110 protein-coding genes and 1 tRNA gene (2 of these 111 cut by a window edge) are annotated in these 115,343 nt (G+C 51.2%); 77 read left to right on the forward strand and 34 right to left on the reverse strand.

Annotation, left to right across the window (positions count from 1 at the left end):
- Positions 1–174: the end of an acyl carrier protein gene (locus R3B84_16820; GenBank protein ID MEZ6142223.1), read on the forward strand. It extends 207 nt beyond the left edge of the window; the window shows 174 of its 381 coding nt (coding positions 208–381); its start codon lies off the left edge, out of view; its stop codon occupies positions 172–174.
- 181 nt (positions 175–355) lie between these two features.
- Here R3B84_16820 and R3B84_16825 read toward each other — a convergent pair whose 3' ends face one another.
- Positions 356–1,708, reverse strand: coding sequence for an IS110 family transposase (locus R3B84_16825; protein MEZ6142224.1), 1,353 nt, complete (start codon positions 1,706–1,708; stop codon positions 356–358).
- 382 nt (positions 1,709–2,090) lie between these two features.
- Between R3B84_16825 and R3B84_16830 the strand changes: the two genes are divergently transcribed.
- From R3B84_16830 to R3B84_16840, 3 genes are all read left to right on the forward strand, one after another.
- Positions 2,091–2,336: a hypothetical protein gene (locus R3B84_16830; GenBank protein MEZ6142225.1), complete on the forward strand. Its 246-nt coding sequence runs from the start codon at positions 2,091–2,093 to the stop codon at positions 2,334–2,336.
- Positions 2,337–2,466: 130 nt separating this feature from the next.
- Positions 2,467–2,907 carry a hypothetical protein gene (locus R3B84_16835; GenBank protein MEZ6142226.1) on the forward strand — a complete coding sequence of 147 codons (441 nt, stop codon included), beginning with the start codon at positions 2,467–2,469 and terminating at the stop codon, positions 2,905–2,907.
- Between the two features lie 116 nt (positions 2,908–3,023).
- Positions 3,024–3,563: a hypothetical protein gene (locus tag R3B84_16840; GenBank protein ID MEZ6142227.1), complete on the forward strand. Its 540-nt coding sequence runs from the start codon at positions 3,024–3,026 to the stop codon at positions 3,561–3,563.
- Positions 3,564–3,667: 104 nt separating this feature from the next.
- On the opposite strand, the gene R3B84_16845 is transcribed toward R3B84_16840, so the two are convergent.
- Positions 3,668–4,150 (reverse strand): hypothetical protein, encoded by a 483-nt coding sequence (locus R3B84_16845; protein ID MEZ6142228.1) that lies wholly within the window; start codon positions 4,148–4,150, stop codon positions 3,668–3,670.
- A 317-nt stretch (positions 4,151–4,467) separates the two neighbouring features.
- Between R3B84_16845 and R3B84_16850 the strand changes: the two genes are divergently transcribed.
- The 4 genes from R3B84_16850 (at position 4,468) to ruvA (ending at position 7,562) form a co-directional block, all read left to right on the forward strand.
- A complete protein-coding gene (locus R3B84_16850) occupies positions 4,468–4,728 on the forward strand; it encodes a hypothetical protein (GenBank protein ID MEZ6142229.1) in 261 nt (86 codons plus the stop codon).
- A gap of 125 nt (positions 4,729–4,853) precedes the next feature.
- On the forward strand, positions 4,854–6,341 hold the full coding sequence (locus R3B84_16855) for a hypothetical protein (GenBank protein ID MEZ6142230.1): 1,488 nt from the start codon (positions 4,854–4,856) through the stop codon (positions 6,339–6,341).
- A 16-nt stretch (positions 6,342–6,357) separates the two neighbouring features.
- Positions 6,358–6,942: a crossover junction endodeoxyribonuclease RuvC gene (gene ruvC, locus R3B84_16860; protein ID MEZ6142231.1), complete on the forward strand. Its 585-nt coding sequence runs from the start codon at positions 6,358–6,360 to the stop codon at positions 6,940–6,942.
- A complete protein-coding gene (gene ruvA, locus R3B84_16865) occupies positions 6,939–7,562 on the forward strand; it encodes a Holliday junction branch migration protein RuvA (GenBank protein MEZ6142232.1) in 624 nt (207 codons plus the stop codon). The genes ruvC and ruvA overlap by 4 nt, the downstream gene beginning before the upstream one ends.
- Positions 7,563–7,632: 70 nt before the next feature.
- On the opposite strand, the gene R3B84_16870 is transcribed toward ruvA, so the two are convergent.
- Positions 7,633–8,082 carry a TIGR03067 domain-containing protein gene (locus tag R3B84_16870; protein MEZ6142233.1) on the reverse strand — a complete coding sequence of 150 codons (450 nt, stop codon included), beginning with the start codon at positions 8,080–8,082 and terminating at the stop codon, positions 7,633–7,635.
- A 298-nt stretch (positions 8,083–8,380) separates the two neighbouring features.
- On the opposite strand from R3B84_16870, the gene rpsJ reads away from it, so the two are divergent.
- The 27 genes from rpsJ (at position 8,381) to R3B84_17005 (ending at position 36,710) form a co-directional block, all read left to right on the forward strand.
- The gene (gene rpsJ / locus R3B84_16875; protein MEZ6142234.1) at positions 8,381–8,698 is read left to right on the forward strand and encodes a 30S ribosomal protein S10; all 318 of its coding nucleotides are present in this window, start codon (positions 8,381–8,383) and stop codon (positions 8,696–8,698) included.
- A gap of 308 nt (positions 8,699–9,006) precedes the next feature.
- Entirely contained in the window at positions 9,007–9,729 is a 723-nt protein-coding gene (gene rplD / locus R3B84_16880; GenBank protein ID MEZ6142235.1) for a 50S ribosomal protein L4, read from the forward strand.
- 40 nt (positions 9,730–9,769) lie between these two features.
- The gene (gene rplW, locus R3B84_16885) at positions 9,770–10,132 is read left to right on the forward strand and encodes a 50S ribosomal protein L23 (GenBank protein MEZ6142236.1); all 363 of its coding nucleotides are present in this window, start codon (positions 9,770–9,772) and stop codon (positions 10,130–10,132) included.
- A 53-nt stretch (positions 10,133–10,185) separates the two neighbouring features.
- Positions 10,186–11,049 (forward strand): 50S ribosomal protein L2, encoded by an 864-nt coding sequence (gene rplB / locus R3B84_16890; protein ID MEZ6142237.1) that lies wholly within the window; start codon positions 10,186–10,188, stop codon positions 11,047–11,049.
- Between the two features lie 253 nt (positions 11,050–11,302).
- Positions 11,303–11,572, forward strand: a complete 270-nt coding sequence (gene rpsS / locus R3B84_16895) for a 30S ribosomal protein S19 (GenBank protein MEZ6142238.1) — start codon at positions 11,303–11,305, stop codon at positions 11,570–11,572.
- Between the two features lie 149 nt (positions 11,573–11,721).
- Positions 11,722–12,186 (forward strand): 50S ribosomal protein L22, encoded by a 465-nt coding sequence (gene rplV, locus R3B84_16900; GenBank protein ID MEZ6142239.1) that lies wholly within the window; start codon positions 11,722–11,724, stop codon positions 12,184–12,186.
- Between the two features lie 18 nt (positions 12,187–12,204).
- Complete coding sequence (gene rpsC, locus R3B84_16905; protein ID MEZ6142240.1) at positions 12,205–12,933, forward strand: 30S ribosomal protein S3; 729 nt, start codon at positions 12,205–12,207, stop codon at positions 12,931–12,933.
- 28 nt (positions 12,934–12,961) lie between these two features.
- The gene (rplP, locus tag R3B84_16910) at positions 12,962–13,378 is read left to right on the forward strand and encodes a 50S ribosomal protein L16 (protein MEZ6142241.1); all 417 of its coding nucleotides are present in this window, start codon (positions 12,962–12,964) and stop codon (positions 13,376–13,378) included.
- 29 nt (positions 13,379–13,407) lie between these two features.
- Positions 13,408–13,632 (forward strand): 50S ribosomal protein L29, encoded by a 225-nt coding sequence (gene rpmC / locus R3B84_16915; GenBank protein MEZ6142242.1) that lies wholly within the window; start codon positions 13,408–13,410, stop codon positions 13,630–13,632.
- Positions 13,625–13,945, forward strand: coding sequence for a 30S ribosomal protein S17 (gene rpsQ / locus R3B84_16920; protein ID MEZ6142243.1), 321 nt, complete (start codon positions 13,625–13,627; stop codon positions 13,943–13,945). The genes rpmC and rpsQ overlap by 8 nt, the downstream gene beginning before the upstream one ends.
- Before the next feature lie 31 nt (positions 13,946–13,976).
- Positions 13,977–14,342: a 50S ribosomal protein L14 gene (gene rplN / locus R3B84_16925; GenBank protein ID MEZ6142244.1), complete on the forward strand. Its 366-nt coding sequence runs from the start codon at positions 13,977–13,979 to the stop codon at positions 14,340–14,342.
- A gap of 72 nt (positions 14,343–14,414) precedes the next feature.
- The gene (rplE, locus tag R3B84_16930) at positions 14,415–14,957 is read left to right on the forward strand and encodes a 50S ribosomal protein L5 (protein ID MEZ6142245.1); all 543 of its coding nucleotides are present in this window, start codon (positions 14,415–14,417) and stop codon (positions 14,955–14,957) included.
- 142 nt (positions 14,958–15,099) lie between these two features.
- On the forward strand, positions 15,100–15,252 hold the full coding sequence (locus R3B84_16935; GenBank protein MEZ6142246.1) for a type Z 30S ribosomal protein S14: 153 nt from the start codon (positions 15,100–15,102) through the stop codon (positions 15,250–15,252).
- Positions 15,253–15,264: 12 nt separating this feature from the next.
- Complete coding sequence (rpsH, locus tag R3B84_16940) at positions 15,265–15,696, forward strand: 30S ribosomal protein S8 (GenBank protein ID MEZ6142247.1); 432 nt, start codon at positions 15,265–15,267, stop codon at positions 15,694–15,696.
- 36 nt (positions 15,697–15,732) lie between these two features.
- Positions 15,733–16,290: a 50S ribosomal protein L6 gene (gene rplF, locus R3B84_16945; protein MEZ6142248.1), complete on the forward strand. Its 558-nt coding sequence runs from the start codon at positions 15,733–15,735 to the stop codon at positions 16,288–16,290.
- A gap of 60 nt (positions 16,291–16,350) precedes the next feature.
- Complete coding sequence (gene rplR, locus R3B84_16950) at positions 16,351–16,719, forward strand: 50S ribosomal protein L18 (protein ID MEZ6142249.1); 369 nt, start codon at positions 16,351–16,353, stop codon at positions 16,717–16,719.
- 37 nt (positions 16,720–16,756) lie between these two features.
- Positions 16,757–17,260, forward strand: coding sequence for a 30S ribosomal protein S5 (gene rpsE / locus R3B84_16955; protein MEZ6142250.1), 504 nt, complete (start codon positions 16,757–16,759; stop codon positions 17,258–17,260).
- Positions 17,260–17,772: a 50S ribosomal protein L15 gene (rplO, locus tag R3B84_16960; protein ID MEZ6142251.1), complete on the forward strand. Its 513-nt coding sequence runs from the start codon at positions 17,260–17,262 to the stop codon at positions 17,770–17,772. Before rpsE ends, rplO begins: the two co-directional genes overlap by 1 nt.
- A gap of 82 nt (positions 17,773–17,854) precedes the next feature.
- Positions 17,855–19,243 (forward strand): preprotein translocase subunit SecY, encoded by a 1,389-nt coding sequence (secY, locus tag R3B84_16965; GenBank protein MEZ6142252.1) that lies wholly within the window; start codon positions 17,855–17,857, stop codon positions 19,241–19,243.
- Positions 19,244–19,395: 152 nt separating this feature from the next.
- Positions 19,396–20,067, forward strand: coding sequence for an adenylate kinase (locus R3B84_16970; protein ID MEZ6142253.1), 672 nt, complete (start codon positions 19,396–19,398; stop codon positions 20,065–20,067).
- A complete protein-coding gene (gene map, locus R3B84_16975) occupies positions 20,051–20,887 on the forward strand; it encodes a type I methionyl aminopeptidase (protein MEZ6142254.1) in 837 nt (278 codons plus the stop codon). The genes R3B84_16970 and map overlap by 17 nt, the downstream gene beginning before the upstream one ends.
- A 944-nt stretch (positions 20,888–21,831) precedes the next feature.
- The gene (locus R3B84_16980) at positions 21,832–22,635 is read left to right on the forward strand and encodes a hypothetical protein (GenBank protein MEZ6142255.1); all 804 of its coding nucleotides are present in this window, start codon (positions 21,832–21,834) and stop codon (positions 22,633–22,635) included.
- Positions 22,636–22,652: 17 nt separating this feature from the next.
- On the forward strand, positions 22,653–29,129 hold the full coding sequence (locus tag R3B84_16985) for a proprotein convertase P-domain-containing protein (GenBank protein ID MEZ6142256.1): 6,477 nt from the start codon (positions 22,653–22,655) through the stop codon (positions 29,127–29,129).
- A complete protein-coding gene (locus R3B84_16990; protein MEZ6142257.1) occupies positions 29,105–33,133 on the forward strand; it encodes a hypothetical protein in 4,029 nt (1,342 codons plus the stop codon). Before R3B84_16985 ends, R3B84_16990 begins: the two co-directional genes overlap by 25 nt.
- A gap of 169 nt (positions 33,134–33,302) precedes the next feature.
- The gene (locus R3B84_16995; protein ID MEZ6142258.1) at positions 33,303–34,493 is read left to right on the forward strand and encodes a hypothetical protein; all 1,191 of its coding nucleotides are present in this window, start codon (positions 33,303–33,305) and stop codon (positions 34,491–34,493) included.
- Positions 34,494–34,560: 67 nt separating this feature from the next.
- Positions 34,561–35,943 carry a glycosyltransferase gene (locus R3B84_17000; GenBank protein ID MEZ6142259.1) on the forward strand — a complete coding sequence of 461 codons (1,383 nt, stop codon included), beginning with the start codon at positions 34,561–34,563 and terminating at the stop codon, positions 35,941–35,943.
- A gap of 71 nt (positions 35,944–36,014) precedes the next feature.
- Positions 36,015–36,710: a dual specificity protein phosphatase family protein gene (locus R3B84_17005; GenBank protein MEZ6142260.1), complete on the forward strand. Its 696-nt coding sequence runs from the start codon at positions 36,015–36,017 to the stop codon at positions 36,708–36,710.
- Positions 36,711–36,924: 214 nt separating this feature from the next.
- On the opposite strand, the gene R3B84_17010 is transcribed toward R3B84_17005, so the two are convergent.
- Positions 36,925–37,446 carry a hypothetical protein gene (locus R3B84_17010; protein MEZ6142261.1) on the reverse strand — a complete coding sequence of 174 codons (522 nt, stop codon included), beginning with the start codon at positions 37,444–37,446 and terminating at the stop codon, positions 36,925–36,927.
- 172 nt (positions 37,447–37,618) lie between these two features.
- Here R3B84_17010 and R3B84_17015 point away from each other — a divergent pair, with 172 nt between their 5' ends.
- The 3 genes from R3B84_17015 to R3B84_17025 all read left to right on the forward strand — a co-directional run bounded on the left by R3B84_17015 (position 37,619) and on the right by R3B84_17025 (position 39,932).
- Complete coding sequence (locus R3B84_17015; GenBank protein MEZ6142262.1) at positions 37,619–38,392, forward strand: glycosyltransferase family 2 protein; 774 nt, start codon at positions 37,619–37,621, stop codon at positions 38,390–38,392.
- A gap of 74 nt (positions 38,393–38,466) precedes the next feature.
- Positions 38,467–39,231: an energy-coupling factor transporter transmembrane component T gene (locus R3B84_17020; GenBank protein ID MEZ6142263.1), complete on the forward strand. Its 765-nt coding sequence runs from the start codon at positions 38,467–38,469 to the stop codon at positions 39,229–39,231.
- A complete protein-coding gene (locus tag R3B84_17025; GenBank protein ID MEZ6142264.1) occupies positions 39,231–39,932 on the forward strand; it encodes an energy-coupling factor ABC transporter ATP-binding protein in 702 nt (233 codons plus the stop codon). The genes R3B84_17020 and R3B84_17025 overlap by 1 nt, the downstream gene beginning before the upstream one ends.
- Before the next feature lie 200 nt (positions 39,933–40,132).
- Here R3B84_17025 and R3B84_17030 read toward each other — a convergent pair whose 3' ends face one another.
- Entirely contained in the window at positions 40,133–40,540 is a 408-nt protein-coding gene (locus R3B84_17030) for a hypothetical protein (protein ID MEZ6142265.1), read from the reverse strand.
- Positions 40,541–40,860: 320 nt separating this feature from the next.
- Between R3B84_17030 and R3B84_17035 the strand changes: the two genes are divergently transcribed.
- From R3B84_17035 to R3B84_17075, 9 genes are all read left to right on the forward strand, one after another.
- Positions 40,861–41,643: a biotin--[acetyl-CoA-carboxylase] ligase gene (locus R3B84_17035; protein ID MEZ6142266.1), complete on the forward strand. Its 783-nt coding sequence runs from the start codon at positions 40,861–40,863 to the stop codon at positions 41,641–41,643.
- 585 nt (positions 41,644–42,228) lie between these two features.
- Positions 42,229–42,684, forward strand: a complete 456-nt coding sequence (locus R3B84_17040) for an RNA-binding protein (GenBank protein MEZ6142267.1) — start codon at positions 42,229–42,231, stop codon at positions 42,682–42,684.
- A 138-nt stretch (positions 42,685–42,822) separates the two neighbouring features.
- Positions 42,823–43,041, forward strand: coding sequence for a translation initiation factor IF-1 (gene infA / locus R3B84_17045; GenBank protein MEZ6142268.1), 219 nt, complete (start codon positions 42,823–42,825; stop codon positions 43,039–43,041).
- Positions 43,042–43,829: 788 nt separating this feature from the next.
- Positions 43,830–46,088, forward strand: coding sequence for an ABC transporter ATP-binding protein (locus R3B84_17050; GenBank protein ID MEZ6142269.1), 2,259 nt, complete (start codon positions 43,830–43,832; stop codon positions 46,086–46,088).
- Complete coding sequence (locus tag R3B84_17055; GenBank protein MEZ6142270.1) at positions 46,085–46,903, forward strand: 3'(2'),5'-bisphosphate nucleotidase CysQ; 819 nt, start codon at positions 46,085–46,087, stop codon at positions 46,901–46,903. Before R3B84_17050 ends, R3B84_17055 begins: the two co-directional genes overlap by 4 nt.
- A 3-nt stretch (positions 46,904–46,906) precedes the next feature.
- Positions 46,907–48,376, forward strand: coding sequence for a hypothetical protein (locus R3B84_17060; protein ID MEZ6142271.1), 1,470 nt, complete (start codon positions 46,907–46,909; stop codon positions 48,374–48,376).
- A 524-nt stretch (positions 48,377–48,900) separates the two neighbouring features.
- Positions 48,901–50,064 (forward strand): DUF4912 domain-containing protein, encoded by a 1,164-nt coding sequence (locus R3B84_17065; GenBank protein MEZ6142272.1) that lies wholly within the window; start codon positions 48,901–48,903, stop codon positions 50,062–50,064.
- A 244-nt stretch (positions 50,065–50,308) separates the two neighbouring features.
- The gene (locus tag R3B84_17070; GenBank protein MEZ6142273.1) at positions 50,309–51,847 is read left to right on the forward strand and encodes an Hsp70 family protein; all 1,539 of its coding nucleotides are present in this window, start codon (positions 50,309–50,311) and stop codon (positions 51,845–51,847) included.
- A 5-nt stretch (positions 51,848–51,852) separates the two neighbouring features.
- The gene (locus R3B84_17075; protein MEZ6142274.1) at positions 51,853–52,011 is read left to right on the forward strand and encodes a hypothetical protein; all 159 of its coding nucleotides are present in this window, start codon (positions 51,853–51,855) and stop codon (positions 52,009–52,011) included.
- 117 nt (positions 52,012–52,128) lie between these two features.
- Here the strand turns inward: R3B84_17075 and R3B84_17080 are convergent, their stop codons facing one another.
- The 12 genes from R3B84_17080 to R3B84_17135 all read right to left on the reverse strand — a co-directional run bounded on the left by R3B84_17080 (position 52,129) and on the right by R3B84_17135 (position 70,749).
- Positions 52,129–56,709, reverse strand: coding sequence for a hypothetical protein (locus R3B84_17080; GenBank protein MEZ6142275.1), 4,581 nt, complete (start codon positions 56,707–56,709; stop codon positions 52,129–52,131).
- A 149-nt stretch (positions 56,710–56,858) separates the two neighbouring features.
- The gene (locus R3B84_17085; GenBank protein MEZ6142276.1) at positions 56,859–58,301 is read right to left on the reverse strand and encodes a hypothetical protein; all 1,443 of its coding nucleotides are present in this window, start codon (positions 58,299–58,301) and stop codon (positions 56,859–56,861) included.
- Between the two features lie 73 nt (positions 58,302–58,374).
- Entirely contained in the window at positions 58,375–59,487 is a 1,113-nt protein-coding gene (locus R3B84_17090; protein MEZ6142277.1) for a hypothetical protein, read from the reverse strand.
- Between the two features lie 151 nt (positions 59,488–59,638).
- Positions 59,639–60,499, reverse strand: a complete 861-nt coding sequence (locus R3B84_17095; protein ID MEZ6142278.1) for a prepilin-type N-terminal cleavage/methylation domain-containing protein — start codon at positions 60,497–60,499, stop codon at positions 59,639–59,641.
- A 1-nt stretch (position 60,500) separates the two neighbouring features.
- Complete coding sequence (locus R3B84_17100) at positions 60,501–61,343, reverse strand: prepilin-type N-terminal cleavage/methylation domain-containing protein (GenBank protein ID MEZ6142279.1); 843 nt, start codon at positions 61,341–61,343, stop codon at positions 60,501–60,503.
- A 20-nt stretch (positions 61,344–61,363) separates the two neighbouring features.
- Positions 61,364–62,203: a type II secretion system protein gene (locus tag R3B84_17105; protein ID MEZ6142280.1), complete on the reverse strand. Its 840-nt coding sequence runs from the start codon at positions 62,201–62,203 to the stop codon at positions 61,364–61,366.
- 335 nt (positions 62,204–62,538) lie between these two features.
- Positions 62,539–63,798, reverse strand: coding sequence for a type II secretion system F family protein (locus R3B84_17110; protein MEZ6142281.1), 1,260 nt, complete (start codon positions 63,796–63,798; stop codon positions 62,539–62,541).
- 99 nt (positions 63,799–63,897) lie between these two features.
- The gene (locus R3B84_17115) at positions 63,898–65,760 is read right to left on the reverse strand and encodes an ATPase, T2SS/T4P/T4SS family (protein ID MEZ6142282.1); all 1,863 of its coding nucleotides are present in this window, start codon (positions 65,758–65,760) and stop codon (positions 63,898–63,900) included.
- A 47-nt stretch (positions 65,761–65,807) separates the two neighbouring features.
- Positions 65,808–66,983 carry a PilT/PilU family type 4a pilus ATPase gene (locus R3B84_17120; GenBank protein MEZ6142283.1) on the reverse strand — a complete coding sequence of 392 codons (1,176 nt, stop codon included), beginning with the start codon at positions 66,981–66,983 and terminating at the stop codon, positions 65,808–65,810.
- A gap of 179 nt (positions 66,984–67,162) precedes the next feature.
- On the reverse strand, positions 67,163–68,884 hold the full coding sequence (locus R3B84_17125; protein MEZ6142284.1) for a GspE/PulE family protein: 1,722 nt from the start codon (positions 68,882–68,884) through the stop codon (positions 67,163–67,165).
- A gap of 337 nt (positions 68,885–69,221) precedes the next feature.
- A complete protein-coding gene (locus R3B84_17130) occupies positions 69,222–69,581 on the reverse strand; it encodes a glycoside hydrolase family 43 C-terminal domain-containing protein (protein MEZ6142285.1) in 360 nt (119 codons plus the stop codon).
- A 355-nt stretch (positions 69,582–69,936) separates the two neighbouring features.
- Entirely contained in the window at positions 69,937–70,749 is an 813-nt protein-coding gene (locus R3B84_17135; protein MEZ6142286.1) for a phosphatidylinositol-specific phospholipase C/glycerophosphodiester phosphodiesterase family protein, read from the reverse strand.
- A 274-nt stretch (positions 70,750–71,023) separates the two neighbouring features.
- Here R3B84_17135 and R3B84_17140 point away from each other — a divergent pair, with 274 nt between their 5' ends.
- From R3B84_17140 to R3B84_17160, 5 genes are all read left to right on the forward strand, one after another.
- The gene (locus R3B84_17140; GenBank protein MEZ6142287.1) at positions 71,024–71,719 is read left to right on the forward strand and encodes a hypothetical protein; all 696 of its coding nucleotides are present in this window, start codon (positions 71,024–71,026) and stop codon (positions 71,717–71,719) included.
- Positions 71,720–71,854: 135 nt separating this feature from the next.
- A complete protein-coding gene (locus R3B84_17145) occupies positions 71,855–72,400 on the forward strand; it encodes a hypothetical protein (GenBank protein MEZ6142288.1) in 546 nt (181 codons plus the stop codon).
- The gene (locus R3B84_17150; GenBank protein ID MEZ6142289.1) at positions 72,397–72,534 is read left to right on the forward strand and encodes a hypothetical protein; all 138 of its coding nucleotides are present in this window, start codon (positions 72,397–72,399) and stop codon (positions 72,532–72,534) included. The genes R3B84_17145 and R3B84_17150 overlap by 4 nt, the downstream gene beginning before the upstream one ends.
- Positions 72,535–72,571: 37 nt before the next feature.
- The gene (locus R3B84_17155) at positions 72,572–72,724 is read left to right on the forward strand and encodes a hypothetical protein (protein MEZ6142290.1); all 153 of its coding nucleotides are present in this window, start codon (positions 72,572–72,574) and stop codon (positions 72,722–72,724) included.
- Positions 72,725–73,102: 378 nt separating this feature from the next.
- A complete protein-coding gene (locus R3B84_17160; GenBank protein ID MEZ6142291.1) occupies positions 73,103–73,558 on the forward strand; it encodes a tetratricopeptide repeat protein in 456 nt (151 codons plus the stop codon).
- 7 nt (positions 73,559–73,565) lie between these two features.
- Here R3B84_17160 and R3B84_17165 read toward each other — a convergent pair whose 3' ends face one another.
- The gene (locus R3B84_17165; GenBank protein MEZ6142292.1) at positions 73,566–75,032 is read right to left on the reverse strand and encodes an RtcB family protein; all 1,467 of its coding nucleotides are present in this window, start codon (positions 75,030–75,032) and stop codon (positions 73,566–73,568) included.
- A gap of 35 nt (positions 75,033–75,067) precedes the next feature.
- The gene (locus tag R3B84_17170) at positions 75,068–75,484 is read right to left on the reverse strand and encodes an archease (GenBank protein ID MEZ6142293.1); all 417 of its coding nucleotides are present in this window, start codon (positions 75,482–75,484) and stop codon (positions 75,068–75,070) included.
- Positions 75,485–76,199: 715 nt separating this feature from the next.
- Between R3B84_17170 and R3B84_17175 the strand changes: the two genes are divergently transcribed.
- From R3B84_17175 to R3B84_17205, 7 genes are all read left to right on the forward strand, one after another.
- The gene (locus R3B84_17175; protein MEZ6142294.1) at positions 76,200–76,574 is read left to right on the forward strand and encodes a hypothetical protein; all 375 of its coding nucleotides are present in this window, start codon (positions 76,200–76,202) and stop codon (positions 76,572–76,574) included.
- 106 nt (positions 76,575–76,680) lie between these two features.
- Positions 76,681–76,989: a hypothetical protein gene (locus tag R3B84_17180; GenBank protein MEZ6142295.1), complete on the forward strand. Its 309-nt coding sequence runs from the start codon at positions 76,681–76,683 to the stop codon at positions 76,987–76,989.
- Between the two features lie 190 nt (positions 76,990–77,179).
- Positions 77,180–77,461, forward strand: coding sequence for a hypothetical protein (locus R3B84_17185; GenBank protein ID MEZ6142296.1), 282 nt, complete (start codon positions 77,180–77,182; stop codon positions 77,459–77,461).
- A gap of 988 nt (positions 77,462–78,449) precedes the next feature.
- The gene (locus R3B84_17190) at positions 78,450–78,740 is read left to right on the forward strand and encodes a hypothetical protein (protein ID MEZ6142297.1); all 291 of its coding nucleotides are present in this window, start codon (positions 78,450–78,452) and stop codon (positions 78,738–78,740) included.
- Positions 78,741–79,453: 713 nt separating this feature from the next.
- A complete protein-coding gene (locus tag R3B84_17195) occupies positions 79,454–79,966 on the forward strand; it encodes a VTT domain-containing protein (GenBank protein MEZ6142298.1) in 513 nt (170 codons plus the stop codon).
- 240 nt (positions 79,967–80,206) lie between these two features.
- The gene (locus tag R3B84_17200) at positions 80,207–80,650 is read left to right on the forward strand and encodes a hypothetical protein (GenBank protein ID MEZ6142299.1); all 444 of its coding nucleotides are present in this window, start codon (positions 80,207–80,209) and stop codon (positions 80,648–80,650) included.
- A gap of 228 nt (positions 80,651–80,878) precedes the next feature.
- Positions 80,879–82,105: an MFS transporter gene (locus R3B84_17205; GenBank protein ID MEZ6142300.1), complete on the forward strand. Its 1,227-nt coding sequence runs from the start codon at positions 80,879–80,881 to the stop codon at positions 82,103–82,105.
- Positions 82,106–82,566: 461 nt separating this feature from the next.
- On the opposite strand, the gene R3B84_17210 is transcribed toward R3B84_17205, so the two are convergent.
- From R3B84_17210 to R3B84_17220, 3 genes are read right to left on the reverse strand one after another with little or no spacing between them, the layout of a single operon-like run.
- The gene (locus R3B84_17210; GenBank protein ID MEZ6142301.1) at positions 82,567–83,550 is read right to left on the reverse strand and encodes an ABC transporter permease; all 984 of its coding nucleotides are present in this window, start codon (positions 83,548–83,550) and stop codon (positions 82,567–82,569) included.
- Positions 83,550–84,725 (reverse strand): sugar ABC transporter ATP-binding protein, encoded by a 1,176-nt coding sequence (locus R3B84_17215; protein MEZ6142302.1) that lies wholly within the window; start codon positions 84,723–84,725, stop codon positions 83,550–83,552. Before R3B84_17215 ends, R3B84_17210 begins: the two co-directional genes overlap by 1 nt.
- Positions 84,722–85,078 carry an ATP-binding cassette domain-containing protein gene (locus R3B84_17220; protein ID MEZ6142303.1) on the reverse strand — a complete coding sequence of 119 codons (357 nt, stop codon included), beginning with the start codon at positions 85,076–85,078 and terminating at the stop codon, positions 84,722–84,724. The genes R3B84_17215 and R3B84_17220 overlap by 4 nt, the downstream gene beginning before the upstream one ends.
- Positions 85,079–85,165: 87 nt before the next feature.
- Here R3B84_17220 and R3B84_17225 point away from each other — a divergent pair, with 87 nt between their 5' ends.
- Entirely contained in the window at positions 85,166–85,879 is a 714-nt protein-coding gene (locus tag R3B84_17225) for a 7-cyano-7-deazaguanine synthase (GenBank protein MEZ6142304.1), read from the forward strand.
- A gap of 17 nt (positions 85,880–85,896) precedes the next feature.
- Positions 85,897–86,349: a 6-carboxytetrahydropterin synthase gene (locus R3B84_17230; GenBank protein MEZ6142305.1), complete on the forward strand. Its 453-nt coding sequence runs from the start codon at positions 85,897–85,899 to the stop codon at positions 86,347–86,349.
- Between the two features lie 6 nt (positions 86,350–86,355).
- Here R3B84_17230 and R3B84_17235 read toward each other — a convergent pair whose 3' ends face one another.
- The 6 genes from R3B84_17235 to R3B84_17260 form a co-directional block, all read right to left on the reverse strand.
- Positions 86,356–87,252, reverse strand: coding sequence for a zinc-ribbon domain-containing protein (locus R3B84_17235; protein MEZ6142306.1), 897 nt, complete (start codon positions 87,250–87,252; stop codon positions 86,356–86,358).
- A gap of 282 nt (positions 87,253–87,534) precedes the next feature.
- Positions 87,535–89,046, reverse strand: coding sequence for a DUF1501 domain-containing protein (locus R3B84_17240; GenBank protein ID MEZ6142307.1), 1,512 nt, complete (start codon positions 89,044–89,046; stop codon positions 87,535–87,537).
- A gap of 56 nt (positions 89,047–89,102) precedes the next feature.
- The gene (locus R3B84_17245; GenBank protein ID MEZ6142308.1) at positions 89,103–90,470 is read right to left on the reverse strand and encodes a DUF1552 domain-containing protein; all 1,368 of its coding nucleotides are present in this window, start codon (positions 90,468–90,470) and stop codon (positions 89,103–89,105) included.
- Positions 90,467–92,602, reverse strand: coding sequence for a DUF1588 domain-containing protein (locus R3B84_17250; GenBank protein ID MEZ6142309.1), 2,136 nt, complete (start codon positions 92,600–92,602; stop codon positions 90,467–90,469). Before R3B84_17250 ends, R3B84_17245 begins: the two co-directional genes overlap by 4 nt.
- A gap of 255 nt (positions 92,603–92,857) precedes the next feature.
- Positions 92,858–93,451 carry a hypothetical protein gene (locus tag R3B84_17255; protein MEZ6142310.1) on the reverse strand — a complete coding sequence of 198 codons (594 nt, stop codon included), beginning with the start codon at positions 93,449–93,451 and terminating at the stop codon, positions 92,858–92,860.
- 207 nt (positions 93,452–93,658) lie between these two features.
- Complete coding sequence (locus R3B84_17260; GenBank protein ID MEZ6142311.1) at positions 93,659–93,931, reverse strand: hypothetical protein; 273 nt, start codon at positions 93,929–93,931, stop codon at positions 93,659–93,661.
- A gap of 52 nt (positions 93,932–93,983) precedes the next feature.
- On the opposite strand from R3B84_17260, the gene R3B84_17265 reads away from it, so the two are divergent.
- Positions 93,984–94,313, forward strand: a complete 330-nt coding sequence (locus tag R3B84_17265) for a hypothetical protein (GenBank protein MEZ6142312.1) — start codon at positions 93,984–93,986, stop codon at positions 94,311–94,313.
- Between the two features lie 355 nt (positions 94,314–94,668).
- On the opposite strand, the gene R3B84_17270 is transcribed toward R3B84_17265, so the two are convergent.
- A complete protein-coding gene (locus R3B84_17270; GenBank protein MEZ6142313.1) occupies positions 94,669–95,031 on the reverse strand; it encodes a DUF6331 family protein in 363 nt (120 codons plus the stop codon).
- A gap of 369 nt (positions 95,032–95,400) precedes the next feature.
- On the opposite strand from R3B84_17270, the gene R3B84_17275 reads away from it, so the two are divergent.
- Positions 95,401–95,883, forward strand: a complete 483-nt coding sequence (locus R3B84_17275) for a hypothetical protein (GenBank protein MEZ6142314.1) — start codon at positions 95,401–95,403, stop codon at positions 95,881–95,883.
- A gap of 150 nt (positions 95,884–96,033) precedes the next feature.
- On the opposite strand, the gene R3B84_17280 is transcribed toward R3B84_17275, so the two are convergent.
- The 4 genes from R3B84_17280 to R3B84_17295 all read right to left on the reverse strand — a co-directional run bounded on the left by R3B84_17280 (position 96,034) and on the right by R3B84_17295 (position 99,189).
- Positions 96,034–96,486, reverse strand: a complete 453-nt coding sequence (locus tag R3B84_17280) for a hypothetical protein (GenBank protein MEZ6142315.1) — start codon at positions 96,484–96,486, stop codon at positions 96,034–96,036.
- An 87-nt stretch (positions 96,487–96,573) separates the two neighbouring features.
- A complete protein-coding gene (locus R3B84_17285) occupies positions 96,574–97,587 on the reverse strand; it encodes a hypothetical protein (GenBank protein ID MEZ6142316.1) in 1,014 nt (337 codons plus the stop codon).
- Positions 97,588–97,633: 46 nt separating this feature from the next.
- Positions 97,634–98,458 carry a site-specific DNA-methyltransferase gene (locus R3B84_17290; GenBank protein ID MEZ6142317.1) on the reverse strand — a complete coding sequence of 275 codons (825 nt, stop codon included), beginning with the start codon at positions 98,456–98,458 and terminating at the stop codon, positions 97,634–97,636.
- Positions 98,459–98,502: 44 nt separating this feature from the next.
- Positions 98,503–99,189 carry a DUF4058 family protein gene (locus R3B84_17295; GenBank protein MEZ6142318.1) on the reverse strand — a complete coding sequence of 229 codons (687 nt, stop codon included), beginning with the start codon at positions 99,187–99,189 and terminating at the stop codon, positions 98,503–98,505.
- A gap of 367 nt (positions 99,190–99,556) precedes the next feature.
- Here R3B84_17295 and R3B84_17300 point away from each other — a divergent pair, with 367 nt between their 5' ends.
- The 9 genes from R3B84_17300 to R3B84_17340 all read left to right on the forward strand — a co-directional run bounded on the left by R3B84_17300 (position 99,557) and on the right by R3B84_17340 (position 112,299).
- Positions 99,557–102,130, forward strand: a complete 2,574-nt coding sequence (locus R3B84_17300) for a patatin-like phospholipase family protein (protein MEZ6142319.1) — start codon at positions 99,557–99,559, stop codon at positions 102,128–102,130.
- A 185-nt stretch (positions 102,131–102,315) separates the two neighbouring features.
- A complete protein-coding gene (locus R3B84_17305) occupies positions 102,316–102,705 on the forward strand; it encodes an arsenate reductase ArsC (protein MEZ6142320.1) in 390 nt (129 codons plus the stop codon).
- A 114-nt stretch (positions 102,706–102,819) separates the two neighbouring features.
- On the forward strand, positions 102,820–104,202 hold the full coding sequence (locus R3B84_17310; protein MEZ6142321.1) for a sulfatase: 1,383 nt from the start codon (positions 102,820–102,822) through the stop codon (positions 104,200–104,202).
- Positions 104,203–104,273: 71 nt separating this feature from the next.
- A complete protein-coding gene (locus R3B84_17315; protein ID MEZ6142322.1) occupies positions 104,274–105,890 on the forward strand; it encodes a hypothetical protein in 1,617 nt (538 codons plus the stop codon).
- A gap of 398 nt (positions 105,891–106,288) precedes the next feature.
- On the forward strand, positions 106,289–107,518 hold the full coding sequence (locus R3B84_17320) for a hypothetical protein (protein ID MEZ6142323.1): 1,230 nt from the start codon (positions 106,289–106,291) through the stop codon (positions 107,516–107,518).
- Positions 107,515–107,637 carry a hypothetical protein gene (locus tag R3B84_17325; GenBank protein MEZ6142324.1) on the forward strand — a complete coding sequence of 41 codons (123 nt, stop codon included), beginning with the start codon at positions 107,515–107,517 and terminating at the stop codon, positions 107,635–107,637. The genes R3B84_17320 and R3B84_17325 overlap by 4 nt, the downstream gene beginning before the upstream one ends.
- 157 nt (positions 107,638–107,794) lie before the next feature.
- Positions 107,795–108,667 (forward strand): hypothetical protein, encoded by an 873-nt coding sequence (locus R3B84_17330; GenBank protein MEZ6142325.1) that lies wholly within the window; start codon positions 107,795–107,797, stop codon positions 108,665–108,667.
- 97 nt (positions 108,668–108,764) lie between these two features.
- Positions 108,765–109,739, forward strand: a complete 975-nt coding sequence (locus R3B84_17335) for a hypothetical protein (protein MEZ6142326.1) — start codon at positions 108,765–108,767, stop codon at positions 109,737–109,739.
- A gap of 49 nt (positions 109,740–109,788) precedes the next feature.
- A complete protein-coding gene (locus R3B84_17340) occupies positions 109,789–112,299 on the forward strand; it encodes a patatin-like phospholipase family protein (protein MEZ6142327.1) in 2,511 nt (836 codons plus the stop codon).
- Between the two features lie 15 nt (positions 112,300–112,314).
- Here R3B84_17340 and R3B84_17345 read toward each other — a convergent pair.
- Positions 112,315–112,398 (reverse strand) — tRNA-Leu (locus R3B84_17345).
- Positions 112,399–112,646: 248 nt separating this feature from the next.
- On the opposite strand from R3B84_17345, the gene R3B84_17350 reads away from it, so the two are divergent.
- The 5 genes from R3B84_17350 to R3B84_17370 form a co-directional block, all read left to right on the forward strand.
- Entirely contained in the window at positions 112,647–113,315 is a 669-nt protein-coding gene (locus R3B84_17350) for a hypothetical protein (protein MEZ6142328.1), read from the forward strand.
- A complete protein-coding gene (locus R3B84_17355) occupies positions 113,315–114,058 on the forward strand; it encodes a hypothetical protein (protein ID MEZ6142329.1) in 744 nt (247 codons plus the stop codon). The genes R3B84_17350 and R3B84_17355 overlap by 1 nt, the downstream gene beginning before the upstream one ends.
- On the forward strand, positions 114,033–114,587 hold the full coding sequence (locus R3B84_17360) for a hypothetical protein (protein MEZ6142330.1): 555 nt from the start codon (positions 114,033–114,035) through the stop codon (positions 114,585–114,587). The genes R3B84_17355 and R3B84_17360 overlap by 26 nt, the downstream gene beginning before the upstream one ends.
- Positions 114,588–114,719: 132 nt before the next feature.
- Positions 114,720–115,118: a hypothetical protein gene (locus tag R3B84_17365; protein MEZ6142331.1), complete on the forward strand. Its 399-nt coding sequence runs from the start codon at positions 114,720–114,722 to the stop codon at positions 115,116–115,118.
- Between the two features lie 153 nt (positions 115,119–115,271).
- Positions 115,272–115,343, forward strand: the 5' end (the start) of a protein-coding gene (locus tag R3B84_17370; GenBank protein ID MEZ6142332.1) for a hypothetical protein. 147 nt of this gene lie beyond the right edge of the window; 72 of the gene's 219 nt are visible here — the first part of the coding sequence; the start codon lies at positions 115,272–115,274; the stop codon falls past the right edge of the window.

Consider the following 115,343-nt stretch of genomic DNA (forward strand, 5'->3'; position numbering starts at 1 on the left):
ACGGCTGAGCTAACGCCGGACGAGCCGGTGTTAGCCGACTACGACCGCATGACTGGGTGGTTCATGGCCGCCCCATATCCGCACCACCTCGGTGACCGCTGGTTCGTGCGGCAGAGGGCGGGCACCCCCGGCGGCCCAGACGCCGCCCCAGGAACTTCCCCAGCTGAAGACTAACTTTTCAATTCAACTCGCTTGAATTATTTCATCAATGAAAGCTAAAAGTGCATATTCCGCGCGTAACGATAGCGTCTGCCGTGGGTATCTTTTTAATAAATTTCACACAAGCCCTTCTTCATCAAATTGTCAAAAACCTGCTCTTTCCGTTCACGCAACGGTGGGTTCCACTTTCTTTAACTCATACCCCAGCTCTTTGGCCCGGCGATGCAACTGTCTCTCCTGCCGGGCAATTACTTCTGCCACATACGCTTCTTCCTGCTGCTTCGTGTAATCCCCGCCATACCGCATCAAATGGTAGATAATCCTGGCCAGCTTGTGGGCGGTTGCCGTGATCGCTTTCGGTGCTCCCAGGCGAGAACGCTGTCTTCTTAAATAGCCACCCAGGTAACTGGTGCTCCGCATCAACCCCCACGCAGCCAACCGCAAGGCGTGGGCCGCGCGCCCTTCCCACGTCGCGTCTTGCTGACTGCACTTTTCCGCCGGTTTTCTTGAAGTTGGGGCACAATCCCAGCCAACTGGTGAAATGTTTTACTGTCGGCCATTTCGTAAAATCGGTGCCCAGTTCACTGATCAGGGTCAACGCATGAATTTCATCAATCCCTTCAATGGCAGTTAAATCCACTCCCGATACCAGATACAACGCCGTACGAACATCAAAGCCCGGATCGTGCGGCTTTCGGCCACGCACGCGTGGTTTCTTCGGCAGTGGGGGCAATTCGCTTTGGCGTATCATTGATTTCAAATGAATTGCAATCCGACTATCCACCAGAGCAATTGTCTCCTGATACTTTTCCCACAAAGCCAGGCAGCATTGCAATTCCAGCAGATACTCATCCCGATACCGCCCAGCCAGGGCAGTGGCAATTTCGGCTTTCGTATGTTTGCAACGGCGATCCCGCAATTCACCTAATTGTTCAGGATCACGTTCTCCAGCCACGATCGCCCGGATAATTTTCAATCCGGTAACACCGGTGATGTCACCAACCACATTTGTCAATTTCAGATTCATCAATTCCAATGCTTTCTGCATGCGTTGGATGTGCTGTCCGGACAGCCGCACCAGATTAGCACGTTGACGTACGAGATCCCGCAGGGTCTGGGTGAGATCGTCTGGCTGAAACACGGCAGGCAACAGACCATGCCGATGCAGACGCTGTAACCACTGGCAATCAAGCTTGTCTGTTTTGGGTCGGCCCTGAATCTGCCGGGCAAACTTGGCGGAAGTCATCACCACATGAAAACCAGCTTCGAGCAACGTGAGGAATAATACGTGGCCATAAACACCTGTGGCTTCGATGGCAATCGTGGTGACTCCACAGAACTGCAACCATTCGACCATTTGATGTAGGCCCGGGGTATGTGCAGGAAACTCGCGGATGAGAATGGTACGATCTGGCGTGGCTTCGACACATACCCAATGGGTACGGTCTCCCACATCAATGCCGGCGGCGTGGCGATTGGCAATCGGCAACGCCGCCAGTTTTGCAGCGGCTTCGGACTGATTTTTCACTTTTTCCTGTGTTCGGTTCATGCTGACCTCATGAAAATGGGATGGGCGTCAGGAGTCGGCAGTGGCACCAGCCGTCCCAACGGGATCAACCAAATCAGTAACGGAAAAGGTTGTCACCAAACGAAAGGGCCGAAATCGCTCCTGAACCCACACGAACCATCGAGCCGAGCACACGCTCTGAACATCATCGACTTGCCGGGCTTGTACGCCACATCCCGATGGGGTATGATAACACTGAATTGAAGTTCCCGGCTCAAAGGTGTCTGAAATATTCAGACCGGACCAAGAACCAGGCGCTCAACCTGACCCGGTGCTGCTGGGTGGGTTTTGTGGTAGAATCCGTGTCGAGTGGCCCGGCAGCACCGGGCAGGTTAGCTTCAACGTTAGGGCAATCGAGACATACGTGTCTTCCGATGTACGATTAGAATTTGCAGATTTCCTAGAACGCCTTGCGGATGGTCGAGGTGTATGTAGTAGTATCGAGTGGGGTAAATTCATTGTCGGCCATTATCGTGATCAAGAAGTCGAAGAGATTCGTCGTAGCGTAGCCCGACTAGGTATTAGCTGGGCGTTTCGAGAATGGCCTGACCTGAATCTTGAGTTGCTGCGTAAGTGGTCCATTCAGTTGCGTCGGTCGTCCGTGCCCTAACCAACCGCTGCAGTGGACGAGCACGCGTGCGTTGAAAGTGTAATTCGTGCCTTGTGCGTCCTGCCCCGCACGCGGCTCGCAACTGAGCGGCAGCGTTCGGCTACAGAGGTGGAGGTACAGTTAGCCAGCCATGGGCGTTCAATCCGACCTCATCCTCGCGAGGGCCGATGCAGCGGAGGACATCCGCGCGTCAGATAGTCCCTCTGCCGAATGGGACGGCTTCAGCTTCAAGGGTATGGATAACGTGAAGATCGCGATGCTGTTGTCGCTTCTGAGCAGCCAATCGCCGAGTGCGGACTTTGGGAAGTGGCTTGACGCGATTCCCACTGTCGGCGATGAGGTGAACGGTCCGTGGGTCTTCACGCTCGCAGACAATGCTGTCGACGCCCTTGCCGCAATCGCCTCCAAAGAGGATGAAGAGTTTGGAACGCTGGCCAAATCGTGGGGCGCGAATAAGGAGTTCGAGGGCTGGGAACCGGACGAAGTGAACGAACTCCTTCGCAGCATCGGCGACCTTGCCGAGACAGCGACGCTAGAGAAGAAGTCGATGTTTTTGTGGGTGTCCCTGTGAAGGCTGGCTAACCACGCACTGGAACGGACTGACCGGGCGGAACGGTCCTTTTGTGATTCGAAAGATGGTCGAGCGCCAGGCTGGCCGTTCAATGCTGATCCGTTATCATCAATGACATGACCCTCGACGATCTCAAGCGATTGATTGAAACAGCCAACTGGTTCGCCAATCTCGGAAAAGCGATTACCGCGCCGGGGCTCGTTCCCGTCACGGACTCCGATTGGCAGCGTTTCATGCATGCTACCACGTGTGCGGAATTTGGCCTTCCGCACGGTGACAGCGTTTTCGAGAAGCCTCTGTTCTGGGAAATGACTTGGCTGCCGACCGCGAACGAGGAAACTGATCCAATCCACGGATGTGCGCTTGAAGATGCAGCGTGCCACCTGAATCGAGAAGATAAATTCAAAGCCGCGCGTATCGAGGCTTTTCGTTTGGCCCTGGTGTCGCAGCGCAAAGTTCCGGAATTGCCCGCGCTCAAGGTTGGGGCGACAGACTCAAACAACCCAGCGCGAATGGCAGGAAGATTTGCCTGCCGATTGGCTGCTTCGGAGATTGTCGTGGATCAGGTTGGCTTTTGGTGTGAGATGGTGCGGCTATTCCACAAGGGCCATTGGCCGTTCGGTCGTTTGCCAAGCGGCGAGATTGCTGTCTTGTGACGGCGCGGAGCAGCTGCTAACAAAGTGTTGCACTTGACGGGCCGGTATTTCGGTTTTTCGAGACACCACGTTCCTTGCATCCGGCTGGCAAGTGAACGCAGGCGTTATGCGTCGGAAGCACGATGGGGACTACGCACCGATTTCTCGCACTTGGTAGCGACCTTCAACAGGTCTACAGCTGGGTCGCTGCACTCCCCAATCCGCCAAAGCTGATCCCGGCTTCCGGCTGCCAGCACCTCCACTTTGATTCCCTCGGAGGCCTTCAACCGCCGACCGGAGCGGTGGATCCGAAGCAGTCGCCGGTCGCGTCGCTTTTTGTTCCTGAGCAGATTCGGTCGGTGCTGTGGACGGCGGGCGAACTTCATTTTCTCGCGACTCCACTTCGCGAGAAGTTTCCTGAGCTTCACGCGATCAGCAAGAGATTTGCCAAATGGCTCCACGAGTTTGATTGCGTTTTCGAGTCGCCAGGCAAGCAAGGCGCGTTTGACTACTACTTGGAAGGTAGCTTGCGGAATTTCGATCCGCCGATCTTCGCGTTGCCAGAGGCGTTCGCTGCATTGAGAGGCGGCCAGTACTTCGTATCGCACGGTTCCACGCCGGAAAGCGTTGAGTTTCTGTGTGGGTCGCTACGTCTGCGCGGTGTAAACTGCGAAACGGCCGACGCATAGCCACAAGTTGCAATTGACCGCAGTGGATCGACACTGAGATCATCGCCGTGCACTTGCAAGGGCAACTCGAGTGCCCGTAAATAAAGCATAGTGAGCCGCAGAAGTGCATTGCCTACGCTTTCCCCGCCCGTGTCGGTCCCGGTTTCTGCCCAGTGGGCAAATCGTTCCGCCGGGTGGGCGTTTCAATAAGACAACTTGTAGATTCCGTACGTGTGGGCAAGAGTTGAGATAATTTCATGGCGAACCTGGTTTCTCCCGAATGGCTAACTGCTCGAGATGGTGGCTTGGCACCTGGTTTGAACGAACGAACCGTGCTGGTGACATTTCATGGTCACCCGCAGTACCGTCTGGTGGCCGCACCCGCTAAAGGTACTTTTACGTGCGTCATCACCCAGATGAATAACGGCAAACGGCTCGATCTGGGCAAGCAGTACGATTCGCTGCAACTGGCACTGACCAAGGGGCTGGACGAATTACGAGAGCGGCTGGGGTGGTAAACCGGCAGGATTATGAAGATATTTTCATGAATGATTGGTTTTTGCTGTCTCATCGTGCAAATCATTAAAATGGAAGTTGAGAACCACCTGGTTTGATCTGTTGGTGGCAACCGGAGAAGACAACGATGTCGCAATTTTTCCCATGTCCGAATCCTCAATGCGATTATCCTTTTGACAGCAACGTGCTGCCACCTGCGGCAATGGTGACCTGTCCGAAATGTGCCACCCGATTTCCGTATCGGGCCGGTTTCCCCATCCCCACCATGGAGCAATTACAGGCGCCCGTGGGCAGTCCGGGTGGGCAGGTTCCGGTTGCGGGCTTTGCCGCACCTGCACCGGGTGCCACCGCACCTGCATCAACGGGCGAACGGCCTGTGGTGAACTATGCGACTGGCCGGCGGATGAATAACGCCCTCCTGACGGGCTTACTGGTCGGTGGGTTTACCCTGTTCCTGGTGCTGGCGATTGTTGGCTTCCTGATATTCAACAAAAAAGGCACCGATTTCTTCGGTCCCACCCCATTTCGGGATGAGCGACTGAACTTTACCTTTAAAGGCTTTGATTCTGGTTGGGAAGAAGATGCCCAACTGCGGGAATCACTGCAGTTAAACATTTTTCTCCGCAAAAAGGCGGGTGCGAATGCCTGGATTGGCATGTACGCCCACGATTTTGATACACGGGAACCGCGTCCGAATGAATTGCGGGCTCAGATCGACCGCCGTCTTCGGACCCGTTTCAAAAATACCCTGGAGACCCGCGAGGTTCCCGGCCTGACATGGGGTGGCCAACCTGCGATTGCGATTGAATTTTCGGCGAATTACGACACCACACCGGAAATTGCCGATGAGGAAAGCAAAACCTTCCTTTCCTGCCGTGGGGAAGTGTATGCGATGACGTACAAAGGGGTGGCATACCTGCTGATCTTCTGGGGGGATGCCAAGGACTGGGATTCATTAAAGCCAGAACTGGTGCAGGTTCGGTCACGCTTCGAATTGGGCAAGTTTCGGGAAAAATGGAAGCCTCAGCAGCTCAGTACGATCACCTACACCGATCCCAAAGATCGATTTACGATCACCGACCAGAACGAAATCTGGCGGATGGGCAGATCGCCCGATGATCCGGAACAGAAAGGCCCGCGTAAAGGCAATGCGATTCGCAACGATTACTACATTTTACCCAAAGAAATTGATCCGGCGGGCATTATGTGTTTCCGTGCCATCAAGAAATTCCTGGACAAAGGTGGGAATGAATCGGGCCGCACCGATGTGAAAGCTTTGGTGGTGGAACTGCCAAACACGGGTGATCCGCTGGCATCGGCAAAAAATCATGTTCTTGAACGGATTCGCCGTGACTATCCGGAAGGAACCGAGAATCTGACATTGGAAGATGCTAATTCGCCAAACGAAATTGAGCTTCCCAGTGATGGGGAATTGAAAATTGGCCGTTTTCTCTTTCGTGATCCCCTGAGTCGGGACGATAAGACCTATTGGATTATTGCCGCACGTGTGGTGGGTGACAAAACCATTGCGGTGGAAATCGATGTGCCGGAAAAATATGCCCTGCCGGTAGAAGAGTGGATGGTGAACTTTGCATCATCCCTGCAGCCAAAATAATTGCAAAAAAGCGTTCATGACAACAATTCTGGGTATCGATCCGGGTTTAGGCAAAACAGGTTACGCCGTTTTAGAGGCCGATTCCCAGCAACTGAAACTGGTGGAAGGCGGGATCATTCGGCCCGGCAGTGGGGTGCAGGACCATGAATTGGCCCCCAGGTTACTGCAACTGCACCAATCCCTGATGGAAATTCTGCAGCAATATTCCCCCAGTGTGCTGGTGGTCGAGCAGCTGTATTCTCATTACGATCACCCACGCACGGCGATTATTATGGGCCACGCCCGTGGGGCGATTTTACTGGCAGGTGCCCAGCATGGCCTGAATGTGGTGAGTTACGCCGCGACACAGATTAAAAAAGTATTAACAGGCAATGGGCGTGCCAGCAAAGATCAGGTGCAGTATGCGATTATGAGAGAATTTTCATTGCCTGCGCCTCCAGAACCACCTGATGTGGCAGATGCGATTGCCATTGCCTTGTGCCACGCCCACCTGGGAGGGTGGGGGAATGGTATCCGCAACGCCCAGATTTCCGGGGTCAATCTGCGGGAATTAGGTTTGTTGCCACCAGAACCCCACAGCAGCACGGAAGGTGCGGCATGATTTCCAAAATTACCGGCGTTTTACAGCGTGTTCTGGACGAGGAGGCCCGCCTGCAGGTGGGGGCGTTTGAATACCAGATTCTGATACCGGAATTCATCCGCCGCCAGATTCAGACGCGGTGCAGCGAAGATTTTACCTTTTACACCATCCACTATCTGGAAGGTGGCAGCAATTCGAACCGATTTATCCCGCGGTTAGTGGGATTTTTGACCGAGATGGAGCTGGAATTCTTCGAATTGTTCTGCACAGTCGACAAAGTGGGTACCAAAAAAGCCCTGAAAGCGATGAGCCGACCGATTCATGAAATTGCCGAGGCGATTCAACGTCAGGATGCAAAATGGCTGACCACGATGCCTGGCGTGGGCAAAACCTCTGCCGAACAGATTATTGCGACGTTACGGAACAAAGTAACCCGCTACGCGATGAGCAACCGCCCACGTACGGAAGCAGGTGGCAGCGGAGTGGATCCGAATCTGATGGATGATGTCTACCAGGGACTTCTGGCACTAGGATTATCCCCACTGGATGCCCGCGATCGGCTGGACGCATTGGTGCAGCGAAATGACCCATTTACCACGGTAGATGAGGCAATTATGAAGATTTTTAAGAAAATTGACTAAGCCGCACGCGATACGTGCAGGAAAAACTGCATATAGAAGTAACACGGGTGGTTATCTGCCGACAGTCGAACTACTTTTTCATGAATTTCAAATAAATTTGCTTCCCTTTCGAGCCATCAAACGCCTCGGGCCGCACTTTGGCATCATCCGTTTCGTCTGTAAAACACAATTCCAGCGTTTTTCCGTCGATTTTGACAATTCCTAACATCGGTTTGCCTTTTTCAGCCCCTTCGTTGGGGGTCAGGTCGATTGCAATTGGCTTCTGGCTGGCATCGATCACCATAGTGGCTGGCTTTTTGATGGTCATCCCGTCACGTGTGGTGATCAGTGTCGCAGTGTCCTTCGAAATCTCCAATTGCAGGCTTTTCACGATTTCGTCTGGTGCACGCATCCCACCACGGGTAAGTTCGACAGGCACCCAGGTGCCTTGTAGTGCGTCAACGATCTTCTTGTTGGCTGCGTCGTCTGCCACCGTGGGCAGCGTACAGGCAAGAACGATGAATAATGATAGTTTTCTCATGATATTCCTTGTAAATATTTGGAACTTGTACAGATCCAGCACACTATTCTGCCAGTTTATTGCAAAAAATCCAATGCCAGAGACGCTGGATGTGGTTAAACGGGCAGATTCCAAATGAGAAATCTTAGAGTTAGAGGCTCGATCGATGAAGAAAAACATGAATTGCCAGAATTTGGCACGAAAACATCTTCTGCTTATTGCCATTTTTAAGTGGACTAACTAACGTAGTCTATTCCTGATTACCCCAAAAAGTGGCAATCAGGTATTAAGTTGTCGCTGAATACCCGGTGTTTTACAGATGATGAACGAGAAAATCCGTATCCGAATGGAAGGATATGACCACGAAACGCTAGATCGTACGGCCGCGGAGATTGTGGATACGGCTCGTCGCACAGGTGCAGAAGTACACGGTCCGATCCCGTTGCCAACACGCATCGAGCGGTACACCGTGTTGCGATCGCCCCACATTGACCGGAAATCTCGCGAACAATTTGAAATTCGTACACATAAGCGATTGATCGAAATTCTGTCTCCAACGACGAAAACGATTGAGGCACTGAACAAAGGTGGGCTCAGCCTGCCAGCGGGTGTCGATATCAAAATCAAGGTGACTTGATCAAATTGCTTGACGATTGTGGGAAAGTTGCTAACAATTTCTTTTCCCACGATTTCAAAAACGAAGTCGGTGATCGAACAGTTGGCTGAAATGTGCAACTGAATGCTTCTGTCGCCAGATTTCGAAAAAAATTGTTGAAAACGGTAAATAAAGGCCGCAAGCCTGATTGTAAAACAGGCGGCGGCTTTTCTGTTGATGGCCCTTGGTTGTCGGCAGGTAACCCGGTTTCTCGACTCTGGGTGGTTTTTGTTGTTTGTAAATCAGGCAGTTGGCTTCCGCAAGTTGCTGCTGCTTAAGGACTTAGGGACATGGCATCCCCTCGAATCGAAACAGTAACGGGCAGCTTTGCAATTCCAGTGCTGGATGCAAGCGGCAAGCAAATCGAAACCATTACGGTGGATGCAGCGGAGTTTGGTGGCAAAATCAGCCCCACCCTGCTGCACGAAGCTGTTTTGATGTACGAAGCAAACCAGCGTGCAGGCACCCACAGCACCCTTCGCCGAAGTGAAGTTGCTGGTAGTACCAAGAAGCTCTTCAAGCAGAAGGGTACGGGTAATGCCCGCGTGGGTAACAAGCGAACCAATAAACGGCGTGGTGGTGGTACTGCAAAAGGACCAAAACCTCGCGATTACAGCTACGCATTGCCACGCAAAGCGATGCGAAGTGCCACCCGGATGGCGATTCTGGCCAAGATTCGCGATGGCGAAGCTGTGGTGATTGACCAGTTTGGACTTGCTGAAATCAAAACCAAGGCAATGGCCACAGTGCTGAATCAGGTGGTGGCAACTACTTCGGCTGCTGCTGCTGATGCACCCAAAAAGAAAGCCAAGCCAACCACGATGCTGATTGGTACCGGTGGTATCGATAGCGTGGTGTACAAATCGGCCCGTAATCTGCCTGGCGTGCAAGTGCTGCCCGCCAGCGATTTTAATACTTACGCCGTGCTACGGCCTGCCCGACTGGTGCTGACACGGGACGCACTGGAAGCATTGCGAAACCCACAACCCAAAGCAAAGCCCGAGGCTGCCTAACCAGTTTTTCCAAGGAATAACAATCGGGTGGAATTGAGTCATGAAAACGAGACCACGACCAGTAAAATATCGTCGTAAAAATAAACTGCGGTTTGAGCATATTCCCGGACCTTCCGGAGTAGTGCTGGAGCCGTATCAGGTGATTATGCGTCCCCTGGTGACCGAAAAAGGCACGCACCAGAGTTCCAAGCACAACGGGTACAGCTTCAAAGTGAACAAGCTGGCCACGAAATCGGATATCAAATCGGCAATCGAAGTGATGTTCAATGTGCGTGTGACCAAAGTGTGCACCCAGATTCGCCACGGTAAAGCCCGTCGCGTGCGTTTCAAGGTGGGGCATATGCCAGATTGGAAGAAAGCAATTGTGTTTCTTCATGAAGAAGACAAGATTGACTTCTTTTAATCGGAACTGCTTGCTGAATAAATATTTACGTAAACCGTTGACAAAGATAAGCCATGGGTATTCGACAATATAAACCGACATCCGCCGGACGACGTGGTGCCTCGGTGAGTGATTTTGCAGAGTGTACCACACCACGCAAAAACAGTCCTGAAAAGTCGTTGCTGGCGCCTTACAAGAAAAAGGGCGGCCGCAATAACCAGGGGATCGTTACCTCGCGTTTCCGTGGGGGCGGTCATAAAAAGCGTTATCGTGTGATCGACTTCAAGCGAAATCTGCACGATGGGGTGCCCGCGAAGGTTCTGTCAATCGAATATGATCCATGCCGAACTTCGCGGATTGCGTTGATTCAGTACGGTGACGAGCAGCAGACCAAGGCCTACATTCTGGCACCTGATGGGTTAAAAGCTGGCGACAATGTGCAGGCTGGCCCCACCGCAGAAGCTCGATTGGGGAACTGTCTGCCACTGGCACGCATTCCGCTCGGGATGACAGTGCACAATATTGAACTGCAGCCAGGCCGTGGCGGCCAGATCTGCCGTAGTGCTGGCTGTTCTGCTACCCTCACGAACCGTGAAGCAGACTGGGCCCAGATTACGATGCCTTCGGGCGAAATTCGACGGGTAAATTCGAAGTGCCGTGCCAGCATCGGCTCAATTTCGAATTCAGAACACATGAACGTGGTTTTAGGTAAGGCGGGACGTCGTCGCTGGATGGGTCGTAAGCCTCACAACCGTGGAACTGCGATGAACCCGGTTGATCACCCCATGGGTGGTGGTGAAGGTCGTACCGCTGGTGGTCGTCACCCATGTTCGCCCACCGGTGTGCCTGCAAAAGGTGGCAAAACGCGGAACAAAAAACGAAGTTCCAGCAAGGCCATTATCCGCCGCCGCAAACCAGGCAAGCACCAGCAGTCGTAAGTTCTGGTGTCTGTTCTGCGTTGTTTGAAAGTTTTTTTGGGAAATATCTGGCCGTTCATTTGATTGGCTTGTAGTTATAATTGTCTGCGATTTTTGGCACCAGCCTGTCGCGACCGGTTGATTTCACAGAATGCTACCACATTCGAATCAATCCCCAGCCAGTGATAACCACCCAGCCACGAAACTGATTTGTTTTCAGGTCGGTTGAGTGGTCGTTATTGTTATAAGTGCTTTGCAGGTATGAGGTTAGTGAATGAGTCGTTCAGCGAAGAAAGGGCCCTACGTTGATGCCAAAGTAGCGGCAAAAGTCGAGAAAGGGGCTGCTTCCGGGCACCGCGAACCGATCAAGACATGGGCTCGCGACTGTACGATTACCCCGGACTTTGTTGGAGTGACCTTCCTGGTTCACAACGGCAAAGCGTTCATTAAGGTGTACGTGACCGAAGATATGGTGGGGCATAAGCTGGGTGAATTTTCGCCTACCCGAACCTTCCGCGGTCACGCAGGTGGCAAGAAACGATAGTTTGTTGGTGAGATGGATGTCAACGGATTTGTTTCCGTTGAACAGAAATGGTTTTCCTTTACCCGGAAATGATTGGTTGTGTGGTGCTGCTGCTGGTTCAGCCACCAGGCAACAATAGTCAGCCGGCGGTCTCAGACCAGTGAAACGAGATGGATACGAAAGAATATACCGCAAAGCATCGCTACGCCGATGTGACCGCTCGCAAGATTCGTCCGTTCGCGGACCTGATTCGGGGTCGTCATGTTGATGAGGCGATTGAACTGTTGAAGTACGAGCCAAATCGCGGTGCGATGCTGGTGCGTAAGGTGCTGCTCAGTGCGATTGGTAATGCCAAGGACAAAGGGATCGACGATACCGATGATCTGGTGGTGACAACCGCCTGCATCGACGATGGTCCCATGTTCAAGCGGATGCGGCCAAAATCGCGGGGTTCGGCCAACATGATTCTGCGTCGCATGGCCCACATTCGGATCGGCGTGGCACTGCCCGCAGAAGAAGATGCTGGTGTCGAGCAGGCGAAAGTGGTGGTCAGCACCCCAGCCGAACCAGTGGCAGGGCCCGCTCAGCTGCCGGTAAGCCAAGAAGTGTCAAACGAACAAGCCAAAGACGCATAGGATCGGGGGAACGTTGATATGGGTCAGAAGGTACGACCAACCGGCTTTCGAACCGGTGTGATGATTGGATGGCAAAGTTCGTGGTACGCAAACAAGCGTGACTTCTCGGATCTGTTGATTGAAGATCGCAAGATTCGGGGTTTTATTAAGAAATTATTAAAGAAGAAGCGCCCACAGATTTCCCGGATCAAGATTGAACGCACCCGTGAAAAGGTGATTGTGACGATCTTTTCGGGCAAAATCGGTGTAATTATCGGCAAGAAGGGTGCTGACGTTGAAAAACTGACTGAACTGCTGCAGCGTTTGATTCGCCGCGTGGTTGAGGTCAAAACGGTCGACGTCACTCGTCCCGAAACTGACGCTCAGATCATTTCAGAAGATCTGGCAGAGCAGTTGGAAAAACGGGCCAGCTTCCGCCGGATCATGAAGCAGGCAATGCAGAAAGCGATGGATGCAGGGGCGAAAGGGATCAAGCTGCAATTGTCCGGTCGATTGGGTGGGGCAGAAATGGCCCGCTGCGAAAAGTCACTGACTGGCAGCGTCCCGTTGTCAACATTGCGTGCCAAGGTCGAGTATGGCTTCAGCGAAGCAAATACTCCCCAGGGTAATATTGGAATTAAAGTGTGGGTGAACAACGGCGATTATCTGACAGAAGAGATTCTGGATCCGAACGCTGGTGCCCCACCAAGATCGCGTCGACGCCGTCGGGTGCGTGGCGATGGTAGTGATCAGGCTGCTCCTCAGTAATTTAGTGAGCGATTGGAGGTAATGACACATGGCTAAGATGCCAAAAAGAGTCAAGTATCGCAAGAGCCAACGTGGAGTGGTCCGAGGCAATGCGAATCGTGGTAACACGGTGGCGTTTGGTGAGTTTGGCTTGCAATCGTTTGATGGCGGCTGGTTAAGCGCTGAAACGATTGAGGCAGCACGTGTGACGGTCGCTCAGTTTGTTCGGGGCGAAGGTCGCTTGTACATTCGCGTGTTTCCCCACAAGCCCGTTTCATCGATCCCAGCGGAAACCCGGATGGGTAAAGGGAAGGGGGAAACCGAGTTCTGGGCAGCGGTCATCCGACCCGGAACAGTGTTATTTGAAATCGGCGGTTTGCCGGAAGCAGCAGCTCGCGAGTGTCTCGCTCGAGTTGCGTACAAGCTTCCGTTCAAATGCCGTTTCATTAAACGCCAGGCAGTGTAACTTCCCAACGTGAGATTTTGGAGATTGAGATGGCAGGTTTAACTGCAGAAGCAATTCGGGGGATGACAGACGATGCCCTTGAGATTGCATTAAAGGATATTCAACGAACTTTGTTCCAACTGCGTTTTCAGTCAGCAACTGACCGTCTGGAAACGCCTAGTGAGATTCGTCGCGCTCGTCGCGAAATCGCGCGGATTAAAACGATACTCAGGGAACGTGAACTCAAGCAAGCACAGGGCAGTACGAATGGCTGATACGACCGTTATTTCTCCCGAACGAGGCCGTCGTCGAGTGTTGATTGGCATCGTAACTCGGGACAAGATGAACAAGACCCGTCGGGTCGATGTTGAGCGGCTGGAAAAGCACGCCCGTTACGGCAAGTATGTCAAGCGTCGTACCGTTTGCTATGTGCACGATGAAAAGAACGAATCAATGAACGGCGACATGGTTGAGATCATGGAAACCAGACCATTGTCGAAAAACAAAACATGGCGGTTGGTTCGGATTGTCCGTCTGGCAGCAAGCCGACGTGAAGCAACTCCTGCCGCTGTCACACCAGAAAGCTAGGAACGACCGCTGTGCGGTTGGAGCATGAAAGATGATTCAGATGCAGACCTATGTTGATGTTGCGGATAACACCGGTGCCAAAGAATGCATGTGCATTAAGGTACTGGGTGGGAGCCGTCGTCGCTATGCAGGAATCGGTGATGTGATTATCTGCAGTGTGAAATCATCGAACCCGCGTGGTGATGTCAAGGCAGGTGATGTGGTCAAGGGCGTTGTGGTTCGCACAAAGAAGGCAACACGTCGCGAAGACGGTACGTATGTTCGGTTTGATCGCAATGCAATTGTCTTGCTGGATAACGACCTGAACCCACGAGGCACCCGTATCTTCGGTGCAATTGCTCGTGAATTGCGTGCTCGCTTCAACAAGATTGTCAGCCTTGCGGAAGAAGTAGTTTAGTTTCGTACCAACAATATTATCCCCAGGTGTTCTGGTTGGTATCAGACCACCCATGACGGGAACAGGTGAGTGATGACACGGCTTTACGAAATTTACGTCAAAGAGATTGTTCCAGCGTTAGCAGAATCGCTGGGTCGTAAAAACATTCTCAGTCTGCCACGACTTCAGAAGATTGTTCTGAACATGGGTGTTGGCAAGGCTCTGGAAGATAAGAACCGAATGACACAGGCAGCTGAGCAATTAACTTTGATCGCTGGTCAGAAGTGTCAAATCACCAAAGCACGCATGGCAGTCAGTGGCTTCCGCTTACGCCAGGGCTATCAGATCGGTGCCCGTGTTACTTTGCGTGGCAAACGGATGTACGAATTTCTGGACCGGTTGATTAACTTTTCATTGCCTCGTATTCGTGACTTTCGAGGCATTAATCCGAAGAGTTTTGATGGGAATGGCAACTATTCCATTGGTATCACGGAACAGATGATCTTTCCTGAAATCGATCCTGATAAAGTGAACTTCACTCAGGGGATGGATATTACATTTGTAACATCCACTCGATCGGACGATGAATCCCGGCAGATGCTGAAATTGTTTGGCATGCCATTCCGTGATAATTAATTGTAACCTCCAAGCGCATCGAGTTTGAATACGAATGTCGACTAACAGTAAAGAAGCACGATTTCGACGCGATATGAAGCGTTTTGAAGCGCATAAGCAGGAACTGCGGAAACCTGTGGAAGAGCGCACTGAAGCAGCACTAATGGAGCCACGGGCGCTGATTCGCATTCGGATGCGATGCCGGTTGTGCGGTCGTCCTCGTGCTGTCTATCGCAAGTTTGGTATCTGTCGAATTTGTTTTCGCGATATGGCCTCGGATGGTTTGATCCCTGGCGTTCGTAAAGCGAGCTGGTGAGGAATAACTGCTATGATGACCGATCCAATTGCCGACATGCTGACACGAATTCGCAACGCCAGCAGAATTGAGCGGCCTGTTGCGGACATGCCTGCGACAAAATTAAAAGTGAACATTGCCCGCGTGTTGAAGGATGAGGGTTTCATCCATGATTTCCAGCTTGGAACCGTACAGAACGGTGAGTTCCAGGAAGGTGGTCAGCCGGGTGACCCGAAACTGCAACTGCGAGTCTGGTTGAAATACGGCCCCGAAGGCGAGAAAGTCATTCGGGCGATCCATCGCTCCAGCAAGCCGGGTCGTCGTTATTACAAGGGCACGAAGCAGCTCAACAAAGTGTTGGATGGGCTAGGGATAGCCATTCTAACGACGTCTTCTGGTGTGATGAGTGATCGTCAGGCGAAGAAGGCTGGCGTCGGTGGTGAAGTATTGTGTGTGGTATGGTAAGCAGCGTACGCAAGTAACGCATTTGGGAGTAGTTTCATGTCTCGTATTGGCAGATTACCGATCAGTATCCCAGCCGGGGTGACGGTAACCATCAATGAGCGAACCATCACCATCAAAGGTGCCAAAGGTACCTTAACGATGGAGCACCACCCGGGCATTCAGGTCAAGCATGATTCTGCAAAGAATGAGATCGTGGTTATCCGCCCGGATGAAGATCGGCTGAGTCGATCTCTCCACGGCTTAACTCGCACTCTTGTGCAGAACATGGTGGTCGGAGTGACCAGCGGCTACGAAAAGCGCTTGAAAATCGAGGGCTTGGGTTATCAGGCACGAATGGATGCACAGTCGATCGTGCTTTCTGTTGGCTATGCCAATCAGATTAAACTGACACCAGAACCGGGCGTTACCGTTTCTGTGCTTGACAAAGAAGGTACCCAGATTCTGGTTACTGGCATTGATAAGCAGAAGGTGGGTCAGTTTGCTGCCGACATTCGGGCAGTGCGAAAACCTGAACCTTACAAGGGGAAAGGGATTCGTTATCAGAATGAGGAAGTCCGTCGTAAAGATGGCAAATCGTTCGCCAGTGGTGGGTAAGGTTAGTTGGAACTATTTCGGAAAGTCGCTGGTGATGCCACGACTTGGGAATGAAGCAAGATGGACGCTCAAAAACAGAAACGAATACAACAGCAACGTCGCCGATATCGGGTCCGCCGAGCGATTGTTGGCACCGCTGAACGTCCGCGGTTGAGTGTGTTTCGGTCTTCGAAGCACATTTATGCCCAACTGATCGACGACATGACTGGCATTACTTTGGCTTCAGCCAGCACAGCAACGAAAGATTTTCGTGCCAAGATGCCTTACGGTGGTAACACGAAAGCTGCAGAGGAAGTTGGCAAGTTGCTGGCAGACGCTGCGAAAGCCAAGGGGATCCAGAAGGCAGCTTTTGACCGTGGGCATTATCGCTACCATGGACGATTGAAAGCCCTGGCGGATGCTGCCCGTGCTGCTGGGTTAGAATTCTAATCACATAACCGGTGCTACCGGCTACTAGGTAAGTTATATGGCGAAAGATCGAGATCGAGACGTGCGACAGGAAGGCTACAAGGACTTCGTTGTGAAGATCCGACGTAGCGCGTGCGTAGTGAAAGGTGGTCGACGGTTCAGCTTCAATGCCCTGGTGGTGATTGGTGATGAACGTGGTCGCGTTTCCTACGGTTACGGCAAAGCGAACGAAGTACCACCCGCTGTCGAAAAGGCATTGAAGGATGGTGAATCGAACGTTAAGCGTCAGCGTCGTGTGGCAATGCGTGGCGAAACGATTCCCCACCGCGTTGTCGGTCGATACGGTGCGACCCGCGTGATCATGGTTCCTGCTGGTCCTGGTACTGGTGTTAAAGCCGGTCCTGGTGTTCGTGAAGTCCTGCAGGCGTGTGGTATCCGAAATATTCTGACAAAGGTGCACGGATCAACCAATCCGCTGAACCTGGTGAAAGCAACCATTGATGGCTTGCTGCAATTGCGGACTCGCGAAGATGTCGCTCGTCTGCGTGGAGTGGAACTGTAATGAATCTGACCGATGTGCATGCCGGTGCCCAGAAACGCAAGAAGAAAAAACGCGTTGGGCGTGGGATTGGCTCTGGCCACGGCAAAACTGCCTCCCGCGGTCACAAAGGGCACTATAGCAGTGCTGGTTCCGAGTGGCCCAGCGCCGCCTTCGTTGGTGGTCAAACACCTCTGTTTCGTCGTGTGCCCAAACGTGGTTTCACGAACGGAATGTTTGCACTTACTTACAATGTCGTGAACGTTGGTGATCTCAACGATCTGTTCCAGGACGGCGACACCGTTACTCCTGAAACTTTAAAAGAAAAAGGTCTGGCGAAAAAGCCTGCCGATGGTGTCCGTATTCTGGGTACTGGCGAATTGACCCGAAAACTCACGGTGAAGGCTCACCACGTTTCGGGGTCTGCCAAACAGAAGATTGAAGCGAAAGGCGGCACGATTGAACTCTATCCGAAGCCGAAGAAACCTGTTAAGAATAAAAGTAAGGCTCGGCCGCCTAAGCAAGCAAATAGTTAAACAGTAAGCAGAGGGGATCTTTTCCCCTCATTTTGTTTACGTGCTAGCACCATCGAACAATGGATTGCGTCAGGGGATGTTGATGAGTACGTTTCTTTCACTCTTCGCGATTCCGGAACTGCGGCGAAAAATCTTCATTACCGCACTTTTCCTGATCGTTTATCGAATCGGCTTTTTCGTTCCCCTACCTGTGGTGAACCAACTTGAGCTTGGCCGCCGGATGGCCGCTGCCGAATCTGGCAGTTTTGGCCAGGTGCTGGGCTTGGTATCCGCCTTCTCTGGTGGAAGTCTGACAAATGCCTGTATTTTCGCACTGGGCATTATGCCCTACATTTCTGCCTCGATCATTCTGCAACTGCTGGCTGCCAGCGAACTGAGCCCGTATCTGGCCAGATTGCGAAAAGAACCCAACGGTCAGAAAAAAATTAATGAATACACGCGTTATTTGACAGTCCCGATTACTTTGGTGCAAGCCACCTTCTGGTACCGTGGGCTGATTGCGTCTGGAGGTGGGGGAGGATCGGAAGCCCTCCTTGCGCCTGGATACTCCGGAGGGTTTACCGGCTTTTACTTTGCCTTTGCTGCGGTTCTTACTGTCACCGTGGGCACCATCTTCCTGATGTGGGTGGGTGAACAGATCGATGAATATGGCATCGGCAATGGTATTTCGCTGATCATCATGGCCGGCATTGTCAGTCGGATTCCCGATGCCTTACGCACGCTTTTCCTTGACCCTGTTACAGGTGGGTTCAAAAAGGAAGTCTTCACCCTGGGTGCGGGCACTGGTGATATCAGTTTCGAGAAGCTACTTTTGATGATTGTGCTTTTCATTGTCATCATCGTAGGTGTCATTCTGATGACCAAAGCACAACGCCGTATCCCGATGCAATCTGCGAAACATGTGCGTGGGCGCAGGGTTACTGGCGGTACGCGTTCCTTCCTGCCGATGAAAATCAATCAGGCTGGCGTGATGCCCGTGATTTTTGCCAGCAGTCTGCTGCTTGTTCCCATGTTTCTCTTCCAGATTCTGGCACAATACACCGGTAACACTTCGATTTCTGCATTGTCCGCTGCCTTCCAGCGTAATGCCGGCTGGATTTACAACATGTCCTACGTGCTGTTGATCTACTTCTTCTGTTATTTCTGGACTTCCATCACTTTCAATCCGAAAGAAATGGCGAATAACCTGAAAGAGAATGGCAGCTTCATTCCTGGGTATCGACCTGGTAAAAGTACCGCTGAATACCTCGAAAAGGTGCTGCTCCGAATTACCTATGTGGGTGCGGCCTTCCTTGCAGTCATCGCCATTATTCCGAGTATTGCGAATAGCGAACTGGGGATCGATTACTCGATCGCCACGTACTTCGGTGGTACCAGCTTGCTGATTGTGGTCAGCGTTTGCCTTGATTTTGTCTCCAAAATCAACAGCCACCTCGTGATGCGGGGTTATCCTGGTCTTTCCGAAGATTAGTCACCGTTCAATTGTCTTCTGCCCTTGTGATTCCGCCTGCAAAATAGGTTTTTCTGCTTGTTATCTACCGCGTTCTTGGGTAGTATATCCGTTTCGGTTGCCTGGCACCCTTCGTGCTGGCAATCTACTGTCATACTAGAGTCATAACACTGATGCGATTGGTTCTCGTAGGTCCGCCAGGAAGTGGGAAAGGAACTCAGGCCAAACTGTTGAAAAAACGGTTTGATCTGACCTACATCGGTACAGGTGATGTCCTGCGGGAAGCGATCAAACGCAAAACCCCACACGGCCTTCAGGCAGAACCGTTCATTAAGCGGGGGCACCTGGTACCGGATGATCTCGTTAACGAACTGGTGGGGGATCTCTTTGCCGATGAATCTCGGCCCACACGCTTTGTTTCCGATGGTTATCCACGCACGCTGGCTCAGGCTCGCTGGTTCGATCAACTTCTGGCGGGGATCAACTGGCACGTCGATGCAGTGCTGCAATTTCTCGTTACCGACGAAGAAGTTGTCCGCCGAAATTGTGGCCGTCTCATCTGCCCACGGTGCGGTACCGTTTACCATGTGACTGATCGCGCACCAGCTATTGCCGGTAAGTGCGATCACGATGGTGAAACGCTGGTTCAACGCCCCGACGATTCCGAAGCGGTGATTCGCGATCGATTAACTGTTTTTCACGACAATACCTCCAAATTACTAGAATACTACCAGCAGCAAGGGCTGCTTCGCCCCATCGAATCGGTGGGCACCATTGATGAAATTTTTGAACGAGTTTTAAGTTCGCTCCCAACCACCTCTGAAAGCCGTGCTGCAGACATCTAGCCCCCATAGTATTCGCCTGAAAACCATTGAAGAGCTTCGCATGATGCGGGAGGCTGGCAAACTTGTTGCCACCGCACTGCAAATGTGCCGCGACATGGCAAAACCAGGCGTCAGCACCCGCGACATCGATGCCGTGGTGGAAGAGTTTTACCTCAAACACAACGCCACTTCGCTGTTCAAAGGCTACAAACCAGCGATGTCTTCGGTGGCTTACCCCGCAGTCACCTGCATTTCCGTCAACGAACAGGTGGTCCACGGCATCCCTGGCAATCGCATTCTCCGAAATGGCGATTTACTCAAGGTCGATACTGCCTGCAAACTCAATGGCTGGTGTGCGGATTCTGCAATCACGATCCCCATCGGCAACGTGCGTGCGGAACGCACCCGCTTGATGACCGTGGCCTACGAGGTGCTGCAAATGGCCATCGACGAAATCCCACGCCGTCGCTGGTGGGTGGACGTTGCTCAACGGATGCAACAACACGTCGAAGGTGCCGGCTTTCGCATGGTGCAGAAATACGTTGGCCATGGCATCGGCCAGACCATGCATGAAGCCCCCGAAGTCCCTCATTTTGTGAATGCGGAAGTGATCAAAGTCAACAATTTCCGGCTTGAACCAGGGATTACCCTGGCGGTGGAACCCATGGTAAACATGGGCGAAGCCGATGTCTATGTGTTGCCGGATAACTGGACGGTCGTCACCAAAGATGGCATGCCGAGTGCCCACGTGGAGCACACGCTGGCACTGACCAGCCACGGTATCGTGGTGATTACCGCACCCCCGGATGACCCGCGTGGGATCGTTCCAGATACGTTATAAATCCATCCTGCTGCCTCCCAATTTCAAAATTGACGCACTATTTTTGCGTTCACTATTTAATAATATACACTTGTTTAGTTTCACACAACTGTTTTTTCAGATTTTTTCCAAATTTTTTTGCAGATGGAGAAAAATGAGTTTTTCCACGGGCGGGACGCCCGTGCTACGTCTAACCAATCAAGTCTCTACTGCATTGCGTAGCGTGGCCGTCTCGGCCCTGAGTTTTTCCACGGGCGGGACGCCCGTGCTACGTCTAACCAAGCAATGATGTACAGTAGAACCCGTGCTACAGGCACAGATTATTGTGTGGCCACATGAAATTTCAGAAAATGGTAGGAATTTGGTGAAGATTTCTCTATTTTGCCCGTTGTTACCAAAAAATGGGAACTTTTTTCATTTTTAGCGTCCCTAAAGACTTGCGTATCGCAGTAAGACGTGCGTAGCCAGGATTTCCGCTCCCCTCGTGCGAATCCTGCCCACCTTTACCTGGATGTTCCAGCGTACCTGGTTCGGTTTTCAGTGACTTTACAACATGGAAATTGCTGTCGAAAGCTTGGGGATTCGGCCGCGCATTGCACCGGAATTACCTAAATTGTCAATCCACTTACCCAGATTAACGGACCTGTGCCGCACCCTGAAAACGGGTGGTGCTGGTCTGTTCTGTCTAGTGGAGTGCAACAAAAATGCGTTTTTGTGCCTAATTGTCTGTGCGAGAATCCTATTTCTGGGTGCAATCCGCATTTTCTACACGGAAAGCATAATATGCAAATCGAAAAAGGTTTGCGTAAATCGTCGGTATTTATTGAAAAAGTCGGATACATTCCTGAAATCGGATTGCGGGATGGTCGGAAACCCTGCAAAATCGAATCAGATTAGTCATACTGCCTATTTTATTTATCTTTGGCAGTTTTCGAAATCATTAAAGTTATTATCGAGTAAGAACCATGAACAAGCTTTACTTCTCCCAGGTGATTGAACAACTGCTGAAGAAGTCTACCCAACGCCGAGTGGCCTCTCCGAGACCGGAAGTAAGCCTGAAACTCGAATCATTAGACGAACGCGTGATGCCGTCGGTCACGCCACTGCTGCCCGAACCTCTGGTAAGCAATACCTCAACTATCGGTGCAGGATACAGCCCTCAGATTATTGCCAATCCGTTAGATCCTTTACACCTTGTATCGGTGTATTCTACGGGTGGTACCGTCGGGGCAAATTACTCCTACGATGGCGGCCTGAACTGGTCGGCCTTTACGGTCAATATTGATGCACGCCCGAATAATCCAAACTACAATGCGGTGCTGCTGGAAGACCCCACCATCCCCACGCCGAACGCACCCAACCAGCCATATACCGTGGTATCCAAGCCCAGTGTTGCGTTTGATACATTGGGTAACATTTACATCGTTTCGACGCACCAGAATGCAGCAAACGACAGTGGCGTGATTGCTCTGTCGAAATATTCCTTTACAGGTGGTGGGGCACCTGTCAACGTGCCGTTGAATGCCAATGGTGATCCCTACCTGGTGCTGCACCACTGGGGGGCTCAGGATCAGGCATTTAATCCCACAATTGCGATTAATACGAATCTGACCACCCACACCGATCCAGTCACGGGTGCCACGCTGACAGATTCGATGGCCAATACACTGTCACAGTATGCAACGACCTTGGTTGAGCCAACAGATGCTAACCAGACACAGATTCGAGTCGCTTCATCGGCTGATTTCCTCCCACACCCTTCATTGTGAAAATCGATGATGAGTTTGTGCAGGTTTCAGCAGTAGATGTCGATACAACACAGGTGCTGGAAGATATTGCTTCGGGTGATACTTCTATCGTTGTGGGTACCAGCACCAATTTTCCCACAGCACCTTTCGTGGCGGTACTGAATAACGAACACATACTCGTCAACAGTATTGCACAATCAACCACACTACTTGCAGACAATGTCGGTGGTGGCAATGGTGCAATTGATGTTACTACTAGTACGGGATTTCCAGGCACTCCGTTTGTTGTACAGTTGGATAACGAACAATTGGAAGTAACCGCAGTTCAGCTCAACCAGACGACCCTCGTTGGCGGTATTACTGCTGCACAGACATTCATCGATGTTGCAAATGCCTCAGTATTACCGGCAGCTAATTTTGCGATTGAAATCAACGGCGAAAGGATGCGGGTAATTGGTGTTGTTGGAAATACACTTGAAGTAGTGCGTGGGATTGGCGGTACAGCTCCTGCAGCCCATGCGAACGGGTCCAACGTAGTGAATAATCGATGGTTGGTAAACCGCGGTTTTAACGGAACCAATCCTAATGGACATGGTGCCAACAGCGAAATCAACAGGTCAGTTTGGAATGTTACACGAGCACAAAACGGTACCTTAGCAGCCAATCATAATGCGGCAGATCTATTGCGTGTCAATACCTGGACAGTCCAACGGGGTATCAACAACAGCAATCCAGCAGCACACGCAGCAAATGCCGCTGTCGATTATGGGGTGCCAAAAGGTATTTATGTGGCGTGGAACAAGAATAATACACGTGGTGATGGGGTTGTGGTCAGCTCGGTGATGATTGCTGGCTCGGGGGACGGTGGCTACAACTTTACCACACAGCAGTATGTATCGACGCCTAATGTTCAGGCATTTGCACCACAAATTGAGTTCACCCAGGGTACAAACGATGGAGATGTTGATGGCGGCCAGATGATGGTCTTCTGGAGCAGTGGCGGCGGTATTGCCTTCGATCTTTCCGCACCAGATGCTGGTATGGCCAGTGCCCCTGTTGCAGCCAGCCAGACATTTTCCCGATCATACAATCCTGGGAATACGGATGTTACGCACTATTCAGGGTTCAATGAAGGGCGAATTACTGATGCGGAAGTTATTCCAAACGTCACGCCCCACGATCCTGGAGTGACTGAATTCACGATGGATGTTGATATCGATGGATTTAACCTCGATATCATCAACGATCTCAACGTTTCGATTGCGATGGTTCATGGTCAGATGGATCAAGTTGAGATCCGTCTGATACCGCCAGCAACGGCAGGAGTCGGAGCAATCACTTTACTGAGGAATCGAACCAATGCAGTTGGTAATTCCACTGGTAATGGTATTGCAGCGAACGTAAACATGGGGACGATTCGGCATGGAGCGACGACAACCCTCGAATACGAAGCTGTGGGTACTGTTTTCGATGATGAAGGGGTGCGCGGGATTACTGCAGGTAATATTACCCATAATCTACTGTCACCTCGTATTGGTTACTTCCGACCAGAAACAGGGTCATTAAGCCAGTTTGATGGTTTAAGTGCTGCTCAACTCAGCGGTACCTGGACACTGGAAATTACCGATACCCGCGACAACGGTGCCAACGGTGGGACTTCACCAGCTCACCCTGTGCAGTTTCTGCAGGAATGGAAGCTACACTTTACTGGATTAATCAGCAATAATGGTTTTGGTGCTGATGCAGCAGCGAATGCTGCAACCGTAGGAGGTGCAGCGAATAACGTCTACCCCACCACTGGTGGGCCTTATGGTACCCCTGGTGTCGGACCGGGTATTGATATTGCCATCGACAAAACTCTGGGCAGCTTCAGCCCTTATCAGGGCCGCATCTACGCAGCCTACACGAGTGGTAGCGGCACTGATACCAATGTGTTCGTCACATCTTCGGACGACAACGGCTTAACCTGGAACGAACCAGTTCAAGTCAATGATGATTCAATCGGTGATAACTTCACCGAAGGCAATCGGGCACAATTTACTCCGGCAATTGCTGTCGACCCGATTACGGGTACGGTTGCTGTGATGTATTATGATTCCCGCATCGATGCTGCCAATGCACGGGCAGCAAGTGTGATTCGGGTCAGTGTTGATGGTGGTCGGAACTGGAGTGATCCATCATTCCTGAATAACATTAAAACGGTGACCGATTTTCTGACCGGTGAACGAGTTGACCTGGAACCGATCCCGGGCAACCAGGGACAGGCGGGTGCCAACGGCTTTGGCGATCGCCAGGACCTTTATTTCTACAACGGCAAGATTGTTCCCGTCTTTGCTTCCAATGAAAACGCCGCTGGTTCATCGATTACCACAGCCGATGTCCGTACTGCCGTAGGCCCCCGGATTATCTCCGCTGATATGGGACATGTAACAGCAGACTTTTACGATGTCAGCAATAACGGCGCATTTACTGTCAGATATAACGACGGATTCGATAACAACGGAGTGCGAGAACTGGAGGGATTTGTAGTCCAGTTTGATCGCCCTGTTCAGATTTCTTCGTTCGATATTTCTGATATCAACGTTCAATATCAAAGTCCGAATGGTGGAGCACCACAGGCTATCGCTCTGAATGGTGTATTTGCTTATGATCGCCCAACTAATCAGGCTACTACATTTGGCCCGCGTGAAATTGGTTTTGACGTACTGGATGATCGTGCATTTGCTACCAGCTTTTTCATTGGATTTGTAACCCCTCAGACTGCTCCAGGCACCTATAGCTTTTCCGTTGGGCCAAATGTCCAGGATCTGGTGAGCTATGGTCGATCCGTAACGTTGTTGCCACCGTCGCCACCATTTGATGCACCATTCACCAACACGAACGATGTCTTTATACCAGACCTGGCTTTGGTAACTTCGACGGTGAATGTCCCAGCTCTACCTCCGGGACAAACCGTTGGCAAAGTTACCGTGAGCTTGAATCTGGTACACGAGTATAACAATGATTTGGAAATCACACTGATTTCACCAAACGGAACTCGTGTCCTGCTTTATGATCAAAATGGCCAGCCGTTCGATATTGATATCCTGGGAACGACGTTTGATGATGATGCAGCAACGAATATTGCTGCTGGTACATCTCCTTTCACAGGCACCTTCCGTCCGGTAGAAGGACTGGCGAAGTTTATTGGAGAAAATCCATTAGGCACGTGGACGTTGGAAATTGATGACGTACTCCCTGCTGATGTAGGTACACTCCTTGATTGGTCGCTGACGATTACTCCAGGTCAAGCTGGACCTGTGGTTGGCAATCTGATGGATCAGAATGCCAACTCAATCAGTGCGGAAACTGTGGAAGTGAACACCTCGATTTCTACATTACTTGCACCTGCAAATGCCACTACACAACAAATAGCTCTTAATGATGGCACAGGTTTTAATGGCGAACCTTACACCATCCAAGTAGGCCGGGAGCAAATGCGGGTTGTGAGCTCGCAGTTTTTTGGCCCAACCCTGGTTCTCGATGTGATTCGGGGCTGGAATGGAACCCGCGTTGAAGCACATGGTATCGGAGCAACAGTTACCCGTGTATCGACACCAGATATCTTCTCGAATCCGCGACCAATTGCTTCTGTAAACAATGGCATCACCACAGCCAACCCATTCGTTGGGCCTTACGATCCGCAGACGTTGCCATTAATTATCCCTGGCCTTCATGTGTTGCATACCAGCCTTCCTGACGCAGGTGGCAACTTAGTACTGCCAATCACGACAACGTTGACAAACAATATCACGACCAACGAAACCACATTCGATGTTGCAGATGGTTCTGTATTTCCACAGGATCGGCCATTTATTATCACGATTGGCCGTGAACAAATGCTGGTGACTGAAGTCAATGGCAACGAGTTGACTGTTGTTCGAGATTATCTTGGCACATCCGTTCGAGAACAGCATCCGTTCAACCAAACAGTTACTTACATCCCCGAAAATCTGTCGCTGAATAACACCGTCAGTGCCATCGACGTGGTGTTCAGCCGACCGGTCAATGCAGCAACCTTCACTGCAGCGGATATTATCTCTGTGGTGGGGCCGTTGGGTGAAATCACTGGTCCTTTCACGGTCACTGCGAATCCTCCAGGAACTATCGGCAATTTGGCGGACCGGGTATTCCGTATCGGTTTCCCCACCCAGAACCTCAGTGGTACCTACAGTATCGTTCTGGGTTCGCAAATTGCCGATACCGATGGCAACCTGCTCGATAGCAACCTGAACGCAGGTCTGGAAGTGCTGCGTGGCACTGCCGACCCGGCACAGGCGGAAATCATTCGCAATGTCTACGGTGTCAACACTGCGGTCAATGTTCCCGCCAACAGTGCAGCAAGTGCCACTCTGGTAGTGACTGATGACTTCCCAATTGTTCAGGCACCCAACCAGTTGCGATTTGATAATACTTCTACCACCACGATCAATCAGACGGGTGGGATCAATGCATTCAGCACCATTTTGAACGTGTCTTCCAGCGTGGGCTTCCCCACCGTGCCATTTGTGGTTCAGGTGGGTACCGAATTGATGCAGGTGGTCGGTCGTACTGGTAACCAGTGGAACGTGGTGCGTGGTTTCAATGGAACGGTGGCACAGGCACACGCCAACGGTGCCCAGGTCCGCCTGGGAGAGCCAGCCACCATTCAGGTACTGGTTGACATCACCCACAATGATGTGCGTGATCTGACCCTGACGCTGATTTCCCCCACTGGTACAGTGATCCCGCTGGCCACCAACGTAGGGACCTTCGGTGCCAGCAAGCTGAACTTCACCAACACCGTGTTTGATGACTTATCGCAGACCCCGATCCAGGGTGGTTCCGCACCATTCTCGGCTGGGCCTTACAATGCCCAGTTCCCACTGAGTGCTCTTAATGGTGAATCGGCTTCAGGGACCTGGATTCTGACTGTAACGAACTCCGCCGGGATTGCTCAGGCAGCGACGATCAATCGCTTCGAAATCCGCTTGCCACAGGCATTGCCAACAACTGGCTTTGGCGAAGAAATTGCAGACCGTACCACCGTTTCGTTCCGGATCTTTAATTCCGATTTGCAGAACGAACTGACCACCCAGCAGTGGCTGGCAGTGGGCCCTGTGGGTAACCTGTTGAATGAAGAAAATAACGGCACTAATGCTGGCCCAGTGGAAGCACTGGCCGTGGATCCTTCCGATCCATCCGGAAACACCGTGTATCTGGGATCTTCCAGTGGTGGTCTCTGGAAAACAACCAACTTCCTGACCAAAGATGCCAACGGACCAATCTGGATACCGTTGACCGATCTGGGCCCTACCAGCAGTTTGCATATCAGCAACATTGCGGTATACGCACGGAACAACGATCCAAGTCAGTCGATTATTCTGGCTGCCACGGGCAATGCTGGTTCGGTCAATCAGCAGGGCGGTGGTTCCAGCTTGGGCTCTACAGGGGTTGGTTTCCTGCGTTCATTTGATGGCGGGATGACCTGGGAAGTGCTCGACAGTACCGTGAACGTGCTGGGCAATGGTGATATCCTCACCATGAACTCCGCACAACGGGACCATGCGTTTGTCGGTTCAAATATCTACAAGGTCATTTTTGACCCCAATCCGCTCCCAGGTGGTGGCATTGCCGTCTACGCTGCTGTCAGCAACGGTTCGGCACCCGGATTGTACCGATCACTGGATGCGGGCAGCACCTGGGAACTTGTGCGGGCAGGGAATGCCACCGATGTGGTGCTTTCTCCCGGCAGTAAAGATGGCAATGGCAACCTGACACGGATCTACGCTGCCTTCCGTGGGGAAGGGGTCTTTCGTGGTGATGGCGAGGCACCCACCACCAGCAGCTTTACGCTGTTGAACACGCCACAGATCTTTACGCCACGAGTGAATACTGATCTCATTGGTGTTCCGCAAATTGCGGAGCAGGCCCCTGACCGCACTCCGAACGGAGCCAAGGGCCATATTGTGCTGGCACAGCCCGCACTGACCAATTCACCACTGGCCGATACGTTCTATCAGGGCTGGTTGTACGCTGCCGTGGCAACTCCAGGCGGTGGTTTTGACGGCTTATACCTTTCCAAAGATAACGGCTTTAACTGGACACGGATCGAATTGCCCGCACTGACAACCATTTTTGGAGATGATTTTGGCACGAATAACGAAACGCGTGCGGAAGCCACTCATACGAATAACCGAAATGGTAACGGGCTTGGTTACCCCGGTCAGGAGTTGGGCAACTATTCTCTGTCACTGACCATTGACCCGCAAAATCCCAATATTATTTATCTGGGTAGTGGTAACGGTATTGTTCGTGTGGATGCCACCAAGCTGGATGATATCTACGCGCCAGTGAACTGCAAGCTCGACGGATTCACGAACGGATTGGTTGGCTCACGATACAGGTTCAGGAAGCCTGTTTGTGGTCCAGCAAATAGATTGTTGGGATTCAAAATCCCACCGACGACGATGTGGATACCACACTGGAGTTTCTGACCTCGATCCAGGCGGATTGGCGTTATGCGGTGCCGGAAGAGATTACCTTTAATCCTCCCACCGATCTGACTGCAGATATCACGGCAGTTCAAACCACGATTACCGTGGCTTCGAATGCTGGCTTCCCACGTGCAGCAACCACTCCATTCCTCATTCAGGTGGGGACTGAAATCATGCGGGTTACCGCCAATGCTGGCACCACCTGGACGGTGCAGCGTGGGGTGAATGGCACGACAGCAGCGGCCCACCTGACCGATGATGAAGTGACGCAACTGTCTGGCACCCACCCTGTCCTGTATGTGGGTGGGAAAGGTGGTGTCTTCCGCACCTTGGATAACGGCCTGAACTGGAGCTACTTCCCATCTACCGCCGACGGTGCAGTACAGGAAGGTGGCTTGCTGCCCAATACCAATGTGACGCAACTGAATCTGATTCTGGGGAATGTGAACCCAGCAACTGGCTTCAACCAGACATCGACTGGTCTGAACAGTCTGCTGGCCACTACCTTTGGCCGTGGGGACTTCGTGATCCGGCTGGATAATTCGGACGTAGAAGAATTCCTGGTCGCACCGAACAGTGGGCCACGGATTGTCAGCTCCAGCCAGTACCTGATTGATCAAGGAACAAAATTTGCTGGTTTCAATGTCACCTTTGGTGCTCCGATTGCACTGTCGACCTTCGACCCCAGTGATGTGACCATTACCGGCCCACAAGCCGTAACGGTCAGCAGTATCACGCACCTGGGTGGGAATCAGTATCGGATTAACTTTGCAAGCCCTGTAACCACTATCGGTAACTACTTCATTCAAGTAGGACCCAGCATTCTGGACTTCTCGGGCAATCCGATGGACCAGAACGAAAACAACATCAACGGTCAGAATCCGCAGGACCGGTTTGTTGCGAACGTGTTCTTCAGCCCGAACACTGCACCGACGATCTCTAATGTGAATGATGTTTCCATCACTCCAGGCACCAGTACGAGTCCTCTGGCATTCACCGTGGGTGATGCTGAGACAGCCCCAGGTGCATTAGTGGTGACTGCAACGGTAACACCGATTAACCCTGTGGTCGGTCCAGATCCAACTTTCACTCTTACTGGATTTGGTAGCGCCAACCGCACGATTACCCTGAACTCCAATGTGGCAACCAAGGGCTCATACACGGTCACTCTCACCGTCACCGATGGCAATGGCTTGCAGACTTCAACAGACTTTGTTTTGAGTGTGAACAATGCCCCGGTGCTGCCTCCTGTGGGTAACACCACCGATCAGCACGGTTCCGATCCTGCTACGACGCTGAATCTGAATGCCACCGATATCGATGGCGATGCCTTGACCTTTACGGCCACAGCTTCCGATCCATTGTTTGATCTGAAGGTTCTGCTGGGTATCGGCAATGAAGTTCCCAACACCTTCAACGTGCGTGGGGCTGGGGAGAAGTATTTCATCAGCAGTACTGGTACCAACCCTGCGGGCAGTGGTTTCTACATCCTGTTGCCAGACAACAAGCTTTATGCCTGGAAGGGTACTATTGCTGCAAGCATTGCCGCACCGCCGATTGCAGATTTCAAAGATCCGAGCTTCAGCTTTAATACTTCGATCCAGCGTGCTCTGGCTTTATCTCCAGAAGTACCAGGAACGTTTAATATCCGCGGCTTCAACGAGCGTTACTATGTCTCGCAGAATGGCACAAACCCTGCGGGTGCAGGTTTCTTCGTCCGGATGCCCGATGACAAGTTGTATGCCTGGAAGGGTGATATGACGGCCACACTGGCAGCGAATCCGGTAGCAACCTACAAAGACATTCCGTATGGGTTGGGTGATACCGTTTCGGTCTACGATACGCCTGAAATTATGACGCAGTCAACTGGTTCTCCACTGGTGGCGATCAGCAATCCGCTGTACGATCTGAAGGTGCGTTACGGTTTGACCAACCCAGCGATTGTGTTTAACGCAGGTGCTAATGAGAAGTTCCTGGTCAGCAGCAACAACAGCAATCCAGATGTTGCGGGTCAACCTCCGCATTATCAGTATTTTGTGTTGTTGCCAAACAACACCCTGGTGCGTTGGAACGGTGTGAATGCTACCACCAGTCCCGTAGTGGCAGATTTTACGGCTCTGGGATTAGGTAATGTTTACGCCACTCCTACCCTGTTGACCAACGCTCAACTTACTTTGGTCAACGGAGTAAATCTCAGCACAACAGGCAAGCCGGCTGGAATGGCTCCAGGTGGCACGATTACGATCAGCCCACATATTGGTTTTGATCGCACGGTCGAAATTAAGGTGGTTGCCTCGGATGGTGTGGTGCTGAATGATCAGACGCAAACTTTCCGATATTCGGTCAATAATAATCGTCCAGTAATCACCCCGATTGCCGATATTCAGATTCCGCACAATCAGGCATCGCAGAACGTGCAGATCATCGTGACTGATCCGAACCCGGATAGCGATCTTGATGAACGGACGTACTCTGTGATTGTGGAAGGTGCTAACCCACTGTATGATCTGAAGAAGGAATTGCAGATCAATGCGGCACCGTATTCGTTTAACTTCTTTGGCCAGAATGAGTACTTCTATCAGGCACTCGATGGCAAGATATATGTACTGACCCAGACCAACCGTCTCTATCAATGGGATGGGGTGTCAATTGGCACCACGATTGCTCCGGCGAACCTGAAGGCAGACTTTAACCTGGCTCCTTACAGCAACACAACCGTGTATGCGAATCAGGCCCAGTTCTGGAATGCTGTCCCACCCGCACCAGCGAACGTGTTCACCAACCGTGGGCCATTGTACGATGCCAAGGTGAAGTTTGGATTGACTAACCTTCCCTACGCGTTTAACTTCTTTGGTCAGAATGAACGGTTCTATTCCAGCACCAATGGTACCGGGCTGTACTTCCTGATGCCAAATGATCAACTGTTCGCGTGGGACGGATTAAGCATCAGCACCTCGTTGTTACGGCCGCCTGTTGCCAATCTTTCTGGCACCGGTGCCTACAACAACCCGGCGCTGTTGCGGGATGCTCTGCCTGCTTACGTCAACGACCCGCTGTTCGCAGTGAAGGATCGCTACGGTCTCACCAAGGCCGATCTGGTGGCAGCATTCAATGTTCGTGGGCAAAATGAGAAGTACTTCATCAGCACCAACGGTAGCAATGCCGCCAACGGTGGTTATTATGTTCTGCTGCCTAACGGGGATCTGAAAGCCTGGAACGGGGTAGATATTCCTACCAGCCCAACAGTCGCCAACGTGGGGGTCCCTGCCTACACCAACACAGAATTGCTTTACGCAGCAAGTGGTACTGTGGCAGGTGTGACTGCAACGGTGAATACCAGTGGTTTGATCACGCTGAACCGCAACCTGGCCTTCAGTGGTACCGTGAAGGTGACGGCAATCGTCAGTGATGGTGCCATCAAGACGACCGAAACGTTCTACTTCACAGTCGGCAACAACGCACCAACGTTGGCTGGTATTAATACACAGAACGGCACTGCAGGTGGTATGAACATTTCGGTTCCGCTGACCTTCAACGACGCTGATGGTGAAACACCCATCTTTGCCGCACAAAATGTCAGCGTGAACCAGTTGTTCAACGATCGCAATACCTTCGGTTTGACGACTCCAGCCTTCGGATTCAACTTCCGTGGGGCCGGTGAATGGTACTTCCTGAGCACCAATGGCAGCAATGCGGCGAATGGTGGCTACTACGTGCTGAGCAGCGATAACAAGTTGCGAGCCTGGGATGGTGTTTCGGTTGGTTCATCGCCAGTGGTGCGGGACTTTGCCGATCCCATCTACAATGGTGCCAACGTCTCTGCCAACCCAGCGTTGCTGAACGGTGCCACAGCACCTGCAACATCGTTGGTAACCACCAGCTTCAGTGGGAATAATCTGATTCTCAACGTTGCTGGTGCCACCGCGGGGACGTACTTTGTCACCGTGTTCGCCAGCGATGGTTCCAGCTCCGTGCAGCAAACCTTCCTGCTCATCCTCAACTAACAGGATGGTTGGTTTTCAGGATCGCGATTCTCTTTTTCAGTCCATATAACAACCACAATGGGAGTTCACCCTTCCTTTGTGGTTGTTTTTCATTAATACTTAATGAATTTTTATTCATTTTTGTGTGCGAGTCTGCTTCGTACACGTTGATCCCTCAGGTGAAGTTTTCATGTACGATCCCGATGAAACACCCGAAGTGCCCACCTTATCTGCCGAAGCGTTTGAACGAATTCAGACCGCACTTTCCGAACGTGGGACGGCTGCTGCTGCCAGTCAACTGGCCATCGAACTTCAGGAGATGGGCGATCTGAATGCCCTGTTTTACTCCCACCTGTTGGAAAAACGGGTCGCACTGGGCGTTTCACCATTTCCCGCAGGTCCTGCCGCCGAATTACCCGAAGCGGTGCACGAAGAATACGAAATGGCAATCCGTCAGGCTGCACGCACGGTGGGGGCACAATATCTGGCGAACCATGATATCCGTTCTGCCTGGACCTTTTTCAACATGCTCGGCGAACAGGAACCAGTGAAAGAATATCTGGAACGGCTGGAACTGACTGATGCCGATGATCCCTCACCCATCATCGATGTGGCTTTATACCAGGGGGCGTATCCGGAAAAAGGCTTCGACGTGGTGGTACAGCGCTATGGGATCTGCAATGCCATTACCACCTACAGCAATCAGGATTTTTCCCAACAACCGTGGGTCAAGCAGCACGCCATCCGCACGCTGGTGCGGGAATTACACGCACAATTACTGGAAAGACTGCGTGCAGACGCCAAAGAACGGCAGCTAGAGGCGCCTGAACCAGCAGGTATTCCCGAACTGATTGCCAGCTTCCCGCAGATTTTTGGCGAAGATGCCTACCACATCGATACTTCCCACCTGTCTTCGATTTGCCAGTTCAGTCTGGACCTGGAACCCTGTTCGGAACGCCAACTGGCACGCGAACTGTGCATGTATGGGGAAACGCTGTCGGAAGGTTTTCGTTATCCCAACGATCCCCCCTTTGAAAACACCTACCACGATTACCGGATTTTGCTGCAGGTGGTGGATGGGATCGACGTGGAAGCGGGTTTGCAGCACTTTGCCGCAAAGATTGAGCCCGGTCTGGCAGACGGAAATTCTTTGCCAGCAGAAGTTTACGTCAATTTATTGCTCCGACTGAACCGCGATCAGGAAGCACTGGAAAGTGCCAAAAAATACCTGTCCGGTCAGAATCGCCCACTGTCCTGCCCATCGGTCTACGAACTTTGCCAGCGGGCGGGAGATTACGCAGGCATGGCCGAAGCCGCCAGACAACGTGGGGACGGTGTGACGTTTCTTGCCGCCCTGATTACCGCGAATCAGTCGAAGTAGCTGGCATGTTCTATGCTTTGTCCAACGCCCTTTCCCTGACGATGGAACAGACACAGAAACTTTCGGCATGACAATTATTACAGAGAACCCGCCAGTGCAGGATGCGACGCCACTTTCACCCGCAGACAGAAAACGAATCCGCAAACAGATTCAGCGTGGGCGATGGAAAGAATGGCTGATGTTCGATTCCACGTGGGGCAAACGTCTGCTGGCACAGATGCAATACCGCAAAGCGATGCTGCAATCGGTGCGTGGCCAGAAAATGGCAAGCTGGCAAACGTTGATGCAACTACACCGTGCGGCACTGTCGCCCCGTATCGACCGCAAAATTGTGGCACGGATGAATCAGGCAATTGCGGATGGTACGTTGTCGCAACTCCTTACAGCGTATGTGGATGAGACGAAATCAACCCCACGCACCCAGAAACTGTTTGACCAGCCGGAAAGTGTGCTGGGCCCGCACGCGACGGTGCTGAAAACGGCCTTCGCGGGCGAGAAAGGCGTGCTGTTGCTGAATTATTCCTACATTTACGTGCCATTCGCCAAACTGTACGATCTGCAGCGGATTTCTCAAAAATACTACATCGTTCTTGAGCCAAGCTGGAGCGGAACGTGCGACGAGCAGATCCTGGTGTATGGCTTTCTGCCGAATACCGTGTTTGTGCAGTGCTCTGAACCACGCGATATTCGCTTTTTGCAGGAAGCGAATGTGAATATGGTACCGATTCCCACCGCAGCCAATTGGTGGGTGGATGACAATTTGTATTCCCCACTGCCCGATGTGGAAAAAGATGCGGATCTGGTGATGGTTGCATCGTGGGCGGAATTTAAACGGCATGCCCAGTTTTTTGAGGTGCTGGCCCAGCTTCGGCAACAGGGAATTCGCCTGAAAACGCTTCTGGCAGGGTATACATCTGGCTGGACGAAGAAGCACATCGAAGAATTGGCAGCGTACTACGGCATTGCCGACCAACTGGAAATCCACGAATGGATCCCACCTGAAGAAGTGAATCAGTTATATAACCGAGCGTTAATCAATGTGGTATGGTCGCGTCGGGAAGGGTCCAATCGAGCGATTATCGAAGGAAATCTTGCCAATATCCCGTTCATTCTGCGGGAGGGCTTTAATTACGGCGATGTGCATCCGTGCGTCAATTCCCAAACAGGCGTTTTTGCGAATGATCGCACCCTGGCAGCCACCATTACACAAACACTTGAGCGATTGTCAGAGTTTTCCCCACGATCATGGGTGCTGGAAAACATGACCCACCGTCATGCGACGACGATTCTGGAACAGGAAATCGGCAAAGTGGCCCACCATAATGGGGAAAGCTGGACAGGCACCCTGGCAGGCCACATGAGTGTGCTGCACGGCAACCAGTATCTCGATGAAAACGACCGCACCCGCTTTTCACAGGATTACGATTTCCTCCGCACCACCATCCGATAAGTGTAGCAATTGCTTTCAAACCATTACATGTTCGAATTTTGGGCGGGAGATATCCTCTGAAATACAGCATCATGTTACTGATACTTGCTGCTGCGAGCGTATTGGTTTCTGTAACCACTTGGGATGTGATCGGCTGGTGGGCTATCCTACCATTTTATTTCGCAAGTTCCTTCATTTTTCTATCAGGAACATATGCCTGTTCTTCGCCCAAATTGTTAGGCAAAAGAGTAAATGGCGGTCGCACGGTGTTAGGTTTTCTGCTGTTTGCGCCTTATTTCCTTTTGAATACTGTAGCGTTTGGCTTGTACCGACGATTAAGCAATGAGCAAGCATTTGTGCAGGTTCTCCCAAACCTGTATTTTGGGCGTTGGTTGTCGTCTGAAGAATACCAGGATTGGACATTGGTGGTTGATCTGGCGTGCGAGTTCACGGCACCAGTATCTGTTCGAAGTCGATCAGGATATCGATCACTACCAGTGTTGGATGCGACCCCACCTACTTTCGAAGAACTGCAATTGGTGGTAAACTGGATAGCACAGTCAGTTGTGGATGGAAAAGTGTATGTACACTGTGCCTTGGGGCACGGTCGCAGTGCGTGTGTGGTGATTGCCTACTTGCTAAACATCGGCGTTGTTACAAGCGTCAAGGAAGGGGTACTACATTTGACAGCCCTCCGTCCTGGTGTCCGACTACATCCATCCCAGCGCCAGATTCTTAGCCGTTTGGTGCAAGAAACATCAGCCACGAGAAAACACCATGTGGATTGATGCAGTAGTCGATATCCCCAAATTTCCAAGGCCTGCAAGGCCGTCTGACTCCGTAAACGGCATCTGGTTTTTGAACACAGACTTTACCGCCCGATTTACACAGAAGATTGCTGGGTAATTCAATTCGTGAGACGGCGTTTCAAGTCGTCGCCAGCAAGGCCGCGAAGACTCAAAGAGATTCTGATGTTTAAAAACTCATGGCGGAACGCCCATGTTACATAGCGATAGATATGCGATTGTGTACCGCAGCGTTCGCAGTAAGAGAGTTTCTTAACCAAACAGTGATGATTCCTGCCAAACCTCCGAAATAACTAACATTGTGCATTGTTCCCGCTCGCACAAATCCCACATCGTCGATAATCTCATTTCCGTAGCGAAAAACCTGACCTGCGCTCTGCTCATCTACTGTGATAAAAGCGTAGATTAATGCAGCAATGCCACAGATCAGGGTGGTAGCAGCTACGATGAAATAACTGAGTAGAGTTTCCCGGAAGAAAGTTGATTTTTGACGAAAAAGCAGCCCCACTGAGATGAGGACGCTGCTGATAAAGAGCCCCATCCACCAGGCTGCTTTCCATCCCACGAGCGCCGCACCAATTCGATCTGGAACATCCGTTTGAATTAGAAATTGCTCGAACTTGTACTGGGTAAAATATTCCGGGCAGATGGTATAGGAAATCTGGTTATGCAGTGCACCATAAGTGCCTGCGGCCAAACAGGCAATTGCAACCAACACTGAAATCTGAAACAATCTAACCATGGGACGAACTTCCGTAATCCTGCGTCGTTTACCATTGTATCAGACAAACTGATGTGGCACGCAACGAACAGATTCAGGCTGCTTTGGCCTTGACGAAAATGCCCGATTCGGCGACAAGTCGCTTTCTCACCTGACTGGGTCGAACGGTATGTCTACGATTGGACTCTCCCTGATCATTCCTGCTTATAACGAGCAGGAAGTTATCCAGATTGCGTTACAGGAAGCCCACGCTGCCCTTACCCGCCTGGGGTGGGATTTCGAAATTATTGTGGTGGACGATGGCTGCACCGACCTGACCGTTCAGCGGGTGCGGCAAATGATGGTAGACTTATCCGGTATTCGCCTGTTGTCGCTGCCCTTTAATCAGGGTTATGGTGCTGCTCTGCGGACTGGGTTTTTGCAGGCCAGCAAGCAGTTTGTTGCCTTTACCGATGCGGATTGCCAGTTCTACATCGAAGATCTGGAACTGCTGATGAATCGCACGCACCTCGCCGATATTGTGGTGGGGAATCGGGCAGATCGACAGGACCCGTGGCTGCGCAAGTTTTATTCCCGCAACTATAACCGGCTGGTCCGCACCTTGCTGCGAACCCAGGTAAAAGATTGCGATTGTGCTCTTAAAGTGTTTCACAGTAATAGTTTGCGGCAAATTCTCCCTGCCACTGACGGCTTCTTCATCAATGCGGAAATGCTGTCCAAAGCCCACCAGCAACAGATGAAGATCGAACAGGTCGATGTACGTCATCGCCCACGTGCAGCGGGGGTCAGCAAAGTTTCGCTGATCGAAATCCCAAAAATTATGCTTAGGATTGCCAAATACTGGTATCAGAGCCGTCGCAAGCCGGTACCAGTGGCAGAAAATGTCTCCTACCTGGCCATTGGTGGGGAAATTGCCATTGAAGACGCCTACGGCATGGCCTGATTGTGGGAAATCAGCCCACCTGAAGGCACAATTTCGTAAAAAAGCTGGGTAATGGTACGCCAGCTCGATCAGCAATGAACCTTCGACCCGATTTTGTGCCCGAACGCACTTGCTGGTTCAATCGACTGCACCCGGTTGCCCGCACTTCAGCAATTGTGGTAACTGGTTTTACAGCAATTGTTTACGACAAATTTCCTTTGTTGTTTGCCACCTTTTCCCTTGCCACCATTGGAGCGGCAATTTCCATTGACAAACTGCGTTGGCTTGGCATTCGGCTGCTGGGGTTGACGCTTGCTATTGTGCCTTTTTTGCTTTACTTGATTCTTTACGTACCCGAAGCTGGTGCCCGACCCAGTTCATTTGCACCCCATGTTAGTTGGTACGGTGCTGAACAGGCGGGGAAAATGGTGCTGCGGATGACCACGCTGTTTTTGCTGGGCAGCACGCTGTTTGCTGGCAAACAGTTCGAACGACTAACGAAAATTCTCTCCCCACTGCCTGTGGTGGGGAAACTGGCCACCATGCCCCTGTTAACTCTGAATTATCTGCAGTTGTTTCTGAAAGAACTTTCACAATTGCGTATCTCCTTACGGGTGCGGGGTTTCCGCAACAAAATGAGCTGGCACGCCTATCACACGGCCTCGGCTGTGCTGGGTTCGTTGATAGTTCGCAGTGTCGATCGTGCAGAACGGGTGAACCATGCACTTCGGGCACGTGGCTTTACGGGCACTTTTCCCAACTGGGCCCCACCCCGTTGGCAGTGGGGCGACACCGTGACATTTGTTTTGTCAATCTGCTGTTTGACTGTTGTCTCCATCCAGAAAGCGGGGCTGCTCTAATGCACATTCAGGTGGAAGCCCTGCAATTTTCTTTCCCCAACGGCAAGCAATGCTTTGCTGGTGTCTCGTTGCAAGTGCCTGCTGGTCAGGCACTTGGGGTTGTGGGTGCGAACGGTGCCGGCAAGTCGACGCTGCTTTTCTGTATTGGTGGGATTCATCGTTGCCCCACCGGTATGGTGCGGATTGACGAACTCGACCTGGGCCTGCCGGAGCACCGCAAGCGTTTACCACAGTACGTGGGGATTGTGTTTCAGGATAGCACCGACCAGCTATTTTGCAGTTCTGTGGCAGAAGAAGTGGCCTTTGGCCCCATCAACCTGGGGAAATCGAAAGTGGAAGTTGCATCGGCAGTGGAACGCAGCCTGGCCCACGTCGGCATGTTGGAAGCAAAAGACCGTGTCCCACGACAGCTTTCCGGTGGGGAACAACGCAAAGTGGCCCTGGCCAGCGTACTGGCAATGGAACCACAACTACTGCTGCTGGATGAACCCACCATGTTTCTGGACCCACGCTCCCGCAAACAACTGGCAACAATTCTGAATTCGCTGGCGATTACGAAAATGGTGGCTTCCCATGACCTTGGGTTTATTCGGAAAACCTGCGAACGGGTAATCGTGCTGGATCAGGGAAAGATTATCCGCGACGGCCCCACTGATGTACTGGATGAACCAGAAATCCTGCAGATCCTCGGCCAGGATTAGAGTCATTTTTACATCATGATTGAGTTTGTCGGCCAACGGGGTTTACGGCGGTTCTATCTGTTTCATGCTGAACCAGAGAATTGGTGGCAGGAAACCCCTGAAAGATGATTACTGATCCGAAAAATATTCAGAAGATGCGTTTTCCGCGAGTTATTAGGTTGCTAATAAACGGATGCGGAGAACAACTGGGTAATCCCCGTTCAGCCAAGGTCGGGTGGGAGAACCAGGCCACTCATGGGATCGCTCATCACTGGAATACTGGGGATGGTGCGGAGCAGTTTGCCAGTTTTCGCATCAATGATCAACTCATCGCCTTCATCGTTGATTTTGATCATCACCACCTGCACACCATTAACTTCTGCAGCAGCCAGCCGAAACTTTTCGGGTAAGGCGGTGCTATCCATCGGATCGATCGGCAGCGGATTTGCCACAAGTTCAATCGGCCCATCAACAGGTGGGGGAGGAATTCTGCTCACGGAATAGTCCACATCGGACGAGTTGCACGTAAACATAAACAGTAACGCTACTGTGAAAGGCATCAGCAGCAGATACAGTTTCGATCGTGGGCTGATCATTCTGGCTCGGTTCTGTGATAATGTGGGTCTCATCGTTTACTCATTATTCGGTTGTGGCAGGCATGGATCAAACGTCTTGATCCAGAAGAGGGATTGCCCACAACGGTACACTCAAAAAGACGATTGAACTTCAAAGTTCTATCAGTCGCTAGCACTTCTACTGTTACATTCGCTGCAAAACTGACGATATTTCAAGAAATCTAAATAATTCATAGGAAGATCGAAATGAAGAAATGGTGAATTGCCGAGAGTGGGTGCACTATGCCCATCAGCCATTTTTGTCGGAAAATATTGCAATATGAAAATGCAATAATGTAATACGGTTATTGCAAGTATTTATTTGATAAGCACTTATGGAACAAGCAGCACAATATTCCTCCCGCACATGGGTGGGGAAGCAGCACCTGCATTTGGTAGAAACGGATAGCACCAATAATCGGGCGTTGGAGTATATTCACCAGCCTGATGCCCACGGATTGGTGATCAGTGCGGAGACGCAAACCAGCGGACGTGGGCAATATGGACGCACGTGGCAGGATGGCACCGGTCAGGCAGTGCTGCTGAGCGTTCTGCTCTATCCTTCCCAAATTATCCAGCGTGCCAGCATCATGACCGCCTACGGTGCGATTGCAGTCGCACAGACGCTGGAGCATTTCGTAAATGAAAAACCTCTCATTAAATGGCCGAATGATGTACTGGTGAATGGCAAAAAGGTGTGCGGAATCCTGCTGGAAGGTGGCACCACCCCGCACCAGGTGCCGTATGTGGTGATTGGGATTGGTTTAAATGTGCGGCAGACGCAGGCGTATTTTGATGCTGCAGGTTTGCCCCAGGGTGGATCGCTGCAAACCGTTACTGGAAAAGAACTTAAGACATCCGATGTGCGGGACTGCCTGATTGATCAACTGGATCGGCTTTACGGGGAACTTCAGGCACGTGGCCCCTGTGTTCTGGAAGAGAAATGGGTGGAATACACCCAGTTATCAGGAAGACAGGTCCAGGTCGTGCTGCACCGTGGGGATATTCTGGTGGGAATTCTCCACCAGCAGCAGTTCGGGCAGATCGTGGTGCGGCACCCCACGGGAATGTGGCATGGTGCACCAGAAGAGATTCGGAATATTTTTCTAATCAGATGAAAAGCATTCCGTAGCCAACATATAGATGTAGCCAAGTTTCGTTTTCGCGACATTTAGTCGAACCACATGTCATTTCGAAGGCCAGTACCAGCTAAAACTGCCTATTTTTTCCAATGGAAAGAAAGAAAAAGTATCGATTTTGCAAATTCCGGAAATTTTCCTTGCAGGAAGTTGCAGAATTGAGTAGACTGCTTTAGCTGGTAGGTTGGTCACTGTGGAAGATATGTTGAATCGAATTGTAAGACGAGACAGCTTCTCAGGTCGGGTTTCGGCCGCACATTGGAATCGGAACGAGTGAAGCAGGATTGTGTCACCGTGATTTTAATGAGTAGAGATGGTTACCCTTTATTGATTCCTCCTTTCCATCATTGAATGGTATGCAGTTACTGTGGTGTGGGCCTTGGACAGGTTCTGCATAGGGTACGGTGTGCTGAAGTTATGTAGTCGAGCCTTGACCGATTGATTAGTCGGAGTATTTTTGGCTGTTTCGTTTCTTGTTTGAAGGTTTTGTTGCAGTTACGGACTCGTAGTTTGGTTGCGAGCAGCAGAACCAGGAGCCCAAAGTGGTGCTCCGGAGTGTTTGAGATGGTGAATATTTATGTAGGGAATCTTTCCTGGAATTGCTCAGATGACGATCTGTTCCAATTGTTTTCGGAACACGGATCGGTCGAAAAGGCCCAGGTGATTCTGGATCGCGTGACCCGTCGGTCTCGCGGATTTGGCTTCGTAGAGATGCCAGATGGTGAACAAGCGACCGCAGCAGTGGCAGCATTGAACAACACCATGTTCCAGGGCCGTCCACTGACCGTGAACGAAGCCCGCCCGCGTGAAGCTGGTGGTGGCGGCGGCGGTTACGGTGGTGGCAGTGGAGGTGGTGGCGGCGGCTACGGTGGTGGCTCCGGTGGCGGAGGCGGCCGTGGTGGTTCCGGCGGTGGCCGTGGCGGTTCCGGCGGTGGCGATCGTGGTGGTCGTCGTGGCGGTTCCGGTGGCTACCGTGATCGTGGTGGTGATGGTGGCTACGGTGGTGGCTACTCTGGTTGATTTTTCTCCCACCTGACGAAAATATTCCTGCTACAATAACTCTTATAACCCGGCTGTTTGTTGCAGTCCGGGTTTTTTCCGTTACTGATTACTACTAATCAGCAATTTTTGTCTACATCGGGGAGGCTGACATTCTTTATGGCGAAGGAAGAATCGATTGAGGTCGAAGGTCGTGTCAAGGAAGCACTTGCGAATACTCAATTTCGGGTCGAATTAGACCTCGGGGGCGAAATTATTGCCCACGTTGCAGGTAAAATGCGTAAAAACTTTATCAAAATCATTCCAGGTGATCGCGTCAAGGTGGAAATCTCCCCTTACGATCTCACCCGTGGGCGTATTGTCTACCGGGCTCGTTAACCGGCTCTTTTGCCCCATGAGAAACTGTGTCAGCACCCATTCGTCGGTGCCAGGCGGTCAATTTGAAAAGAAATTCCCATGATCGCACGCTTCTGCTCCCGGCGAATGAATTCGCACTGGATTCCCGCGTGCGCGGGAATGACGATTGGATATTTCTTTGCTTCTTTGTGGTTTTGCGGTCAATTTGAAAAGAAATTCCCATGATTGCACGCTTCTGCTCCCTGCGAATGAAATCGCACTGGATTCCCGCCTGCGCGGGAATAACGATTGTTGCAATTTGATTTCTTGGCGACTTGGCGTCTTGGTGGTCAAATTTTCCAGTTCAAGGGTTATGTAAATGTCCGTGTCGCACGCTTCCGGCGAATGAAATCGCACTGGATTCACGCCTGCGCGGGAATGACGATTGTTGCTATTTGATTTCTTGGCGACTTGGCGGTCAAATTTTCCAGTTTAAGCGTTATGGAAATGTCCGTTTCGCACGCTTCCGCTCCCGGTGAATGAATTCGCACTGGATTCCCGCGTGCGTGGGAATGACGATCTGTTGCAATTTGATTTCTTGGCGACTTGGCGTCTTGGCGGTCAAATTTTCCAGTTCAAGGGTTATGGAAATGTCCGTTTCGCACGCTGCCGCTCCCGGCTCGTTTTGGCAAGTGCTTGGGAATAAGGATCAACTCAGGGCAGTTCACCTTCTGCCCACTATTGCCCACGGTGGGCGATTTGCAGTTATAATGAAGACGCGGTGTGGGTGCCAGCGCACCCTTTCCTAATTCCTTTCTAAGAGAAAAGTCATGTCGCAGCGAACGACCACTGAAATCGATCTGGATGAAGTGATGACCGCACGGACGCGTTACGCCTGGGGTGCCCACCTGGCAGGGGTTCTGGCAGCACTTTGCCTGGTGGTGCTGGTGGCAACTTTGTATCTTTTTGTAGATTTGCTGGCAGATCGTGGCGTTTCTGCCAAATATCGCGATCTCCGTGTCGCGGATCAAGACAAAGTTCTGGCACAGTGGGAGCAGATTCCTGCGGAACGGCGGGCCGAAATTGCCAAAGCACTAGGCCTGATCGAACAGGAAGCTGCCAATTCCACTTTTCATCTGGTTGTTCAGCCAGAATGCACCCCACCTGCACGCATGGAGGATTCAGAACAAATCCGACAGTGGGCGGAGAAGCATCAGCAGTATGGAGATGTTGTTTCCATCGCAGAAAATATTCTGCAGTACCGCATGGATGGGGTGTTCTACCAGCACATGGCCACGAAAGTCAATCTGGTTGCTGCAGAACGCTTTGCCGCAACAATTTACGTGCGTGAACAGGAACTGAGTTTCGATCATCATGCGATTCTGACACTGGCAAGCCACCACCATGATCGCACAGCCGGCTGGCTGGCACTCAAAATGGCCAAATGGTTCCCCTGGACCTGGAATGGCAGCCCCGCAAATGAGAAATATCTCACTGGCTTGCTGTTTTGTGCTACCACAGTGGTGGTTTTTGGACTGATCTTCCAGTTGCTGGGCAACTTTCTTGCTGCACGTGCTGCAAGTTCTGCTGCCTACGAACTTCGGCAGGCGGTTTATGCCCACACGGAAAGGCAAAGTTCGCTGAACATCGCTGCCCACCGTCTCGATCAGGCGGTGCGCGTCTTCAACCGCGAAATTGATCAGTTCAAAGCGGGCCTCAGTTACCGCTACAGCCACGATGCCTATTCCATTACCAAAGTGGTGCTGCTGACCGCACTGGCACTGGGGATTCATCCCTGGATGACGATTGCTTTTCTGGCGTTTTCCATCATGGTGGGTATTGTGGGGTGGTTATTGCGTCAGGCCGCACAGCAGCAGGCACGCGATTCCCGCCGCACGATGCTGAAGCTGCAATCGATCCTTACCGAAACGCTGGTGCAGATTCGCCTAGTGAAAGCCTATCTAATGGAAAAATTCAACGAAGATCGGCTGGAACGGCAATTGCAGGACTATCAGCGTGCGGAACAGACCCAGAATCGGCCAATCCACATTTATCGGCCTTTTCTGCTAAGCATTGGCTTATTAGGCTTAATTACCATGGCCTATCTGGGTGGACGGGTACTGTTAAATGAAGGGCTGACGTTGGCAGGTTTTGCCGTATTGTGTGTCTGCCTGGGGGCAGTCTTTCTGCCGATTCGGGCCTTGTTTGCTGGCCGTAAAGTGCTGCGGGAAGCTGCAGCAGCACGCACCCACCTGGAAGAATATCTCAGCCAGCGGGATGAAATTGAAACCTATCCGGAAGCGGAATATTTTGCTGGCCTCACCGGTTCCATTGAATTTGACGAAGTAACGGTGAAGCACCCCGAAGCGGATCGCAAAATTCTTGCCCGCCTGCGTGCGGAAATACCCGCAGGTGGGATCACGGGGATTGTGGCATCAAACGTCGAAGAGCAGGTGGCACTGGTGTACCTGTTGCAACGGTTTATCGATCCCGATGCGGGTGAAATCCGCTTCAATGGCAGAAACTACCACTGGTACACGGTAGAATCTCTGCGGGCTCAGGTTGGAGTGGTGCTGCAAAACGCCCTGGTGATTAACGATACAGTTTTCAACAATATATCCGGTGGCGATCCTGGCTATGGCGAACAGCAGATTATGGCGGCTGCAAAAATCGCTCATGCCCACCATTTCATCCAGCACCTGCCCCAGGGTTATCAGACACCGATTGGCCAGTTGGGGCATTACCTCAGTACCGGGCAGAAGTTTCGCATCGCATTGGCGCGGGCGATTCTGCGCGATCCCAGTGTGTATGTGATTGAAGAGCCTGCAGATATGCTGGATGAGGAAACCAGCCAGTTTTTACGCGATACTTACGCTCGAATTGCCCGTGGGAAAACGATTATTTTTCTGCCCCACCGCATGCAGACCATTCGCGATTGCGATCAGATATTATTGTTACACCACGGCAAAATTGAAGCGAAAGGCAGCCACCGCGATCTGATTTCGAATAATGAACTGTATCGACATTTGTATTATTTGGAATTCAATCCATTTGCAGACCAGGCTGCAGTGGCAACGGACGCAACATGAATTTTCAGACGGAACTTTCTGCAGCAATGGAAGCTGCCCGACGTGCAAGCGACTACTTGCAGAACGCCTATCGGGAATTTATCGCCATTCCTGATGCTCCGGTAAATATTTCTACTGAAGCGGATCGCAAATCGCAGGAATTGATTCTGCACTTTCTGCACGATCAGTTTCCCAACGATGGCCTGTGTGGGGAAGAAAACACCGCATTACGCACCACGGTGAATGGTGGGGCAGCCCCAGAACGCTGGTGGGTGGTGGATCCGATCGATGGCACCCGTGGCTTTGCCAAAAAGAACGATCAATTTTCTGTGATGATTGCCCTTCGCGAACAGCAGCAAATCCTGGTCGGGGTGGTGATTGAACCAGCGACTAATCGCCTGACCTACGCCAGTCTGGGCAGTGGTTGCTGGTTTCAGGTGGGGGACAATGCCCCACAACGCTGTGCGGTGACCACTACAAACGTGATTTCAAAGGCGGTACTGGCGATGAGCCACCTGAAACCGGGTGTGGAGCATCGCCTGTTGAACATGATCCCCCACCGACAGGTGCTGGAAACCTATTCGGCGGGCATCAAGCTGGCGATGGTTGCCCGTGGCGAAGCGGACTGTTACCCCAACGACTACGCAGCAATTTCCGACTGGGATTTGTGTGCGGGCCATCTGCTGGTAACCGAAGCCGGTGGGGTGTTCACCACGTTCCGTGGGGAGCCACTTGTCTATGGTCAGCCCAATTTCTGTATCAATCAGCCCACCATTGCCTCCAATGGACTGTTACACGAACAACTGTTGCATGCCGTTCGCCACTGGGAAGGATAGCCAATGTTACGATTGCTGATTGTTTTCACACTGCTGCCACTCTCTCCTGCTGTGGGGGCAGAAATTTCGTTCGATGAAATCAATATTCGCCTCGGACGTGCCTTCCAGATAGCCCGCGAGGCCAACGACCAGAAGAAAATCGAACGGCTGTTTCTCTATCGCGATCAGTTGAAAGGTGCGTGGGAGCGACAGGACACCATCGCCATCCCACGATTGCTGGTGGAGATGGAAGAACTGGTCGATGTGGAAAACAATGGCCGGGCGATGTATGGCCTTCCCGTGGCAATGATTTCTCGTGCGATGAAAGAGAAGTCCGTACCACTGAACGCCAAACTTACTGAAGCGATGAATGCAAACCAGCCCGATGTGGTGGCAGATCAGATTCGCAAAATGAAAGAATTATTGGGTGATCAGGCAGGTCTGCCAGATGTCCGCATCAAAGGGCACCTGGAATTACCACGCCTGATCCCACAACGCGATATTGTGGACCTGTTCATGGCTTTGCTGGATGAAAACCCCCGCTCTCGCCAGTTGATCAGTTCCGGAAAACCGATCCTCGGTTATATGCCACGTGCGTATGCCTCGGTTGTCCGTGGCTGCATCATGATTCGGCCACTGGTGCAGAAATATCACCCCGACAAGCTGGCTCAACTGGACGCACTGATCACCGGTGCGTGTCAGTCGATGCTGGCATTGCAATCCCCCACTGGGTTTTTCCACTTTCCTGATCTGCGTGGACAAAGCATTCGCTTCGGCGACATGATAACAAAGTTGTTATTAACTGATCCGGATGCCGTGAAAGATGGCTGGGTCGTTGTGGAAGATCCGGAAGGTGGCAGCCAGTTTGATGCCGGTGAATGTGGGATGTCGCTGTTGCTGGCAGGCCAGACCTTCAAAAAGGATGAGTGGCTCGCAGCGGGAATCAAAGCAGCCGATTGGTGCCTGAAAGCACCAATGGTGGCGAACTTCAATTACAATTCGTTTTCCGTCAGTTTGCTCTGTGCGGCTTACCAGCACACCAAAAAGCAGGAATACCTGACAGCTGCGACCACGAAGTACCACATTGGGGTGGTTTCTGGCCAACTGTCAAACGGCCGTTGGATTGATCCCCACAATGCTCGTGCTGTCTATATGACCATCATGGTGCGGTCGCAGCACGATCTGGCCGAATGTCTACCAGATGGGAAGGATCGCGAGATGGTGATTTCTCAGGCAGCCAGCACAATTGCCAGTTTACTGGATGAAGCGGAGAAACTGGGCCCGCCGATCTCCGGAAATACGTTGCAGGAACTGATTCGACACGCACGCTTGAACAAAAAAGCAGACAAACGCCTGCCCGAAGCCATCAAACGGACGTTGAATGGTGGCTATTTGCGTTGCAATCCGGGTAAAAAGGTGCGTTCTGCGACGCCACTTCCTGAACTGAGTGCCGCCGCTCTGTATACAGAAGGCGTCGAAAGTAAACAAAAGTAGACAAATCGAAAAGTAAAAGCACCTAATCTGTTCAAGATGACACAATGAACATGGTGTCACAATTCGGAATTTGCCGACGTAAACTCTTTCCAAGTAAGGAGTTTACGCATTTGCAATTGACAACATTTGAAATGGTTAGTAAGATAGTAATGTGATTGTGGGTGAGTTTTATCATCAAATGTTCACACATTGAAGCCAGTTCCTGCGGATGCACGTTAGGATGATGCACCTTCGGGTCGGGTCGTGCGTTCTTTTTGGTGTGTCAGAATTCTGAAATTGGCGGCATCCTCTGCTGCCCACCTGCGATGGCACTTGTAACTGGTTTTGTATACTATTGTCAGTTAATCAGTTCAAAAAGTGCAATTGTTCTACAAAAATATCCCCTACCAACATTGATTGGGGACACAGCATGCAGAACAATAACAATGTGCCTCCCGATGCACAAGGATCTTTCGGGCTAAGCGTTGTATGGACACATCAAACTAACCTTACACCACGTATTGTGTCGAGTGAGTGCTTGATTTATGACTCTCGATGAACTCAAAGCCTCCAGTCGCAAAGATTTGCTTCAATTCGCCCGGGAATTGTCCATTGTGGGCATCAATTCCATGGCTAAGCCCGATCTGATTAAAGCAATCAGTCGCATTCTGAAAAAAGAACAGCGTGCGAAAGACAAAGAAAAGGCTGCCAAAGCGAAATCTGCAAAAACTGCTGAAGCCAAAGCCGCACGAAACGGCAAAGCCTCCCACGCGGAACCTGTCAAACCAGTGAAAGTGGTGGAAGAACCAGCACCCACGCGAAAAAAACCTGCCCCAGCCAAAGGCACCCGCGTTGCAACACCACCTTCCGCCAACGGCAGCCATTACATGCGGAACAACAATACTCTCGTGGGTGGCCATCCGAAAGATCGTCTGATTGTCATTGTTCGCGATTCCTACTGGCTGCAGGTCTGTTGGGAGCTTTCCGACCAGTCTCTACAGCGTGCGGAAGCCGCCTTGGGACAGGATTGGCACGGTTCCAAGCCGATTATTCGAGTCTTCGATGTCAGTGCGAACGACACCACCAGCACCGCAGAAGCAGTGGTGGCCGATGTGAACATTCATGGTGGCTGCAATACCTGGTACATCGAAGTCCAGAACCCACCCAAATCGTATCGGGCAGATATTGGCTACATTTCCAAACGTGGCCAGTTTTACGCCTTGGTGCGTTCCAACGTGGTCAACACACCAAAACCTGGTGCGGTGGAAGGGTTGGACGATGCCTGGGCCGATATTGACGCCAAACAGGCCGACCGATTGTATACGCTGACCAGCACCGATGAATCGTCGCCGGGTGATAATCAACTGCTGAAGGAATTCTTCGAAGAACGCCTGAAACGCCCGATGTCTGCTCCCACCATTTCGACACCGTCTGCAATTCGCGATCGCAAGTTCTTTTTCCAACTGGATGCGGAACTGATTGTATTCGGCAGCACCGTACCGGGATCGAATGTGACCATTCAAGGCGAGCCGATCAAACTTCGTCCGAATGGCACCTTCATGATGCGGTACAGTTTCCCCGATGGTCGCCAGATTTTACCTGCCACCGCTGAAACGATGGATGGTATGGAAGAACGTCGGATTGTGCTGGCTGTCGAACGGAATACAAAGGAACTGGGAGCCCTTGCCCAGGATACCGCAGATAATTAATTCTCGAACATACTTTTGCATTTGTTTTGCATCGAGCCGAGTTAATCTCGGCTTTTTTCATATCCCATACTTCAATCCGCCTTTCGAAACAGTGACAAACTTCAAATCACTGGCACACCAGGGCCTCATTAAACACACTTTTTCTTGTCCCCAAATTTTGTCACCGGGTAGTAACACTAAGAAATTTGACCGTGGGGAATAAGATAGTGCGGGTAGCTCTCCAATACAATCAAGGATCGGCACCATGAGTATCATCGGCATCGACCTGGGCACCACCTACTGTGCGGTGGCCACACTGGATGATCGAGGGCAGGCAACCTCTTTGCCCAACCACGATGGTGAAATGCTGACCCCTTCGGCTGTGATGCTGGTGGATTCCACCAAAGCAGTGGTGGGACAGGCCGCACTTGACGTGGGCCTCGAACAGCCAGACCGGGTGGCCACTCTGATCAAACGCCGCATGGGTTACGATTCTTTCCCGCACGCAGTGGCTGGCCGCGTTTTTCGTCCCGAAACTCTCTCCGCAATTATCCTGCGAAAGCTGATGCTCGATGCGTCTGCCCGCATCGGCCCGGTGCAACAGTGCGTCATTACCGTGCCTGCTTATTTTGACGATACCCGACGCAAAGCCACCAAAGACGCGGGCCAGATTGCCGGTCTGGAAGTGCTGGATATCCTCGACGAACCTTCCGCCGCCGCCCTGAGTTACTCCTTTCAGCACCGCGAACAGGAGTTAAAACTCCCACAGACGGTGCTCGTTTACGATCTAGGTGGGGGAACCTTTGACGTGACGATTGTCCGTCTGACACCCAAAAAGTTCCACGTGCTGGCCATCAAAGGCGATGTCCAGCTTGGTGGGCGGGATTGGGACCATAAAGTGGTGGAACATGCCGCTCGGCTGTTTCGCGAAAAGTTCGATGAAGACCCACTGAGCGATCCCCAGGCCACGAACATGCTGTATGCGGCAGCAGAGCGGGCAAAACGCACGCTCAGCAAGCTCGACCAGGCCACCATCACCTGCAATCACGCAGGCCGAAAATTGACGGTAACCCTTACGCGGCAAGAGTTTGAGGCGTTAACCAGCGAACTGCTGACACGCACGCGGCTTTCGGTAATGGCTGCCATTCGCGATGCGGGAATGCAGTGGCACCAGATCGACCGTGTCCTGATGGTGGGTGGCTCCACGCACATGCCTTCGACCAAAAAAATGTTGCTGGATCTCAGTGGCAAAATGCCTGATCAGTCGCTGGCTGTCAGCGAAGTAGTTGCCCGTGGTGCCGCACTGCACGCGGGTATTCTGCAGGCCAAAAATGCTGCCCGCAACGCACCCCAGGTGACGTCCCGTAGTCCTCTGCAGGACATTGTGGAAATCCGTGTCAATGCCCACGGCCTGGGCATCGAGGTGCGGAAAGATGAAGAACGCCTGAACGATCAATTGATCCCACGGAACAGTCAACTGCCCGCCTCTGCCACGCGGGTGTATTACACAGTATCACCAAATCAGTCCCGCGTTCGTGTGCGGGTGCTGCAAGGCGATGCCGTGCAGGCCGAAGGGTGCATTCCGGTAGGGGAATGCTGGATTCAGGGCTTACCAGAAGCCCTGCCAAAGGGTTCCCCCATTCAGGTGAAGTGCTCCGTGGGCGAAAATGGGATTATTGAAGTCACCGCACTGGATATGACCAGTGGCAGGTCCGCACGTGCCGAACTGGTGCGAAGTTCTGGCTTATCGGCCGATCAACTGGCCACAGAAAGCGAATTTGTACAGAATCTGGTCATCGAATAGAGAAAATGAGTGAGATCTTAATGAGTTTTCGACTGTTGGTGCGGCACTGGCACCCGAAGACGCCTGTTAGAATGACGGAAATAGCACGCACTGAGACAGATCGAGATCAGCAGAACGATCAAACCAATTTCCAGATCAAAAGCAAATGCCAGCACCGTTCCTGATGCGAGGAACAGCACTGTCACTAGAAAAATGAAAATCCGCTCAGAATTCATCGGCTCGCCACACATAAATTATGGAAAAGTGGGCGAGCAAGTAACAGCACCAGGAATTAATGAGAATTACTTAATCTGTTCGACCACAGGCACCACCGGACGATAGGTGGGGGAAGAATAGTTGAAGTTCTTCTGCGGCCCAGGGTTACCGGGAATCACTTCATCACCAGCAGGGATGACCCTTTGAATGATGATGGAACAGCCACGGTGGTGGGTTTGGTTTAACTGTACGGTGATTTCCCCACGTCCCGCAGTGGCGTTGTAATTAACACTCTGCACCACGGCGGTTTCGGATTTCGGATTTCGGCCGGTGATGGTACTGAATGTGCCATCAATAAATCCGAACTGTGGTTCATAATCGACCATCACCCGGCTGCCGATCTGTAATTGCCAGGGTTGGTTGTCATATTCGCCGTAAAGCGATGTCCCATTCAAACCCATCGCTGGAATGGCAAGAGTGTACGTACCCGGACCGTCTGGTTCTGGCCCAGCAGCAAGCACCGGATTCCCATTGAAAGCAACTGGCTCGAAGGAGAAATTCGCCGACGAGGGTGATGCCACCGAAGTATTGGTGGTGGTTCTGGTCAGGCGGGTGCGGTCAACGATCGAGAAGAACTTGTGCCGCACATTGCTGCCATCATCAATGCCCAGTTCGCGACCTAACCGTGGGCGGTTCGCATCGGAATAGGGTCCATCGTTTTCTACTTCAAAATACCCCACGGTGGCCCACACCGCAAAGGTATTGCTGCGGGTAGTGAAGTTGTTCATGATTGTCTGCAGCATTTCGTACTTGGCGTAAGAATCCGGTGCAGCAGGATCGTAGAAATGCCCACCAAAGATCGTGCGATCAACACCCATCCCCTGGGGATATTGGGCATCGGTAGAAGGAGCCGCAATCGGAGACATGGAACCGAAAATCGGCCGATCCTGACCTTGAACAAACTTCAGCGGATTCCCACCCCAGCGGTTCTGGTTCAGGCGAGCCCATGCCACATCAACGGCGGCCGCATCGTAACGGAAGCCACCACGGTTGGCTGCTGAAGTTCCTGAATTGTTACTGAGTCGTCGTCCGGTTGCCGCTTCAAAGATCCGTTTGTTATAAACGGTGTTGATGTTGATTTTGCCGGGAACTCGCCCGCCGTCACCCACACCATGAATCCTGCTGGGTGGGGCAAACAGATCCATTGCACGGTACAGGCGGGTACCATTATCAAACCAGGGGGCCTGATAATTCCACCGCACCGGGTAAGGTGGTGCAGCCGGCACCTGGAAGTAGTTGTGGGTCAACAATGTCGGGCTGACAGCAGAAACATGCACCAGTTCAGCCGGACTGGCAGGCACGCGATCCAGATGCACGCACCAATCGAATGGATATTTCAACGTCTGAGTAGTCGTTGGGTCTGCAGGATCTTCCAGGTTATGGCGACGGAAGGTATTGTTGGCCCAATCCATTAACGGAGCAGCCATTCCATTTAAGGTGGCTGGTCGCTGACGGAAACTATCGTTGAATTCTAATCGAGCATCATAGGGCTGACGACGACCGAATGAGAATGTTTGCTCCCAAGGAGTAGCAGGATTTCCGCCGTTTACAGGACCCATATTGTCATGTGTGATGCGACGATTCACCATGCCAGGATCGGTCATTACATAATCCACCGTGATATATGGATTTGTTGCCGGGTTAAATGGCAAATGCTGATTCATTAAACGGCGTAACACAATGATCGGATAGTCTCTATTGGCTGCAATCGCTGCAGTATTCGTTGTGGTATTTGAAACCCGATACAAGAGATTATCGCACTTCGCATCTGCTGCCAAACCTGATGCATCTCCAAGATTATCATCAGGACCAGCAATAAAGAATGCATTTCCAGAAACTGGTGATCCGATATTTGGCGGCACCATTACTGGAGTATTCCCAGGATTGCGAAAATAATTGGTGGAGGTTGTAGGATCATAAGGAATATCTTGGGCTACGCCTGAAGAAGCAGGATTACCAGGATCCTGAATACGAGCCATGACAGATGTTGGACGACCAGTGGAATTATTCAGATCTCTTAAGGATTCATCAATGGTAACAGCTGCACCTCCATCGGGTCGCATTAATACGATTTGATAAACATCCTGATTGCCATCGTTGAGAATGGCATTCCCACCATCAGAAAGGTGGCCCAATTCAAACTGATTCTGCGGAGTAAGTGGATTGTGTAATTCAACCCACACTTTCACATCGTGTGCTCGACTTGCGAATGAAGGACGCCCTTTCGGTGGATTCACAACACCGTTATCAGGATCGGGTGGAACAGAGCCAGGATAGTTGTGATTTCTCAAATAGATGTATGTTTCATTGATTACAAGACGATTCAACTCTGTGCCAAAGACATAAGTCGAAGTATCCGCTGGATCAGCAAGAGCGAACGTTGGGTTCGGTACGCGGATATCGCGTGCCCATTGATAGGGGGTAATGTAGTCATCGTTGTCAATGTAATCGACAATGTTGACTGCAATCTGTGCCAGATAACGCAATGCATTGACTTCATCAGTATTATTCGCGGACAAGACATCCACGGGTTGACGCATGCCTGTGGCAGCAATCAACGCAATATAAACGTCATCTACTAAACGAATCCGATCAGCCAATGCACGGGCATATTGGCCAGCATTGAGATTGGTCTGTGTATATGGCAGATTGCGATCAGTCCGAAAATCAGTTAATGGGCGGTAAAGATCAACCGTGCCAAGCATACTGACCCACGATTGGAGGTTATTATTCCAATCTCGTTGAGTTCCACCAGTTGCCGAAAAATCAAATGGTCGTGGTGGTGCTACCGGGAAAGGTTGACCGGCAGGTAATGAGTAATCCGGAGGCAAACTACGTGCATACCATGGTGTGCCACCTGGACGTTGTAGATCATTACTGATCGTGGTGGTGTAGAATCTAGGATTACCGAAAGTATCGTTTTCAAAAGTCCATGGATGCAAACCAGCAGTAAAACTTGTTGCACCTGTACTCATCGATCCGGCAAAGGAATTCAATGCCAACGTGGCAACATCCGATTGGTTGTAGAAATCGGGATCGAGCTCCTGAAAACGTCGATTTAAGAAATATAGCTCTTGTGCACCAAACGATCGCATAATTGTTGGAAATGCATCGGTCCGACCCAGTTTTGAAGACAGGTAAGGGTTATAGAGAGACGGATGTCGAACTCGCTCGTTGCCAGTTCCATTGTGATATCGGTTATTCGGATCATAAGTACCAGGCCCCGATTGTGGAGGCCCCCAGATGGCGAACTGGTCAAATCGACCAGCAGCACTCGCAGGCGGCGCCCACTTAGTAGCAGCCACATTTTGACTCAACGGCACACCATCAAAATCGACTGGGGCATAAAAATGTGGCAGACTACCACTGCTGGGTGATGGGACAGTAGAATCATCTGCATAGGTAGTATAATTCTTCTGGTTAGGTCCACCAGTCGGATCCGTTGTGGGGGTAATATAACCATAACGGCCACTAACGGTACTGGAAGTGTTGCCTCGAAGCAGCAAAGATACCTGCCCTGAATCGCCACTGGTAGCTGTACCTCGACCGAGCACAGCCGACATATCCACTTCCCAAGGCCCCCATCCCTGATTCATGCCCACAACTGTAGAGCCAGAAGAAGCATAACGCATGTTGGCAGAAGTATTCAGATTGATACGGCCATCAAGATCAGCAATCAAAAATGCAACCAGTGGTTTATATTTCTTTCCACGCCAGGTGCGTACGGGTAAGTCCAGATCCATCCAGAGACTATCCAGTTGTCTGCCAATCGCCTTGTTTTCAAGATTTTCGACATCACCGTAATAAGTCACACCATTCACCACACTCGCTTGAGGAAGTGGAAAGCGAGGATGTTCTTGTGGGCGTGGGCGCAAGATTGATAATCGACCTTGGGCGTTTGTCCAGTTTAAGTTTCCAGGATTCAATGCCCATGGATCTGCTTGTGTTGGAGCGCCAAACATCCATGGACGATGGTACGATGGCATTATTACCTGACCAGTTAGCCAGTCGATCGCTGCCAGGTAAACGTTGTTTTCGTCAGGGTAAGTATAATTAGGATTATGGGGCCAATATTGTCCGGTCATAGGTGCTGCCGGCGACAAACGAGCCGTACCTGGATATTCCGGATCTCGCAATGTTGGGGTCGTTGTGTTACCATCCCATGTGTAATTAATCATGTTGAAATCAGGAGATGTGCGGTTGCGACCAATACCAGCATAAGGTGTTAATCCGGCGTTCGGATCGATCGTACTGGGATCAGTCATTTTCATTCCGTACATCGCTCGAGCCAGACTGTGGCCACGAATGCCCACGTAGACACCTGAAGCATCGTTGGGGGCATCGTAGACTACGTAGCCGAGTGCTGTATTGAAAATATCGCCCGGATTTGGTGGGGCTTCGTCGCCTGCACCCAGTCTGGACGTTGGCCGAACACCGGTATGACCGCCGTAGGCAGCCTCGCGGTGAATTTTGGCACTTTCAGAATAGTTCTGAGAGGATAGAAGAAAGGTTAAGCCCACCACAAAGAACAGGGCAATAAAGACCACCACGATGACCGTGATGGTACCACGTCGCGAACGCGCTTGCAAAAGTGAATTGTGTAACATGTATCATACTCCATCGGGCAATTTTAATGTTCTATCTTGTATCGTTTGTTGCTGGGCAGTTGGCCTGAACTCACCCAAGCATTGTTATCTGTCCTGTGCGGGCTTGAGCCCCTCTTGTTCGCTTCCATCCTAGTGGAACAGATTCCCAATTACACTTCTTGCACAATGGTGATCTGCCGTGCCTGGAATGTTTTCCGATCCCAAATTCGAATCTTGATCTGGATTGCTCGGATATTCAAACGATGGGGTGGCAAATTAGGCGCACTATTACCTATTAAATTCCTTGACATTTCATCTTGATTATTCCAGTCAATATTTTCATTAGGTATATTAATGTATGTCTGGATACCTTCATACCTTGTACCAGCTCGATACCATGTATCGAAAATTCGACGCTGACCCGTTAGTGGTAATGGAGGACTTCCGAGAGGATGTTGACCGTTTCCCCAGCCAGTGGCTACCGGCGGCAAATCATCAAATGGAAAATCAGAATTCTCGATGGTAGTTGACGATAGTGGATCGAGAAATGATGTTCTAGGGTTGTACGGTGCATAAATGAATCCTGTAACCTGAGGACCTATCAACCAAGTCGGCTTGATTTCAAATGACAAAACATCCACAAGCAGAATATCGTCGCCTGTTGCTAAACCAGAAACAGGGTCAATCGTTGGAGTGAAAGTAATGCGACGATTGGGCCAGGCTGCCTCCACAGGACTATTCAAACGTAGATTCAGTGCACTCGCTGGAATTGAAGTGGCTGGTTTGGGCGTTCCTGCCATATTGAATGTTGTACCTGGTCGGGTCAGTGGAGTAGCACTGATCATTGGATTCAGTGCCACATACTGATCGGGGTTTTCCACAACAACATCACGTGCTTCCGGCATCAACAACCGAGATTTGCGACGCAGACTGTAAAGTTGCAATCCACCGGGGGTCGTTTCTCCTGCAATCGGCTCCAACCAATAAGCCAGTTCTGCCCAGGTGCTGTAACAATTCAAAGAATTATTGCGAGGGAATGGATTACATTGGGATAATAACCCGACTACATCAGCATCAGTTATTCTCACAGGATTAGATGTCGGTTCTCGATAGATGACCCGATTCTGGTTTGGTAATGCCGGATCAAAACGGGTTGATTCACAGAAGAGCTCTGCAGATGCCCCCATTGGCACCTGCACGGTAAACGACATCCGATGGTCAATAGCGCGGGTAGACCAGATACGTTCAGGATCATAACCCTCGATCGTTGCTGGAGCAGCACTACCTTGTTCCAGATAGAAATATCCACCTTGTGGTGGTCTCCAGCCAATTCGATCCATTCGTTGATCGCTCAATCGTGGACCTGAAAACCCAGACTCGAACGGGCCCTGAAAGTGATTGCTCGCGAGATCTCGCTTGATGACTGTAGAAGCGGATCGCAGGCGATCCTGCAGTAACCCTACGGATCGCAGCTTACTGAAGGTATCCAGTCCACGACCAAAGCCCACGGAAATCAAGGCCATGATGAACAGGCAGAGTGCCGTGGCCACCATCATTTCCGTGAGGGTGAACGCATGCCGGATTTTGAATTGACTGCCTTGGTTGATACGCATCTCTAACTACCTCCCGGCCGTTTCGAACTTATTTCAGGGCTTGGGCAAACATTGTAAACAGTAACTCTTCTGATCAATCACCCACGTTGGCACGTGCAGAAATTGTGCCACGATCAAATACTTCTGCCAGATGCTCCATCACAATAATTCTGGCTAAATAATTTGGTGGAGCAGTAACCCCTCCGGGCATGTTGTACCTTCGTAATGGAGGATAGATACCAATGTCCAATAATTTTTGACTGCCATTATCTCGTTCATCAAGACTGGTTACTCGGTAAAAATCAGTAATAGGTTGTGGAGCGCCTTCTGCTGTTGAAGCAGTCAACATTACCCAAGTTCCCTTGCGTAGCGGTGGGCGACCCGTTGGAGTAATGTCAATCGTTACGGTGTTGACTTCGTTACTGATTGGATTGGTCACATTCACAGAATACGGTAACTCCTGTGCCGGAATATCACTGACTGGTCTACCATCGAAGACCAGAATCGTCATATTGACTTCAGAACGATTGCTGTTTTGTTTCCGTTGGAGCATCCAGGTCACGTTATAACGGCTGCCACGATCGACTTGCCCAGCAGATGTATCTGGAAGGCCATCTTCTGTATAGCCAATATCGTCTAATAGTGTTGCCATGCGGGTTGCAAGAATAGGCGGCAACGGGCCACCAGTATTTGCCTGCAGCGTTCGGCGAGGGAGCCAAGGCAGGTTAGCGACAAAGTTTTGGTCTGAAGAGCCACCACGCACGTTCCAGCCAATCGGATCGATCAATACTGGGTTACTGGGCCCTGGATTTCTACGCTGTGCCTGATAAGCAGGTCCATTTGTTGGATCAGACACAATGAGTGCACTGACTTGGGCAGGACTTGCAAAAGGCCCAGTAAGGGATGGAAAATCCATCGCCAGCAATGCTGGTTCAGAGAAAAAAGTTTGGGATTCACCGCTGTCGCCAACTAATTCACGTATCGTACCATCAGTGTTCTGATAGGCACCCTTCCAAACATTCCGCATCACCACATCGGCGTTGCTGGCGGCCTGGGCACAGCGCTCATCTTTGACGGCACGCACCATATTCATGGCACCGACAGGGAAGAATGCCATTACCGAAAGCATGCCCAGTGCCAGAATGAAGATGGCAATGAGCACCTCCATGAGGGTGACAGCCGGTCGATGATGTGTATTCTGCTTCATGAGGTACTCCCTCGTATCCTGTTAACATTGAAAACCAGAGATCGTCGAAAGGTCTTTATTTTCGACCGCGACTAACGCCGTCGGTTCACAAAACCAATTTCCAACCAGGCCGTTTGTATTATTCGCAACTGGGGGCGATCTACCAAAAAAATTATAAACCCGATCCTGCACCATCTCTGGTAAAGAGAAAAGGATCTGCCCCTTCCGCGACAGGATGGGTAATAATCTGACCCGAGTGGGTATAGATAACGACCAACAGTGGCTCTCCCGCACCATCTTCCTCTGGTTCTACATAGAGAATCACTTTGCCACTTCCTTGATCTGCTACCAGACCTCCAGAGTTGAACAAGACATCCATGCTGCGACCAGTCCAATTACCAGGTTGACATGATGGAATCCGGATGCGCACCCTGGGTGGTAACTGCATATGGGTTTCGCCAATCAGTTCTGTAGGTTGGCGTAACACTCGATATCCATCAGTAATCGTCAACGATGATCCACCTTTGATTTGCTGTGAAAGAAGCACTTGAGTAGGAGCCAATGCGATTCCCAATGAATTGTGATCAAGAATCTGGCTGATAAACCCACCACCATAAGTCACTTCAAGAAAATCTCCTGCCCGAACGCCGTCCCAGATCTGGCCTCCAGATAAAGAAGCAATCGATGCTGGGGGCACACCTGCAATCGGTGGGGCTGGAGAAATGGTAACACTGGTACCTGTCGGAGGCAGAAACGGTTCGGGCTGCTCGATATAAGCCATTTCGGTACAAAGATTAGGATCTTCTAATGAAGCGTAAAATCGCACGCCACGTGGGGCCTGATCGCGGATCGCACGCTGTTTTGCAAGCGACAGATAGCCCTGAACCTGATTGGTGCCTTTGGTGGTATTATCCCGCTGACGCAGGGCAGGCAGCACCAGGGCAGCCAGAGCCATAATGGCCAGCATAATCGAAATGGCGACCAGTAATTCTATCAGCGTGAATGCTGAACGGGGTGCGGTTGAACGTTTCATGTTAGTTTTTCCCACCTTGATCTGCTAACTGGTAGCTGGTGACATCGTCATCATCGTAAAACCGGCTGTTCGGGCCAGCAGAATACATAAAGGGCGAGCGATTGCGACCATCGAACGTGTGCAGCAGAGTTTGCGCTGTGGCTTTTGATGCCCAGTTCTGGAGCAATTTCCCTTCCGGGTCTTCATTGTCTTTGGCAGTACCTGCTGAGCGAGTGTTGAACAACTGAAGTTGCTGATCGTAGTAAGGGCTGGCAGTCCAGCGGGCGAAACCGATCGGATTGCCCCACGGATCAATAAAGACCTTGAATTGTTTTCCGCCAACATCAATGTTCTTGGAACCGCCCCCACCGAGCAGTGATTCGGCATTGCCTGCCACCCCACCGCGTGACTGAGCCAGAGTCATCATCAAGAGAGCTGCCGATTCTGCTTCCGTGCCGCCCGGTGTTGCAGTCGCACCACTAATCGAGTTAATAAATGCAGTCTTTGGTGGATAGCCGTAGGCAGTAAAACTACCATTGCGAACTTCGTCAAAAGACTGCGGAAATTCCTGTCTCAAACGAAACTTAATATGTAATACTCGTGCTCGGACATTATCATTTCCCGCGAGAACTCTAACGGGCTCCGGTATGGACTCTTTCTTTGCAACGTCAACTACTGCTTTCCATTGGGCACTGAAATCGCTTTGTAATTGCATCATTCGCTGTTCGGCAGTTTTCTTTTCCTGCGAGCCTTTCATGCGGAAGATGGCGGTGGCAGCCAACGCACTGATGGCTGCGATAATTGCAATCACCACCAGCAGTTCCAGCAGGGTAAATCCGTTTCTAGGCTTTTGATTCGTTTTCATCAATCGGTCTCCTGCCGGAATTACGGATTAGCGGACAACATTTTCTGTGCGAAGTTGGCCAGATCGTCCCCACCAGCCTGACCCGTGGAGTAAACCCCGGTACCAGGTGTCCAGTTGGGTGTAATCACGCAGCCGAAGGCCCGGTTTTTACCCGCAGAAATAATCTGGTGCGAGTGGCTGTTGACGAACTTTGTGGTTGTTTCCAGCATTGGCTGGACGTTCTGGCCACCGACTGGGTACCCACCTGTGGAATTGCCATAGTAAACACCATGGGAGCCAAAATCGTTGCCATTCTTCATGCTGAAGTAGGCATAAGGCGTGCCCCACGGATCGATATATTCACCTGCTGCATTGAATTTGTTGCTCTTGATATCCATGAAGAGATTTCGGTTACCAGAGCCACCGAGGGGATTGGTGGAACTAGGTGAAAATCCCATATAAGGATTCGGCGTAACATAAGGACCGCCCGTCAGAAAGAACATTAAGGTCTGGTTCCCATTTAATCGAACAGTTGCAGTAGTCGGAAAAGTGTAACCGGATGCAGCCCGTCCAAAGACCTTTTTCAGATACGTGAAGGATTCTCGTTCTGGAATGTTACCTTGATTGTAAGTTGGCTGGAGCCAGATACCCGCTGGGATATACTGCACGTTGTAGGTGCTCTTGAAGTTAGCAATCGCACTGTCCAGTTGGGCAATGTCGTTGCGAGCTTCCAGGCGAGGACCGTAATCCCGGAATCGCTGGATTGCGGGAAGGGTAATTCCCATGAGGATGCCCAGGATGGCAATAACCACCAACAGTTCGATGAGGGTGAATGCCGCACGGACGTTTTTGACGGTGAAGACGGGATCGGTCCTGAACATTTGTTATCTCCAGTGAATCGGCGTGGGGGTTGTCAATTCTTGCCCCACGCGGAAGTCCTTATAAATCCTGCAATTATCATCCAGAAATCGGGCGAACTTTTCTTCAGGATGCCAGATTGTACGTCGCAATCCTGAATTACCAAAAAAAAGATGAAAAAATTCTCGAATCTTTTCTCATCATTCTCTCATATTTTGACTGAAATCTCGGGCTTCAATTCCCCACCCGAGGCGCGGTGGGTGAAATTCACAGACAGGCAAAGGTATTTTTACCAGCTAAACAACCAGACAGGTGTTGCTAACCCCATACCAAGTAAGAAGTTAGCAACTTTGGAGGCCTATTTACTCAAGCCTTCCAGCAGCCCCAGCATGGGCAGGAAGAGGGCAATAACGATTGTTCCGATGATGCCCCCCAGAATCACAATCATGATCGGTTCCAGCAAGCTGATCAAGCTTTTCACCGCGGTATCGACTTCTTCGTCGTAGAAGTCGGCAATTTTGTAGAGCATGGTATCCAGGTCGCCGGTTTCCTCACCCACTTCGACCATGTTCACCACCATGTCGTCGACCAGTTTGCTGTCCCGCAATGGTTCGGCAATGGTATCCCCTTCCCGAATTGATTCGTACACCCGCTGGTACATCCGTTCGAAGACGGCGTTGTTGGCAGTTTCCCGCACAATGGCCAGTGCTTCCAGAATGGGCACACCGCTGGAAACCAGAGTTCCCAACGTCCGCGTGGTGCGGGCAACGACCGTTTTTTCGGCAATTTTGCCCACGATTGGAATCCAGAGGATTAATCGGTCGACCGCATAGTTGCCGGTTTTGTTCATCCGGATCAATTTAATGAATAGCCAGACCCCAATCGGGAACAGTGGGATCGACCACCAGTAACTGGCACACCAAGTGGAGACATCGATCAGAAACTGGGTCAGATCGGGCAGTTTCAGGCCGAATTCCTCAAAGATTTTCTTAAATTTGGGAATAATGGCCACCATGATGAAAATCAAAATACCCACGGCGACGCAGATAACCACGGCGGGATAGATCATGGCACCGATGATCTTGCGTTTGAGGGTCTGGCTTTTTTCCTTGAACTCAGCCAGACGCTGCAAAATCACTTCCAGAGCACCACCGGCCTCACCGGCTTTCACCATATTCACATAGAGTCGATCGAACGCACGTGGGTGTTTGCCCATCGCTTCGGACAGGGTGCTGCCCGATTCGACATCTTCCACTACGTCGATCAGTGCGTTTTTCAACGCACTGGGCTTCATCTGTTTTTCCAGAATCCGCAGCGAACGCAGCACGGGCAGGCCAGCGTCCTGCAGAGTGGAAAACTGGCGGGTAAACAAGCAGAGGTGCTTGCTTTTCACCCCACCGATGACGAAGGTTTTTTTCGATTTCTTCTGGCCGGACTTTTTCTTTTTCTTCTTGCCAGCAGTTTTGCCACCTTTGCCCGCAGCCATCTGCGTCAGGCGGGTGACAAAGTAGCCCATCTGCTTGATTTTCTGCTGTGCTTCTTCTTCGTTCAGTGCATCAATCTGGTCTTTTACTTCTGCACCGCTCGTGTTCAGCGCTTCGAACTTATACGTTGGCATATGGCACCTGCTGACAATTACATCCTGACAAAATTTCGTTGGGGGCGAACATCATCACTCATCTATGAAAAAAATCTCATTTTTACCCACGGTGGCAGATTAATGTTCATCTTCCAGAGTGGTTTCTCGTACGATTTCCTCGAGACTGGTGACACCCGCGAAGAGAGCATCTAAACCCCGCTCCCGTAAGCCTTTAATGCCCCGGCCACGTGCGTTCTGCCGTAACTGATCGGTGGAGGCACCCTTGGCAATCAGATCACGGAGCTCATCGGTAATGGTGAGCAGTTCGTAAATCCCGGAACGCCCACGGTAACCGAGGTTGTTGCACTTGTCGCACCCTTCGCCGAAGTACATTTTGCGACCTTTGAGCTGTTCGGGCTTCATATTCAGCTCGTACATCTGGTCGCGGCTGGGCTCAAATGGCGTTTTACAGTGGGTGCAGATTTTCCGCACCAGTCGCTGGGCAAGAATCCCCTCAACGGTAGCGGTAATCAAAAATGGCTCCACCCCCATATCCCGAAGGCGGGTTACCGAGCTGGGTGCGTCGTTGGTGTGCAGCGTGCTGAACACCATGTGACCCGTAAGTGCTGCCTGCACAGCGATTTGCGCGGTTTCGAGGTCGCGGATCTCACCCACCAGAATCTTGTCGGGATCCTGCCGCAGAATCGACCGCAACGCACTTGCGAAGGTCAGGTCAATATCGTGGTTGATCTGGCACTGAATCAACCCGTCAATTTCATACTCCACCGGGTCTTCGGTGGTAATAATCTTTTCGGTAATCTCGTTCAATTCTGCTAATGCAGAGTACAGCGTGGTTGTTTTTCCCGCACCGGTGGGGCCTGTTACCAACGTAATGCCGTTTGGTTTGCGGATGATTTCGCGAAAATCAGCAACCATATCCATAGGCATGCCGATTTTCTCTAAGTCCAGGCCCACACGGCCTTTATCGAGAATCCGGATGACGATACTTTCCCCAAACATTGTGGGCAGCACCGACACCCGCATGTCGACGGTATTCCCACCGATATTCAGTTCGATCCGACCGTCCTGTGGCAGTCGGCGTTCGGCAATGTCCAGGTTCGCCATCACCTTAATACGCGAGCTGATTGCATTTGCCAGGTGGCGTGGTGGGGGAACCATTTCCAGCAGCACCCCGTCGCACCGATAACGCATCTTGTATTCGTCTTCGAACGGTTCGAAGTGGATGTCTGCCGCCTGGTCACGGATGCCCATCAGCAGCACCATGTTCACCAGTTTCCGCACAGGTGCGGCGTTGGCCATTTCTTCCACAGAGGAGATATCGATGCTGTTTTCGCGACCCGTATAGGTATCGCCATCATCTTCCCCCAGCATGTTAATGATTTCGCTGAGGGTCTCTTCTTTCACGTTGGAGTATAATTTTGCGAGTGTGGCCTCAATTTGTGCGGGGGCTGCCAGCGAAGCTTTCACCTGCATAATGCCCAACATGTTCCGCAGGTCGTCCAGTGCCTGCATGTTGTTGGGATCGGACATCACCACGGTCAGCACATCATTTTCGAACTTCAGCGGCACCATCTTGTATAGTTCGGCCATGTTCTGTGGCACGGCTTTCAGTGCTTCGGGACTCGGCTTGGCTTCATCCAGATTCACCACCGCAATGCCGTGCAGTTCGGCTTTTGCCAGTAATAACTGGTCGTTATTGATCAATCCGTTGGTGGTGGCCACCTGCTCCAACGGAATATCCATACTGCGGGCATCATCTTCCAGGCTCTGCAACTGGGCATCGTCGATAAAACCCAGGTCGACAAAGATCTGCCCTAACGTCTTGGGCCCAGAGCGTTTTTTAGGTGCAGGCTTGGCCGGAACCGCTTTTGCTGGCACGGCGGCCTTCTTGACTGGTGCCGCACCATTGGTAACCAGTTTCCCCACCGGTGGTGTGGCAGGTTTCTTCGGCGGCTGAGGATTTTTAGGATCGTTTGACATATTACTTACCTGTTATTCATTTTATTTTAACAACTGCAACGATGGGGTTAATATTTCTTTTTCGGCCGCCGTGGTCGATCATCCTCATCATCGTCGTCGTCATCGTATGAATCGTACTCCTCATCCTCTTCCAGTTCATCATCCACCAATGCACCACGTTCTGCTGCGGCAATTTTTGCTGCCAGTTCTGCCGGTTTCTTCGCCCGCAGCAGCACTTCTTCTTTCTCGCACTTATCGTCTTTCCACAGGTTGAACAGAATCTCGTCCAACAGGAACATGCCATATTTTCGACCGGTTTGAATGGCCGAATCGATCCGGTACACCTTGTTTTCCCGAATCAGGTTCTGGATGGCATCAGTCACCACCATCATTTCGTAGGCAGCCACCATCCCGGATGGTTTTTTCGGCAGCAGTGCCTGCGACAGCACCCCAATCAGTGCGGTAGACAATTGTGTTCGCACCTGATCCTGCTGGTCTTTGGGAAACACATCGATAATCCGGTTGATCGTCGATGCAGCACCAGAGGTGTGCAGGGTTCCGAACACGATGTGGCCGGTTTCTGCAGCTTCGATGGCAGCGTGAATCGTTTCCAGGTCACGCATTTCACCCACCAGGATGATGTCGGGGTCCATCCGCAACGCCCGCCGAATCCCTTCTTTAAAGTCTGGCACATCGGTGCCGATTTCCCGCTGATTAACGGTGCACTTCTTGTGCTGGTGGTAATATTCGATCGGGTCTTCGAGCGTAATAATGTGGCGATCGTAATTATCATTAAGAAAGTTTAACATACTGGCCAGACTGGTGGTTTTTCCAGAACCAGTGGGGCCGGTCACCAGAATCATCCCACGTGGGCGAACGATCAGCGATCGAATCGCGTCGGGCATCCCAATCTGCTCGAAAGTAAGAAACTGGCTGGGAATCCGCCGCATCACGATGCCAATCGAACCACGCTGCTTGAACACAGCCACGCGGAAGCGATAACCATCCACGTATTCGATTGCAAAGTCACTACCCCCGCGTTCCTGCACTTCCTGCTGGCAGCGGTCGGGGGTAATCGACTTCATCAGTGCGGTGGTATCGTCGCTGTCGAGCACCTTTGTTTCCAGTCGGCGCATCCGGCCACCCGCACGTACCACTGGCGGCTGGCCAACAGTAATATGTAAGTCGCTGGCTTTCAACTGGATCACAGTCGCCAGTAATTTATCGATTTGGACCGTGGACACAGTTCACCTCATTGCCTTGTTCCAGCCACACGATTCAGTGCGGCCACTTGCTTCTTAATCACACTGGTCGCCAATCGGTCGTGCCCCAAGGGGCGTGAATCATTATTCCCAATCAGCGATGAATCACCAAAATATTTGCGGGCAATACCTGTAAGTGAAAATGTTTTCACATTTTAGGCCTATTCTGCCCCCACCGTTGTCTCCGCGTGGCAGGTGCTCAGCACTTCTTCCATGGTGGTGTTCCCTTTCAGAACCTTCAGCATACCGTCTTCTAATAGTGTACGCATACCAGTAGCCCGTGCCTCCTTTCTAATTTGAGTGGAAGGGGCCTGCTGGAACGTTAGTTCACGGATACGGGAGTTCATCTTCATCATTTCATAAATCCCGATCCGACCACGATAACCAGTCTGATTACAGTGGTTACACCCCACACCTCGCATAAATGTGGCGTTGGCGAGTTGTTCTTTGGTGATCCCACTGGAGCGAATTTCCGCATCGGTGGGCTTGTAGGGCTTGCGGCATTTGACGCAGTTCACCCGCACCAGACGCTGACCCATGATAGCAATCACGGACGACGAGATAAGGAATGGCTGTACACCAATGTCCGCCAATCTGGTGATTGCAGATGGTGCATCGTTCGTGTGAAGTGTACTGAAAACTAAGTGTCCAGTCAGAGAAGCCTGCACCGCGATCTCGGCAGTCTCCTTATCGCGAATCTCACCCACCAGAATAATGTTGGGGGCCTGTCGCAACATGGCTCGGATTATGCGGGCAAAATCCAGTCCGATCCCGTGCTTCACTTCTACCTGATTAATCCCAGGCAGGTAGTATTCCACCGGATCTTCGGCGGTAATGATTTTTCGGTCAGGCCGATTCAGTTCGTTCAGTGCCGCGTACAGAGTAGTCGTTTTTCCACTGCCTGTAGGTCCGGTCACCAGAAAGATGCCGTTGGGCCGTTTGATGATCTGCTGAAAACGCATGTAATCATCTTCGCCAAACCCCAGATCGCGGATGCTGACCTGAATCGACCCACGATCCAATATTCGCATGACTGTTGATTGGCCATGCACCGTGGGGAGCAAACTGACCCGCAGGTCAAAGTGTTTGCCTTGAATGTTCACCTTGATCCGACCGTCCTGTGGTCGGCGCTTTTCGGAAATGTCGATGTTGGACATAATTTTGAAACGCGAAGTCATCGACGCAAACAATCGGCGTGGCACCGCGTCCCGTTCGATCAACACCCCATCGATCCGGTAGCGAATCCGCACCCGATCGGCAAAAGGTTCAATGTGGATGTCTGATGCACGCATCGACACTGCTTCCTGGATCAGCAGGTTGCATAATTTCACCACCGGTGCGTCCGAACCATCGTCGCCTGCTGCTGCAGCCGCAGCGGCTTCCGTCTGAGTGAAATCAATTGCAGTATCTGTAAATTCGCTCAGCATCGAGTCCATCGACTCAGTTTCTGTCTGACCATAGTTCCGGTTAATCGATTCCCGAATCTGTTCAAGGTCAGCCAGCACTGGCCGCACATCCTTATTCAGGATGAACTCCAGTTTTTGCAAAACGTCCAGGTTGGTGGGGTCTGATGTTAATAATTTCAGTACGTTCCCTTCCAGCGATAGTGGCAGCACGTTATTTTCGCGAGCCACCGATTCTGGCACCAATTCAATGATGGCTTTGGGAATTTCCAGGTCGGTCAGATCCTGGAATGGCAGGTTGTAGAATTCGGCTACGGCACTCATCACATCTTTGAGGGTGGCGTAGTTCGATTTAATAATCGCATCCTGCAGTTTGATCCCCGACGCACTGGCGAGGCGATCCGCTTCGGTAAGCTGGTCGTAACTGATGACACCATTTTGAATTAAGACATCGGTGAAATCACCGCGTTTACCGGCCATGGGTAACTCCAAGAAGGGAAAACATGCCACCCGTTCGGCTCAGTCGGCTTTCAGAACGATAGAATTCAGGCAGGCCAGCCAGATATCGGCAGGATTCGACGAACGTCATTGAAGACCTGGATCAGTCGTAAACACTTTCCACGAACGGGTGAAAACATCTTCTTTCAGATTAATTGTTCATGAAAGCCAATGCAAGCAGAAAGTTGGTCGAATTCATGATAAGTTCGTGAGATTTTGCGGAGAAGTGTGCTGGATAAAGGCTATTTGGCAATACTTAATATACAAAAGTATACATCTGTTTGCTATTTTGGCAATGCGCTCTATCTGACGATTGCGACTAATCTTTCATTTTCTCAAAGGTCTTCACTAGCCCGATAGTGGGGGAAAACTCCAGATTTCCATCTTTCAATTGTTTGAAATTCGACCAAATAATCGCACCCCGCATCCCTTTTTGAGTGATGTGCAGTGCGTTGCCTTTCAGTTCATAAGTTCCGGTTTTGGTACCGAAAAATTTCCATTCGAAGGTGCCATCTTCCTTGAATTCGATTTCCTCTTTGATGTCACTGGCTTTCCCATGGTTCGTAGTGATTACTTTCCATTTACCAACGAAAGTTTTCGCTGTGATTTTGCCTTTCTGTGCAAATGCAGGCGGAAGTACCAGCAAACAAACAATACCCAACAAGATCGTTCTTAACATGGAATTCACCCTAATAAGACTGTTAGACAATGCTTAAAGCATAATGATTTTGCCGTTTCCGGCCATCAAGGCAGATACATGTTACAGAAAAACCGAAATATTGCCTGAATGGAACTGTTAATGAGTCAACTACAGTAATTTTCAACAGGGTTATTTGTAGCAGAAATCACTATTGAACGAATCGAGATCTGATGGCGAGTGAGGTGCACTGATGGATTCCCGCTCAACCCAGGTCCGGTGGGAGAATCAGGCCCGCTATTGGATCGCTCATTACTGGTGTGCTAGAGATGGTGCGGAGCTTGTTTTCGCATCAGTAATCAATTCATCGCCCGCAGCGCCCGAGAAATCGACTGGGTTATTTTTCTGATTTCTCTGATCGCTTCCGCAAAAAATCGCTTAGTTCAGTCAATTTATCAGTGTTGATCAGATCAACTTTCGCATCCAGCAACGTTTTCCATGCGGTGGGTGGGTCGGGGATTGCCCAAAATCGCACCATCCGACCCTGTTCGTGGGCCTTGGTCACATATTCGTTCAACTGTTTCAATTGATCTTCCGGAATCGGCCCGGTTCCGTTCCAACGAAACATCGAACCCCAGCGGGCACTCACCCAGGGAATGAGTTCTCTGCTTTGCGGATCATCTAAATCATCAGGGCGACCATCGATCGCTACCAGTCTGCGTTCCTGCGTGCGGATGGTTTTCACATCGCGGTTCCCGCTCAGAATCACCGTGATTGCTTTGATTGACACTTTACCCTTCACGATGGTGGTAATCTGTTCGGAATAACCTTCCAGCACCTTGGCCAATGCTGCATAAGTTTTTGCTGCATCAGTTTTTATGTCGATCATTAAATAAAATGTGTCTAGTTCTTTATAGATCTTTCCATGATTCAACTTTGCCCGCTGTGTCAGTGGGTCGAGATACAGTTTTTGCAAGGTGCGTTCTGGCTTGAGAGAAAATGGCGTGTGACCAACCAGCAACTTGCCATCGACAAGGAAAATATCTGCTTCAACACTGCCAAAACCCGCATCCAATGCATCCAGCAGTGGGCGAGGATGTTCATAATCGTTGTGGGCGTGGGCCTGCCGCAATGGAACCACCTGGGCAAAGACTGCGGCATTGGCCGAGAATAAAAATAGACAAATATAGACATAATTAGCAATTTTCATACTGATCCAATGTTGTTAAATTGCGTTTGGCACTTGCAAGAATATGGTAACGGCTCCCGACCAAATCAGCCAGTAAGCCTATCGTAACTTGTAGCACACATCGAAGAGCACAACCACAGTATCGTAAAACGATATATAGTATAAACTCGAACACTCATCACGATTGCCGCATAAAAATTGAATAATTTCTACCATTTTTGAAAAATTTTCTAAATGGCAACAACTTGCTTGCGAAATACAAGTTGACATCTGATTTTATTTACAGGATTCAAGTATGGAAATACTAGCAGCAATAGTTGGTGGGCTGGCAGTTGCGGGCCCAATCGCAAAGAATCTAGGTGAATTGGCCCAGGGTAGTTTGCGGGTCATCAAGTTGGTTGATCATATTTGGGATCGTTTCCGAAACAATGTACCAGAAAACAAAAGAACTTCGGTCATTCATCAGGAATTAGAACAAATTACACAAATGTCGATTGAGGAATACGAAGCCAACGTAGTGAACACAATCAATTCTGAACTTGTCGCGCATTCCGATGAAGATCGCTCTGCGATGAAAGATTACTTATCACTCCTCCCTGCTCAGTTAACTACAGCATTCGCAAGGCTGGAAGATCCATCTGGCAAAACGGTTCCGGCTACTTTTCAAGTCACTGAGGCACTAGATTTATTGGCGATTCTTCCACCAAGGCCGCCATGTTTTCACGAAGGCGATTCGGTGCCCGGAAAACCAGGCTGGGTTTTCGTCAAGCGTCTTGGCGTTGGTGGATTTGCGGAAGTCTGGAAAGCACAACACAGCCGATTTTCCGGTACTTCAGCAGTAATCAAAATATGCCTCGATCCTCAATCGCAGGATCGTTTGATCAAACATGAGGCAACGGTCATCAATCAGGTGATGCAACACGGTAAGCATTCAGGCATCGTAGAATTACGAAACGTGTCATTGGATTCAGTCCACCTTGGCTTGATATGAGTTTGTTGATGGAGGTGATTTATTTTCAGCATTTGATCAACAATCCTTGGCCTGTTGAAGACCGCGAAATCCGCTGCAAAAACTGATTGCAGTTCTTGCAAATACAGTGGGATTTTTCACCGGTTGCATCCGCAAGTGATTCATCGCGATTTAAAACCTGGTAATATCCTGTTGCAGCATAATACAGAAGGAGAGATTGCATATCGTATCAGTGATTTTGGGATTGGTGATCTGACAGTGAACAACGAATTACGCACTGCGGAACAAATGAAACTTCCAACACTGATGGTGAGTGGATTGTCCACACGATTACGAACTGCCCATACCACCCTTTATGCAAGTCCGCAGCAACGTTCTGGACAGCCGTCCCATCCTACTGATGATGTCTATTCGTTGGGTGTGTTGTGGTTTCAATTGTTAGTTGGCGATCTTACCCGCCCCTTGGACCATGAATGGCGTGACGATTTACAAATGCAGGGTATCTCGCAAGCGGCAATTCAATTAATTGCAGAATGCACAAGAAAAAATGCGGAAAATCGTCCTCAGGATGGATTGCAACTTGCCAAAAAAATGAAAATAGCAGAAGCAAGCGATAAAAGCTCTTTGCAATCAAAAATTCATGCAGATTATGCAGATTATAGCAATATCGCAACGTGCATGGCAACACGAAACGATGGTTGAATTCAAACATCACTTCATTTTCAGAGTGGGAACAAGCTGCCAATAATGGCATTGCCGAGGCGATGATCCTTGTCGGAGATTGCTTTGAAGAAGGTGTACTTGTAAAGCAAGATTACTTCGAAGCGATGAGGTAATTATCCGCAAAGCCGCTGATCTCGAAATGCTTCTGCGATGGATAGTATTGGTGATTTGTTTTACCATGGCAAAGGAGTAATCCAGGATTACTTCGAAGCGATGAAGTGGTATCGCAAAGCCGCTGATCTCGGAAATGCTTCTGCGATGTATAGTGTTGGTGTGTGTTGCACCAAAACAGTTACGGGGTAACCCAGGATTACTTCGAAGCGATGAAGTGGTATCGCAAAAAGCCGCTGATCTCGGAAATGCTTCTGCGATGGATAGTATTGGCTGGTTTTACCAAAACGGTTATGGAGTAACCCGATTACTTCGAAGCGATGAAGTGGTATCCTGAACCGCTGATCTCGAAATGCTTCTGCGATGTATAATATTGGCTGGTTTTACCAAAACGGTTATGGAGTAACAGGATTACTTCGAAGCGATGAAGTGGTTTCGCAAAGCCGCTGATCTCGGAAATGCTTTGGCGATGAGTAATATTGGTTGGTTGCACCAAAACGGTTATGGAAGTAACCAGTTACTTCAAACGATAGTGGTATCCAAAGCTGCTGATTCGGAAATGCTTCTGCGATGAATAATATTGGTTGGTTGCACCAAAACGGTTATGGAGTAACCCAGGATTACGCCGAAGCGATGAAGTGGTATCGCAAAGCCGCTGATCTCGGAAATGCTTCTGCGATGAATAATATTGGTTGGTTGCACCAAAACGGTTATGGAGTAACCCAGGATTACGCCGAAGCGATGAAGTGGTATCGCAAAGCCGCTGATCTCGGAAATGCTTCTGCGATGTATAGTGTTGGTGTGTTGCACCAAAACGGTTACGGGGTAACCCAGGATTACGCCGAAGCGATGAAGTGGTATCGCAAAGCCGCTGATCTCGGAAATGCTATGGCGATGAATAATATTGGTTGGTTGCACCAAAACGGTTATGGTGTGAAACAAGATATAGCGATCGCAAGAGAGTGGTATCAAAAAGCAATTGCTGCAGGAAGTGAACAGGCGAAAAAGAACTTGGCTACTTTGTAGTTAACTCTTACCCCTTGATCACCCCGATGGGTCTCATGCGGGCGACTTTTTTCGACAGGCCAGCACCGTCGACCACTTCTACCACTTCATCCACGTTTTTGTATGCGTCTGGTTGTTCTTCCAGCAAACCTTTCTTACTTTGGGCCATTGCAATAATCCCACGCGATTCCAGTTCTTTATCGATCCGTCTCGAACCGGCGTGTTTAATCGCTGCGGTGCGGCTCATCGCCCGTCCTGCACCGTGGCACGTGGTGCCGAAGGTGCGTTCCATGCTGCCTGGCTGACCCACCAGTACCCACGAAGCCGTTCCCATGTCACCGGGGATGATTACTGGCTGACCGATCGCCTGATAACGTTCTGGCAGTTCTGGGTGGCCTGCAGGAAACGCCCGGGTGGCACCTTTCCGGTGCACCCACACCTGCTTTTTGGTGCCATTTACCGTGTGTTCTTCCAGTTTGGCTATGTTATGGGCCACATCGTACAGCATTTCCATGCCCAGATCGAACCAGCTCCGCCCAAAAACATCCGCAAACACATCCCGGGCCTGCTGCATCAGCAACTGACGGTTGGTAAAGCCATAGTTGGCTGCGGCACGCATCGCACCGATGTACTGCTTCCCTTCCGGACTTTCCGCCGGTGCACAAGCCAACTGGCGGTCGGGCAGGTCAATTCCGTACTTCTGTGGGCAGTTCCGGAACAGCCGCAAGGCATCGTCGCACACCTGGTAACCCAGCCCACGCGAGCCGGAGTGGATCATCACGCACACCTGCCCATGTTCCAAACCAAATGCTTCTGCCACGTGGGCATCGTAAATCTGGTCGACCACCTGCACTTCCATAAAGTGGTTGCCGCTGCCCAGCGTGCCGCACTGCTGGCTGCCCCGCTTGATCGCAATTTCCGACACCAGGTCAGGTTCGGCATTGTCAATTCGGCCGTTGGCTTCCGTCAGTTCGAGGTCTTTGTTACGTCCCAACCCACGCTGAATCACGTAACTGGGGCCCTGTTCCATCAGCTCCAGCATTTCCTTTTCATTAAAACGGTACGCACCACCACGACCCACTCCCGCAGGGACAGTATCAAACAAGGATTTGATTAACGTCCGCAGGTGGGGCTTGATTTCCTGATAAAACAGGTTGGTTTTCACCAGCCGCACCCCGCAATTGATGTCGTAACCCACGCCACCTGGGGAAATGACCCCACCTTCGGCTGGGTCGGTCGCAGCCACGCCACCGATGGCGAAGCCGTATCCCCAGTGAATATCCGGCATTGCGATGCTCGCCACCTGAATACCGGGTAACGTGGCAACGTTCGCCACCTGATCGGGCGCTTTGTCCTTTTTCACCTGTTCCAGCAGCGTATCATCGACGAAAATCAGGCCGGGCACCCGCATCCCGTGCTTGTAGCTGGTGGGGATACGCACGCAGCACGGATCGATCCGTTCCAGCGGCACGTAAGGAATATCAGACTTTGCCATGACAGCATCCTTCCAGGCGAGCCAATCGCCGTAAGTTAAATATCCACAATCACTTCCGCAAACCACTCTGCCCCACGCTGTTCTACAACAAGATCGTGGTAGGTGATCGCTTTTACTTCCCGCCCACGTTCATGGGAGGTGGGGTCAAACATCAGCCCACCTACGGTAGCATGCAGGCCATCTTCATCAAATGCCACCTGAAACTGGGTTCCAATAAACCCATCCATCTCAAACAGCATCAGCAATTCGTGCAGCCAATCAAACAATAACAGATCTGCCTCGGCCGTGGTGCCCTGCACCACAAGCTGGCGGGTTTTCTGCACCACATTCGGCTGCCAGTTTTCAATAATCGCGTGCAGCAGACCGCCCGCCATTTCCTGAAACAGTTCGGGCAGCGTGAGTGCTGTTGCCCGCAGGCCCAGGTCCGCAGTATGTTCAAAAAACTCAAACATGCCAATCTTCTCCCTGCAGCCTGGTGGCTAATAGGACGGTGACTTCCCCAACAAGGTTCAGTGAATGCACCAGAATCAATGAAGATCATTGATTGAATAACAGCTGTTTTACAACCGATCCAGTGAACTTTGCACAATTACCTTCATATCACGCAGTGCCAGCAAGGGAATTTCTTCAGATTCTTAAACATTCTCACGCAAAGCCGCGAAGACGCAATGAGATTCTGAAGACAACCGTCATTCCCCTACAGTTGGGAATCGGGCTAATATTCGAGGTTGATCCAATAAGCTGACACCCACCGGAATTGTCATTCCCGCGCAGGCGGGAATCCCGAACAATAACCAATATTCTGAATGAACCTAATCAGTAATCCGAAACCACCACAACCGTCATTCCCGCGAAGGCGGGAATCCAGGGCAAGTGGTTGGAATTGGCAACCCAAACAACTGACTTGTGAGCCGACGGCGTTAGCCGGTTGCCAAAAGACGGTTGTGACACTAACCGTCATTCCCGCGTAGGCGGGAATCCAGTTTTACCCATATTCTGGTTTTTCATTGACCCCACGATTTGATTGGGTAAATTATTGCTAAATGAGGGTACCTCATTCTGTACCGTTGTATGCGCAATGGTACATTTTACACAACAAGTGATAGACAGAACCGCCGACGGAAAAGGCGGAATAAATTCTGTCTAATACTAGTTAGGTCGCTGGGCATGTTCGATATTTGCTTGCTATCCGCTTCGACCCTTGGACCAGACGGACAGCGGCTCGGCACAATCACTGTGGGCAACCACACGGAAGATTTTGCCTGCTGGCCTACGGATCACCCTGTTGAAGATTTTCCAAGTTTGTGGAGACAGAAGCTAGGTGTGCTTGTCGCAGGCCAGCCGGGAGTCGCACTTATTCACGATCCTCGCTTTGCTTTCATCGTTTATCGCGACGGGCAGCAATGCCTCATAACGCAACGGCTATCGCTCGATGGTCAGTTCGATCCCGTAGAAAAACCGCCGCTCCTGACCGAGGACGGAGAAAAATACGATCTTTGGATGGTTGATTTCGAGTCCGTTGCCAAGTTCGTGGCGACCTAACCAGCGGATGCAGTTGACCGGCTGCGCCCGCGATATGATGTTGTTGTCGGTTTGGAGCCTGCTCTCCGCGGGCGGCTGGCAACTGAGCCTTTTACGTTAGGCGAGTATGCGTTTTTCTGTAGAATCTGGCTTTGTGCTCCGTGAGGCGGAACCACGATACTTCGTCCGCGTGCTTGACGAGTCGGACGATGGTTGGAAGTGTGGTTATCGATGGCAAATTCAGCTACTTAATGAGGACGGTCAAGGCGCAGCGACCATCGAGTTCGGACCATCTGACGATGAGACGTTTTACTCTATGCTGGCGGGAAGCCTTCCACGCGAAGTGATTTCGGCTGCGATGGAAGGCTTTAGCGAATACATCGACAGCTGCGGTCAGCGACGACAACCCTTGTTTCTCGGTGGAAGGCTCGCCTAACCACTGGCTGCAGTTGACCGGTGACGCTGCGGGTAGAATGTTGCTGTCGGTTGCACGCTTGCTTCCGCAGGCGGCCTAAGTGAGCGATTGGAGCAGGAATCTCTTCGTATCAACTCCGCGTTTTGCTAAATCGCGGACGCTATACCGGATGTTATTGAAGACGATGATGAACAGCAGGAGGTATTTCCCCATGGATCCAGAATACATATGTGAAATCTACATTCTATACTTGATTGATTCATTGGACAACACAACGCAGCAGCAATTCATGAAGATGCTTCAAAGTATGAATGCACCCTACGATTCAATTGACAAGTTCTTACGGGAATATGAGGCGGAAGAGTCAATTTACGTCGACCTTATCAAATGGATCAAAGATGAATGGGCAAGCAGCCAAAAGCATCACCCGAACATCAGTGCAAAGCAATTTGCAAAAGAGAAGGTTCCTGACTTCATGTCTAGCCTCTCATAAATGAGATAATAATTCAGTTTTACTTGTTGGCAGAAACAGATGATTTTTATGAAAAATTCTCATCGTGAACTGTCGACTTCGCATACATTACAGATGTTGGAAACAGGCAGTCAGAGTGAGCGATTGGAGCAGGAATCGCTTCGTATCCACTCCGCGACTCTGCTCAATCGCGGACCCGTTAGGTGCAATTTGACCCACGACGAACTCGCGACGCGGCTTGATGCGATCTTCGCCAACTGCTTTAACAGCGGACCCGTCAGTGATGCCTCCATCGATGATGCTGAGCGTGAACTCGGGCTGCGTTTCCCTGCCAGTTATCGCACCTATCTTCGTCGCTACGGGGCCTCCTTTGGATCGGGATTTGAGATACACGGCCTGCCACCAAAGCCCGCTGATGATATACCACCTCAGTGGTCAGACGTGGTAGCGTCTACGATGAGACTTCGGCCTAGTTCGCTGCCGCAGGATTCGGTGGAGATATCGCACGATGGCATGGATCATGGTTACTTCCTCCAATGCTCTCCAACGGACGCTCGGTATGAGGGGCCAGTCATTGAGTGGGGCCCCGATCACGACGGCGGCAAGGAGGTCTGCTCCGACTTCCTAGAGTTTGTAACCACCCGGTGCTGCACCTAACAACCGGTTGCAGTTGACCGGCGACGCCCGCGAGTAGAATGTTGTGGTCGGTTGGTAGCCCACTTCTGCGTCGGCATAACGGGTCCGCGATTGAGCATATAGTATAGGTGACGGCTGCAAGCGGCCTAAGTGAGCGATTGGAGCAGGAATCGCTTCGTATCACTTCCGTGACTCTGCTCAATCGCGGACCCCGTTCGGCGGCGGAGACCCAGTGATGCCAAACATCGTTTGCGTCGGTCGTGATGGGGTATCGCGGACCTTCCGTTATACGGTTGAGAAGGACCAATTCGAAGATACTTGGAACTTCCGTGTGTTCGCTGATCCTCTGCCCGCTTCGGGAGAGTTCTTAGACTTGGCCGTCTCTGCTGTCGATGAGACGACCGTGCGAGTTGTAGCTATGGCCCACCACAATAAACCCGTCTACATCGCAAAGGGTATTCCTGAAGCGCTATTGCCTGTGGTGAAAGCGACTTTGGTAAAGGATGTTGTTTCGAGTCCGACTGCGGGGGAAGCCGGAGTATGGCGGACACAGGCTGCGACAAAAGTTTGGAAGCGGCTGCTAACCTCTGGGCGGGCTATCTACGACGCACCGACAGACGTTTACAAACTCGTCACTCCAGAAACTTCCCCTACGGAAGAATAACGTTTCAACACATCGCGGTTGAATCATCCAAACTGTGAAGGATAAAACTGCTTATTCCGCGCGTAAGGATACCCGACACCGTGGTGATAATGCCAAATTTCTGCGTACTGGTGGAAACCTGGTGTTCTATGGCCAAATAGTGGAAAAATGCTTCAATGTCGCAAACCCATGTTCTTTGGGCGCTTGTTTTGATGGATCTGATTAGTTGCACCATCCAATCGAAATAAGCTGTTGCTGTTTTGGTATGGATCGAATCGTGCAACAGTACTTAGCCCCCACCCGATCAAGGAGTTTGGGCGACTTCGAAGCTGGCATTTATTCACCCATCGTCGAAAAGTTGATGAGAAAATGATTGTGAAACTGACAGTTACTGCTTGAGGGACGCATTTCACTGCGATAAGATGCAATTATTCGTCATTAGGTACGATGTTGGGTAGTTGGAATCTTATCCAGAACAGATAAATTACCTTCTATCCAATGTCCGTACTCGCTTCCGCATTCCCTGGAGTTTCATGACCCCCGTCCCTGCTTACCCACCTTCGTCCGGCTTCTGGTCGCACCGCCGTCTGTACAGGATCGTGTTTGTGCTTGTTGTCTTCATGCTCGTTCCGGCTCTCGTGTTCGACGATGAAGTGGATGCGTACTTCGGTGGGGAGGAGGGGCTTCACAGGCTTAGGCAGTTTGGAGGGTGGGCATGGCTGGTCGGGATTGGGTTGATCGTCGCCGACCTTGTTGCCCCGGTTCCCGCCACGGCGGTAATCGCGGGGCTGGGGATGATTTACGGACCGGTCCTGGGTGGTCTGATCGGTGGGGTTGGGTCGACGCTGGCCGGGTTGGTAGCATATGGTGGCTGCCGCGCGGTTGGGCCACGGGTGGCGAACCGGCTGGTGGGTGAAGCCGACCTGGCGATGCTCCGACAGTTCTTCGAGCGATATGGTCTGTGGGCAATCGCCATGTCTCGTTGGATGCCGCTGTTGCCAGAGGCGCTCTGCTGTCTGGCTGGGCTGGCCAGAATGCGGGCAGGTCCGTTCATCGCCGCCTTGGCGTGCGGCAGCTTCGCCATGGGGTTCGCGTTTGGGGCACTTGGGCAGGCGTATCTGAACCGCCCAGCAGCCGGGCTGCTGCTCAGTACCGCCGTCCCGCTGGCGGTCTGGCCTCCAGTGCATTACCTGCTTCGACGTCGGCCCGTGGTTGTACCTCCAGCAACTTCCCAATCTGAAGAATAAGGTTTCAAAAAATCTCGGTTGAATTATCCCATCCGTGAAAGGAAAAAGTGCGTATTCAGCGAGTAAGGATACCCGATACCGTGGGGTATTTTTAAAATTTTCCACAGACTGGCCCGCGATTGAGCATATGCTTAAGGTGATGGCTGCAGGCGGCCTAACAAGCGATTGGAGCAGGAATCGCTTCGTACCTACTCCGCGACTCTGCTCAATCGCGGACCCCTTAGACGGCGGAGCGATCGCGTGCCCCACGAAAGCACTTGGACACAGATCGCCGACGTCCTTTGGGAGATGATTCCCAGGATCGAGGGTAAGCCGTGTGTCCACGTCTGTCGGTATACCCGGCAAGTTTTCGTCTGCCAACGGATTTACGACCTCCGCGTTGAGATTGATTCGGTCCAGTTCGATACCGTTTCGGGGAGGACCGACTGGGTCGACCCGCCGGAAGCAAGGCTCGATTTCCTGACCGACGAATTCAGGATCGGATTCGACAACCTTGAGGTCGGTCCCTGGTGCTGGTACGACAACTACTTCCAGGCATGGTTCGTCTTCGATCCCTCGATGGTCACCCGATCGATGGAGGGCGACCACTCCTGGGTCGGGCAATACCTCGGCCTGGACAAGACGCCCTGCCCGGTCTGGGCTGGGGACTATCCGTGGCACCCGCCGGGAATCGACACTGCCTAACGAACAAGACTACTGTATAGTGCCCAAGGGGCTAGCAGGTTGCTGCAAAGCGCCATTGTTTGGCAAATTCTTTAAAAATCGTAGCGATTAGAACGTTGCCAGAAAATCCGAAGCTCTGCCCTAAATGCCTGATGTGTAATCATATTACATGTAATGGATTCGCCATTCTATGGAGATGTTCCGCACCTTTGACTATTTTTCTGCCCACAAGGTGGTTACAATTGCCACATGAAAGATTCCTCCCCTTCCATGATGCGGACCGCCTGGCTGGTGGTGCTACTGCTGATGCCCGTTGCCACCCTGAATTATCTGGATCGCCAGATGATGGCATCGATGAAAACGTCCGTCATGACCGACATCCCCACTATTGAATCCAATACCAACTGGGGGTTCATGCTCGGTCAGTTCAAGTGGGTGTATGCGTTTCTCAGCCCGATTGGTGGCTATATTGCCGATCGGTTCAGCAGGCGCTTCACAATCTGTGGGAGCCTGTTTGTCTGGTCGGCGGTCACCTGGTGGACCGGAAACGTCACCACCTTCAACGAATTACTGTGGGCCAGATCGCTGATGGGGATCAGCGAGGCCTTTTATATTCCCGCAGCACTGGCACTGATTGCCGACTACCACATTGGCACCACCCGTTCGCGGGCAGTGGGGCTGCACCAGATTGCGATTTATTTTGGCGTCATTGCGGGTGGCTTTGGTGGTTACGTGGCGGATGCACCGATGCTGGGCTGGCGAATTGCCTTCATTGCGTGCGGCATCTTCGGCATGTGTTATGCCTTGCCACTGGTGTATCTGCTGCGGGATCCCCCACGTCAGGCGGGGGAAAATGCCCATAAAGCCTCCCCGGTGCGTGCTACGCAGGAATTAATGACAAATCTCTCATTTATTCTGCTGGTGCTCTACTTCACGTTGCCCGCACTGGCAGGCTGGGTGGTCCGAGACTGGATGCCCGACATCCTGAAAAAGCAGTTTGGCATTGGGCAGGGTCAGGCAGGTGTCGCAGCCACGTTGTACTGGCAGGTGGCAGCCATCGTGGGAGCGATTTTCGGAGGCTGGCTGGCGGATCGCTGGATGAAACGCCATATTCGAGGCCGGATTTTTGTCAGTGCGATTGGCATGTCGCTGATTGTCCCCGCAATCTTTGGCGTGGGGAATGCAGGCACATTGACGGTTGCTGTTGCATTTCTGATGCTGTTCGGGCTGGGCTGGGGCTTTTTCGATTGCAACAATATGCCGATTCTATCGCAAATTGTGCGTTCTGATCTGCGTGCCACTGGTTATGGAATTATGAACCTGGTCAGTATCAGTTGTGGGGGCCTGGCCGACTGGGGTTTTGGTGCCCTGCGCGATCGCAACGTCCCACTGAATGTGATTTTCAGCATGTTTGCTGGTTTTGCCATCATTTCAATTCTGCTGGTGCTGCTGATCCGCCCACGCCGGCAACTGTGAATTGTCGATTCTAACAGCCCAGGGTGAACGAAGTGAACCCTGGTTTAACAATATTTCAGTGGAACAAACCATGTATTCCCGCATGCGCGGGAATGACGGTTTCTGGTGGGCGTTGGATTATTGGTTTTATGCTGGATTGCTGCAATCGCGGGAATGACTCATTATCGGTGGGAATCAGTCGATTGGATGTACTTCAAGTTTTCTGTACTGGATTCTCGCCTGCGCGGGAATGACGGTTTCTGGTGGGCGTTGGATTATTGGTTTTATGCTAGATTGCTGCCTGCACTGGAATGACGGTTGTTAAACAACCGTCTGAATGCAAAAAATGCTTCAGGCACGAAGTGCCGTCTAGTTTTAGCCTGGTCCGTGAGGGCCAGGATTGGAAGTTTTCAATTCCTGAAGGCCTGTAAGGCAGGGTATTTCTCAACCGTCTTTAAAAAAGCTCAAGCACAAGTGGATTGCTATTTTCTGCGGGCGGCACGGCGACGGATCGTTTCATCGACAATCGTGCCCAGCAATAACGTCACACCGATCACCGCTGGGATAATCGCATCCGGGATCTGCTCAAAGCTCAACAGGTTTTTCAACAGTGGCAGAACCGATGCACCAAGCAATGCCCCAATGATGGTGCCTTCCCCACCTCGCAGGCTGCAACCACCCAGCACTGCACCGGTAATCGCATACAATTCCAGTTCGCTGCCGGTAATACTGGGGTTTGCATCGTTCTGGTTCAGAATATCCAGCATTCCAGCCAGTGCGGCACAGGCAGAACAGATCATGAACGCAAAGATCCGCATTCGATCGGTTCGGATGCCCGAAAACCGTGCGGCAGATTCATTATACCCCACTGCATACCAGTACCGGCCAATCGTGGTTTTGTGCAGAATTAAGCCAAGGAACACCGTGATCACCAATGCCACCACCAGCATCCCTGGAAACAGCAACAGACCATCGAAATCCTTGCCAATCAGGTAATGCCGTAAAAAGTTAATACCGCTTTCGGTATCCGGAAATTCGTTCTTAATGCTGACGAGACCGACTGGTTTGCCATCGCTTAAGTAGCGTGCCAGACCACGATAGATGAACATGCCGCACAGGGTGACCAGAAAAGCCTGCAATTTCAGGCGGGTGACCAGCAAGCCATGCAGCAGGCCGATGCACGCCCCACCTGCCATGACGATAAAAAACGCGATCACTGGTGGGACTTGCTGTTTCATCAACAGGCCAAAACCGATTGCCGATAAACCAACCACCGAGCCGATCGACAGATCGATGCCGCCCGCGATAATCAGCACGGCGACCCCCAGCGTAATCACGGCGGCAGCACCCTGACGGTTGGCCACATCAATGAGATTGCTTTCTTTCATGGCGTTGGGATTGCGGGCTGCCAACAGCAGATACAGCCCCACCACCAGTGCCAACACACCAGCAACACGAATCATCATCAGCGGACTCCCATGTGGGTCGCAGCAAAGCGGTTGCCTGTGGCAAGCTGCATCACCGTTTCTTCGCGAAATTGGTCGCGGGACAATTCACCCATTAATTGGCCTTCATGCAACACCAGAATGCGGTCACTCATTCCCAGCACCTCTTCCATGTCGCTGGATATCATTAATATGCCCACTCCCGAAGCTGCCAACTGGTCCATAATTTGGTAGATTTCGTTGCGGGCACCCACATCCACGCCACGGGTGGGCTCATCCAGGATCAGCACGTGGGGCTTGCGGGCCAGCCATTTGCCGAGCACCACCTTTTGTTGATTCCCACCAGACAAAAAGCCGACAATCTGGTTCATGGAAGGTGTCTTCACATTCAATTTGACGATCATTTCCTGCGTCATCTGCTTTTCCTGCCGTGCGGGCAGCCACAGCCAGCGCCGAAACAGATCTAGGTTGGGCAGTGCGAAGTTAAAGCGGACGCTTTTTTCCAGCACCAGGCCGTTGAACCGGCGATCTTCTGGTGCCATCAGCAAGCCACGCTGGATCAGATCCGATGGCCGACGCACGGGAACTTCCATTCCCTGTACTGTTACCTTGCCTTGCAGAATCCGGCGAATGCCAAAAATTGCTTCCGCCAGTTCCGTGCGGCCTGCACCGACAAGGCCTGCCATGCCGACAATTTCGCCTGGCTGCACACGAAAAGACACCCCATCTGTGGGGCCACCTTCAAAGGTTAAATCTTCTACCTGCAGTGCGGCAACACCACTCCACTTTTCCCGCGATTGGTGGGGGTAAATGTTCGCCAGATCCCGCCCCACCATCAGAGAAACCATCGCATCATGAGAAATCTCTAATTTTTGCAGTTCGCCCGCGTTTTTGCCATCGCGGAAGACTGTCACACGATCTGCCAAACGTTTGACTTCCGCCAGACGGTGGGAAATATAAATGATCCCCACCCCACGTGCCCGAAGTTGGTCGATGACTTCGTACAGGCGGTCGGTTTCTTTCTGGGTTAAACTGGACGTGGGTTCGTCCATAATAATCACGCGGGCATCCATCGACAGTGCACGGGCAATTTCCACCAGTTGCTTCTGGCCTGGTGCCAGTTGCCCCACAATCCTGCGGGCATCGCTGGCCAATAATCCCACCTGTTCCAGCAATTCACCCGCACGTTGATTCATCTGGGACTGCCGCGTCCAGAACTGTGCGGCACAAATTTCGCGCCCGAGAAACAATTTGAGGCCACAGATAAATTTTCGGCCAGATTCAGTTCCTGGTGGATCAGGCAGATCACGGAGCCCATGGCATCACTGACGTTGCGAAAGTTGACGGGATCACCATTCAGTAGGTATTCGCCTGCATCTGGTGGTTGCACCCCAGCCAGAATCTTCATGAGAGTGGACTTGCCGGCACCGTTTTCGCCCACCAACGCCAGGACTTCGCCTGCGTGCAGGTGCAGCGATACACCATCCAGCGCCAAGACGCCCGGAAATTGCTTGCGGATCGACCGCACTTCTAAGAGAGGTTTCGACATGGTGGTGTATTATCGTCCAAGTTCAGTGAAAATTCATCTAAAAAATTCGCTGGAAACGCACCGATTTCTGCTGCCTACAATAACAGGATGAACGAAGCCATCTGGCCCACCGATCTGGGGAATCGCAAACTGGCTGTCCTTTGCAGTGGCGGACTGGATAGTGCCGTATTGCTGGGGGAAGCCTGCCAGCGCTACGATCTGGTGCAGCCGATTTACATTGCAACCGGCTCCACGTGGGAAACGCTGGAATTATCGGCAATTCGCCAGTTTATCCAGGCTACACATTTTTCCCAGATGCAGCCACTGAAGATTCTGACGGTCGACACGCGGGACCTTTACGACAATCACTGGAGCCACACCGGCAAGAACGTGCCAGACCACCTGTCGCCGGACGAGGCCGTTTATTTGCCCGGTCGAAATGTGGTGCTGCTGGCAAAATCGCTGATCTGGTGCCACCTGCAGGGGATTACCACGATTGCGACAGCCCCACTGGCAGCCAATCCGTTTCCGGACGCCACTCCCACGTTCTATCGTGATTTTGCCCACGTGGTGGGGGTAGCAGTCGGAGACACCTTGAAAATCATTCGTCCGTATGAATATCTGAATAAGTCCCAGGTGGTTCTACGCGGGGCCGGTATGCCACTGGAGCATACGTTTTCCTGCATTGCCCCGATTTACGACCACCACTGTGGTGCGTGCAATAAATGTGCAGAACGAATCGCTGCTTTTCAGCAGGCGGGGGTGCCCGATCCCACTGTTTATGCCAACTGCAGCAATAACTTACCTCCGATCCCCGTGTAATTGTAAAGGTGCTTTCCGTGTCGAATCCGTTGTTTCAGGTGACCCGCGAGTTTGAATTCTGCTTTGGGCATCGATTGATGAATTATGATGGCAAATGCCGTAACCTGCACGGCCACAACGGTAAAGCGTGTGTGACGCTGGCTGGCAATCAACTCGACGAAATGGGCATGATCATCGATTTCGTGCAGATGAAACGCTTAATCGGCACCTGGATTGACAGCACGCTCGACCACACGCTGTTGCTGCATCAGGATGACCCACTGGTGAAGATTCTGCAACAGGCACAGGAAAAGGTGCTGCCACTGCTGGTGAACCCCACCACGGAGAACATGGCAAAACTGATTTACGACTATTGCTTGACCCAGCGCCTGCCGGTGCTGGAAGTAACGATGTGGGAAACCACGTATTCATACGCCACGTACCGTGGGGAAAACCTCCCCACCACGATCGTGGCAGACGACGAACAGTAGATTCGGTTATCCCAGTAAAATGCCGATTAATGCTTCAGCGGCATTGTCAGATGCAATCCCAACGAGCGAACCTTCGTAACATGTGCTTTCTTGCTGATCAATCACCCTTTCGTACCAGGTATTGTCGTGAAACTGAATCACCTGAAACCAATCTGGTAATTGTTTTCGGATATTTTCAGCGACTGTTACTTCGCCATCCAGATACTCTGCAAGGTCAATTTTCGTGCGAATTCCCTGAAGGCCAGTCATGATTTCATTATCCTGTTTGGACACTGGCACGCAACAGGTATACACACTCCCTCGTGTGGTGCGGATGCGAATCAATCCAATAAGCGTCTGTCTTGTCCTCTGACAGAGAGGGCATTCAAAAGCATCAAATGCCTGACCCCACTTTTTGGCATCCACCACTCTGTTCAGCAACTTTCGAAGTGCGTTACCTGGCTTGGTTTCCGTTTGCCGAAACGCTTTCAGTTGTTTTTTTGACCAGCGACTTAAACAGAATGCCAAGGGCCTGTTCAACGTATGAGAATCCAGAATCTTTTCCTTGATCGCCTGACTGTACAGCGGATGCAGAATCTTTAACGCAGACTTCCATCGCTGATCGAGGGCACATTCCCTGCTGGCTTTGAATGCCGCACGCCACGAATAAGGAACTCGGGTACCCTCACCCGTTGGCCACCAGTCTTCCAGAGTACTTGCGAAATCAACGTTGGTAACGTGGGTGCTCTCACCAGCAAAGCCATAGGTTTCCACGTGCTCTAACTCTGAGGTTGTTTTGGGTTGTTGCTGATGAGCAACAAAAACCTCACGACACCTGGTGCAACGCACCCGCTTACCGATGTGGGCCTGAGTTACTTGAAAACGAGCCTGGCACTTTTCGCAACGAATTTCAAATGCGTCCATTGTAAACCCAATTTGAGCAGTGCTACCAATATAACCGCAGATGTAGAAGTAATGAAGAAATTTTGTCCCTCTACAAGGGGGATTTTATTTTTGAACTTCCTCGGACAGGCGTTTGACTTCAGCCAACGGACAATTCAGAATCTGTTCCATAGGGGCGATGAAGATAAAAAGCAAACCGCGAACCACTGGCAAAGTCCATCGTTAACGCTTCCAACTCGTTTAGTCCCGTTTTTCTTCGTGTCTTACCGTACTGTTTGTTGTTCAAAAGTACGAGAAGAGTAATTATTGAAAAAGTTCCGTAACAGGCTTTCCACGTGACAGGCGGTCGATCAGTTTGCTTGACAGATCGGTATCGGTGCGTAGCTGGGCGACGTCCAGCAAACTGTGATAGAGCGTCGCATGAAGATCATCAATCGTGATCGGATTTGTTGCGGGTGCCGCCGCTCTGGCATCTGATTTGCCGATGACCTGCCCGTGATTCAGTCCCCCACCTGCAAAGACCAGGGGGCAAATACGTGGGTGGTGGTGCCTGCCAGCGTTTTTGTCCATGCCACTTCTGCCGAACTCGCCCGTAATCACTAACAGGATCTCGCGTTCCAGCCCGCGCTGGTGCAGATCATCCAAAAAGGCCGAAACCGCATGATCCAGTGGTGGGCCAAAGACGCCCATCCCTTCCGGAATGTTCGGTATCCCTTTGCGGGCATGAAAATCCCAGTTGGCATTGACCACGGTGACAAACCCAGCACCCGCTTCGCACAATCGGCGGGCAAGCAGCAATTGCCTGCCCAGTGAGAAACCGATCGAAGGGGTATTCCGTTGAAAACGAGATTGATCGTCACACTGCCAGTTGCGAAAATGTTCTGTGTCATAGGCTTTCAGTGTGGCAGGATCTTCCAGTGTCAGGTCGAACGCTTTGCGAATCGCCCCACTGCTGAGGAGATCCAGGGCCTGCTGACGATAGGCATCCCGCTGGTGGGCGGCACTCCCCTGTACCTGGCGGTTCAAATCATCGAGTTCTTTGAGCAGCGTCAGTCGATCCTGAAACTGCAAAACAGGTGCTTTCAGCTGCAGTGATTGTAAAAAATCATCACCTGTATTTTCGGAAGAACTATTCGGTTTTTTGTTGGTTTTCGGTTTTGCTTCCGTCAATCCGCTGGCCATTGGTACCTGCACCGGGATCGGTGCATACGTGGTGCCCAGTGTTGCTGGCTGTATCCCTTCAATCACCGATTCAAACGCACCTGCAAAGCCTTTGCCCGCACCAGGATACCTGGTCGTGGGTGGGATCACCAGATGGCGTGGCATTCCCGTTGCACGGTTCATCGGACCGGCCATCCGTGCATAGATGGCCCCAAGCCCGGGTTCGCGGATTTCCTGACCATCTTTCACAGTCAAATCAGCCGTCAACAGTTGTTTGTGGGCACCATTATGCTCGGAATGGTTCGTCTGGAACGATTTGACAATACTCAGGCGGTGGGCCTGTTTGGCAAGTTTTGGCAGGTACGATGAAAATCGAACCCCCGTCAGACTTGTTGCAATGCTGCCATTAATCGATCGGTGGGTTTCTGCACCTTCAGGATTCGGGTCGAATGTTTCATATTGGCTTGGCCCACCTGCCAGAAACAGGAATATCACCGATCGCTTCTTTACAACACTCGATTCCGTGCCCGCCAGGCTTTGGAAACGCAATTGATCGGCCAGCGTCAGTCCACCCAGGCCCAGCATCCCAACGCGAATCAATTCCCGACGCGACATCGGATGATGTGGGTGCTGTCTGATCATTAGGTCGAGCATCGTTTGATTCCTGAAAGCCTTCTCATTATTTCCCGAAAGTGCACTGAGACAGTGACTTATGCCAACAATTCCGGCACGATTCCTTTCTGATCGATATCTTTCAGGCCAATATCTTCCATGCCAAAAGAATCGACCGGTTTGCCCACAGAGTGCAGCAGGGTGGTGTAAAAGTTTGCTAAGGTGCGGTGGTTCTTCTGGCCATACCCGGGCAATTCAAGGTAACGGCCCGGTTTGGCAATTTTGCCACCCAGGTTGCCTAGCAACACCACAGGCCATTCATACAGGCTGGGGTGGTGCTGCTCTCCAGAATCACTCAGATATATAATTAATGTATTATCAAGCATCGTGCCATTGCCTTCCGGCACCGCAGCCAGCTTCTTTGCCAGCCCAGCGATTAATTTGGTGTGGAATACCCGCAGATCAATGAAGCACTGTGCGGCAGGTTTGCCGTTCTGGGCCTGGCCGTGGCCAATTCCGTGCAGGCCAGCGATTCCCATTTCTGGGAATTCACCAAATCCCTGCCCACCACCACCGGATGTCAGCAGTAGAACGTTCGTCAGGCCAGCGATCATTGCTGCCGCACCGATTTCGAACTGAGCTTCCAGTATCAGACTGGAAACCGAGGCTTCCAGTTTCTTGCCCAGGTTGGGGGCATGTTTCTTCAATTGCTCCCGCATGCCAGCAATCTGCTTTTGCCGCTGGTGCAAGGTTTCAAACGCAGAAAGATAACCATCCAGCTTGTGGCGTTCTTCACCTGCCAGACCCGCCTGAGCCCGCTTGATATCGTCCGTCATGAAATCAAGCAGGTTTGATTTCTGGTCAAAGCTTTTGCTGCTCTGATCATCGGCAACACTGCCAAACAGCGATTTGAATGCGAGATCGGGCGAACAGATGATGGGACAGGCTTTGCCCGGTCCATACGCCGAGAGCTGGTAGTTCATGGTGACGCCCGGATTCGCCCCCAGCCCCAGCGCCACGTGGGGAATCACACCCGGCAGTGCCCGAGCTACCGCATGGTCAACGGTTTCGCTGATTGCCCCTTTTTTGGCGGAACAGGCACCCAATGCCCCAAAATTGGCCGAGTGGTCGCTCAGCCCCACCCGACCGGAAAGGTGTTGAATCAGGGTCAGGCGATCCTGAAATGGTGCTAGTGGCTGCAATGCTTCGTGTAACTTCTTATCCCGTAAGGAGATATCAACTGTTTTGTCATTGGTGGGATACTTGCCACGGTGGGTCTTTTCGATGCCCACCGGACGCAGGTGATCGGGGTTCATGCCGTTGCTTTGAACCACGAATACCACACGCTGCTGATTGACCGCCGTGCTGCCGGCGGCGTGCAGGGCCAGGCGTTGCAGCATCGGGCTGAGTACTGTTGCCCCAGCTCCCAGGCTGTATTGCAATATCTGACGACGGGTGCTGGTCATGGTTCTACCCTGGCTATTTGTTTGCGATACAAGAACGAATCGGAAGTAAAGATCGACTCGAGCAGTGCGTTGAAACTGCCCCCACTGCGGACGTAGGCTTCATCTGCGGCCTGAAGCGTGGAAGCATCGGCCAGTGATTCATTACGTCCCATGAAAAAGCGAAAAACATGGCGAATAAATACCTGTCGCACCCGTTCTGATTTTGCCAGACGGTGCATCATCTCGCGTGGGTCAGCAACCACCCCATCCAGTTCCGGATCGCCACTGTCAGCAATTCGGCCAGTGGTATCTAATGCCACCTCACGGTAAACATCGCCTTTCGATTTTCCTTTGATGTCCAGATTCTTTGCGGTGGCTTCCGGATACAGCACTCGTTCCGTGGTGCGAAAACGCCCGTAGTGGTCAAATTGTTCCAGCGGAAGCCCCAGATCATCCATACGCTGGTGGCATTTCCAGCATTCTGCTGCCCGCGTTACCTGTAGGCGATCCCGAAAGGTCCGGTGGGGATCGTCGGGCACCTGGGCCACCACACCAATGGGCAGGTCTGGCACCGTCCCACCGAGCAGGCGTTCACGAATCCAGCGCCCACGACGAACAGGATCGTTATCGAAGTTGGTGCTCCAGGAAATCAGCCAGCTTGGCTGCATCAGAATGCCGATGCGGGTATTTTCCGGCATCACGGCGGGTTGTTTTTCCGGCCATTTGTCGAATCCATAGATTCCCTCCATCGACAGCGTAAACTTGCCCGTTTTGGGATCTACCCCACCTGTTCTGGCTTCGGCACGCTGGATGACATTTCGTTTTTTGTCGTAACGAGCATTCGCAAATGTGGTTTGGGTGGTCAGCAGTTCCCGCAGCACCTCTCGATCCTGCTTCAGAATGTGGGAAATCAGTAATTCGGTATCGTTGATGTGGGCACGCGGAAAATACAACGAATCTTTGGGATTATCTTTGAAAACATCAGCCGCCAGATCATATTCGAAGTATTCCCGAAAAAACTGCATGATGCGGCTGGAATCGGTCTTCGGATTTGCCAGCACTTTTTTGATCGCCTGAAGCATCTCGTCGTGGCTGGTCAATTGCCCTTTTTCCAGCATTGTCTGCAGGTCGCGGTCGAGCCGGTAGCCCAGGCTGAAGCTGATCGCCCGCACCATTTCCGGTGGGGTGAGTAATTTTCGCTGCCCTTGCCCACCACCCATTTCGGTGCGGAAAATCGTCTGAGAATTGAGCAGCACCGCCTGCAACATTGTTCGCACCGCCGTGGGTGAATCGGCCTGCCGGCGACATTTTTCGTACAGGGCCAGGTAACGTGCCACATCCTGTTCGGTGGGCTGCCAGCCAATTGCCATGCGAAACTGGGTTCGCACCGCACGCTGTAATTGCTCTGGCGTGGGCTGCGCAGTTTCAATCAGTTGCACAAACTCTTTAATCGCACGTGGGTTGGGTCGACGTTCCGGCTTGGGCAACTCACTGGACTTCGGGTCCCTTCTGGGAATGATTACCATTTCTTTCGTGGTCTGTGCGGTCACCACAGCTTCAGCATTCCGCACCAGAATTTCGGTACTGGGGATGTCAGCAGCGTAGAGATTGGCAAAATCACGGATCCCACGTTCATCGATGAGCGTAAACGGCTGACTGATCCCGGGTGCGTCTTTTGCCCAGCTTTGCACCAGATTCATGTAAGCCTGTGGGTGAATCCGCCAGATCCGTGCAGGTGTGGCGGCATCTTCGGCTGGTTTTTGCTGAAAAAGCAATTCATGAGGAATGAGATTTCCTTCATTTGGCAGGCGGCTTGGCTGCTGAGCAACCAACGCACTGATCCAGGCCACCACTTGACGCGACTGGGTCTGGTTGGGCCGTGGCTCTTTTTTGGGTGGCATCAGGCCATCTCGAATCTGATCGCGAATACCTGCCCACGTGGCAACGGGAATTTTTCCTTCGATGGCCAAACGGTCGAGGCGTACATCGCTCGCTTGTTTCATTTCCCCATGGCACTGAAAACAGTGCTGGGTCAGAAATGGTCGAACGGTTTTGTCGTAAGTGCTTTTGAAACTGTCACTTAACGGCTCTGCTGCCTGCGAAACGCACGCCCAGACCCCAAACGCAATGACAGTTGCCCAACTGTTTGACATTCATGCCCCCTGCCCACGCACGGACAAAGGTAAGGACGCACCGCCCCACGTTTAGGCAGGGGAAAGATGAAATATTTTTAATGATTGCTGCCAATCTTGCCGATTCTTTTCGTAACATCCTGTGCATGGTTGCGGGTAAAACCTGCCTGGTGCGTACTTCCGACCGCACATCGATGAAGAACATCACCGGGCCGGCTGCCTGGCTTCGTGTTGTACCGCAGTATTCATGTGCAGCGGATTTGTTCGGTCGTTTATTTATTGCTGCACACAAAACCGATATGTGCTCGGATCGAGCGGATGACTTGCCCACACATTAAGGAATCCAGGATCCCATGGAAATCCCTCAATAAAATCCCCTCCCACTTCGCCAATTTGTAAGAGATGCCGATACCCCTCTTCCTCCAACCGTTTCACGTCGTCCCGGACTTGAACACGCTCGACATAGCAGTGTCCTCCGAGCGTGCATCCCGTGATATGAATTAGTCGGCACTGATCGTCATGAGTAAGATCGCTACCAGGGTTATGAAGTTCAAGTGCACGAGCTTCAAAAATATTCGGCGAATCCTCCGATCGGAAAGAAACTGGGTGAACCGCTACCCAGATCAACTCGCTGGGCTCAAGAATCTGATTGTTGAAAGCAATGATGTCACGAGCCGCATCATTACCAAGTCGATCGAAACGATGAAAAATGGAAAACTCGGTCTTTTCAAACTCAATCAGGGGGAAGGTGCCAAAGTATTGAGTCAGCGAATCTCGGAACTGCGCTTTGAGACCAACTGGGCACGGACCGCCGATTCGACAGCCAGATACCGCATCTGTCGGAAGGAAACGAAGCGGGACCATATCCATATCAGACAGCCCCTACTGGGTCCGCGATTGAGCAGAGTCGCGGAGTGGATACGAAGCGATTTCTGCTCCAATCGCTCACTTAGGCCGCCTGCGGCCGTCACTTTTACTATATACTCAATCCCGGACCCCGTGAAGCCGGCCGCAGGGAACGTGATGTCTCGAAAAACCGTCATAACGGCCCGGTCAAGTGCAAAGCGTGGTTAGTGGTTAGCTGCTCCCTCGCGATTCCTCGGCAATGACGCGAAGGATGGCTGCACTCTCCATGAAGAACTCACGTTCCGCGCCTTGTTTTTGTTGTGCTGTATTGTCACCCTCAAGGACGCAAATCTGCAGCAACTCATGCGTTTCACCATCAAGCGCGACTTTGCCCGTCGCAGCGTACTCGGCGATAAACCGCTCGGAAATCGAGTCCGGTACATACGGCATTCCCTTTGGAATAGGCCGTTCAAGAAATGCCTTTGCGCGCTGTTGTAGGTTCATGGCCAAATTCTTTTGCTCTGGTTTCTGTGAGGGAGTGGAGGGCGGCGGTTGATTGCCGCTGCAACCAGCAGACGGCGTGCTTAACAGCGTGACTAAAAACAACCGATCGCGGGCGACACCCTTACTATATGCTCAATCACAGACCCCGTTAAGCCGGCCGCAGGCCGCGTGGTTTGGTGACTTCGATATCATTTGCCACGGCTCTGGTGCAATGTGTGGTTCGCCGCTACGTGGTATCATCTGGCAACGATTACTCAATCTCGTTGATCGCGTTCGCAAATGCCACAACGTCCTTTTGAAACTGACCTTGAAACTTGCCAAAGTACAAGTGCGGTATCTCTGGGTGACCTACAACATCACATACAATACTCTCATCGATTGATTCGTGGAGGAAGTCACCATACGCACCATAAAAGCCTTCTGTAAATTCGAGGGTTAAAGTTGAGTCTCCGTTTGGGCGTGCAATTTTCCAATTCAATGAAGACTCGGTATTGGATATTTTGGTTTCCGTGATGATCTTCCAATGTCGGCGTTCAAGTTGAGTTCGCAATTCTGCGATGTGTGAAAGGCTCATAGCGTCTGAGATCTCACGCCGAGGCGGTCTTCAATAACCTTGCCGCCGAACGGGTCCGCGATTGAGCAGAGTCGCGGAATGGATAAGAAGCGATTCCTGCTCCCATCGCTTGTTAGGCCGCCTGCGGCGGTCACCTTTACTATACGCTCAATCGCAGATACGGTTAGCCGGCGGGATGCCGACATTTCGAGCATTTGATACCCTCAATGAGAGTAAGAGCCTTGTCGAGGTTAGCCGAAATCTCATCGACGAGCGCATCGACCTCCACACCAGTGAAGACTTGGTTGACTTCGTCGAGCGTGACCCCCGCGGCGCTTGCACCGTTGGAACCATAATTGACTTTGAGCGCCGCCAACTGGGATCGAACTAGCCGCACATCCGCTGGGTCGGGCTCCCCTCGGTAGAGCAACAAGAAGGACGCGATGTGGATCGGACTGAAGTCGTAGGCATCGATCCCGCAGCACTCGGCAACGCAGATGGTCTGACATCGGGCAAAGAGACCAGATAGTGGATGCTCGAGTTTCATGAATCCGGCTAACGGGTCCGCGATTGAGCAGAGTCGCGGAATGGATACGAAGCGATTTCTGTCCCAATCGCTCACTCAGGCCGCTTGCGACCATCACCCTTAATATATTAAATGCTGAATTGTGGACCCGTGATACACCGGGTAGAAGTCAGTGACAGTGACTTCAAATTCGACTTGGCTGGAAACTTTGGTACATTTTGTTGTTAGCTTCAATCAAATTGGCTGGCGACGGCGTACAACTTAAACAGGCCAGCGGCGTCAATAATTTAAACACTAAACCCAATTTCATATGAAAATCGGTGTTTTAACGTCTATCAAGCGAACCGCGGCTGATGTTGCACTGATAAATTCGTTGGCAGAGGTGAGAAGATGGCGACCGTAGAGGAAGACAGGCAGGTGCTTGGGATGGCTGGGTCTTGGCGAGCGACTCCTGAAGACTATTCGAGCCTCCGCGTCCTCTGGCTAAACGAAGACGGGTCTGGGGAACTTGTTTACGGATATGGGCAGACGATTTATGCGTGCATCCGTTGCTGTTGGGATGTTGCCAGCCCCGGTCGGCTTCGTCTCAACTATCTGGAGTCGCCACCGTACCAGCGTTTCCAAGGGTACACCCCGACGGCAGGAGCCTCTGTTCGTGAGCTGGGGTACACCCTGATCAAGGGCGAGGTTTCTGGCGTGGAGAGCGTGGTCTGCCAACCATACCGATACCAGTGGACGATGAAGCTGTCGGAGCCACCGTGGCCGCCAGAGTTGCTGTTTCCGTACGATGTCCCGCAGGTGTTTGTGGGGCACAGCATGGCGGCTGATGACTCAAAGAACGAACCAGGTGATGCACCAGAAAGCCGGATATGATTCGTTTCTGAAGTTCATTGCTGGGAGTGCCACGCTGATAAGTCCATTTGAGACATCAGTCTGAAGGCAGCTTCAAGCCATGCAAGAAATTAGTTGGGCCGGCCCCACTGGGAGTAGTAAACCCGTAGTCTGCATTGTTATTAATGGAGTTTATTCGCCATAATAGTTATCCAGCACATTTGCAGAGTTCAATGGGGGATACAGTTGGGCGAATGGTTCATCTGGGAAGAGGTTTCTGCTCACTACCAACCGTGGCACCACTCCCCAACGTGTGATGCCGCACTCCTGGGCAAAGTAGCTGTTCCAGTATGGGCCCAGAAACTCCGGCGTTTTTCGTTGTTCATATTTTGCCACCCGCCAGGGCCAGATCAGCAGTGCTGGAAAAGAGATTCCGGTGCCCAGACAGAAGCTGCATAACATGGTCTGATCAGATTTTAGCAGATGCATCAGGATAAATCCTACTGCTGCGATCAGGCCAATCAGAAGAAATAATCGATGCAGATAGCGGAAGCGGGAATAATCGATGTCGGAACCAATTCGACAGCATTTATCGCAGCAGTTGCAGCGATAGTTGATCCAGTTATTACGGGAAACGAATTTCATCTGTGGGGCACCAACCACCCGAAATGTGGCTGGTGAAACAGATTCTGTTGTTCCACAAATAATGCAATGTGCAGCCATGACCTGAACTTATTCTGGCACAGGGCCTCGCAGCACGCGGTTGTTCGTGCTGTCGGCAATGTAAAGCAGGCCATCCGGCCCAACACTGACTCCGTGGGGCTGATTCAGTTCTACTTCTTTCCAGGAGGGGCCCACTTTTGTCCCTTTCTTGCCTGTGCCAGCGATCCGCTGGATGGTGCCATCTTTCACCACCACTCGGCGAATGATGTGGTTTTCGGTATCGGCAATCAGAATGTTGCCGCTGGCTTCCACCCACAGAAACTTGGGGCCATCCATGGAAGCCTGTAGTGCTGGCCCACCATCACCCGTGCCTGCTTTCTTGCCATTACCCGCCACGGTGCGGATCTTGCCGTTTTCCACCACCCGCAGACAGTGCCCCCCACGTTCCAGAATCCAGATGTTGCCTTTGGCATCAACCGTCACCGCCCGTGGGTCCATCAACGGTGCTTTGGTGGCTTCTGTCCCGTCGGCAGGAACCCCACGCTGACCATTCCCCACCACTGTAGTGACCGTTTTCTTCACCAGATCGAGGGCGCGAATCCGGCGGTTGCCCAGATCGGCCAGATAGAGCGTGTTTTTGTCGGCACTTAAGGCCACGTGGTACGCCTGATTAAATTTCGCCTCTGCGAACGACCCACCATCACCCGCAAAGCCTTTTTCAGAACCCGCCAGGGTGGCCACGGTCTTCTTCGAGGTATCAATCACGCGAATGGTGTGATTCATGGTGTCCGCAACATACAGCAGGCCGTTGTTTCCCACCACCACATTGTGGGGCTGGTTGAACAATGCTTCTGCTGCTGGTCCATCGGTGGTTCCCACCTTCGGGCTGCCTGCAATCGTAGTGACCTTCCCATCGGGGGTAATCGCCAGAATGCGATGGCCTTTGTATTCTGCAATCACCATTACTTTGTCCTGATAATCCATCCCGAATGGAGCCATCAGGCCTTTCGCCCACACTTCAATTTCTGCCGATTGAGCAGATACCGTCCACAATCCTGCCAGAAGTACCAAGAGTCTGTTCATCGTTGTTTCTCCGGAAGAGGTTTACCAGCCTACCTGGAAATCGTATTCAGCAATTACTGAACAGGCCGTTCATGTTGTGCAGTCGATCGTTGATAATCTGCACATAGTTTTCGGAAAGCTCCATTCCAAGGTAGTCCCGTTGATGTTTTTTCGCCGCACAGAGCGTGGTGCCACTGCCCGCAAACGGATCGAGTACCAGGTCGCCGGGGTTACTGGAAACCTGCACAATCCGCTCGAGCAAGGCGATCGGCATCTGGCATGGGTGGCTGGAACGCTCTTTAAACGTGCCACAGACCCGTGGGACATACCACGTGTCGCTCTCTGGGGCAAAAAACCGCTCATCTTCCTGTGGTCGCAGCACCCAGGTATCATCAGGTAGTTTGCCAGTGGAATTGGCCCGCTTGTCGTTGTAGGTGGTCTGGCGGGCAGAGGGCACCCGCACCGCATCTGGATTAAAGGTAAACTTTTTGGGATTTTTGACGTAATACAGAATGTGGGCGTGGCTGCGATTAAACTTCAGTTTACAATTGACGCCAAACGTGTAATGCCAGACAATCCAGTTCCGCATGGAAAGCTGTAACTGATCGAGGCGAATTTTGAATTCTGCTACAAATTCATCGCCAATGGCCAGATAAAACGACCCATTAGGGGATAAAACCCGCACCAATTCCGCCAACCACTGCTCGCACCACTGCAGGTAATCTGCCTTGGTGCGTTGATCGTCGTAAGTATCGTATTCGTAACCAATATTGAACGGTGGGTCGGTCACAATCAGGTCCACCGATCCCGCAGGCAGGTGCTGCAGGTGGGTCAGACAATCCCCAATCAGAATCTGGTTACGCGGAAGATCAGCGGTGGGTGTTTTTTTCATCTTTGTTTTATTTTTTCTGTCGCAGTTATCTTAATGAGCCATCGCTAATCTGTACGACGGGAAGTACGAATCATGTGTTCAATTTTGTCCCGCTTATCCTGTGGTACCATCGTGGTGAGATTTTTCTCATAATCCAGCGTGATGTCGAAGTTCCCCAGCTCGAACGCACGACGAAACACTTTCTGCACATCCAGAATACAGTCCCGCTCATCAGCAATCAGTGGGCACCGCACCCTGGGTAGGTGGTGCTCCAGCATGCAGGGGTAGATTTCGTAATTTTTCGTCGAATTGTTCGATCGACTAACGGAAAGCAGGTAGTCGTGTTCGGGAAGTTCGCGAATGTAATTCCGCAATGGCTTCCCCTGCAGCACCAAATCGAGTTCGACCAGGTTCGCCCGCAGTGCCTTGCTTTGCTGCCGGGTGGCATGATAAGCCGCACGCCCCTGGGCCTGCAGGCGATTGGTGGGGGAAACCAGATCGATGGTGGTCACCAAGGTGTCGTTGTTTTTGTGGCGGATTTCCAGATATTCTTCTGCATGATTCTGGCGAATAATCGATGTAAACAGCGGCTCTTCGGTAATATATTGTCTTACCGAAATCTCAAGTCGGTAGTGATCCACCAGCAGTGGCAGCAATGTCTGGTATAAGGCAGAAATAAACTGGTGTTGAAAGGCTGGCCAGCAGCTTTCCTGTTCTAAAAAAGGATCCATTCCTGGAAAAGGGGAAGGCATCGTCCTCAGGTCTCCCACGGTACCGCACTAAGTTCAATTGTACCAAATACCTGTTCGCCCCAGGAACTTTTACAAAAAACAGAATCAAGTTGTCTTCGTGGCGTCTTGGCGGTCAAGACGCATGTGTGCGACTACTTTTGAAAATGAAGAAATTCCCTTGCTTGCGCTGCGGGCGATGAAGGCAAAAGGCAAACCGCGGCACACGGGCAAATTCCATCACTGACGCTTTAGCCTCGTTTTGTACCGTCATCAACCCTTCCGGTTCGTTTTGTGCCTACGTTGACCTTCCGTGTATCTGCGTGGTTGTACTGGCAAATTCACCACGGTTGGCTAAGACGTAAGTGTGCATCAATAAAGGAGTATTGACATGTTCCTGCACCCGTACTTCCGTGGCATCATGAGTCTGGCACCCAGAGCACTGGCCGTGGGGTGTACTTTCTTTTTTCTGGCCATTGCCTGGTTCGATTTTGGGCAGGGCCTCAATATTCCTGCACTGATGTGGCACGATCGACCTGTGATTCAGGTCATTTCAGGCTTCAGCATTGCCTGGCTGTTCGCGTACGTGTGGCTGCTGACCTACATCAACGATGCACGGTATCATCCGGAAATGCTGGCCCACGCACAGCAGCGGGCTACTTTTGTGGGTCGTGTGATGGGCCTGTGTATCCCACGCTCGCCCGTGGTGGAAGATCAGCCCGATCTGAATGCTGCCGGCGATGGCCTGCGCTGGTACCTGGGGGTCACCTTTTTGCCCAGTGCTGTCTTGCTGCTGGTATCGGCTGGGTTTGGGATTACTGGTTCCGCACCGTTTGTGCATCTGAAAGACCCGCAATTGGGTGAAAATGCCCCACTTTACATTGCCAGCAATTGGCCGTTTCTGGTGGGCGTGGTGGTGATGCTGTTGTCGCTTCGTTTGTTTGCGGTGCTGTCGCGGAATGTCCGCAATCGCCTGCTCGGTGCAGAACGAGGCACCCAGTTCGCACAAAAATACTGGCTGCATATGATTGCTGGCCTGTTGTTTGTGGTGTTGCTGGCAATGTACGCAATATTCGCACTGTTGTCCGATCGTGACTACTGGCAGGCACCACCGATCACCACGGTATGCCTGTTTTTTGGCATGGCAGCCACCTTTAACGCGGTGCTGTGGTTCTATCTGCGTAGTTTTGCCATTCTGGCGTTCGTCGCACTGGCTGTGTGGGTGGGAATCTGCAATCAGGCTCCGTATCGGCTGCATTTTCCCCACCTGGAGCCGGAATATCGGGCAATCACCAATCTGGAAGATTTCGAAGAGCCTGCTGCCTCGCTGGAGGATCTGGTTTCGCTGGACAATGATCCCACGGTGAAGAAAAAAGAGATTCAGCGGGTGGTGCACATGGTTGCTGCGGTGGGCTCGCAACGAGTTCCCGAACGCACGGTGCAGGAAGGCATTCAGGAATTAACCAGCAAAGGTTATGCCGACGAGGAAAATTACAGTCGGCTGCTGCGATTGTACGAAACCGCTCTGCAACGGATGGATGCGGATGAGCGAAATGCTTTACGGACCTGGAAAGAGCAATTCGGCCCACCCGTGCCGGAAGGGACGCGGATTCCCCCACCGTTGGTGATTGTGACTGCCACAGGTGGTGCGAATCGATCGGGATTGTGGACAGCCAAGGTGCTGCACGAACTCCATCAACGTATTCCTGGATTTCCAAAGCACTTACGCATTATTACCGGTGCGTCAGGTGGTATGGTCGGTGCCACCTATTACGTGGGCAGTGTGCAGCCCGATGGCAGTCTGCAGGAAGGCTTTCAGCCCACTGATATTTCGCAGGATTTTCTGACACCCATTATCAACGCACTGGTTTACCGCGAAATTCCGTTTTCGTTTCTTCCCACCAGCCACTATACCCGCGACCGTGGGGAAATGCTCGATCGGGCGATGGAAGGTGAGGTACCAAATATTGACCCGTTTATCCGCAAACGGCTGAACAATGTCTTCGCCCGCACCTTCGCGGATTGGGCAGAAAGTGAACGGATTGGCTGGCGACCGAGCCTGATTTTTTCGCCCATGGTGGTGGAAGATGGCCGACAACTGCTGATCAGCAATCGTTATGTACCGTACCTGACCGTGAATCAGGGGAACTTTCTGCTGCCTAACGGGCCGGAATTCGGCTCCGAAGACGCACCAAAAGAGAAGTTGAGCAGCAGTGAACGGATTCAGCGGGAAATCAAACGTGGGCGACAGACCAGACGCCGACAGGGGAAAGGATCGGAAGACATTTATTCCCGCTCGGCCATTGAGTTTTTCCGCGTTTTTCCGGAATCCCGTGGGCGATTTCACCTCAGCACGGCAGCACGGATGAATGCCACGTTTCCGTTCCTCAGTCCGGCGGTCTCACTGCCCACCAATGGCGTGCGACGGGTGGTTGATGCGGGCTACCTGGACAACACCGGCGTGAAAGTTGCCACCTCGTGGATTTACCAGTATCGCGACTGGCTGGCCCGCAACACCAGTGGGGTGATTGTGGTACAGATTCGCGATTTTGCCAGCCATCAGGAGAACCGGAACCTGTCGCTGCCACTCACAGAAGGTGGGGCGTTTCTCCCAGGTCTGACGGGACCGTTTTCGGCAGTCGACCATGCCCGCTCTTCATCAGCCAATTACCGTAACGATGCAGAACTACAGCAGTTAGGAGAATTTTTCCAGTCCTGGTTCGGTCAGGCAGCACAGGCGGGAAAAGGGGAACTGCCCACCTGGACGAAAGACTTTTTCACCACCGTGGTGTTTGAACGCTACTCCGATGTGGGGATGAACTGGTACCTGTCGCAGGCCGATAAACAGTTGATTCTGGACAGTTGGGACAAAGGTGAAAACAATTTCAACCCCGCCTCGCTGAAAAAGATGCTGCAGTGGTGGCAATCCCGCGATAATCCCCCACCGGAAGCGAAAATGCCATAAAGAGTAGCAGGAAATCCACCACTCAGATGGAGTCTAAGCATCAGGGCGGTCATTTTTTGATGAAATTTGACCTTGAGACAATGGACTTGCGGCCAAAACACACACAACCTTCATCATTAGTGATCCAACTCCCACCAATGGCTGAATAAGATACCACCAAACCAGTTCTAATGGATTCATGGCAAATGAAGTCGATTTTGTTTGTGTGCATTGAAAACAGCAACCGCAGCCAGATGGCAGAAGCGTTCGCACGGATACATGGTGGGGATCAAATTGCGGCCCATTCGGCAGGTTCCAAACCGTCCGGCAAGGTCAATCCGCGGGCAATCCAGTTTATGGCAGAAAAGGGCTACGATCTGTCGGTACATGGTTCGAAAGCACTGGATCAGTTTAACGGCACCGAAATTACCGTGGCTGTGACCATGGGCTGTGGCGATTATTGCCCACTGGTGAAGGCAGAGCGGCGAGAAGAGTGGAACATTCCCGATCCTAAAGAGCTGCCCGATGATGAATTTCGGAAAATTCGCGATCTGATTGAAGAGAAAGTGAAGCTGCTGATTGCTGAAATTCAATAACAGCGTCAGGCTGAATGCCCTGCAGTGACTTCCAGCAGCCCCCAGTTAATTCTGCACCAGATCCCGAATCCGGTAGAATGGCTGTCTCAGAAAATCTTGACGCAGGGGTTATTCATGCGAGTTATCTGGATCGCATTTCTTAGTAGCTGGGCACTTCCCGGTATTCTTCCCGCCTATCAACCGACGAATCTGTTAATTGTTACCGCAGATGATATGAATGCCGATTCTGCAGGCTGGTGCGGAGGCAAGCTGGGCATCACCCCCAACCTTGATGCGTTTGCAAAGACGGCCCACCAGTTCATCAACAGCCATGTAACCGTACCGATTTGTCAGCCGGGAAGATCCGCACTGATGACAGGACGGGTACCCCACCGGAATGGTGCGTTGGGCTTTCAGCCGATTCGACGGGATGTGCCCACGTTGGTCGAAATCCTGCGGGAACAGGGCTACTATACTGGGGTGATCGCCAAGGCGGTGCATATGGCCCCACCGGACAAGTTTCCGTGGCACGCCATCGGCGAGCAGGCACTGGGGAAACAACCTGCCCAGTTTGCGGCAAAATTCCGCGAAATGCTGGCTTCTGCTGCAAACGAAAAGAAGCCATTCTTCATTAATGCCAATATCTGCGACCCACATCGGCCTTTTATCAATGGAACTGGAAAAAAAGCCAAACTCGAAAAGCTACCAGATGGGGTGCGTGTTCTGAAGGCCAGCGAAGTGACTGTGCCAGCCTTCCTGGAAGACCTCCCACGTGTGCGGGAGGAAGTTGCTAATTATTACACCAATGTCAGCCGATTCGATCTGGCGTTTGGCCTGATAATGAAAGAACTTACGGCTGCTGGCCGCGATGCGGACACGATTGTGGTCTTCTGGTCCGATCATGGGATGTCTTTCCCATTTTCTAAAGCCACGGTCTATTACAACGGCACCTGGTCGCCGATCCTGATTCGCATCCCGAAGACCAAAGAGCCACAGGTGCGTACCGAATTTGTCAGCAGTGTCGATCTGATGCCTTCGTTGCTGGAGTTACTTGCGATCAAACCACCTGCAGGCATGGATGGCCGCTCCTGGATTCCTCTGCTGAATGGAGAAAAACAGCCCGACCGCGACTTTGTTGTTACCCACGTGAATACCCTCAGCAGTGGCAAGTCGTTTGCCCAGCGGTGCATCCGGACCAAAGACCGAGCATTCATGTTCCACGGGTGGGCAGGTGGGCCAGATAAATTCCGTGCCGAAGCTCTGAGTGGGCTGACCTTTCCGGCAATGAATTCTGCTACCGATGAGAAAATTCAGGCCCGTGTAAAACAATTGGTGGAGGGGGAGCCGTTGATGCTGTTTGATACCGCCAAGGATCCCACCGAACGGAAGAATCTGATTAATGATCCCACCTATGCCCGTGAACGTGCGGAACTGAGTAAAAAGCTCCTTGCACATATGCGGGCGACAGATGACCCACAGACGAAAGCTTTTCAGGGGATTCTGGAGAAAAAAGAATAACCCCCATTCTTCGATACTGATTGACCTGAAACTGGATAAGACAACGAAAGAATGACATTGGAGTCTTTTTAATGAAGAAAAGTTTGCTGGGTGCCCTGCTGCTGGTAGCAGCGATGGCAGCCATAACTGGACGTGCGGCAGAACCTAATCCGCGTAAAGCGGAAATGGCGGGCTACCTTCTTGTTCCCCACGAGCGGGTGGACAAGAAATACAACGCAGGTTTTTCGATGTATGTTGCCGCCTGGCCACTGCTGAAAAACTACCCAGGTGCCGAGTTCCAGAGTGGGCTGTTTGGCACCTGGATGTTCTCTCAGTTTGATGGCCCCAAGCCCGAAAAGGCTTATTCCGACATAGAAGGTGGTCTGGGCTGGTGGCGGGATACACGGTTCGCCACCGAAACCCCCAAATTCATCATGGGTGGGGTGGCACTGAATTTCAGCGAATGGGCAAACGGCCCAGGTGCGGGTAAAGGTCGCGACTGGAACAATCCCAAAGGACATTATGCGATTGCCCAGCTGAGCCCGTGGGTGCTCTGGCCGCCTGATGGTCTGAACTTGAAGCAAGGGACCTCCGGCGAACTTTTTGGTTACGGCTATCTGCCGTTGCCACTGACAGAAGCCAAAAAGACTACTGCAGGCAAAAATATTCCCACGGGCAACCAGTGCTGGACGTTGTTTCTGAATTCAGGCAACTTTAAGGGGCCTGTTACCTTCTTTCTGCCCAACTTCTGGACGAAACCCACCTTGGAGCGGACCGATCTGGCAGGGATGTTCCTGGATACCCGCCCATCCGACCCAAACAAAGCGGTGCAAATGGAAACGCAGCACGTGCCAGCCTTTACCGCAGTTGATTCGAAAGGAACCATGTATGCCCGCGTGGCACCCACACAGTTTCCGACCAACAAGGGTGCAGATGCCCCACTGATTCACCGGATTACGGCATATACCCGCGCTGCTCTGTGGGATGAAGTAGAAGCCTGGTTCCAGGGTGGGAAAGAGGCTACTGGCACCATTAAGCCACAGGAAGCAGCCGTGCACACCTTCAAAGGTAGGGGTGGGGCAACCTGGAGAATCTATCCGCCTAATGCAGAACGCGACAAACGGATGCCCCTGGCCTGGAATTCCTTCGCCACGCCGACCGCACTGAATGAAACCACATACGGCTATCAATGGGACAAAAACCTGGTGACCAGAACAGATGCACTGGTGACCTTACCACAATACTATCGCCTGCAGAAAGACAAGAAAGGCCGTGATCAGTGGGTAGTCATCACCGAGAAAGAAGTTCCCGCAGAAACAGGACTGGACAAGGTTACCTTTCCACAGCGGTATACCGCGAAACCGCAACCATACGTGACACCGGACAGTCCGGACAGCAGTTGGAAGAAACCCGGACCGGCGGCAGGTCCTTTTGAAGCGAAACTGGGTGATGGCAGCACCGTGATCTACTATTGGTACCGCTTTGCAGATCAGCCTGCACTGCAGAATGCCGATTTGTCTGCTGCCGAGCGGGAAACCCTGCAAAAACGGATCGAGATGCTGCACCGAAAGTGGACAAAAGAGAAAGAATACCTCCCCCCACCGAGCATTGGCAAGCTGGCCGATCTTGATCCTGCGGTGCTGGTTAATCCACCAAAAGGAATGGAAGTGGGTTATGTGCCAATTGTCACCCGCCAGGGCAAGCCGTAGTGCTTGGCGATCGCGATTTACAAAACAATTTTCTCTGACACAACAGCTTATCAAGTCGGCTCTTACAAAAATCAGCCTGCCGCATTTTTGCCGCACAAATCAAACGAATAGCAGTGTTCATTTTTCTTGTGGATCTGCCACATATTAGTGAAAATGTTTTCACACTATGAAAATTGCCAGGTGCGGTGGTTCAAAACACAATTACCTGATTAATCAACCATCCGCCATTTCACGCTTTTTCCCACCATTTCTGTATTTTGTTCCAAATAGTTGATCAATCGCATCCCCCAAAAGGCAATATATATTCACGTGGGGAAAATTGAGTTTATTTCTTCCCCTTCCATGATGGATCATCAGGCCAGTTTCATCTGACAATTCACTTCCAGGAGAAAGTGCAAATGAACAAGCTCAACATTTCAACTTGGATTCTACTTCTGAGTGCAGCTCCAATGCTGGCTCAGCCACGATTTCATGCCGGTGGGCCTGCCCACGATGGGGAAGAAATTACCTGTTACTTTCCCACGCGGGAACACCTGCGAAACGATGTAGGCAAGGATGATTTAGGACTGTGCGTCTTCACCAGCCTGGAAATGGCAGGGATCTGGTGTGGCAATCAATCGCTATTGGGCCTGCGAGACTTTATGAAGAACCACCCAGGAGGTGGCTGGCCAGAAAAGGTTGATCGCTATTTGAAAATTCGCGACCCTCAGCACACCATCCGTGTGCTCCACCACCTGGACGGCGATGCTGAGTTTTTACAACGGGCATTGGCCGCCCGGCAATATGTGTGCGTCACCTACGAAGGACGCGACGGCATTTTCTATCGGTCCCGCGTGGCACACATGGTTAATCTGGTGCACTTCAGTAAACGCTGGGCAGTAATCCAGGACAATAACTATCCTGGCAAGTGGCTGTGGATGTCGCCAGAAGATTTCCTGGCACGCTGGCGTGGCATCAATGGTGGCTGGGCAATGATTTTACTGCAACCGGGGCCCCCACCTGCATTACCACAATCAACTCATGTGGTTTGCACAATAACAGCACCACACCCAATCATGCCATTAGCGGCACCGGTATCTGGAGTAATCTGCGGCCAGCCCTCCAGGAATGATGAATACATGCTTGGCGGACAAGCGATTTCTCGCCAGGAGGTATTCGAACGTCTGGAAGCATTGCAAGTGCAACAACAACGCCCCAGCCTGACATTCCTGGGATCGATGCAGCAACAATCTGCATGGCACGCCGTGTTACAGCAACCGACGTTTCGCACATTGCAGGAACAGTGGTGCATTCGAAAGTTCCCCCAGGATAGCTGGTTGATTCGCCAAGGATTTCAACCAGGAGTCGTACTGCAGAACGCACCTGATCGACAGTATCGGGCAGCAATCCGCTGGCATCTTGCTTCACCTGCAGGTGGGAAGTCACTGCAGGATCAATTGGAAAAAGAACTGCACCCCAGGTTGCCGGAACCGGTAGAACCAGAACCGGATCGGGTGCCTGAACGAGAAGACAGATTCCCACAGGTGCTTTCGCAGTGGGGCAGAAAGGCACTGCACCCCAGTGTGGCCTGGACTGTTCTGGGCTACCTGCTGGGCAACCAATTTTTTGTACGGAGGAACAGACAATGACGATTGCAGCAGAGTTGATTTTTGTAGCGGCAGGAATTGCGGCAGCAGTGGCAACGGATTGGGTATATAGCCGGGTGATGCAAAGCCGCACACAGCACAAAAAGCAGATTCCGCCGTAAAGATGGGTAATTGAGGAAATCTGTAGCGTTTGTAATTGTTACATTTGCCGCAGATTTCCAAATCTACCTTTTCAAGGATACAAGTTTCGGTTATGGGATGGTTTGATAGATATAGGTGATTTTTCACAGTCTGCTGACTGTGCAACAGGGAACTCCAATGAAGAAGATCTCAATACTGTTTTTGCTGGCGGGCATACTTTCACCTGCGTGGTCGCAAGTGGGGCCAATGTCCGAACAGGGCAAAGCAGATGTGAATAAGGCAGCAAACATGATGCAGGTGGCCCCACCTGCCCTGGCACCATTAGCCCCGCAGGTGGCCAACTTCAGAGATGGCTATCTGAAAGTGTGGGAACAGGAAATGAAAGCCCTGGATGGTATTGAATCCAAAGTCTTTCAGACAGTGGAATACCTGGAAGGCCAGGGCGCTAACCAACGTCTGGTACGTGAAGTATATGTCGGCCGATTAAAAATGCTGAAGCCGAATATGGCCCGCCTGGAATTGTGGAATAACCAGGATCTGGAAAATAACAAGAAAGGCCAGTTTATCTATGCTGATGGCAAATATCTGTGGGAATTTGATCATAAAGCCAAGAAAGCTTATGTTGACAAACTGGCAGCAGAAGGTGCCGGAGATAATAATCTGTTGAGTATTCTGTTTGGCACCAGTGCCGATAAACTTCGCGATCGTTATGATATTCGACCGGATTTATCCGATGCTGCGGTGAAAGATATCAAGAACCATGTAGTATTTGATATTCTCCCCAAGATGCCTGGGGATATCCAGGAATTTACCAAGGCGCAGATGATACTTTACACCAATCCAACCCAGGACAGCTTTATGCTGCCACGTCGCTTGTGGTTTATGAATCAGCGTTCCAAGTATTCGATCACCTGGGAATTACGCGATATTGTGAAAAGGAAGGATCTGGCAGCAAGGGATTTTGCACCACCGAAATTGCCAGATGAAACATGGAAATCGGAGTGGCGTACGAAACCAGCTCAGACACCCACGGTTTCAAATCCGAAATAATCCTGTCGTCTGACTGCATCTCCGTTCGCTGTTGCAACTTCCCTGTCTGTATTCGTTAAGATATTCTTCACCTGATCAACGCTTGGAACGATAGAAGATGATTGTACCCGAATATTGGGCAGAAGCACGTATCCAGATAAAGCACCAGGGTAGAAGCATTACCGTAAGGCGCTTTGGCTGGTCGGATGAAAGCCAGGAAGCAGCCCAGGCCCATGCCCAGGCACGTGCGGAAGAGGCACTGGAAATTATCAAAGCGGGTGCAGATGCCACGCGTCGCGAGCCCAAAGTTCCGTACAACGGAGCCGAAGGGGTGCCCATTCGGGAAGAGGTGATCGCACGATATGGCGATATGGTGATTACCCGCAACAGCTACGGTGCCTGGTGCATCAATACCCCGGATGTACTTTTTGTGGATGTTGATGACGACCAGATTGGTGATGATGCTGGCTGTTGGATTTTCCTTGCACTGATCGTGCTGAGTATCTATCTTGGGGTCCGCAACGAATCGTGGAAGATTGGCTTGCTTTGTGTGTTTGCATCATTTCCATTGACAGGCGTCCTGAGCAATATTGTCAGTCGGATGAAGCAGTTCTTTCAGGGCAATTTGGAAACACGCTATTTCAAGCGATTGGAACAGTTTGTTGCGAATCGACCTGACTGGAACATTCGTGTCTATCGCACACCGAATGGCTATCGCCTGCTGGTAACGCACCGAACATTTCAAACGACCGATCCGGAAGTGCTGGAATGTTTCATGCTTCTCAGTGCAGACCCCACGTACGAAGCAATGTGCATCAACCAGCAGTGCTTTCGTGCCCGCGTCACACCCAAACCATGGCGAGTGGGGATAACGCAGCACATTTATCCTCGGCGGGGTGTCTGGCCAGTTGCACCAGAGTATGCAGAGGCCCGCCAGCAATGGATTGCAGAGTACAATCTGGCATGCCAGGATTTTGCATCGTGTGAATATTTAATGGAAATTGGTTCGGGGAAAATTGATCGAAAAGTTGATGTCGTAATTCAATTTCATGATAAACTGTCGAAAGCGACCAGTGGACTGCCCATCGCCTGATGGACCTGGTTGCCGCACATTCAGAGTGACAATTTAAAGGAAACGCCTCATGTCTGATTCAAATGTAAAAAGTGTTGAAAGAAATCCGCGCTGGCACCACATCCTGTTTGTGGGATTGCTTGCCGCGATTGCCTTACTGATCTGGGCCTGGACCAGCAACGACTGGGCAAGTAAGCAACTCAATCGCCTCTGGTGGGAAGATGTTTTTGGTGTGATGCTGACTGGGTTCAGCGTATCGCTGGTTTTACCGTTGTTGCTGGGTGCTGTGGTAGCGATTGTTTTTGGACAGCCCAAAGCATTTGGCATTGTCAAGCTGTTCCTGCACCCCAACCCATGGCGACAACTGTGGATTGGTGTTGGCTTGGGGGCATTAGTCTGGCAGGTTTTTCTGGCTGGCTATCTGTTTGAACCATTGGCAACCAACTTCACGCAGGACCGCCCACCGTTCTGTGAATTTCAAAGTGCGGAAGAGTTACGCACTCAATTTTCTGAACACAATAATCAGTACCGATATGAACCAGTTACCATCGACAGTATTCTCTTCTACACATTTCACGTGGTGATCGGTGGAACTGCAGTAATCGCCATCGGGCTCATGATTGGATGGATGGGCTGGTATCTATCGCAACGCCATCGTTTGCCCGAATTTCAGAAAAGATCCGATAATCAAGGCATCACGGTACGTTGGAAGTTTTACCCGATACTTTTTCTTGGAACTGTGCTGGGTTATTTGTTGTTGATGTTCATTACCTATGGATTATTTCATGGAGAGATAAACAAAACAGAGCTCAAAGAATTATCTCATGCTTTTGGTGAAAGCATGGTTGAAACTGCTGGCTGGGGGAAATCCGAGGCCAGATCAGATTATGTGAAACTCTATACGAAACCAAGTAACAACGGTCTGGCGACAACTATCCCACAGGTTGAATTTGCAGACTATTACCATAACAACTTTGCAAATAATTATGGGAAAAGGTTGGCAGATTATTTTCCTGTGTTTGGTGCGTTCATCATTTGTTCGATATTGATCATCGCAAACTATCTGTTTTATCTGATATTCCGTCCAAAATTGTTCTCCCCAGCATCCGGCATTACGTTCCTGTTGCATTTCCTGTTGTTCAGCCACGTCATTATTTCTTACTTCGTGGCGGCACCAGATTTGATCAGACTCTTCCTGTTCCTGCTTATTCTGGGTGCTGGTGTGGTCTACAAGTTGCGTTTCCCTGGCCTCAGCTATCACAAGAATGATCTGGTTTCTTTGCAGGAACATTACAAACCTGCCCAGCCATTGCTGCCAGAAAACCGCCTGGATCTGATTGAATCCAAAGCAATTCCCTATGGTGTCAATGAAAACACCAAGCTGCCTGAAAAGAAACCGATGGCGATCATCTGCCTCAGTGGGGGTGGTTCCCGTGCAGGTGCCTGGAGCATGAAAATGCTTTCGGAACTTGATGCCAGCTTTGCGAAGGAAAATATTGCCTTTCCTTACCATGTGCGGCTGATCACAGGTGCATCAGGTGGGATGTTTGCAGGTGCCTATTATGTTTCCACATTGAATCAGCCCGATCTACAGGCACCAGGCAAAGTACAACGCGCGGTATCGTTGTGTGATATGAACAGCGATGTGCGACAGGATTTTCTATCCCCCATCTGTCGCATGCTGATACGCAATGATCTGCCTTCGTTGTTCTTGCCGCTGATCGCCCAGCAGGACCGTGGGACAGCACTGGAAGATCTGTGGCAGTCCGTTTTTCGCGGTCATCTGCATACCAGTTTTGCAGATCTGCATGCGGGGGAGAAAGCTGGCTGGCGACCTTCAATTATCTTTTCTCCCATGCTTGTGGAAGATGGCAGACAGTTATTGATCAGCAATTTGAATCTGAAGCACACATTGATTAACCGTGCCAATGAACTTCGTGGACAACATGACCTGTATCAGGATGATATTCTGTCGAAAGAAGGGATTGAGTTTTTCAAACTGTTTCCGCAGATGCACGCCCAGTTTAAGCTGGCGACTGCAGTTCGAATGAGTGCCAGTTTTCCGTATCTGTTCCCTGCGGCAGAACTCCCCACGAATCCCCCACGTCGCGTAGTGGATGCGGGCTACTACGATAATTTCGGCGTGGGGATAGCTGCAGAATGGATTTATTCCAACCAGGATTGGATTCGAGATAATTGCAGCAAGCTGGTGATCATCCAGATTCGTGATGGGATTGATGAACCCAACCGCCGAAGGGAATTGGTTAACGATGCACTACCCAGCGCACTGATGCGTGGGATGAGCTTTCTTACTTCGCCTGTGGAAGGGCTGTACAATTTCCGAAATTCTTCAACCAGTTTCCGCAACGATTCGATGCTGGATATGCTGACGCGTCTTTACCAAGCAAACAATTTTGGTGAGGATTTTTTAACCACCTGCACACTGGAATTTTCCGGCAGCCAGCAGGTGGCAATGAATCTGATTCTGAATCAGGAAGAATGCCAGCGAATTGACGATGCCGCCAAAGAAGAATTAATCCAGGGCCGGATTGCCAAACTCATTCAGTGGTGGAAAAGCTAAAAAAAAAGAAAACAATGCCGAGGAGAGGACTTGAACCTCCACCCAATTGCTTGGACTAGTGCCTGAAACTAGCGCGTCTGCCAATTCCGCCACCTCGGCATCGGAAGTAACTATCATAATGGAGGCGGGAACGTCGTCAAGGTTCGGCCAGACAAACTGGTAAAATTTGTGGCAGTGATGACTCAGCCGATGGCGCACTGGCTGAGGTGAGAAGGGCGCGAAATGTATACATATATACACTAAATATATGCACTTATTATCGCCTAGCGACTTGTCTTGTCGCAGACCGTACAATAATCTAGGGTATTTCAGTATTGGTGGAGTTCCCTGCAAAAGAGGTTGTAGCTATGAAATGGATAGAGAATCCACCTGTTTGTGTGCTGTTGGCTAACCAGTTTAATCCAAGTATTTTTACCTCTAATTGGCTAAGTAAACATGGAATTCTAGACGAGCAGGGTACATATAAGCCGGAATCAGTATTTACAAGCCAATTGGTTCAAGTAGTCACAGAAGATTTCGCACTTGTGATAACACAAGACCAACTACAATTAATGTTGCTCAAACCGGAAGAATACAGTAATCCTGAACAACAATCTCGTATGATTGAAAAAATTCTTGGGGTTATAATTTGCAAACTACCTGAAATCCCTTACGTTGCTCTAGGACTAAATTTCAATTGGCACCTGCAACTTAAAGCTGAAGATATCCCTGCACAGTCAAGAATGTGGTTTGGCAAACAAAGTCAAGGTATTTTCAAACGATTCGATAGTTCAGATGCCAAGTTTGGAGCTTATTTGAGTAAAGACATCGGGCGATTTCGAATGAAACTAAGTGCGCTCCCAATTATCGTATCAAGTTTGCGAGAGGAGCGATTCCAATTCAGCTTTAATTTTCATCATGACATTGCTGAAATAGAAGGTAAGCCTGATCTACTTGCAAGTCTGATCGCAGATTGGAGTAGCGTGAGAATTGAAGCAATTGAAACTATTAAATTAGCAGCATTCAGGGAGAGCTAGTGACTACCTTTATGTTAAGACACGATTCTAGCACAGATTGCTCCGATACATCTGGTGTTCCACAACAGCACATGCACAGAGTGCCTGAAGAAACATCAGGAACTTTGCAATCTATTCTCAACAAATTACGTGTGCGCTCTGTTAATGCAAATGCCTGCACTAGACATCCACTGGAAAATAACAGTGCTTTACAATACATTGGCCAACACAACATAAGCACTGATTATTTCACCTATGGTATTTCTGGCATGCCATGGAATCTGCTCAAAATTTCTGAAGAACCGTCAGGCACTTTGCAAGCTGTTCTCGAAAAATCACATGTGTACTCTGTTGGTGAAAACACATGCACTAGACAACAGATTTTTTCGTTATTTGAATGCAGAAAGCTCTATTCTCGTATAGATGATTTTAAGTTGCTTAGAAAAGGTTGGGACAGCTACAATGCTGAACCTCCGAGCGAACAGTCACTAGAACATGCCAGAAGATTTCTTGATTTTCTCAGCCGAATCGACAGGTTTCCCTATGCTCTCAACCCCACTGTTGTTGGTGGGGTAGGGTTTACTTTTCGCAATGACAAACGTACGGCATACGTCGAATTTCGCAATACAGGAAATTGCCATGTTGCTTTCATGGGTGCAGGTAAGCCGCGTGTAGAAAAAATCGAACAGACATTTTTCGGGTTTCAGCAGCTGATGAACCAAATTGAGAAGCATTTGAATGAGCAAAATGCCCAAACAACCTGAGGCAATGAAACGATCTGGCCGCCCTATTGTAGCCGATTTTCATCCTGAAGAGTACCTTTATCGACGAGTGCCTACAAGAATCTGGCCTGCCAAAGATAGTATTTTGGATATTGCTGCAATTGAACTACCAGATATTTCCACAGCGCGAAGTGAGTTCGGGCATCCTGAATGGCTTCGGCTTGATTACGTGAATCAGAGAGTTTTCAAAAAATGGGGAATTATTGGAGTTCAAATCAAGAATATTATCCCAGCTTCATGTTTAGACAATGGCAAAGTGTTTACCTACCGGGTTTCCCATGTGCCTTTAGAAGTTGATTATCCACATAGTGAAATCCAGGCATTCGATGGAGAACAGCATTTGAACACAAGTGAAGCTGTTTTACCTGAAGAATTACATCTGGAATGGCGGGCGAACTTGCTAGAAGTGTTTGAAACGTTCATTCCACCTGGCGAAGATTGGGCTATTCGTGAAGAACCACCTGGTTCCCATGTCCCCGAAACTCATCCAGATGATTCTAGAAAGAGCTAGAATCTGGATTCCCCGAATTGATCATGTGAACGGGTAAGCCAGTGTCATGCAATTTCATGGATCAAAACGTTCTGCAGACAGAGATGAACGGGTTGATATAAAAATACCCAGCTCATCTATTCTGGTGTTTTCATGAAAGCACGTATTTTATGTCTCGTTTTGGTGGTATTATCTGCTTCCTTTTCGGGGTGTGGGGTTGGTAACGTCGAATCGAACAGTTCCCTCAGTAACAATCGGGGGAAGATTGAAGGCACCAGTTGGGTCAGTCGGAAAACTGAGATCGATGGTAAAACGATCCCTGCTGGCACGGTGCAGTTGAATTTTTCACCAAGTACCTTCCTGGTTTGCGAGTGGGACGGGGACAAATTCCGCGGTAAGTATATTCTGGGGCCTGGTGATACGGTAATCTGGAAATTCGATGAGCCGTTGAACGGCAGCACGGAGCATTCTTATCAATGCATGTTCGATGGTAATCAACTTACCCTGAAAGACCAAAAAGAGACCGAAATCATCTTTGATCGTGTAAAGTAACCCTGTTGGTCATGTCGTTTTCTGAGAGATCGAGCGATTTTGCAAATACTGGTTGCTGGGCTTAACAGGTCCCGAGATTGAGCTATCATATGTGACGGCGCAAGCGGCCTAAGTAAGCGATTGGAGCAGGAATCGCGAACTCCGTTAGCGAGCATGGCGAACGCACTTGGAAAGATCGTCGGTTCGGTCACCGTGCTGCGCTACTCCGTGCGGCCCGAGGATGGC

This window comes from Zavarzinella sp. (assembly GCA_041399155.1).
In the GTDB taxonomy this organism is placed as follows: domain Bacteria; phylum Planctomycetota; class Planctomycetia; order Gemmatales; family Gemmataceae; genus JAWKTI01.

Bases quoted from the DNA above. Each gene is read 5' to 3' on its own strand.
- R3B84_16825 (MEZ6142224.1), bottom strand. From the start codon at position 1,708: ATGAACCGAACACAGGAAAAAGTGAAAAATCAGTCCGAAGCCGCTGCA.
- R3B84_16835 (MEZ6142226.1), top strand. From the start codon at position 2,467: ATGGGCGTTCAATCCGACCTCATCCTCGCGAGGGCCGATGCAGCGGAG.
- R3B84_16840 (MEZ6142227.1), top strand. From the start codon at position 3,024: ATGACCCTCGACGATCTCAAGCGATTGATTGAAACAGCCAACTGGTTC.
- R3B84_16850 (MEZ6142229.1), top strand. From the start codon at position 4,468: ATGGCGAACCTGGTTTCTCCCGAATGGCTAACTGCTCGAGATGGTGGC.
- R3B84_16855 (MEZ6142230.1), top strand. From the start codon at position 4,854: ATGTCGCAATTTTTCCCATGTCCGAATCCTCAATGCGATTATCCTTTT.
- ruvC (MEZ6142231.1), top strand. From the start codon at position 6,358: ATGACAACAATTCTGGGTATCGATCCGGGTTTAGGCAAAACAGGTTAC.
- ruvA (MEZ6142232.1), top strand. From the start codon at position 6,939: ATGATTTCCAAAATTACCGGCGTTTTACAGCGTGTTCTGGACGAGGAG.
- R3B84_16870 (MEZ6142233.1), bottom strand. From the start codon at position 8,082: ATGAGAAAACTATCATTATTCATCGTTCTTGCCTGTACGCTGCCCACG.
- rpsJ (MEZ6142234.1), top strand. From the start codon at position 8,381: ATGATGAACGAGAAAATCCGTATCCGAATGGAAGGATATGACCACGAA.
- rplD (MEZ6142235.1), top strand. From the start codon at position 9,007: ATGGCATCCCCTCGAATCGAAACAGTAACGGGCAGCTTTGCAATTCCA.
- rplW (MEZ6142236.1), top strand. From the start codon at position 9,770: ATGAAAACGAGACCACGACCAGTAAAATATCGTCGTAAAAATAAACTG.
- rplB (MEZ6142237.1), top strand. From the start codon at position 10,186: ATGGGTATTCGACAATATAAACCGACATCCGCCGGACGACGTGGTGCC.
- rpsS (MEZ6142238.1), top strand. From the start codon at position 11,303: ATGAGTCGTTCAGCGAAGAAAGGGCCCTACGTTGATGCCAAAGTAGCG.
- rplV (MEZ6142239.1), top strand. From the start codon at position 11,722: ATGGATACGAAAGAATATACCGCAAAGCATCGCTACGCCGATGTGACC.
- rpsC (MEZ6142240.1), top strand. From the start codon at position 12,205: ATGGGTCAGAAGGTACGACCAACCGGCTTTCGAACCGGTGTGATGATT.
- rplP (MEZ6142241.1), top strand. From the start codon at position 12,962: ATGGCTAAGATGCCAAAAAGAGTCAAGTATCGCAAGAGCCAACGTGGA.
- rpmC (MEZ6142242.1), top strand. From the start codon at position 13,408: ATGGCAGGTTTAACTGCAGAAGCAATTCGGGGGATGACAGACGATGCC.
- rpsQ (MEZ6142243.1), top strand. From the start codon at position 13,625: ATGGCTGATACGACCGTTATTTCTCCCGAACGAGGCCGTCGTCGAGTG.
- rplN (MEZ6142244.1), top strand. From the start codon at position 13,977: ATGATTCAGATGCAGACCTATGTTGATGTTGCGGATAACACCGGTGCC.
- rplE (MEZ6142245.1), top strand. From the start codon at position 14,415: ATGACACGGCTTTACGAAATTTACGTCAAAGAGATTGTTCCAGCGTTA.
- R3B84_16935 (MEZ6142246.1), top strand. From the start codon at position 15,100: ATGGAGCCACGGGCGCTGATTCGCATTCGGATGCGATGCCGGTTGTGC.
- rpsH (MEZ6142247.1), top strand. From the start codon at position 15,265: ATGATGACCGATCCAATTGCCGACATGCTGACACGAATTCGCAACGCC.
- rplF (MEZ6142248.1), top strand. From the start codon at position 15,733: ATGTCTCGTATTGGCAGATTACCGATCAGTATCCCAGCCGGGGTGACG.
- rplR (MEZ6142249.1), top strand. From the start codon at position 16,351: ATGGACGCTCAAAAACAGAAACGAATACAACAGCAACGTCGCCGATAT.
- rpsE (MEZ6142250.1), top strand. From the start codon at position 16,757: ATGGCGAAAGATCGAGATCGAGACGTGCGACAGGAAGGCTACAAGGAC.
- rplO (MEZ6142251.1), top strand. From the start codon at position 17,260: ATGAATCTGACCGATGTGCATGCCGGTGCCCAGAAACGCAAGAAGAAA.
- secY (MEZ6142252.1), top strand. From the start codon at position 17,855: ATGAGTACGTTTCTTTCACTCTTCGCGATTCCGGAACTGCGGCGAAAA.
- R3B84_16970 (MEZ6142253.1), top strand. From the start codon at position 19,396: ATGCGATTGGTTCTCGTAGGTCCGCCAGGAAGTGGGAAAGGAACTCAG.
- R3B84_16980 (MEZ6142255.1), top strand. From the start codon at position 21,832: ATGAACAAGCTTTACTTCTCCCAGGTGATTGAACAACTGCTGAAGAAG.
- R3B84_16995 (MEZ6142258.1), top strand. From the start codon at position 33,303: ATGTACGATCCCGATGAAACACCCGAAGTGCCCACCTTATCTGCCGAA.
- R3B84_17000 (MEZ6142259.1), top strand. From the start codon at position 34,561: ATGACAATTATTACAGAGAACCCGCCAGTGCAGGATGCGACGCCACTT.
- R3B84_17005 (MEZ6142260.1), top strand. From the start codon at position 36,015: ATGTTACTGATACTTGCTGCTGCGAGCGTATTGGTTTCTGTAACCACT.
- R3B84_17015 (MEZ6142262.1), top strand. From the start codon at position 37,619: ATGTCTACGATTGGACTCTCCCTGATCATTCCTGCTTATAACGAGCAG.
- R3B84_17020 (MEZ6142263.1), top strand. From the start codon at position 38,467: ATGAACCTTCGACCCGATTTTGTGCCCGAACGCACTTGCTGGTTCAAT.
- R3B84_17025 (MEZ6142264.1), top strand. From the start codon at position 39,231: ATGCACATTCAGGTGGAAGCCCTGCAATTTTCTTTCCCCAACGGCAAG.
- R3B84_17030 (MEZ6142265.1), bottom strand. From the start codon at position 40,540: ATGAGACCCACATTATCACAGAACCGAGCCAGAATGATCAGCCCACGA.
- R3B84_17035 (MEZ6142266.1), top strand. From the start codon at position 40,861: ATGGAACAAGCAGCACAATATTCCTCCCGCACATGGGTGGGGAAGCAG.
- R3B84_17040 (MEZ6142267.1), top strand. From the start codon at position 42,229: ATGGTGAATATTTATGTAGGGAATCTTTCCTGGAATTGCTCAGATGAC.
- infA (MEZ6142268.1), top strand. From the start codon at position 42,823: ATGGCGAAGGAAGAATCGATTGAGGTCGAAGGTCGTGTCAAGGAAGCA.
- R3B84_17050 (MEZ6142269.1), top strand. From the start codon at position 43,830: ATGTCGCAGCGAACGACCACTGAAATCGATCTGGATGAAGTGATGACC.
- R3B84_17055 (MEZ6142270.1), top strand. From the start codon at position 46,085: ATGAATTTTCAGACGGAACTTTCTGCAGCAATGGAAGCTGCCCGACGT.
- R3B84_17060 (MEZ6142271.1), top strand. From the start codon at position 46,907: ATGTTACGATTGCTGATTGTTTTCACACTGCTGCCACTCTCTCCTGCT.
- R3B84_17065 (MEZ6142272.1), top strand. From the start codon at position 48,901: ATGACTCTCGATGAACTCAAAGCCTCCAGTCGCAAAGATTTGCTTCAA.
- R3B84_17070 (MEZ6142273.1), top strand. From the start codon at position 50,309: ATGAGTATCATCGGCATCGACCTGGGCACCACCTACTGTGCGGTGGCC.
- R3B84_17075 (MEZ6142274.1), top strand. From the start codon at position 51,853: ATGAGTGAGATCTTAATGAGTTTTCGACTGTTGGTGCGGCACTGGCAC.
- R3B84_17080 (MEZ6142275.1), bottom strand. From the start codon at position 56,709: ATGTTACACAATTCACTTTTGCAAGCGCGTTCGCGACGTGGTACCATC.
- R3B84_17085 (MEZ6142276.1), bottom strand. From the start codon at position 58,301: ATGCGTATCAACCAAGGCAGTCAATTCAAAATCCGGCATGCGTTCACC.
- R3B84_17090 (MEZ6142277.1), bottom strand. From the start codon at position 59,487: ATGAAGCAGAATACACATCATCGACCGGCTGTCACCCTCATGGAGGTG.
- R3B84_17095 (MEZ6142278.1), bottom strand. From the start codon at position 60,499: ATGAAACGTTCAACCGCACCCCGTTCAGCATTCACGCTGATAGAATTA.
- R3B84_17100 (MEZ6142279.1), bottom strand. From the start codon at position 61,343: ATGAAAACGAATCAAAAGCCTAGAAACGGATTTACCCTGCTGGAACTG.
- R3B84_17105 (MEZ6142280.1), bottom strand. From the start codon at position 62,203: ATGTTCAGGACCGATCCCGTCTTCACCGTCAAAAACGTCCGTGCGGCA.
- R3B84_17110 (MEZ6142281.1), bottom strand. From the start codon at position 63,798: ATGCCAACGTATAAGTTCGAAGCGCTGAACACGAGCGGTGCAGAAGTA.
- R3B84_17115 (MEZ6142282.1), bottom strand. From the start codon at position 65,760: ATGTCAAACGATCCTAAAAATCCTCAGCCGCCGAAGAAACCTGCCACA.
- R3B84_17125 (MEZ6142284.1), bottom strand. From the start codon at position 68,884: ATGGCCGGTAAACGCGGTGATTTCACCGATGTCTTAATTCAAAATGGT.
- R3B84_17130 (MEZ6142285.1), bottom strand. From the start codon at position 69,581: ATGTTAAGAACGATCTTGTTGGGTATTGTTTGTTTGCTGGTACTTCCG.
- R3B84_17135 (MEZ6142286.1), bottom strand. From the start codon at position 70,749: ATGAAAATTGCTAATTATGTCTATATTTGTCTATTTTTATTCTCGGCC.
- R3B84_17140 (MEZ6142287.1), top strand. From the start codon at position 71,024: ATGGAAATACTAGCAGCAATAGTTGGTGGGCTGGCAGTTGCGGGCCCA.
- R3B84_17155 (MEZ6142290.1), top strand. From the start codon at position 72,572: ATGGATAGTATTGGTGATTTGTTTTACCATGGCAAAGGAGTAATCCAG.
- R3B84_17160 (MEZ6142291.1), top strand. From the start codon at position 73,103: ATGAATAATATTGGTTGGTTGCACCAAAACGGTTATGGAGTAACCCAG.
- R3B84_17165 (MEZ6142292.1), bottom strand. From the start codon at position 75,032: ATGGCAAAGTCTGATATTCCTTACGTGCCGCTGGAACGGATCGATCCG.
- R3B84_17170 (MEZ6142293.1), bottom strand. From the start codon at position 75,484: ATGTTTGAGTTTTTTGAACATACTGCGGACCTGGGCCTGCGGGCAACA.
- R3B84_17175 (MEZ6142294.1), top strand. From the start codon at position 76,200: ATGTTCGATATTTGCTTGCTATCCGCTTCGACCCTTGGACCAGACGGA.
- R3B84_17180 (MEZ6142295.1), top strand. From the start codon at position 76,681: ATGCGTTTTTCTGTAGAATCTGGCTTTGTGCTCCGTGAGGCGGAACCA.
- R3B84_17185 (MEZ6142296.1), top strand. From the start codon at position 77,180: ATGGATCCAGAATACATATGTGAAATCTACATTCTATACTTGATTGAT.
- R3B84_17205 (MEZ6142300.1), top strand. From the start codon at position 80,879: ATGAAAGATTCCTCCCCTTCCATGATGCGGACCGCCTGGCTGGTGGTG.
- R3B84_17210 (MEZ6142301.1), bottom strand. From the start codon at position 83,550: ATGATGATTCGTGTTGCTGGTGTGTTGGCACTGGTGGTGGGGCTGTAT.
- R3B84_17215 (MEZ6142302.1), bottom strand. From the start codon at position 84,725: ATGAATCAACGTGCGGGTGAATTGCTGGAACAGGTGGGATTATTGGCC.
- R3B84_17220 (MEZ6142303.1), bottom strand. From the start codon at position 85,078: ATGTCGAAACCTCTCTTAGAAGTGCGGTCGATCCGCAAGCAATTTCCG.
- R3B84_17225 (MEZ6142304.1), top strand. From the start codon at position 85,166: ATGAACGAAGCCATCTGGCCCACCGATCTGGGGAATCGCAAACTGGCT.
- R3B84_17235 (MEZ6142306.1), bottom strand. From the start codon at position 87,252: ATGGACGCATTTGAAATTCGTTGCGAAAAGTGCCAGGCTCGTTTTCAA.
- R3B84_17240 (MEZ6142307.1), bottom strand. From the start codon at position 89,046: ATGCTCGACCTAATGATCAGACAGCACCCACATCATCCGATGTCGCGT.
- R3B84_17245 (MEZ6142308.1), bottom strand. From the start codon at position 90,470: ATGACCAGCACCCGTCGTCAGATATTGCAATACAGCCTGGGAGCTGGG.
- R3B84_17250 (MEZ6142309.1), bottom strand. From the start codon at position 92,602: ATGTCAAACAGTTGGGCAACTGTCATTGCGTTTGGGGTCTGGGCGTGC.
- R3B84_17255 (MEZ6142310.1), bottom strand. From the start codon at position 93,451: ATGGATATGGTCCCGCTTCGTTTCCTTCCGACAGATGCGGTATCTGGC.
- R3B84_17260 (MEZ6142311.1), bottom strand. From the start codon at position 93,931: ATGAACCTACAACAGCGCGCAAAGGCATTTCTTGAACGGCCTATTCCA.
- R3B84_17270 (MEZ6142313.1), bottom strand. From the start codon at position 95,031: ATGAAACTCGAGCATCCACTATCTGGTCTCTTTGCCCGATGTCAGACC.
- R3B84_17275 (MEZ6142314.1), top strand. From the start codon at position 95,401: ATGGCGACCGTAGAGGAAGACAGGCAGGTGCTTGGGATGGCTGGGTCT.
- R3B84_17280 (MEZ6142315.1), bottom strand. From the start codon at position 96,486: ATGAAATTCGTTTCCCGTAATAACTGGATCAACTATCGCTGCAACTGC.
- R3B84_17285 (MEZ6142316.1), bottom strand. From the start codon at position 97,587: ATGAACAGACTCTTGGTACTTCTGGCAGGATTGTGGACGGTATCTGCT.
- R3B84_17290 (MEZ6142317.1), bottom strand. From the start codon at position 98,458: ATGAAAAAAACACCCACCGCTGATCTTCCGCGTAACCAGATTCTGATT.
- R3B84_17295 (MEZ6142318.1), bottom strand. From the start codon at position 99,189: ATGCCTTCCCCTTTTCCAGGAATGGATCCTTTTTTAGAACAGGAAAGC.
- R3B84_17300 (MEZ6142319.1), top strand. From the start codon at position 99,557: ATGTTCCTGCACCCGTACTTCCGTGGCATCATGAGTCTGGCACCCAGA.
- R3B84_17305 (MEZ6142320.1), top strand. From the start codon at position 102,316: ATGAAGTCGATTTTGTTTGTGTGCATTGAAAACAGCAACCGCAGCCAG.
- R3B84_17310 (MEZ6142321.1), top strand. From the start codon at position 102,820: ATGCGAGTTATCTGGATCGCATTTCTTAGTAGCTGGGCACTTCCCGGT.
- R3B84_17315 (MEZ6142322.1), top strand. From the start codon at position 104,274: ATGAAGAAAAGTTTGCTGGGTGCCCTGCTGCTGGTAGCAGCGATGGCA.
- R3B84_17320 (MEZ6142323.1), top strand. From the start codon at position 106,289: ATGAACAAGCTCAACATTTCAACTTGGATTCTACTTCTGAGTGCAGCT.
- R3B84_17325 (MEZ6142324.1), top strand. From the start codon at position 107,515: ATGACGATTGCAGCAGAGTTGATTTTTGTAGCGGCAGGAATTGCGGCA.
- R3B84_17330 (MEZ6142325.1), top strand. From the start codon at position 107,795: ATGAAGAAGATCTCAATACTGTTTTTGCTGGCGGGCATACTTTCACCT.
- R3B84_17335 (MEZ6142326.1), top strand. From the start codon at position 108,765: ATGATTGTACCCGAATATTGGGCAGAAGCACGTATCCAGATAAAGCAC.
- R3B84_17340 (MEZ6142327.1), top strand. From the start codon at position 109,789: ATGTCTGATTCAAATGTAAAAAGTGTTGAAAGAAATCCGCGCTGGCAC.
- R3B84_17350 (MEZ6142328.1), top strand. From the start codon at position 112,647: ATGAAATGGATAGAGAATCCACCTGTTTGTGTGCTGTTGGCTAACCAG.
- R3B84_17360 (MEZ6142330.1), top strand. From the start codon at position 114,033: ATGAGCAAAATGCCCAAACAACCTGAGGCAATGAAACGATCTGGCCGC.
- R3B84_17365 (MEZ6142331.1), top strand. From the start codon at position 114,720: ATGAAAGCACGTATTTTATGTCTCGTTTTGGTGGTATTATCTGCTTCC.